General features: G+C 44.0%; 95 protein-coding genes and 1 tRNA gene (2 of these 96 only partly in view). 41 read left to right on the plus strand and 55 right to left on the minus strand.

The genetic code is table 11. The features are described 5' to 3' along the window. Positions 1-180: the 3' portion of a hypothetical protein gene (locus FN831_RS19030; RefSeq protein ID WP_246101625.1), read on the plus strand. Its footprint begins 69 nt before the window's first position; 180 of the gene's 249 nt are visible here — the last part of the coding sequence; the start codon falls outside the window, past its left edge; the stop codon is at positions 178-180. 75 nt (positions 181-255) lie between these two features. On the opposite strand, the gene FN831_RS19035 is transcribed toward FN831_RS19030, so the two are convergent. From FN831_RS19035 to FN831_RS19045, 3 genes are all read right to left on the minus strand, one after another. Further along, a tRNA-Arg gene (locus FN831_RS19035) sits at positions 256-329 on the minus strand. 98 nt (positions 330-427) lie between these two features. Beyond that, on the minus strand, positions 428-892 hold the full coding sequence (locus tag FN831_RS19040; protein WP_142529786.1) for a redoxin domain-containing protein: 465 nt from the start codon (positions 890-892) through the stop codon (positions 428-430). Between the two features lie 6 nt (positions 893-898). Next, positions 899-1,816 (minus strand): SDR family oxidoreductase, encoded by a 918-nt coding sequence (locus FN831_RS19045; protein WP_142529787.1) that lies wholly within the window; start codon positions 1,814-1,816, stop codon positions 899-901. A gap of 150 nt (positions 1,817-1,966) precedes the next feature. On the opposite strand from FN831_RS19045, the gene atpD reads away from it, so the two are divergent. The 13 genes from atpD to ilvA all read left to right on the plus strand — a co-directional run bounded on the left by atpD (position 1,967) and on the right by ilvA (position 18,347). Then, positions 1,967-3,472, plus strand: coding sequence for a F0F1 ATP synthase subunit beta (gene atpD, locus FN831_RS19050; protein ID WP_142529788.1), 1,506 nt, complete (start codon positions 1,967-1,969; stop codon positions 3,470-3,472). A gap of 21 nt (positions 3,473-3,493) precedes the next feature. Then, on the plus strand, positions 3,494-3,736 hold the full coding sequence (gene atpC, locus FN831_RS19055) for an ATP synthase F1 subunit epsilon (RefSeq protein ID WP_142529789.1): 243 nt from the start codon (positions 3,494-3,496) through the stop codon (positions 3,734-3,736). A gap of 541 nt (positions 3,737-4,277) precedes the next feature. After that, positions 4,278-5,168, plus strand: a complete 891-nt coding sequence (locus FN831_RS19060) for a branched-chain amino acid transaminase (protein ID WP_142529790.1) — start codon at positions 4,278-4,280, stop codon at positions 5,166-5,168. A 15-nt stretch (positions 5,169-5,183) separates the two neighbouring features. Continuing rightward, positions 5,184-6,884 carry a dihydroxy-acid dehydratase gene (ilvD, locus tag FN831_RS19065; RefSeq protein ID WP_142529791.1) on the plus strand — a complete coding sequence of 567 codons (1,701 nt, stop codon included), beginning with the start codon at positions 5,184-5,186 and terminating at the stop codon, positions 6,882-6,884. A gap of 32 nt (positions 6,885-6,916) precedes the next feature. After that, positions 6,917-8,656, plus strand: a complete 1,740-nt coding sequence (ilvB, locus tag FN831_RS19070) for a biosynthetic-type acetolactate synthase large subunit (RefSeq protein ID WP_142529792.1) — start codon at positions 6,917-6,919, stop codon at positions 8,654-8,656. 9 nt (positions 8,657-8,665) lie between these two features. Beyond that, entirely contained in the window at positions 8,666-9,286 is a 621-nt protein-coding gene (gene ilvN / locus FN831_RS19075; protein ID WP_142529793.1) for an acetolactate synthase small subunit, read from the plus strand. Positions 9,287-9,387: 101 nt separating this feature from the next. After that, entirely contained in the window at positions 9,388-10,869 is a 1,482-nt protein-coding gene (gene ilvC, locus FN831_RS19080; RefSeq protein WP_142529794.1) for a ketol-acid reductoisomerase, read from the plus strand. Positions 10,870-10,931: 62 nt separating this feature from the next. Continuing rightward, the gene (gene leuC / locus FN831_RS19085) at positions 10,932-12,338 is read left to right on the plus strand and encodes a 3-isopropylmalate dehydratase large subunit (RefSeq protein WP_142529795.1); all 1,407 of its coding nucleotides are present in this window, start codon (positions 10,932-10,934) and stop codon (positions 12,336-12,338) included. Positions 12,339-12,420: 82 nt separating this feature from the next. Then, positions 12,421-13,005: a 3-isopropylmalate dehydratase small subunit gene (gene leuD / locus FN831_RS19090; RefSeq protein WP_142529796.1), complete on the plus strand. Its 585-nt coding sequence runs from the start codon at positions 12,421-12,423 to the stop codon at positions 13,003-13,005. Beyond that, positions 13,005-14,465, plus strand: a complete 1,461-nt coding sequence (locus FN831_RS19095; protein ID WP_185960541.1) for an ATP-binding cassette domain-containing protein — start codon at positions 13,005-13,007, stop codon at positions 14,463-14,465. Before leuD ends, FN831_RS19095 begins: the two co-directional genes overlap by 1 nt. Positions 14,466-14,469: 4 nt before the next feature. Continuing rightward, entirely contained in the window at positions 14,470-15,561 is a 1,092-nt protein-coding gene (gene leuB / locus FN831_RS19100) for a 3-isopropylmalate dehydrogenase (RefSeq protein ID WP_142529798.1), read from the plus strand. A 19-nt stretch (positions 15,562-15,580) separates the two neighbouring features. Beyond that, on the plus strand, positions 15,581-17,092 hold the full coding sequence (locus tag FN831_RS19105) for a 2-isopropylmalate synthase (protein WP_142529799.1): 1,512 nt from the start codon (positions 15,581-15,583) through the stop codon (positions 17,090-17,092). Position 17,093: 1 nt separating this feature from the next. Further along, positions 17,094-18,347 (plus strand): threonine ammonia-lyase IlvA, encoded by a 1,254-nt coding sequence (ilvA, locus tag FN831_RS19110; protein WP_142529800.1) that lies wholly within the window; start codon positions 17,094-17,096, stop codon positions 18,345-18,347. Positions 18,348-18,445: 98 nt separating this feature from the next. Here the strand turns inward: ilvA and FN831_RS19115 are convergent, their stop codons facing one another. Next, positions 18,446-19,312, minus strand: coding sequence for a cupin-like domain-containing protein (locus FN831_RS19115; RefSeq protein ID WP_142529801.1), 867 nt, complete (start codon positions 19,310-19,312; stop codon positions 18,446-18,448). 226 nt (positions 19,313-19,538) lie between these two features. Here FN831_RS19115 and FN831_RS19120 point away from each other — a divergent pair, with 226 nt between their 5' ends. Then, positions 19,539-19,946 carry a hypothetical protein gene (locus tag FN831_RS19120; RefSeq protein WP_142529802.1) on the plus strand — a complete coding sequence of 136 codons (408 nt, stop codon included), beginning with the start codon at positions 19,539-19,541 and terminating at the stop codon, positions 19,944-19,946. A 6-nt stretch (positions 19,947-19,952) separates the two neighbouring features. On the opposite strand, the gene FN831_RS19125 is transcribed toward FN831_RS19120, so the two are convergent. The 14 genes from FN831_RS19125 to hemA all read right to left on the minus strand — a co-directional run bounded on the left by FN831_RS19125 (position 19,953) and on the right by hemA (position 33,598). Beyond that, the gene (locus FN831_RS19125; RefSeq protein ID WP_246101627.1) at positions 19,953-21,014 is read right to left on the minus strand and encodes an ABC transporter ATP-binding protein; all 1,062 of its coding nucleotides are present in this window, start codon (positions 21,012-21,014) and stop codon (positions 19,953-19,955) included. Between the two features lie 53 nt (positions 21,015-21,067). Then, complete coding sequence (locus FN831_RS19130; RefSeq protein ID WP_142529803.1) at positions 21,068-21,883, minus strand: outer membrane beta-barrel protein; 816 nt, start codon at positions 21,881-21,883, stop codon at positions 21,068-21,070. A gap of 90 nt (positions 21,884-21,973) precedes the next feature. Then, on the minus strand, positions 21,974-22,699 hold the full coding sequence (locus FN831_RS19135) for a hypothetical protein (RefSeq protein WP_142529804.1): 726 nt from the start codon (positions 22,697-22,699) through the stop codon (positions 21,974-21,976). Continuing rightward, the gene (locus FN831_RS19140; protein WP_142529805.1) at positions 22,680-23,249 is read right to left on the minus strand and encodes an RNA polymerase sigma factor; all 570 of its coding nucleotides are present in this window, start codon (positions 23,247-23,249) and stop codon (positions 22,680-22,682) included. Before FN831_RS19140 ends, FN831_RS19135 begins: the two co-directional genes overlap by 20 nt. An 87-nt stretch (positions 23,250-23,336) precedes the next feature. Beyond that, on the minus strand, positions 23,337-24,473 hold the full coding sequence (locus FN831_RS19145) for a hypothetical protein (RefSeq protein ID WP_142529806.1): 1,137 nt from the start codon (positions 24,471-24,473) through the stop codon (positions 23,337-23,339). A 4-nt stretch (positions 24,474-24,477) separates the two neighbouring features. After that, on the minus strand, positions 24,478-25,029 hold the full coding sequence (gene hemJ / locus FN831_RS19150) for a protoporphyrinogen oxidase HemJ (protein ID WP_142529807.1): 552 nt from the start codon (positions 25,027-25,029) through the stop codon (positions 24,478-24,480). Positions 25,030-25,072: 43 nt separating this feature from the next. Further along, positions 25,073-26,095, minus strand: a complete 1,023-nt coding sequence (gene hemE, locus FN831_RS19155; RefSeq protein WP_142529808.1) for a uroporphyrinogen decarboxylase — start codon at positions 26,093-26,095, stop codon at positions 25,073-25,075. A 14-nt stretch (positions 26,096-26,109) separates the two neighbouring features. After that, entirely contained in the window at positions 26,110-26,637 is a 528-nt protein-coding gene (locus FN831_RS19160) for a hypothetical protein (protein WP_142529809.1), read from the minus strand. Then, the gene (locus FN831_RS19165) at positions 26,637-27,344 is read right to left on the minus strand and encodes a response regulator transcription factor (protein ID WP_041887337.1); all 708 of its coding nucleotides are present in this window, start codon (positions 27,342-27,344) and stop codon (positions 26,637-26,639) included. Before FN831_RS19165 ends, FN831_RS19160 begins: the two co-directional genes overlap by 1 nt. Positions 27,345-27,349: 5 nt before the next feature. Continuing rightward, positions 27,350-28,216, minus strand: coding sequence for a sensor histidine kinase (locus FN831_RS19170; protein WP_142529810.1), 867 nt, complete (start codon positions 28,214-28,216; stop codon positions 27,350-27,352). 34 nt (positions 28,217-28,250) lie between these two features. Then, positions 28,251-29,624, minus strand: a complete 1,374-nt coding sequence (gene hemL / locus FN831_RS19175) for a glutamate-1-semialdehyde 2,1-aminomutase (protein ID WP_142529811.1) — start codon at positions 29,622-29,624, stop codon at positions 28,251-28,253. Between the two features lies 1 nt (position 29,625). Beyond that, entirely contained in the window at positions 29,626-30,594 is a 969-nt protein-coding gene (gene hemB / locus FN831_RS19180; protein ID WP_142529812.1) for a porphobilinogen synthase, read from the minus strand. A 20-nt stretch (positions 30,595-30,614) separates the two neighbouring features. Continuing rightward, complete coding sequence (gene hemC, locus FN831_RS19185) at positions 30,615-32,195, minus strand: hydroxymethylbilane synthase (RefSeq protein ID WP_185960542.1); 1,581 nt, start codon at positions 32,193-32,195, stop codon at positions 30,615-30,617. A 176-nt stretch (positions 32,196-32,371) separates the two neighbouring features. Continuing rightward, positions 32,372-33,598: a glutamyl-tRNA reductase gene (gene hemA / locus FN831_RS19190; RefSeq protein WP_142529814.1), complete on the minus strand. Its 1,227-nt coding sequence runs from the start codon at positions 33,596-33,598 to the stop codon at positions 32,372-32,374. A 170-nt stretch (positions 33,599-33,768) separates the two neighbouring features. On the opposite strand from hemA, the gene FN831_RS19195 reads away from it, so the two are divergent. Then, positions 33,769-34,593 carry an alpha/beta hydrolase family protein gene (locus FN831_RS19195; protein WP_142529815.1) on the plus strand — a complete coding sequence of 275 codons (825 nt, stop codon included), beginning with the start codon at positions 33,769-33,771 and terminating at the stop codon, positions 34,591-34,593. Between the two features lie 8 nt (positions 34,594-34,601). On the opposite strand, the gene ispG is transcribed toward FN831_RS19195, so the two are convergent. From ispG to FN831_RS19220, 5 genes are all read right to left on the minus strand, one after another. Beyond that, a complete protein-coding gene (ispG, locus tag FN831_RS19200) occupies positions 34,602-36,566 on the minus strand; it encodes a (E)-4-hydroxy-3-methylbut-2-enyl-diphosphate synthase (RefSeq protein ID WP_142529816.1) in 1,965 nt (654 codons plus the stop codon). Positions 36,567-36,584: 18 nt separating this feature from the next. Further along, on the minus strand, positions 36,585-37,205 hold the full coding sequence (locus tag FN831_RS19205) for an RDD family protein (RefSeq protein ID WP_246101631.1): 621 nt from the start codon (positions 37,203-37,205) through the stop codon (positions 36,585-36,587). A 7-nt stretch (positions 37,206-37,212) separates the two neighbouring features. Beyond that, positions 37,213-38,166 (minus strand): LiaF transmembrane domain-containing protein, encoded by a 954-nt coding sequence (locus FN831_RS19210; RefSeq protein WP_142529817.1) that lies wholly within the window; start codon positions 38,164-38,166, stop codon positions 37,213-37,215. A gap of 86 nt (positions 38,167-38,252) precedes the next feature. Beyond that, positions 38,253-38,969, minus strand: coding sequence for a PspC domain-containing protein (locus FN831_RS19215; RefSeq protein ID WP_142529818.1), 717 nt, complete (start codon positions 38,967-38,969; stop codon positions 38,253-38,255). A 16-nt stretch (positions 38,970-38,985) separates the two neighbouring features. Continuing rightward, positions 38,986-39,681, minus strand: a complete 696-nt coding sequence (locus tag FN831_RS19220) for an SDR family oxidoreductase (protein ID WP_142529819.1) — start codon at positions 39,679-39,681, stop codon at positions 38,986-38,988. Positions 39,682-39,786: 105 nt separating this feature from the next. On the opposite strand from FN831_RS19220, the gene FN831_RS19225 reads away from it, so the two are divergent. Genes FN831_RS19225 through FN831_RS19235 form a run of 3 tightly spaced genes read left to right on the plus strand, consistent with a single transcriptional unit; the run spans position 39,787 to position 42,184 of the window. Next, complete coding sequence (locus tag FN831_RS19225; RefSeq protein WP_142529820.1) at positions 39,787-40,521, plus strand: MlaE family ABC transporter permease; 735 nt, start codon at positions 39,787-39,789, stop codon at positions 40,519-40,521. Next, complete coding sequence (locus FN831_RS19230; protein ID WP_142529821.1) at positions 40,518-41,270, plus strand: ABC transporter ATP-binding protein; 753 nt, start codon at positions 40,518-40,520, stop codon at positions 41,268-41,270. The genes FN831_RS19225 and FN831_RS19230 overlap by 4 nt, the downstream gene beginning before the upstream one ends. A 23-nt stretch (positions 41,271-41,293) precedes the next feature. Next, the gene (locus FN831_RS19235) at positions 41,294-42,184 is read left to right on the plus strand and encodes a class I SAM-dependent methyltransferase (protein ID WP_142529822.1); all 891 of its coding nucleotides are present in this window, start codon (positions 41,294-41,296) and stop codon (positions 42,182-42,184) included. A 1-nt stretch (position 42,185) separates the two neighbouring features. Here the strand turns inward: FN831_RS19235 and FN831_RS19240 are convergent, their stop codons facing one another. Continuing rightward, entirely contained in the window at positions 42,186-43,301 is a 1,116-nt protein-coding gene (locus FN831_RS19240) for an HmuY family protein (protein ID WP_142529823.1), read from the minus strand. A 296-nt stretch (positions 43,302-43,597) separates the two neighbouring features. Here FN831_RS19240 and FN831_RS19245 point away from each other — a divergent pair, with 296 nt between their 5' ends. Further along, positions 43,598-44,647 carry a hypothetical protein gene (locus FN831_RS19245; RefSeq protein ID WP_142529824.1) on the plus strand — a complete coding sequence of 350 codons (1,050 nt, stop codon included), beginning with the start codon at positions 43,598-43,600 and terminating at the stop codon, positions 44,645-44,647. A gap of 88 nt (positions 44,648-44,735) precedes the next feature. Here the strand turns inward: FN831_RS19245 and FN831_RS19250 are convergent, their stop codons facing one another. After that, a complete protein-coding gene (locus tag FN831_RS19250; RefSeq protein WP_142529825.1) occupies positions 44,736-46,076 on the minus strand; it encodes a deoxyguanosinetriphosphate triphosphohydrolase in 1,341 nt (446 codons plus the stop codon). A gap of 140 nt (positions 46,077-46,216) precedes the next feature. Between FN831_RS19250 and FN831_RS19255 the strand changes: the two genes are divergently transcribed. Then, positions 46,217-46,804, plus strand: coding sequence for a HupE/UreJ family protein (locus FN831_RS19255; RefSeq protein ID WP_142529826.1), 588 nt, complete (start codon positions 46,217-46,219; stop codon positions 46,802-46,804). Here FN831_RS19255 and FN831_RS19260 read toward each other — a convergent pair. Together FN831_RS19260 and FN831_RS19265 are read right to left on the minus strand one after the other, a co-directional pair. Continuing rightward, positions 46,801-49,818, minus strand: a complete 3,018-nt coding sequence (locus FN831_RS19260; RefSeq protein WP_142529827.1) for a DNA gyrase/topoisomerase IV subunit A — start codon at positions 49,816-49,818, stop codon at positions 46,801-46,803. The genes FN831_RS19255 and FN831_RS19260 overlap by 4 nt on opposite strands. Before the next feature lie 98 nt (positions 49,819-49,916). After that, positions 49,917-50,414 (minus strand): cytidine deaminase, encoded by a 498-nt coding sequence (locus tag FN831_RS19265; protein ID WP_185960543.1) that lies wholly within the window; start codon positions 50,412-50,414, stop codon positions 49,917-49,919. 272 nt (positions 50,415-50,686) lie between these two features. Between FN831_RS19265 and FN831_RS19270 the strand changes: the two genes are divergently transcribed. From FN831_RS19270 to FN831_RS19280, 3 genes are read left to right on the plus strand one after another with little or no spacing between them, the layout of a single operon-like run. Continuing rightward, positions 50,687-55,681 (plus strand): translocation/assembly module TamB, encoded by a 4,995-nt coding sequence (locus FN831_RS19270; RefSeq protein WP_142529828.1) that lies wholly within the window; start codon positions 50,687-50,689, stop codon positions 55,679-55,681. Beyond that, the gene (gene tamL, locus FN831_RS19275) at positions 55,665-58,001 is read left to right on the plus strand and encodes a translocation and assembly module lipoprotein TamL (RefSeq protein ID WP_142529829.1); all 2,337 of its coding nucleotides are present in this window, start codon (positions 55,665-55,667) and stop codon (positions 57,999-58,001) included. Before FN831_RS19270 ends, tamL begins: the two co-directional genes overlap by 17 nt. Before the next feature lie 8 nt (positions 58,002-58,009). Continuing rightward, positions 58,010-59,023, plus strand: a complete 1,014-nt coding sequence (locus FN831_RS19280; protein WP_142529830.1) for a YihY/virulence factor BrkB family protein — start codon at positions 58,010-58,012, stop codon at positions 59,021-59,023. On the opposite strand, the gene FN831_RS19285 is transcribed toward FN831_RS19280, so the two are convergent. Further along, positions 59,020-60,933 carry a DNA topoisomerase IV subunit B gene (locus FN831_RS19285; protein WP_142529831.1) on the minus strand — a complete coding sequence of 638 codons (1,914 nt, stop codon included), beginning with the start codon at positions 60,931-60,933 and terminating at the stop codon, positions 59,020-59,022. The two genes, FN831_RS19280 and FN831_RS19285, sit on opposite strands and share 4 nt — an antisense overlap. Positions 60,934-61,032: 99 nt before the next feature. Beyond that, the gene (locus FN831_RS19290; protein WP_142529832.1) at positions 61,033-61,728 is read right to left on the minus strand and encodes a DUF2461 domain-containing protein; all 696 of its coding nucleotides are present in this window, start codon (positions 61,726-61,728) and stop codon (positions 61,033-61,035) included. An 83-nt stretch (positions 61,729-61,811) separates the two neighbouring features. Here FN831_RS19290 and FN831_RS19295 point away from each other — a divergent pair, with 83 nt between their 5' ends. After that, positions 61,812-62,825 (plus strand): Gfo/Idh/MocA family oxidoreductase, encoded by a 1,014-nt coding sequence (locus FN831_RS19295; protein WP_142529833.1) that lies wholly within the window; start codon positions 61,812-61,814, stop codon positions 62,823-62,825. 42 nt (positions 62,826-62,867) lie between these two features. Here FN831_RS19295 and FN831_RS19300 read toward each other — a convergent pair whose 3' ends face one another. Beyond that, positions 62,868-63,248, minus strand: coding sequence for a hypothetical protein (locus tag FN831_RS19300; protein WP_185960544.1), 381 nt, complete (start codon positions 63,246-63,248; stop codon positions 62,868-62,870). A 253-nt stretch (positions 63,249-63,501) separates the two neighbouring features. On the opposite strand from FN831_RS19300, the gene FN831_RS19305 reads away from it, so the two are divergent. The 3 genes from FN831_RS19305 to FN831_RS19315 are packed head-to-tail and all read left to right on the plus strand — an operon-like array spanning position 63,502 to position 66,699. Next, entirely contained in the window at positions 63,502-63,930 is a 429-nt protein-coding gene (locus FN831_RS19305; protein WP_142529835.1) for an SRPBCC family protein, read from the plus strand. 57 nt (positions 63,931-63,987) lie between these two features. Continuing rightward, on the plus strand, positions 63,988-65,325 hold the full coding sequence (locus FN831_RS19310) for an MFS transporter (protein WP_142529836.1): 1,338 nt from the start codon (positions 63,988-63,990) through the stop codon (positions 65,323-65,325). Positions 65,326-65,376: 51 nt separating this feature from the next. Next, a complete protein-coding gene (locus FN831_RS19315; RefSeq protein ID WP_142529838.1) occupies positions 65,377-66,699 on the plus strand; it encodes a DEAD/DEAH box helicase in 1,323 nt (440 codons plus the stop codon). Between the two features lie 163 nt (positions 66,700-66,862). Here FN831_RS19315 and FN831_RS19320 read toward each other — a convergent pair whose 3' ends face one another. From FN831_RS19320 to FN831_RS19335, 4 genes are all read right to left on the minus strand, one after another. After that, positions 66,863-69,640: an outer membrane beta-barrel protein gene (locus FN831_RS19320; RefSeq protein ID WP_142529839.1), complete on the minus strand. Its 2,778-nt coding sequence runs from the start codon at positions 69,638-69,640 to the stop codon at positions 66,863-66,865. Between the two features lie 285 nt (positions 69,641-69,925). Beyond that, positions 69,926-70,957: a class I SAM-dependent methyltransferase gene (locus tag FN831_RS19325; protein WP_142529840.1), complete on the minus strand. Its 1,032-nt coding sequence runs from the start codon at positions 70,955-70,957 to the stop codon at positions 69,926-69,928. A gap of 25 nt (positions 70,958-70,982) precedes the next feature. Continuing rightward, positions 70,983-71,711 (minus strand): acyl-CoA desaturase, encoded by a 729-nt coding sequence (locus tag FN831_RS19330; RefSeq protein WP_142529841.1) that lies wholly within the window; start codon positions 71,709-71,711, stop codon positions 70,983-70,985. Between the two features lie 174 nt (positions 71,712-71,885). Then, entirely contained in the window at positions 71,886-72,383 is a 498-nt protein-coding gene (locus FN831_RS19335) for a cupin domain-containing protein (protein ID WP_142529842.1), read from the minus strand. 270 nt (positions 72,384-72,653) lie between these two features. On the opposite strand from FN831_RS19335, the gene fabF reads away from it, so the two are divergent. After that, positions 72,654-73,898, plus strand: a complete 1,245-nt coding sequence (gene fabF, locus FN831_RS19340; protein WP_142529843.1) for a beta-ketoacyl-ACP synthase II — start codon at positions 72,654-72,656, stop codon at positions 73,896-73,898. A 353-nt stretch (positions 73,899-74,251) separates the two neighbouring features. Here fabF and FN831_RS19345 read toward each other — a convergent pair whose 3' ends face one another. The 5 genes from FN831_RS19345 to FN831_RS19365 form a co-directional block, all read right to left on the minus strand. After that, complete coding sequence (locus FN831_RS19345) at positions 74,252-75,343, minus strand: glycoside hydrolase family 43 protein (RefSeq protein ID WP_246101633.1); 1,092 nt, start codon at positions 75,341-75,343, stop codon at positions 74,252-74,254. 23 nt (positions 75,344-75,366) lie between these two features. After that, complete coding sequence (gene uxuA, locus FN831_RS19350; RefSeq protein ID WP_142529844.1) at positions 75,367-76,536, minus strand: mannonate dehydratase; 1,170 nt, start codon at positions 76,534-76,536, stop codon at positions 75,367-75,369. A gap of 30 nt (positions 76,537-76,566) precedes the next feature. Continuing rightward, on the minus strand, positions 76,567-77,313 hold the full coding sequence (locus tag FN831_RS19355) for an SDR family NAD(P)-dependent oxidoreductase (protein WP_142529845.1): 747 nt from the start codon (positions 77,311-77,313) through the stop codon (positions 76,567-76,569). Continuing rightward, a complete protein-coding gene (locus FN831_RS19360) occupies positions 77,303-78,343 on the minus strand; it encodes a LacI family DNA-binding transcriptional regulator (RefSeq protein WP_142529846.1) in 1,041 nt (346 codons plus the stop codon). The genes FN831_RS19355 and FN831_RS19360 overlap by 11 nt, the downstream gene beginning before the upstream one ends. A 97-nt stretch (positions 78,344-78,440) precedes the next feature. Then, positions 78,441-79,478: a LacI family DNA-binding transcriptional regulator gene (locus FN831_RS19365; protein ID WP_142529847.1), complete on the minus strand. Its 1,038-nt coding sequence runs from the start codon at positions 79,476-79,478 to the stop codon at positions 78,441-78,443. A gap of 118 nt (positions 79,479-79,596) precedes the next feature. Here FN831_RS19365 and FN831_RS19370 point away from each other — a divergent pair, with 118 nt between their 5' ends. From FN831_RS19370 to FN831_RS19385, 5 genes are all read left to right on the plus strand, one after another. Continuing rightward, positions 79,597-81,081: a xylulokinase gene (locus tag FN831_RS19370; RefSeq protein ID WP_142529848.1), complete on the plus strand. Its 1,485-nt coding sequence runs from the start codon at positions 79,597-79,599 to the stop codon at positions 81,079-81,081. A 5-nt stretch (positions 81,082-81,086) separates the two neighbouring features. After that, a complete protein-coding gene (xylA, locus tag FN831_RS19375; protein ID WP_142529849.1) occupies positions 81,087-82,418 on the plus strand; it encodes a xylose isomerase in 1,332 nt (443 codons plus the stop codon). Positions 82,419-82,429: 11 nt separating this feature from the next. Continuing rightward, positions 82,430-84,118 carry a sodium/sugar symporter gene (locus tag FN831_RS19380; protein ID WP_142529850.1) on the plus strand — a complete coding sequence of 563 codons (1,689 nt, stop codon included), beginning with the start codon at positions 82,430-82,432 and terminating at the stop codon, positions 84,116-84,118. Between the two features lie 151 nt (positions 84,119-84,269). Continuing rightward, positions 84,270-84,431, plus strand: a complete 162-nt coding sequence (locus FN831_RS27775; RefSeq protein WP_185960545.1) for a hypothetical protein — start codon at positions 84,270-84,272, stop codon at positions 84,429-84,431. Further along, a complete protein-coding gene (locus FN831_RS19385; protein WP_142529851.1) occupies positions 84,428-84,994 on the plus strand; it encodes a GNAT family N-acetyltransferase in 567 nt (188 codons plus the stop codon). Before FN831_RS27775 ends, FN831_RS19385 begins: the two co-directional genes overlap by 4 nt. Positions 84,995-85,062: 68 nt before the next feature. Here the strand turns inward: FN831_RS19385 and FN831_RS19390 are convergent, their stop codons facing one another. Genes FN831_RS19390 through FN831_RS19400 form a run of 3 tightly spaced genes read right to left on the minus strand, consistent with a single transcriptional unit; the run spans position 85,063 to position 91,985 of the window. Beyond that, positions 85,063-87,042, minus strand: a complete 1,980-nt coding sequence (locus FN831_RS19390) for a sialate O-acetylesterase (protein ID WP_142529852.1) — start codon at positions 87,040-87,042, stop codon at positions 85,063-85,065. A 9-nt stretch (positions 87,043-87,051) separates the two neighbouring features. Continuing rightward, the gene (locus FN831_RS19395) at positions 87,052-88,806 is read right to left on the minus strand and encodes a RagB/SusD family nutrient uptake outer membrane protein (RefSeq protein WP_142529853.1); all 1,755 of its coding nucleotides are present in this window, start codon (positions 88,804-88,806) and stop codon (positions 87,052-87,054) included. A 17-nt stretch (positions 88,807-88,823) separates the two neighbouring features. Next, a complete protein-coding gene (locus tag FN831_RS19400; protein WP_142529854.1) occupies positions 88,824-91,985 on the minus strand; it encodes a SusC/RagA family TonB-linked outer membrane protein in 3,162 nt (1,053 codons plus the stop codon). Positions 91,986-92,490: 505 nt separating this feature from the next. Between FN831_RS19400 and FN831_RS19405 the strand changes: the two genes are divergently transcribed. Beyond that, positions 92,491-93,603, plus strand: coding sequence for an endo-1,4-beta-xylanase (locus FN831_RS19405; protein WP_142529988.1), 1,113 nt, complete (start codon positions 92,491-92,493; stop codon positions 93,601-93,603). Between the two features lie 3 nt (positions 93,604-93,606). Beyond that, complete coding sequence (locus tag FN831_RS19410) at positions 93,607-96,465, plus strand: glycosyl hydrolase 115 family protein (protein WP_142529855.1); 2,859 nt, start codon at positions 93,607-93,609, stop codon at positions 96,463-96,465. A gap of 439 nt (positions 96,466-96,904) precedes the next feature. On the opposite strand, the gene FN831_RS19415 is transcribed toward FN831_RS19410, so the two are convergent. From FN831_RS19415 to FN831_RS19450, 8 genes are all read right to left on the minus strand, one after another. Further along, the gene (locus tag FN831_RS19415; RefSeq protein ID WP_142529856.1) at positions 96,905-97,651 is read right to left on the minus strand and encodes a succinate dehydrogenase/fumarate reductase iron-sulfur subunit; all 747 of its coding nucleotides are present in this window, start codon (positions 97,649-97,651) and stop codon (positions 96,905-96,907) included. A gap of 5 nt (positions 97,652-97,656) precedes the next feature. Beyond that, positions 97,657-99,573, minus strand: a complete 1,917-nt coding sequence (locus FN831_RS19420; RefSeq protein WP_142529857.1) for a fumarate reductase/succinate dehydrogenase flavoprotein subunit — start codon at positions 99,571-99,573, stop codon at positions 97,657-97,659. Continuing rightward, positions 99,564-100,244, minus strand: coding sequence for a succinate dehydrogenase cytochrome b subunit (locus FN831_RS19425; protein WP_142529858.1), 681 nt, complete (start codon positions 100,242-100,244; stop codon positions 99,564-99,566). Before FN831_RS19425 ends, FN831_RS19420 begins: the two co-directional genes overlap by 10 nt. A gap of 60 nt (positions 100,245-100,304) precedes the next feature. Next, positions 100,305-101,780 carry an anion permease gene (locus FN831_RS19430; protein ID WP_142529859.1) on the minus strand — a complete coding sequence of 492 codons (1,476 nt, stop codon included), beginning with the start codon at positions 101,778-101,780 and terminating at the stop codon, positions 100,305-100,307. Positions 101,781-101,794: 14 nt separating this feature from the next. After that, positions 101,795-102,916, minus strand: coding sequence for a porin (locus tag FN831_RS19435; RefSeq protein WP_142529860.1), 1,122 nt, complete (start codon positions 102,914-102,916; stop codon positions 101,795-101,797). Positions 102,917-103,068: 152 nt separating this feature from the next. Further along, the gene (locus FN831_RS19440) at positions 103,069-104,325 is read right to left on the minus strand and encodes an MFS transporter (protein WP_142529861.1); all 1,257 of its coding nucleotides are present in this window, start codon (positions 104,323-104,325) and stop codon (positions 103,069-103,071) included. 21 nt (positions 104,326-104,346) lie between these two features. Beyond that, a complete protein-coding gene (locus FN831_RS19445) occupies positions 104,347-104,571 on the minus strand; it encodes a hypothetical protein (RefSeq protein WP_142529862.1) in 225 nt (74 codons plus the stop codon). A gap of 282 nt (positions 104,572-104,853) precedes the next feature. Further along, positions 104,854-107,253, minus strand: a complete 2,400-nt coding sequence (locus tag FN831_RS19450; RefSeq protein WP_142529863.1) for a TonB-dependent receptor — start codon at positions 107,251-107,253, stop codon at positions 104,854-104,856. 309 nt (positions 107,254-107,562) lie between these two features. On the opposite strand from FN831_RS19450, the gene FN831_RS19455 reads away from it, so the two are divergent. Beyond that, entirely contained in the window at positions 107,563-108,468 is a 906-nt protein-coding gene (locus FN831_RS19455) for a DUF6588 family protein (protein WP_142529864.1), read from the plus strand. A 208-nt stretch (positions 108,469-108,676) separates the two neighbouring features. On the opposite strand, the gene FN831_RS19460 is transcribed toward FN831_RS19455, so the two are convergent. After that, positions 108,677-109,141: a TonB-dependent receptor gene (locus FN831_RS19460; protein WP_142529865.1), complete on the minus strand. Its 465-nt coding sequence runs from the start codon at positions 109,139-109,141 to the stop codon at positions 108,677-108,679. Between the two features lie 350 nt (positions 109,142-109,491). Here FN831_RS19460 and FN831_RS19465 point away from each other — a divergent pair, with 350 nt between their 5' ends. Then, positions 109,492-109,917 carry a hypothetical protein gene (locus FN831_RS19465; protein ID WP_142529866.1) on the plus strand — a complete coding sequence of 142 codons (426 nt, stop codon included), beginning with the start codon at positions 109,492-109,494 and terminating at the stop codon, positions 109,915-109,917. A gap of 349 nt (positions 109,918-110,266) precedes the next feature. Here the strand turns inward: FN831_RS19465 and FN831_RS19470 are convergent, their stop codons facing one another. Beyond that, on the minus strand, positions 110,267-110,842 hold the full coding sequence (locus tag FN831_RS19470) for a Crp/Fnr family transcriptional regulator (protein ID WP_142529867.1): 576 nt from the start codon (positions 110,840-110,842) through the stop codon (positions 110,267-110,269). Positions 110,843-110,981: 139 nt separating this feature from the next. Between FN831_RS19470 and FN831_RS19475 the strand changes: the two genes are divergently transcribed. The 3 genes from FN831_RS19475 (at position 110,982) to FN831_RS19485 (ending at position 113,470) form a co-directional block, all read left to right on the plus strand. Continuing rightward, on the plus strand, positions 110,982-111,323 hold the full coding sequence (locus tag FN831_RS19475; RefSeq protein WP_142529868.1) for an EthD domain-containing protein: 342 nt from the start codon (positions 110,982-110,984) through the stop codon (positions 111,321-111,323). Positions 111,324-111,886: 563 nt separating this feature from the next. Further along, complete coding sequence (locus tag FN831_RS19480; RefSeq protein ID WP_142529869.1) at positions 111,887-112,558, plus strand: type 1 glutamine amidotransferase domain-containing protein; 672 nt, start codon at positions 111,887-111,889, stop codon at positions 112,556-112,558. 168 nt (positions 112,559-112,726) lie between these two features. Next, positions 112,727-113,470, plus strand: coding sequence for an SDR family oxidoreductase (locus tag FN831_RS19485; protein ID WP_142529870.1), 744 nt, complete (start codon positions 112,727-112,729; stop codon positions 113,468-113,470). 57 nt (positions 113,471-113,527) lie between these two features. Here FN831_RS19485 and FN831_RS19490 read toward each other — a convergent pair whose 3' ends face one another. The 3 genes from FN831_RS19490 to FN831_RS19500 form a co-directional block, all read right to left on the minus strand. After that, positions 113,528-114,250: an SDR family oxidoreductase gene (locus FN831_RS19490; protein ID WP_142529871.1), complete on the minus strand. Its 723-nt coding sequence runs from the start codon at positions 114,248-114,250 to the stop codon at positions 113,528-113,530. An 82-nt stretch (positions 114,251-114,332) separates the two neighbouring features. Then, a complete protein-coding gene (locus FN831_RS19495) occupies positions 114,333-114,689 on the minus strand; it encodes a helix-turn-helix domain-containing protein (protein ID WP_142529872.1) in 357 nt (118 codons plus the stop codon). 346 nt (positions 114,690-115,035) lie between these two features. Beyond that, positions 115,036-115,343: the end of a DUF6266 family protein gene (locus FN831_RS19500; RefSeq protein ID WP_142529873.1), read on the minus strand. 355 nt of this gene lie beyond the right edge of the window; the window shows 308 of its 663 coding nt (coding positions 356-663); its start codon lies off the right edge, out of view; it ends in the stop codon at positions 115,036-115,038.

Genomic DNA, 115,343 nt, shown 5'->3' on the forward strand with positions numbered 1-115,343 from the left:
GATGTTGTTTTAATGGGACATGACGGCCCCTGTTATTCCACAATTGCAGAAGGAAAGATTAAGGTAAAGCCCTTAGAGGTTTACCTTGGGAAAGTCGGAAGTGGTTTATCCGTAGAAATGTCGGTTAAACACGGCGCGGTAACGTTCCTTGTGTCTTCAAGATTTCGCGTTTTGTTATAGGTATGATGAATGACATGGATGGACTAAAAAAAGAAAGGGAGAAAAATGATCTTGTATCACTTTTCTCCCTTAATGTGCACTTGTAGGGATTCGAACCCCAAACCTTCTCATCCGTAGTGAGATGCTCTATCCAATTGAGCTACAAATGCATTCCGTTCGTTACGGGATTGCAAAAGTAGTATTTGTATTCGGATTTCAAAACTTTTTTTGAAAATAATCTTACAATCCGATACAAATACCAACCCGATTATCCTTCAAGAACCTTCTTAATCCCATTAAAATCAGGAAGATCACCTGCCGATTCCAGCACCTCGGCATATGCAATTTTTCCTTCTTCATCGATCACAAAAGCAGCTCTTTTTGAAACACCTTTAAGATTAAAAGCGAATTCTTCATAAAAAGCACCGTATGCCGGAGAAGCTTCTTTGTTAAAATCCGACAATAACGGAAACTGATAAAACTGTTCTTCTTTAAATTTAGCCAGGGTAAACGGAGAATCAACTGAAATCCCCAGTACCGCAGCATTCATACCTTCATAAAAACCAAAACTATCCCTCATTGTACAAAGCTGAGTAGTACATACACCTGTAAAAGCCATTGGAAAAAATTGCAGTACTACTTTCTTTCCTTTGAAATCTGCCAGTGTAGTTTCTTTCAATTCTGAACTTACCAGTTTAAAGTCTGGTGCCTGGTCGCCTATTTGTAATCCCATTAAATATTAGTTGTTAAGTTCTCTTTGTACCAGCTGACTATCCAGCAAGGCCAGTCCCTCTGTAAAACGATGGGCTCTGTAACCCAGATCGCGCACCGCCTTATCCAGGATAAAACCAGTTTTTACCGGTCGCTTTGCTGCCTGGTTTAATGACGCCGAACTGATCTCCCTGATCAGTGTTTTATCAAGCTGCCAGAAATCAGCAACCTTAGCTACGAGTTCTGAAATGCTCATCATCTCATCACCCGAGATATTATAGATGCCCCTTGCTTCTTTCTCTGCAATCAGCAGACAGCCCTCGGCCAGGTCTTCTGCCAGTGTTGGCATCCGCCACTGGTCGTTCACTACATTAATGGGTTCTCCCTTTTCCAGCGCTTCCTTTGCCCAGAGCACAATATTGCTCCTGCTTTTCTCCCTCACGATACCATATACAATAATAGTGCGCACGATTGCCCATTTACATTTTGCATTTTGAACAACCTCTTCTGCTTTAAGCTTGGTTTCTCCGTAATAGCTCAGCGGGTTGGGAACACCTTCTTCATCATAGGGGCCTGCTGCACCGTCAAAAACAAAATCCGTGGACAAATGGATCAGCTGCGCACCAAACTCAGTACAGATATCTGCCAGGGTTTGCACAGCATTAACATTTAAATCAAATGCAAGTACTCTTTGCTCATGGCACTTATCCACATTTGTTAAAGCCGCAGTATGAATAACCGCATCGGGCCGGTATTTTTCTACCACTGCCCTTACATTTGCAGGATCAAGAATATCCATGCTTTCATATTGATAGCCAGTTTCCGGCTTAAAACGATTCAGTCCCTTTGAGGTAGCGATCAGATTAAACTGCCGTCCGGCAAGCACAGCGGAGGTTATTTTCTGCCCCAGAAGCCCATTGCTGCCGGTAACTAATATGGTTTTCATACCTGCTAAACTATCAATAAAAAAACTGTGGAAAAACTTTTTATTTATATATAAAAAATATATGGGAAAATCTTAGCTTTGCAAACCGAATTGCAGGCTTTAAACAGGCCTTTAACAATTTGATATTTATAATTTTACCAAAAACAATATATGCCTAACATTGGAAAAATAGCGCAGATTATAGGACCGGTAGTAGACGTGAGTTTTGCTGACGATGCTCATTTACCTCAAATCTTCTCTGCATTAGAGATTGAAAAAGAAAACGGACAGAAGATCGTTTTAGAAGTTCAACAACATCTTGGTGAAGACCGTGTACGTACCATTGCAATGGACTCGACTGATGGTCTTGTTCGTGGAATGTCTGTATTGAGCACAGGTTCTCCGATCAAAATGCCGGTTGGAGATCAAATCAAAGGTCGTTTATTCAATGTTATAGGTGAAGCAATTGATGGTATCAATGCAGTTGACAAAACTGTTGGAAAATCCATCCACAATGCACCTCCGCGTTTCGACGAACTTTCAACTGAATCAGAAGTACTTTACACAGGTATCAAAGTAATCGATTTATTAGAGCCTTATGTAAAAGGTGGTAAAATCGGTTTGTTTGGTGGTGCCGGTGTTGGTAAAACTGTATTGATCATGGAGCTTGTAAACAACATTGCGAAAGCATATGATGGTTTATCAGTTTTCGCTGGTGTTGGAGAACGTACACGCGAAGGAAATGACCTTTTACGTGAGTTTATCGAATCTGGTGTAATCAACTATGGCGAGGAATTCCTTCATTCGATGGAAAAAGGCGGATGGGACCTGAGCAAAGTTGACACTGAAAAATTAAAAGAATCTAAAGCAACACTGGTATTCGGACAAATGAACGAGCCTCCTGGGGCACGTGCACGTGTAGCTTTATCAGGATTAACAGTTGCTGAATATTTCCGTGACGGTGACGGTGAAGGCGCAGGAAAAGATATCCTTTTCTTCGTTGATAACATCTTCCGTTTCACGCAGGCAGGTTCAGAAGTATCGGCACTGTTAGGCCGTATGCCATCTGCAGTAGGTTACCAGCCAACGCTGGCTACAGAGATGGGATTAATGCAGGAACGTATCACCTCAACCAAACGTGGTTCAATCACATCTGTACAAGCTGTATATGTACCTGCGGATGATGAGACTGACCCGGCTCCGGCTACTACATTTGCCCACTTGGATGCTACAACATTATTGTCACGTAAGATTGCTGAGCTTGGTATCTACCCTGCTGTAGATCCGTTAAACTCTACATCACGTATCCTTTCTCCTGCTATTTTAGGTGATGAGCACTACAATACTGCACAACGCGTAAAAGAATTACTGCAACGTTACAAAGAACTGCAGGATATCATCGCCATCCTTGGTATGGACGAGTTATCTGAAGAAGATAAACTGGTTGTTCACCGCGCACGCCGTGTTCAGCGTTTCTTATCTCAGCCTTTCCACGTAGCTGAGCAGTTTACAGGCTTAAAAGGAGTATTGGTAGACATCAAAGAAACGATCAAAGCATTTAACATGATCATGGACGGTGAAGTTGATGAATATCCTGAAGCTGCATTTAACCTGGTAGGTAGCATTGAAGATGCAGTTGAAAAAGGTAAAAAACTATTAGCTGAAGCAAACGCTTAATTAAGCGTATACATTTAATATATGACATTAGAAATATTAACACCAGATAAAAAAATCTTTGAAGGCGAAGTAACAGCTGTTACAGTGCCGGGTACAATGGGATCTTTCCAGATCTTGAGAGACCATGCACCAATTATTTCAACTTTGGAAGATGGTCCGGTAATTATTAAAACTAAAGCTGATGAAGAGATCATCGTCATCAAAGGCGGAGTGGTTGAAGTTTTAAAAAACAAGATCATTGTTTTAGCGGAAGGTGTTGCCTAATATCTAAGTATAAATCTTTTATGAAAGAGGGCGTTCAAAAGACGCCCTCTTTTTTTATACTGGAAAACCACATAATTTCAGCATTTTTGCAGTATTCAATTCTGGCTGCAATTTTCAACTTCCATTGGCATTTTGAGCATTTCAGGCAGAATTATGTTGAATTACAATGCAAGCATAAGATCCATACCGAATACCGAAATCATATTTGGTATAGATGTCTCAATTTTTAGCACGGCAATAAAACGTTTAAGCGAAACATAATTCTTAATTTATATCAATAAACGATGTAATATTTTTTTTCATTTATTTTCAATCTGCTATTGACAGTTTGTAATCCATGAAGTAAATTGGATTTATATAAAAACAACGAAATGAACACTTCATTTACAACAGACCTTAACGTCATTATTAACCTGACTACTCTCCTGCTTCTTCAGGACAATAAGGCGCTGTGAATGAATTTTTAATAAAAATATCTGAAAGCGCCCCCCAAAAGAGGCGCTTTTTTAATGAACATAAATAACACATACCTGTAACCAAGATGCAATATTACGATTCAAATACAGTCCTTTACCTTAACGGGCAGTTTATCAAATCAGCTGAGACCACAACAGATTTGTACGGACAGTCCCTGCATTATGGTTATGCCGTATTTGAGGGCATCAGGGCGTATAATACGCATAATGGTACCAGGATTTTCAAGGCAAAGGAACACTTTGACCGCCTGCAGCGCTCTGCAGAACTGATGCATATCCCCTTCCCTTTTGACAAGGATAACCTGATCAGGCAGACCTATAAATTACTAAAGAAAAACAACCTGAAAGATGCTTATATCCGTCCGCTTGTTTACTGCGGACAAAATATGACGCTTGAAGCGGCAACGGAATCTTCTATCATGATCTGCGCCTGGGAATGGGGTGCTTACCTGGGCAACAAACTGGTAAAGGTAGGCATATCAAGTTATCAGCGGCCAAACCCAAAATCAACACATGTTGAAGCTAAAGCAAGCGGCCACTATATCAATTCTATCCTGGCCACTACAGAAGCTAAGAAAAACGGTTTTGATGAAGCACTGCTGCTGGATATGCACAACAATATCGCCGAAGCTCCTGGAGCAAACATCTTTATCGAGAAAAACGGCAAATTATACACTCCCCCGCTGGGCAGCATCCTGGCAGGAATCACCAGGGCCACAGTGATCAAATTGTGTAAAACGCTAGATATTGAATGTATCGAAAAGCAGTTAACAGTGGATGACGTAAAGGCTGCAGACAGCGCCTTTTTCTGCGGAACAGCAGCAGAAATCATCGGCATTGCCTCGGTAGACGAAACAGTCTTCCCTGCGGTATGGACCGAAACCCTCGGCGCAACCATACAAAGGACCTACAAAGCATTAGTACTAGAAAAACAAAATTACGAAGTAATCATATAACAAGTAAAACAAGAAATGTCACAAGAAACACCAGAACTAAACCGCTACAGTAAAGTTTTCACACAAGATCCTACTCAACCGGGAGCCCAGGCCATGTTATATGGTATCGGACTCACCACTGAGGATATGTCAAAAGCACAGGTAGGGATTGCCAGCATGGGTTATGATGGAAATACCTGCAATATGCACCTGAATGATCTGGCAAAGATCGTTAAAGATGGTGTGTGGAAAAATGATATGGTCGGTTTAACTTTCGGTACAATTGGTGTAAGTGATGGTATGTCTAATGGCACAGATGGCATGCGTTACTCACTGGTTTCAAGAGACGTGATCGCAGATTCAATTGAAACGATCTGCGGCGGCCAGTATTACGACGGACTGATCACAATCCCCGGATGTGATAAAAACATGCCAGGCTCTATTATGGCTATGGGACGCCTGAACAGGCCATCGATCATGGTGTACGGCGGCAGTATCCACTCCGGAAAATATAAAGGAAAATCATTGAATATCGTTTCAGCTTTTGAAGCACTGGGCGAGAAATTAGCAGGTAATTTATCTGAAGAAGATTATCAGGGAATTATCCGCCACACTTGCCCGGGAGCGGGAGCTTGTGGTGGTATGTATACAGCCAACACAATGGCCAGCGCAATCGAAGCCATGGGCATGAGCCTTCCATACAGCTCTTCTCACCCTGCTACCAGCGATGAGAAAAAACAGGAATGCCTGGAAGCCGGAAAGGCAATCAGAATATTGCTGGAAAGAAATATCCTTCCATCAGATATCATGACCGAAAAAGCATTTCACAATGCTATTGTAACGGTAATGGTATTAGGCGGATCAACCAATGCAGTACTGCACCTGATCGCAATGGCTAAATCAGTAGGATTAAATCTGACACTTGAAGACTTTCAGCGTATCAGCGATAACACTCCTGTTCTGGCCGACTTAAAACCAAGCGGACAATACTTAATGGAAGATGTACACGAGATTGGCGGTGTTCCGGCAGTATTGAAATATCTTTTAAAAGTTGGATTGGTGCATGGCGACTGTATGACTGTAACAGGTAAAACCCTGGCAGAAAACGTAGCTGATGCAGCAGATCTGGATTTTGATGCACAAAAGGTAATCTTCCCGGTAGAACAGGCTTTAAAACCTACAGGCCACCTGCAAATGTTGTATGGTAACCTGGCTACAAAAGGTGCCGTTGCGAAAATCAGTGGTAAAGAAGGCGAAAGATTTGAAGGCCCTGCACGTGTATTTGAAGGGGAACAAAAACTGATCGCCGGTATCCAGAGCGGAAAAGTACAACGTGGGGATGTAGTAGTGATTATCCAGGTAGGCCCTAAAGGAGCTCCGGGAATGCCCGAGATGCTGAAACCAACTTCTGCGATTATTGGTGCTGGTTTAGGTAAATCTGTAGCGCTGATCACCGACGGACGTTTCTCTGGCGGTACCCACGGATTTGTGGTAGGCCATATCACTCCTGAAGCATGGGACGGCGGAAACATCGGACTGGTAAAAGACAACGATATCATTACCATCGATGCGGTGAATAATACCATCAACCTGAATATCTCTGATGAAGAACTTGCTGCACGCAGGGCAGCCTGGGTGCAATTGCCCCCACCTGTTAAAAGCGGTGTACTCTATAAATATATCAAACAAGTAAGCAATGCCAGTGAAGGGTGTGTAACTGACGCCTACACAGATTAATTAACCAGAGCCCTAAATAAAAACGAATTACTATGGAAACAGTACAAGAGGAAGCAGCAACATTGGCCCAACCAAAGAAAACCACAACGGTTACGGGATCAGTTGCCTTGCTGGAAGGACTAATTGCCGAAGGAACGGAAACAATTTTCGGTTATCCCGGAGGTGCGATCATGCCCATCTATGACGCAATCTATGATTACAAGGATAAACTAAACCATATATTAGTCAGGCATGAACAATGTGCTGCACACGCAGCCCAGGGTTTTGCACGCACATCGGGCAAAGTCGGCGTAGTATTCGCTACCAGCGGCCCTGGTGCAACCAACCTGATCACTGGCCTTGCCGATGCACAAATTGACAGTACTCCCCTTGTTTGTATTACCGGACAGGTATTTGCTACGCTGCTGGGGACAGATGCTTTCCAGGAAACGGATGTGATCAATATCAGCGCACCTGTTACCAAATGGAACTACCAGGTGACTGATGCAAGCGAGATCCCTGCTGCGCTGGCGAAAGCTTTTTATATCGCACGCAGTGGCAGACCGGGACCTGTATTGATCGATATTACGAAAAACGCGCAAATGCAGTTGTTTGAGTATGAAGGTTACACTCCATGCAACCATATCCGCAGCTACCGGCCAAAACCAATCGTTAGAAACGAATATATCGAACAGGCAGCAGCATTGATCAACAGTGCTAAAAAGCCGTTTATCTTATTCGGGCAGGGTGTTTTACTGGGAAGTGCCGAGCAGGAGTTTAAAGCTTTTGTAGAAAAAAGCGGGATTCCGGCAGCATGGACGATCCTGGGTGCAGGTGCCATTCCAACAGACCATCCTTTAAATGTAGGTATGCTGGGCATGCACGGAAACTATGGCCCTAACGTACAGACCAACTCATGTGATGTAATGATCGCCATCGGAATGCGTTTTGACGACCGCGTAACCGGCCGTCTTGATAAATATGCCAAACAGGCGAAAGTGGTACACCTGGACATAGATCCTGCAGAAATCGATAAAAACGTAAAAGCTGATGTTCCTGTTTGGGGCGACTGTAAAGAGACTTTGCCACTGTTAACCGCTCTGATCACAGAGAGAACGCACGAAGCATGGCTGGCAGAATTCAAGGCCTTTGAAAAAATAGAACAGGAAGAACTGATACAGAAAGAACTGGACCCGCAGACAGGAGAACTGACCATGGGCGAAGTCATTAACCAGTTAAATTTCCTGACCAAAGGAGAAGCAGTAATTGTAAGTGACGTTGGTCAGCACCAGATGGTGGCCTGCAGATACGGTAAACTGAACACTACCCGTCTGAGTGTTACCAGTGGTGGTTTAGGCACAATGGGCTTCGGCTTACCTGCTGCCATCGGGGCTAAGTTTGGTGCGCCAAACCGTACAGTAATTGCTGTAATCGGCGACGGCGGCTTCCAGATGACCTTACAGGAACTGGGCACGATCATGCAGTTTGGAGTTGATGTGAAGATCCTGATCCTGAACAATCAATTTTTAGGAATGGTGCGCCAATGGCAACAATTGTTTAATGAAAAGCGTTATTCATTTGTTGATATTACCAGCCCGGATTTCGTGAAACTTGCTGATTCTTATTCGATTGCAGGAAAAAGAGTTACTGAACGTGAAGACCTGATCCCTGGTCTTGAAGAAATGCTCAGCAACCCCGGCTCATTCCTGCTTGAAGTAATGGTAGCCAAAGAACACAACGTGTTCCCAATGGTTCCGCAGGGAAGCAGCGTAAGCGAAATCAGACTTAAATAATTAACGACCATGAGCGATTCAAAAGATATAGAATTAGGAAATTCCAAGCAGGAATTTACCATTACAGTATACACTGAAAACCAGATCGGCATACTGAACCGTATTGCCATCATATTTTCGAGAAGAAAAATCAATATTGAAAGCCTGAATGTCTCTCCCTCAGAAATTGAGCACATCCACCGCTTTAACATCCTGATCACTGAAACAGAAGATGTAGTAAAAAAACTTGCCAGACAGATTGAAAAACAGGTAGAGGTGCTTAAAGTATATGCCAACACCAATGACGACATTATCTGGCAGGAGCTTGCCCTGTACAAAGTACCTACAGAGATTGTTGCCGAAAAAGTGTTTGTAGAACGCCTGCTGCGTGAAAACGGTGCCAGAGTAGTGGTGATCCGTAAGAACTACACCATCTTTGAAACCACAGGCCACCGATCTGAAACAGATAAACTGATCGAAGTACTGCAGCCATACGGACTGATCGAGTTTGTGCGCAGTGCAAGAGTAGCGATCATCAAGGACAGTGAAGGCTTTAACAGCAAACTGCGTGAGTTTGAAAGACTGGAACCTGGTCAGGAAGTGATAGAAAACGAGTTCCTCGACAAAGAGAAGAACGTATTTACCATGTAATCCTTCAGATCAGCCGCTACGTTATTGTACAATACCGGCCCGGCTGATCAACAAATAAATAATTTAAAAAGAACCTTAAAAATCAAAAAACAACAAAAACGATGTCAAATTATTTTAACACATTGCCTCTCAGAGAGAAACTAAACCAATTGGGTGTTTGTGACTTCATGGACAGTTCTGAATTTCTGGATGGTGTAGATGCATTAAAAGGAAAAAAATTGGTAATTGTAGGCTGCGGTGCACAAGGCCTTAACCAGGGTTTAAACCTGAGAGACAGTGGTTTGAATATTGCTTACGCTTTGCGTAAAGAAGCTATTGAAGGCAAAAGAGATTCATGGAAAAATGCTACTGAGAACAACTTCCCGGTAGGTACTTACGAGGAATTGATTCCTGAAGCTGATTTGGTAATCAACCTTACTCCTGATAAACAACATACAGCCGTTGTAAACGCTGTGATGCCTTTCATGAAACAAGGTTCTACCCTGTTGTATTCACACGGTTTTAACATCGTTGAAGAAGGATTGCAGGTACGTAAAGATATCACAGTGATCATGGTAGCTCCAAAAAGCCCGGGATCTGAAGTAAGAGCAGAATATGTGAGGGGCTTTGGCGTTCCTACCCTGATCGCAGTTCACCCTGAGAACGATCCTGAAGGAAAAGGCCTTGTACAGGCAAAAGCTTACTGCGTAGGTACAGGCGGTCATAAAGCTGGTGTATTGAAATCATCTTTCGTAGCCGAAGTAAAATCAGATCTGATGGGCGAGCAAACAATCCTTTGTGGTTTGCTGCAAACTGGTTCAATCCTGTCATTCGACAAAATGGTTGAAAAAGGTATCGATGCAGGTTATGCTTCGAAACTGGTTCAGTATGGTGTGGAGGTAATCACTGAAGCCTTAAAACATGGCGGTATCACTGCAATGATGGACAGGCTGAGCAATGTTGCCAAAATCAAAGCTTTTGAAGTTTCTGAAGAACTGAAAACGATCATGCGCCCATTGTTCCAGAAACACCAGGATGATATCATGAGTGGCGAGTTTAGCCGTATCATGATGGAAGACTGGGCAGCGGGTGATAAAAACCTATTGGCATGGCGCGCTGCAACCGGCGAAACTGCTTTTGAAAAAACTCCGGCTGGCGATGTTAAAATCGGCGAGCAGGAATACTTTGACAATGCATTATTAATGGTTGCCTTTATCAGGGCTGGTGTTGAGCTGGCTTTCGAAACAATGGTAGAAGCAGGTATCAAACCTGAGTCGGCTTATTATGAGTCGCTCCACGAAACTCCGCTGATCGCAAATACAATTGCCCGTAAAAAATTATTTGAAATGAACAGGGTGATCTCTGATACAGCAGAATATGGCTGTTATTTATTTGACCATGCTTGTAAACCTTTGCTGGCAGATTTCATGACTAAAGTAGAAACTGACCTGATCGGTAAAAACTTTAATGAAGGAAAAGATGGTGCTGTAGATAACAGTGCTTTAATCTCTGTAAATGAAGTGATCCGTTCTCATGAGGTTGAAACCATTGGAGCTGAGCTGAGAAAAGCCATGACTGCAATGAAATCGATTAAAACGGTATAAGAAACAAAATAAGAAAACCTCTCCGGTGCTTTAGCCGGAGAGGTTTAAAAAACAATAAGAAGATGTCAAAAACATTAGTAGAAAAAATATGGGATGCACACGTGGTAAAAAGCGAAGCAGGATTTCCTGATATTCTATATATTGATACACACTTAATCCACGAAGTTACCTCACCACAGGCTTTTGATGGTTTACGTAAGAGAGGCCTGCCTGTTTTACGTCCGAAACAAACGGTGGCTACGGCCGACCATAACGTGCCTACAATTAACCAGCTGCAGCCGATCAAGGAAGAACTTTCGCGCTACCAGGTGGATATGCTCACGAAAAATTGTGCAGAGTTCGGTATAGAACTGTACGGACTGGGGCACCCTTTCCAGGGAATCGTTCACGTCATCGGCCCTGAACTGGGAATTACCTTACCGGGAAAAACAATGGTTTGCGGCGACAGCCATACCTCTACGCATGGTGCCTTTGGTGCAATTGCATTTGGTATCGGTACGTCGCAGGTAGAACAGGTTTTTGCTACGCAATGCCTGTTGCAGCAAAAACCTAAAACCATGAAAATTGAGGTGAATGGTACTTTGGGTAAAGGTGTAACTGCTAAGGATATCATTTTGTATATCCTCTCTAAAATATCTGCTGCCGGTGGTACAGGTTATTTTATTGAGTACGCAGGTTCGGCAATCGAGGCATTGAGTATGGAAGCCCGTATGACGATCTGCAACATGAGCATCGAAATGGGTGCCAGAGGCGGACTGATTGCTCCGGACCAAACCACTTTTGATTATATCAAAGGCAGGGAATTTGCACCTGCAGGTGCAGAATGGGACAAAGCACTGGCCTACTGGAAAACATTGTACAGCGATGCTGATGCGAAATTTGACAGCGTACTAAGTTTTGACGCAGAAGACATTGGCCCTATGATTACCTACGGAACAAATCCAGGTATGGGTATGGGCATTAAAGAAAATATCCCTTCTACCAGTTCACAGCCTGATAAAGAGCAGTTATCTTATCAGAAAGCGCTGAACTATATGGGCTTTGACGACGATTCATCACTGATTGGCAAACCAGTAGATTATGTATTTATCGGCAGCTGTACCAACTCCCGCATCGAAGACCTGCGCGAAGTGGCAGAGTTTGTAAAACACAAGCAGAAAGCACCAAGTGTAACGGTATGGATTGTTCCGGGATCAAAACAGGTAGAACAGCAGGCCATCAATGAGGGGCTGGACAAGATATTTGAAGAAGCAGGATTTCAGCTTCGCGAACCAGGATGCAGCGCATGCCTGGGAATGAACGAGGATAAAATCCCGGCAGGAAAATATTGTGTTTCTACCTCTAACAGAAACTTTGAAGGCCGTCAGGGACCGGATGCAAGAACACTGCTGGTGAGTCCGCTTACAGCAGCAGCAGCAGCAATTACCGGAAAAATCACTGATGTAAGGGAAATGCTTGCAGAGGCATAAAATTTTGAGATGAATCCCGTATGATGACAAGAGGTTTTCATCATCATATACAAGCTTCATTACTATAAAATAGTAGACACTAATGAAAAAATTCGAAAGATTGTTATCGGCCATCGTGCCTTTGAATATAGAGAATATTGATACTGACCAGATTATTCCGGCCAGGTTCCTGAAAGCCACCACTCGTGAGGGCTTTGGCGAAAACCTGTTCCGCGACTGGAGGTATAACGGCGACAATACGCCTAAACCTGATTTTGTATTGAACGACCCGACTTACAATGGCCGGGTACTGGTAGCAGGCAAAAACTTTGGCTGCGGAAGTAGTCGCGAACACGCGGCATGGGCCATACAGGATGCAGGATTTGATGTAGTGATCAGCAGTTTTTTTGCCGACATCTTTAAAGGAAATGCACTGAACAATGGCCTGCTGCCGATCCAGGTGAGCGACGAGTTCCTGGCGGAGATCTTTACTGCCGTTAGCAAAGATCACAACACCCAGCTGGATGTAGACCTGGAAAGCCAGACCGTTACGATCCAGGCCACCGGAGAAGAAGCTGATTTTGAGATCAACGCCTATAAAAAGTCATGCCTGATCAATGGTTATGATGATATCGACTTCATCCTCGCACAAAAAGATTTAATAGAAGAATTCGAACAAACAAGATAATGTCAGAGCCCGTCGTACATATCACCAATCTTCATCTCAGGTATCACCATAAAACGGTGTTGCAGGATTTGAACTGGACCATCAACCGCGGGGAAAACTGGCTGTTACGTGGTTCCAGTGGAAGCGGAAAAACTTCTGTGGCAAAAGCAATTGCAGGCCTGGTTAAGTTTGAGGGCGATATCGATATCAATTTTGATCTGCACAGCAGCTTAGCGCCAGTAGCACATTATGTGGCCAACTGGTACCAGTTTAAAGACCTTGAAGGGCAATCCAATTTTTATTACCAGCAGCGCTATAACAAACAGGCAGAAGAAACAACAGCTACAGTGCGCGCGGAGCTTGAAAATTATGGTAAAAACTACCATCTTGATTTTGCTGAAGCGGAAAGACTGGTGACTGCCCTCGGCTTTTCTGACCTGATCGATTCTACGCTGATACAGTTATCCAGCGGCGAACATAAGAAGCTGCAGCTGGTGGAGGCACTATGGTTCCGTCCGCAGCTGCTGATGATGGACCAGCCTTATAACGGTCTGGATAAGCTTTCGCGACAGCATCTGAACAGCCTCCTTGAGGAAATATCCGCTGCAGGAACGCAGCTGGTCCTGATCAGTAATGATAAGGATTTGCCATCCTGTATAAACCGCTTTGCGGAAATTAAAGGCGGGCAGCTTCATGAAACTGATGCCGGGCACACTGCACATTTTCAGGAAGAAGAAAACAGGCCTGTACCTGAGTTTTTGAGCGAAGGACCAATCTCACTGGCTGACAGCATTGTAAAAATGAACAATGTAAACATCAGCTATGGTGACAAGCAGGTGTTGAAAAACATCAACTGGGAGGTTAAAGCCGGCGAAAAATGGTTGTTGCAGGGCCACAATGGTTCAGGTAAATCTACACTGCTAAGCTTAATCACCGGCGATCATCCGCAGGCCTATGCCAATGATTTTTCCCTGTTTGGCCACAGGCGCGGCAGCGGGGAAAGTATCTGGGACATCAAGAAACGGATGGGCTTAATTTCACCCGAACTGCAGTGGTATTTTGATCCCTCGGCTACGGTAAAACAAAGCATCATTTCAGGATTTTTTGACAGTTCTGGTTTGTTCCGCCAACCAAATTATACGCAGCAGATGCAGGCCAATGAACTGATCGGATATTTTGGGCTGAAAGAATACCAGGACACCCTGATGAACCAGCTACCACTGGGAAAACAACGACTGGCATTTTTAGCCAGGACGATCATCAAGAATCCTGAACTGCTGATCCTGGATGAGCCTTGTCAGGGCCTCGACCAGCATCAGGCACAGCATTTTAACGAACTGGTAGATGAATTGTGCAGCAATGGTACCACGCTGATTTATGTGGGCCACTTTGAGTCACAGCTGCCGGCTTGCATTGAGAAAAGAATTTTATTGGAAAACGGAGAAGTAAAATCCGTTGAAACTATATTAGAAAGCATTTAATAGCATGAAGAAACACATATTAGTAATTCCCGGAGACGGAATAGGACCAGAAGTTACCACATGGGGCAAAGCAGTACTGGAGCAGATTGCATCCAGTTTTAACCACGAATTTACTTTTGATGAAGCTTTAATGGGCCACGCGGCTATTGAAGCTACAGGTAATCCGCTGCCGGATGAAACCCTGGAGAAAGCTAAGAAAAGTGACGCTATCCTTTTTGGCGCTGTAGGCCACGCTCTGTATGACAACGATCCTTCTTTGAAAGTACGTCCGGAGCAAGGGCTGTTGAAAATACGCAAAGAACTGGGTTTATATGCCAATTTGCGCCCTATCCTGTTGTTCGACGAATTACTGAATGCTTCAAGTATTAAAGCGCATATCCTTAAAGGAACAGATATCCTGTTTTTCAGGGAACTTACAGGTGATGTGTACTTCGGTGAGAAAAAACGCTCAGAAGACAGGCATACAGCTTCAGACCTGATGATCTATAACAAATATGAAGTAGAAAGAATCGCGCACAAAGCTTACGAAGCAGCAATGCAGCGTGGCAGAAAACTATGCTCGGTAGATAAAGCCAATGTGCTTGAAAGCTCACGCCTGTGGAGAGAAACTGTTCAGGAAATCTCTAAGCAATATCCTGAAGTAGAAACTACGCACATGTTTGTGGATAATGCAGCCATGCAGCTGATCAAGGATCCTAAACAATTCGACGTGGTGCTTACAGCGAACTTGTTTGGCGATATCTTAACTGATGAAGCTTCGCAGATCGCCGGTTCTATGGGTATGCTGGCTTCGGCATCTGTTGGAGACGGTACAGGTTTCTTCGAGCCTATCCACGGTTCGGCACACGACATTACAGGTAAAAACCTGGCAAACCCACTGGCTTCTATCCTATCGGTAGCGCTGATGCTGGAAATCAGCTTCGGGCTGAAAGAAGAGGCAGAACTGATTATTTCTGCAGTTGATCAGGTACTGAAAGAAGGTTTCAGGACAAACGACATTGCAGATGAGACGATCAGCCCTTACAAAGTATTGGGTACTGAAGAAATGGGTAAACTCGTCCTGAAATTTATTACACAAAAAACTTACACTAACTAGAATTTAAACTTAGCATATTATGTTACACGATCCGAATAGAGTTTATGTATTTGATACCACCCTTCGTGATGGAGAACAGGTACCAGGCTGCCAGTTGTCTACACCAGAAAAAATAGAAATTGCTAAAGCACTGGAAGCACTGGGCGTGGATGTAATTGAAGCAGGGTTTCCTATTTCAAGTCCGGGTGATTTTCAAAGCGTAGTGGAACTCTCCAAAGCAGTAAGCGAACCTGTGATCTGTGCCTTAACACGAGCAAACAAAGGAGATATCGATGCGGCAGTTGCTGCGCTGAAATATGCGAAACGCCCAAGGATACATACCGGGATCGGCGCATCTGATATGCACATCAAATATAAATTCAACAGCACCCGTGAGGACATCCTTGTCAGGGCAGTTGATGCAGTAAAATATGCCAAACAGTTTGTAGAAGACATCGAGTTTTATGCAGAAGATGCAGGCCGCGCAGACGACATCTTTCTTGCACAGATGATCGAAGCTGTGATTGCAGCCGGTGCAACGGTAGTAAATATCCCGGATACAAACGGCTATTGCCTGCCGGAACAATATGGCGCTAAAATCCTTTATTTGAAGGAAAACGTAAAAAATATAGATCAGGCAATTATTTCTGTCCACTGTCACAACGATTTGGGATTGGCTACAGCAAATACTTTGGCTGGTGTGATCAATGGTGCCAGACAGGTAGAATGTACCATCAATGGTATTGGTGAGCGCGCAGGTAATACTGCACTGGAAGAAGTAGTGATGGTATTGAAAACACACCATGCCGCCCTTAATCTGAGCACCAATATTAATTCAAAACACTTTACTAAGATCAGCTCACAGGTGAGCCGCATGATGCGTATGCCTGTACAGCCTAATAAGGCGATTGTAGGTCAGAATGCTTTTGCGCACAGTTCTGGTATCCACCAGGATGGTTTCCTTAAACACAGGGAGAATTATGAGATCATCAACCCTGAAGATGTAGGATTGGATGAGGCTGGCATTATTCTTACTGCACGCAGTGGCCGCCACGCCCTGAAACATCACCTCGAAAGATTGAGTTATGTCATCGACAAGATCAATCTTGATCAGGTATATGAGAAGTTTTTGATCATGGCCGACCAGAAAAAAGAGATCTCAGACAATGATTTGCTAGCCCTGATGAGCGATGGCGAAGAGGATACTTATAAAAACGGATATAAACTGAACTCGCTTCAGGTGGTATGCGGTGACAGTGCAAGTCCGACGGCTACCGTTAAGCTTGAGTATGAAGGTGTGGAACATGAAGCAAAAGCAGAAGGCAATGGCCCTGTTAATGCAACAATCAAAGCCATCGAAAGTGTCATCGGCAAAGATATCGTACTGAAAGAACTCACCATACAGGCGATACATGGCGGCAGTGATGACGTAAGCAAAGTAAACATGAGGGTGTCTTACGAGGACAAATCATATCTGGGATTTGGGTTCAGTACTGATATTGTAAAGGCTTCGGCAGATGCTTATCTGGATGCACTGAATAAATTCTTATAGAATGGCAAACATAGAAAAAGAGGTGGAATTGGATTTTTATGCTGCTGCTGCACGTATTGCAGATACCGTAAAGCGTACTCAGCTGGAGTACAATGAAAGCCTTTCATTAAAATATAATGCAAAGGTTTATTTAAAGAGAGAGGATCTGCAGGTAGTACGCTCATATAAGCTCCGCGGAGCCTACAATATGATCAGTACGCTTGACGCCGGGCAGCGCCAGCAGGGCGTAGTTTGTGCCAGCGCAGGCAACCACGCACAGGGTGTTGCTTACTCCTGCAAAAAACTGAATATCCAGGGCGTGATCTTTATGCCCGAAATTACACCAAGACAGAAAATCAAACAAACAGAGATGTTTGGCGGGAACAACATTAAAATTGTGCTTGTAGGCGATACTTTTGATGATTGCATGAGGGAAGCGCTGATCTATACCACCACACATCAGATGGTATTTATCCCTCCTTTTGATAATGCAAAGATCATCGAAGGACAAGGTACTGTTGGCGTAGAAATATTTGAAGACCTGCCGGATGTAGACGTAGTGATTATGCCTATAGGCGGCGGCGGACTTGCCTCTGGCGTAGGCAGCTACCTGAAACATATCAATCCGGAGATTAAACTGATTGGCGTGGAGCCCGAAGGTGCTCCCTCTATGAATCAGGCATTAAAAAATGGGAGTCCGGTAACACTGGATTATATCGACCGCTTTGTGGATGGTGCAGCTGTTAAACGCGTAGGAAACCTGACTTTTGAATACTGCAGCGAATTGCTGGACCAGATGTTGCTCATCCCTGAAGGCAAGATCTGTACAACGATCCTGAAATTATACAACGAAGATGCTATTGTGGTAGAACCCGCAGGCGCACTTGCTGTTGCAGCACTTGATCAGCTAAGAGACACGATCGAGGGCAAAACGGTAGTGTGTATCGTGAGCGGCGGAAACAATGACATTGAAAGGATGCAGGAGATCAAAGAAAAGTCTTTGCTTTTTGAAGGTCTTAAACATTATTTCATCGTTCGCTTCCCGCAGCGTCCGGGAGCACTAAAAGCATTTGTCAACGATGTACTGGGGCCAAATGATGATATTACCAGGTTTGAGTTTATCAAAAAAACCAACCGTGAAAACGGCCCTGCACTGGTAGGGATCGAATTGCAGGAAGCTTCGGATTATGCTGCGCTGAAACAGCGGATGAATGATTTTAAATTTGATATGATCGAGTTGAATAACGATCAGACACTTTTTGAATATCTAGTCTGATCAATTAAAATATAAACATCATAAAAGACCAAAGGCCCGTATCATTTGTAAATGGTACGGGCCTTTGGTCTTTTATGATGTTTATTGGGAACCTCGTTTTATTTTGAAGAAGCCATACTATCTTTAATCTTACACATTGCTCCGGATCCCATTGCATATACATATGCAGCCAGGGCTTTAACTTTACTGCTTTCCTGGTTTTTGAAGTACCAGACATCCTCCATAAATCCGGGGAAGTTCTTCGCATTCAGCTGATCAAAAGCTACTGAAATTGTTGGGGTAAGCGAGTATGCAGAATGCCATACCCCAAATGGAATATATAATGTTTCTCCCGGGCCAACGGTAAAGCTGATCGGGGTTGCATGTTTAAATTTAGGGTGCTTGTTATAATCAGGTTCAAAGATGTTTACATCAGATCTCCACTGATTTTTCTCTGTAGCATATAAAAACTCTTCCTGTCCTCTCGGGAATACAGTAAATCTCTTTTCACCATACAACTGATTGATCCAGGCACTCAGATGATAATAATCTTTATGCACGTAAGGGAATTTACCCCCGGGGCCACCTACAAAAAGCTCCAGGATGCCGCCCCAGTTGCCGCGTTTAAAGGCTTTATCTTCCAGCCAGTTTGGTTTTGCATAGTTGAGCCCCATCGGCTGCAGGAGATCCAGCATCTCCGGGATTTCATGAGTGATATCAAAAGTAAGCGGATAAGGGGCCGGATTTTCTACACTGCTGTTTTCTACCAGGTCCATCACCTCTTTCATGGTATAAGGCTTGCCCGTGGCTTTATCGTTGACGTCACTGTGTTTATTTGGGTAATGCTCACGAAACCAGTCGGGCGTTAACAAACCATTGGCCTTCCAAACTTTTGATGCATTGGTAAATATTACAGGTATACCGGGATTATGGTGTTCTTCCATAAATTCCTCATAGCTGATGTCAGACTTTCTTTGTACTTCCATATTGAACGTTAATGGATTGAAGATATAAATATTTATCAAATATTTAATGTTTGAACAGAAATTCAAATATTACGACAACTATATTGGCGTCTCACAGCTATGTTTAACGCGTTTAATATATATTATAATAAGAAATCCACAGGATTGAAAATAACATTTTATACATTTATACTTAATCTATAATAAAAATGGCAACATAATTGAGGTTGCTGTATAAAATTACAATATGAAAAAATACTTACTATTCTTACTTATTTCCTGTGCAGGGTTATCCTCATGTAAAAAGGAAGTTCTTATTCCAGGATCCTCTAACAGAACTATTTTAGCTGATATTGCTGCAAATAGCTGGGTTTTAAGCAATGACGGGCTGTATTATTCAACTGTCATTAATGTTCCTGAAAACAACGCAAATTTCAATCAGGCCGGGCACATACTTGTATCAATGTCGTTCGAAAACCCTGATATATATGAGGGATTACCCCAGGTTTATGCGGGTGACTCGTATACATTTACATCTAAGCCTGGAAGTGTAACAATTTACATAAATGATGCATATAATAAAGTAAGACCAGTTCCACCAAATGGAATTACAACTGCTAAAATCACTTTGATAGATGCAGAATTAATTGATTAAGGAAATTCAACTAAATTCAAGAAAACGACCAATGTTCGCCTGAACGTGGTCGTTTTTTTTATGCTCGCCCCTGTTCAGCTGTATCGCCCGGATAATGACACCGTTTCTTTCCAGCAGCAGCTCCTCATAAAACCCTTTGTAATACACATCCTTCACTTCATAGCGCTTACTGTTCCAGCCGCTCTTCAGCTCCACCCATTCAGGATAAAAAACAACAGATTGTTTGGTAGTCGCAAGTCCGAGTTTTACTCCGTTCTCTGCTGTAAGCACCACCGCATTACCCAAAAGCTGTGCAGTATAAATATGTTCAGGGTGATTGTAAACATATGCAGGCTCCCCTTCCTGGATCAGCTGGCCATCTTTGATCAGCAGCAACTGATTGCCAAGGAACAATCCATCCGCGGGATCATGTGATACAATGATCACAGTAACGCCGGTTTCTGCCGCTATGCGCTTAATATCGGCGCGCAACTGGTTCTTTAACAAAGCATCCACCTGGCTGAAAGGCTCATCCAGCAACAGCAGGCTGGTATCAGTAACCAGCGCACGCGCAATTGCTACGCGCTGCTGCTCTCCCCCGCTCAGTTCTGTGATCTTTTTATTGCGCAGGTGTTCGATGTGCAGGTGCTGCATCATCTTCTCTGTTTTTTCCTGTTTAGATTTTACATCCGTATTGGAAAGCACAGAAGCTATATTGTCATAAACCTTTGCATAGATATTCAAAGAGAAATCCTGCGTGACAATTTTCATCTCTTTGTGGCCGGGGATCAGTTGTTCATGGGGCCCTAAAACCCTTTTTCCATTAAATAGCACCTCTCCCTCATCTACCTGCAGCAAACCAAATATTGATTTTAATAGCGTTGACTTTCCGCTGCCGCTCTCACCGATCACGGCCACAATATGTCCCCGCTTGATTTTAAAGCTGATATTTCTGATACCTGATAATTGTTCAGTTTTATACTGTTTGCTTAAGTTATTTACGCTGATAATATTTTCGTCCACATCGTAAAGATACATTTCAACCGCAAATATTTGGTGCAAAGCAGGTAAAATGAAAGGATTTGACATAAAAAAACCTCAAAGCCTGTCTGCTTTGAGGTTGGTTTCATTTGTGTGGCTGATTAGTTCAGACCAAAGGTAACACCAAAGGCTATATTTTTTAATCCGGCCTGCGGGGCACTGTCAAACATATCGTTGAAATAATATTTTGTAAATAATCCTATGCCTCCATATCCCAGACGTACAGTACCGCCCACACGAACCGGCTGAAAATCATAATCATCCCTGAACTTCTCCTTACCGCGCTCATCACTGATCTGTTTTACTTTTCCATTCAGTAAGAAACTTACTTCGGGGCCAAACACAAAATAGAATCTTTTACCATTGTGATTTTCTTTCGAGCGCAGCTCAAAGTTTAGCGGAAAGTGTACATAGCTACTCGAAAACCTGTTCTTGCTGAAGTCAACAGGCTCTTCGATATAGCTCAGGTCTGGTGTATTCTGCTGGATCGTGATGTTATTCTTCAACCTGATCAGCGTCCAATCGAAACCGCCGGCGATATACATCTTAAAGTTAGGATTGAAGCGATAGCCGAAGTACAAAACATCAAAGGAGAATGTACTGGTTTTTGAACCTTTATAATCCAGAAATTTATTTTGCGGAGAGAGTGAAAAACTTCCGTTGTCGATCAGTCTTGAAAAACCAATGTCGATCCTGGTAAAAGTGATCCCGCCCATGAAGCGTCCCTTGTGTGCCTTTACACTTTTCACGCTGTCTTCGTGATCACCAAAGGAGAGATCCATTTTATATTTCCAGTTTTTAACATTCTTGTTGTTAACTGTATTGGTCGTTATTGTCGTGTCCTGCGCACTGGCGACCTGAGCGGTCATTCCGATCATTCCGCTGATCAGTAACATGGTTGATAAGAGCTTCTTCATCTTTGGTTTATCTGTGTTGTTTATGCTTGTGGTATTGAAATAATGACAAGTAATTTTTATTCTTTTTTGTCTGGTTATTTAATCTTTTTCTCATTGCTTATGCCTTTTAGAATTGAATCTGATGATCCCAATGTTTAAGGCAATCAGCGAAGAATTATCATCATCCGTTTTAAACTGAATGATTTTTTCATCACTCTTGTCTACCTTGTCAACCACATAGTTGATCAGATCACCCATATTCCTGATCCCTTTGTTTTCCGCCCGGTTATCATTTTCATTGATCACCTCATCGCCAGGTCCAGGCTTAACGTCATTACTTGCCAGAACAATAGGCTCAGCTGAAACAGGTAAGGGCAGCTTTTCCTGGCTTACAGCAATCTCTTTTGTATCATGACGCGCATTCAGCGCTATTGGTTGCAATGCAGCCAAATCTTTTTTTGGCTCATCCACAGCCGGGCTATCCTCAATTTGTATACCCGGAGCAATGACTTTGGGGCTCGCAGCAAGCCTTGGCACCGGTTCTGCGGATGCTGCAGGTTTTGCTTGCCTGGCAACAGCTGCAGAGGGAGATACCTGTGCTACAGCTATCCCGTCTGACAGCTGCCGCTTGGCTCCTGCAGTTTTGAACAACAACGCTGCAGACAACCCGGCCACTGCAACAGCAGCAGCCATCCAGTAAACAGGAAAAACACGTCTGGGTTTTACTGCCAGCTGTGTTTCAATGTGATCCCATAAATGCGCTGAGGGTTTGATCTCCGCCTCTTCAAACTTGTCCCTAAACAACTGGTCAAATTCGTTATCCTGTATGTGTTGCATAGTTAATGCCCTCCATTTTAATAATCTCCTCTTTTAATATTGCCCGGGCCCTTGAAAGTTGTGATTTGCTTGCACCTTCAGAAATGCCGAGCGTTGCGGCAATCTCTTTGTGTGAATAACCCTCAATGATATACATGTTAAAAACGATGCGGTAGCCGTCGGCAAGTTTCTGGATCAGTGCCAACAGGTCCTGCATGCCAAGCCTGCTGAAATCAAATCCTTCAGAAGGCTGTTCATAGCCCTCCTCGATAGGCACGATATTCAATGTGCGCAGATTTCTGCGGTAACTTTCGATTGCACAGTTCACCATCACTTTTCTCATCCAGCCTTCAAATGAGCCATCGCCCCGATATTCTTTGATTTTCTGAAAGATCCTGATATAGCCCAGCTGCAGAACATCTTCTGCTTCCATCCTGTCGCGGGCGTATCTCATGCAAACAGCAAGCAGTTTGGATGCAGTTTGCCTGTACAGCAGTTCCTGCATCTTCCTGTCGCCGGCTTTGCAGCCTTCCAGTAAATCATTTATCGTGTTTGATGGCGTCAACTTCATGATTTTTTAGTTATATATCAGATGACTGAACTATACCAAAGGTTGCACGCAGATAAAATTATTTATTTTGGTGGTAATATTAAAAGTTTATTGCTTGATTTTAAACAGCTTAAAGTCCTGTTTATAAGTTAAGAAAAATGAGCCCTGAAACTGTAATTGTTCTGTGCGGGATGTTCCCAGATCAACATGGGGCTCTACACGTACATCCAGATAGAGGTTTGGCAGCAGTTCATGCTGGTAAGCATAACGGAGCAGCAGGATACTGCGGTTACTTTCTTTATGTCCGGCATCGTACAAAGTACTGGAAACGGACTCATACAAAGGCATTCCCTTGATGGTCTGAAAATTATTTCCTTTCCAGTATGAAGCCACCAGGCTGCCCCATCTGGTATTTGCTCCGGCGTTAAACCATAACCCATAACCGCCCTGAAAAGCCTGTATTTTGGTAGGAGAAAAATCTTTGTAACCTACAATGTAGTTATCAGTAAAGATCTCCTGCACATTGCCACCAATTTCCTTATGGAGTTTTAAACCTGTTGCACCATTGCCCATCGTCAGCAACGGTACAGATTTCAAGGTATCAATTTGTCCGCCTTTGTGGTACACCAGAAATTGAAAGGGAAGACTCAATTTCCAGCCATTGCTTTGCCACAATGAACGCTCAGCAGTAAGTCCCCCAACAATTTGTTCCTTTACCGGAGAAGGTGTATAGATCTGTTTTTGCCAGGCGATCCAGGCATCCAGTTTCCATTTTTCCTTTTCAATGATCAGCTGTGTGCCATATTGGATCGGGTCTGTGATCTGGCGCTCAAAATCCCATAGCTGCTCAATATACCCATGATGAATGCCGCCTTCAAGGCTACCAAAAATCAGCGACAGGTCTTTCTTGTGATATTTTAATGCAAATAAGGGTTTGGAATCATGCACGCCGTTGTCGCCAAAATCCTTACGGATATATGCGCCCGCAATGATCGCCAGATTGGGATGTGCATAATATACCAGCTGTGGCTGAAGCTGCGTACCATATAAAGTATAGCCATCATGAAACTGATTGGAATATTCGTAATCGCGTACATAATTAAAATTGTAGAAGTTGAAATGTACTTCGCCAACGGCATTGCTGTCCGGACGTATCCTGTTTTCTATGGCGCTGCTGTTGAATTGTGCCCGACCGAACTGGTAGCCTGCGAGTATAAAGATTAAAATAAGTAAAGCTCTTTTCATATCATTATTCAATTTCTTTTTTCTTCCTGTAGTTTTTGTAAAGCTTCACCGCAATCATGAGCACCACAGCAAATATCACCAGGCCGGCCAGGCCATACAGCCAGTCGATCGCGCTTTTGAGCACAACAGTAAATACAATGGCAACCAGTAAAATCGTAGCCAGCTCATTCCACAAACGCAATTGCGTGGAACTGAGCTTAAAGATGCCTTTCTCCATGCGCTTCATGATACGCTGGCATATAAAGTGATAAACCAGCAGAAAAACGACAAAAGTAAGTTTAACGTGTAACCATGGCGCATAAAGCAATCCCGGCCGCGTAGCGATCATAGACAGCCCGGCCAGTACAGTGAGTACCATGGCCGGAACAGTGATGATATACCAGAGCTTTCGCTCCATGATCACAAATTGCTTTTGCAGGATATCACGCTCGGTATCGGGGCGGCTGTTTGCCTCGGTATGATAGATAAACAAACGGACAATGTAAAACAGCCCCGCCAACCAGCATACCACAAAAATGATATGCAGCGCAAGAATGTACAGATAATATTGTTCCATATGTTAAAAGGAGAAGCCGGACAAAATTAGTTAATTCCGACCCTTAATAACGAAACTCTTTTATCACTTCAATGGCATATTTTACATTATCAAATGGAATGTCAGGCATGATACCATGACCAAGATTAAAGATAAATCCGTTTTCGCCACGCATTCTTTCAAATAACTGCAGAATGGTTTTTTTGATCACCGCTTTGTCTGCGTAAAGGATAAAGGGATCAAGATTGCCCTGAACAGCAATTCCTGAAGGAAGGATCTGTTTGATATTGAGCAGATCAGCATTCCAGTCCACCGAGATCACATCCGGCTGTGCCGTAGCCATCATTGGTGCAAATACAGAACTGCCTTTACAGAACGAAATGACAGGGATGTCTTTTCTGTTCAGATTGGCGATAATTTCTTTGATATAACGGTGTGAAAATTCTGCATAATCATTCCATGACAAGGCCATCGCCCAGCTGTCAAAGATCTGAATTGCATTCACGCCTGCAGCAATCTGAAGGTTGAGGTAGTCAGCAGTTACTTTTGCGATTTTAGCAAGCAGTGCGTGAGCAACCTCAGGATGATTGTGCATCATTAGCTTTGTTTTTTTGAAGTCTTTGGAAGATTCTCCTTCTACCAGGTAACTCATTACGGTAAAAGGTGCCCCTGCAAAACCGATCAGCGGGATACTTCCATTTAAGCGTTGCTGGATCACTTTGATCGCGTCAGCCACATATTCCAGCTGATCCAGGCAATCCACATTCAGGTTTTCCACATCCTGCATATTACGTACAGGATTAGCGAAACGCGGGCCAACGCCTTGTGTAAAGCTCAGGTCGCCTCCCATAGCCTCAGCAGTAACCAGGATATCACAAAACAGGATTGCTGCATCAATACCCAGCAAATCCACAGGTAACATCGTTACATCAGCAGCAATTTCTGGTGTTTTGCACATTTCAAGGAAAGAATATTTGTTTTTAATTTCCCAGTACTCAGGCATAAAACGACCGGCCTGACGCATCATCCACACGGGCGGACGTTCTGTTTGCTTTGACCATGCTGCATCTAAAAATAAAGTGTTCATCTGTTGTTGTTTTGTTAAGCTGTTTGTTGAAGGCTGTTCGCCTCTTTTATAATTTTACTGATAATTTCGTTTGTCCGTTCTGTCCCTGCCAGTTCCTTTGCCTTTTCTGCATAAGCCAATGCCCTTACACCATCCTTTTTACGGAGTGCCAGATTTGCCAGATGAATCAAAATAAAGGATTTGTCGTTTTTGGAGCCCAGCGGAAAACGGCTTGCTATTTGAAAATGGTACTCAGCGGACTGGTAATCTTCATTTTTGAGCGCAATATTGCCCATCATAAATTCATAGTAGCCACGTCTGTTTCTTGCCAGTCTGTCGGGATTAGGCACCTCTTTTAAAAGCTGGTTCGCCTTTTCATAGTTGCCGTTTTTAAAATATTTTGAAGCCATTAGTATGGAGCTGCTTTTGAAATGGCTCCATAAAACAAATGCAAACATTACCCCGGCAACGGCTGCCATCTGGTTTTCATCATAAAAAAGGCATACCCCTGCTGCGATGACAAAGACTGCCATCAGGGCATACCTGCCTGCTGCGTTAAACATTAGTTATGAATATCCGTGAATTTATAACCTACGCCTCTGATAGAATGAAAGTATACCGGATTTTTCTGATCAGGTTCAAAGTATTTACGGAAAGTAAGGATAAAGTTATCGATCGTACGTGTAGAAGGATAAACGTCATAATTCCATACCGTTTCCAGGATCTGCTCTCTTGAAACCGCTTCATTTTTTCTTTCGATCAGCAGTTTAAGCAGCATTGTTTCCTTTTTGGTAAGCGGAACAATGACACCATCATCCTGTTTCAGTTCAAATGAATTGAAATAGATTGTTTTTTCGCCGATTTTGTAAGAGTTTAATTCTTTCAGGTCGTCTGATTTCATGCTGCGCTTAACCAGGATACCTACCCTAAGGATCAGTTCTTCCAGGTTGAAAGGTTTCACCAAATAATCGTCTGCACCTTTTTTCAGTCCCATTACGCGGTCTTCGCTTGTATTCTTGGCAGTCAGAAATAAGATTGGCACCTCGGTATTTTCAAGGCGTATCGTTTCACATACCTGAAAGCCATCCATTTCAGGAAGCATTACATCCAGGATGATCAGGTTAAAACGTTCTTCTTTAAAGATTTTGAGGGCGGTTTTACCATCTTTAACGGCATGGACTTTATATCCTTCCAGTTCAAGATTTAATTTTATTGCATCTAATAAATGGTCTTCATCTTCGACCAGTAAGATTCTTAATTTCTGTTGCATAATGATCAACTAAATGTGATTTCAAAAATTGTACCCTGCGGTACATTGTCTTTAACACTGATGTCTGCATCGTGTCTCTGCAAAACCTCTTTCACAATAAACAGGCCTAATCCTGTTCCTTTCGCCTTCCTCGTATTTTCTTCACCTACACGGTAAAACTTATCAAATATGAGCATTTTTTCCGCATCCGGAATACCGGGCCCTGTGTCAGACACCCTTAAAAAAGGATGGCCGTTCTGCATCTCCAGCTCCACATTCACTTCAGCGCAGGGGCCGGAATATTTCACTGCATTCTCCACCAGGTTAGTTACTACCGAGGATAAGGTAAACGGATCGCCCGTGATCTTCACCTTTGGCTGGATCGTAGGGTTGATGATCTGTTCACATCCGCAGGAATGAACCTGCAGGCGGTCTGTGATCTTGCTCACCAGTTCTGAGAAGTCAAACTCTTCCTGAGGGAAAGAATAAGAGCGGTTCTCGATCTTGGTAGCCAGCAGCATATTTTCTACCAGGTCATCCAGGCGTTCAATGTCTTTTAATGAATTACTCAACAGGGAAGTCTGACGTGCCTTGTCCAGATCACGCTTCACAATCGTCTGTAATGATAATTTGATGGCAGCTAAGGGCGACTTCAGTTCATGTGTAACAGATAAAAGGAAGTTTTGTTGTTGTTCACGCAACTTATCCTCTTTTTTGATCGATTGGTGCAGGAAAAATGCGCCTACACAAAGCAAAAATAAAAAGACAGAGCCCTCTCCCATAACCATAGCCATTCTGGAGGGCTGGAGTTTAACAACGAGTGTTCCCCAGGAGATGAGCTGTACCAGTGAGTACAGCAACATGAAATAGAATATGATGATCGATTTCTTCAAAGCTTTGCTTAAACTGTTTAAATATAGTGTTAATTTACTTATTCCTAAAAACAATATCCAGGGCTTCCAGAATCGCCCTTTTGGCTTTCTCCAGTTCAATCTTGCTGTGTGCCGCAGATACAAAACCTACCTCATATCCTGACGGGCCCAGGTAAATACCCCTGTTGAGCAGTTCGCGGTGCATCACCTTAAATTTCTCCATGCTTGCCGGATCAATATCATCTGCACACTGGATCTTATCTTTATCTGTAAAAGCAAACCAGAAGATAGAGCCGATGTTAAACACCTTAAACTTGTAACTCCTTGCGGTAGCAAAACGCTGTATGCTGTCCACAAATTCTGCAGCTTTATTGTTCAGTTCCTTATAAAAACCAGAACGCAGCAACTCCGTCAACTGCGCAATACCGGCAGCCATGGCCACTGGATTACCGGATAATGTACCTGCCTGGTAAACTCCGCCATCGGGAGAAATATGCCCCATAATCTCAGCAGAAGCACCATACATACCTACGGGTAAACCGCCGCCCAGGATCTTTCCGTAAGTTACGATATCAGGTTTTGCACCGTAATATCCTGCTGCACCTTCAAATCCTAAACGGAAACCAGTGATCACCTCATCAAAGATCAGCAGGGTACCATTGTCTTTACAGATCTGCTGCAGGAAGTTGATGTATTCGGCATCCTGGATCAGCAATCCATTGTTGGCAGGAACACCTTCAATGATCACTGCAGCAATCTGATCCTTGAATTGTGCAAATGCCTGTGTTAAAGCTTCACGGTCGTTCAAAGGAACAACAACTGTTTCCTCGGCGAAAGATTTTGGTACGCCCAGCGAAGAGGTTTCGCCAAAAGTAACCAGGCCCGAACCGGCTTTCACCAGCAGGGAGTCACTGTGGCCATGGTAACAGCCTTCAAATTTCAGGATCTTATCGCGGCTGGTATATCCCCTTGCCAAACGGATAGCAGACATCACCGCCTCTGTACCTGAACTGGTAAAGCGGATTTTCTCTACATGTTTATTATTTTTGATAATGATTTCGGCAAGTTCATTTTCCAACGCTGTAGGGGCGCCGAAACTCATACCGTTCTGCATTACTTCAGTAACTTTTTCTCTTACTTTCTGCGGGTTATGTCCCAGGATCAGCGGGCCCCAGCTGCCACAGAAATCGATAAACTGGTTTCCATCGGCATCCCATACAAAACAGCCGTCACCTTTCTGAATAAACAGCGGTGTTCCATATACCGATTTAAAAGCCCTCACCGGCGAATTTACGCCGCCGGGGAAGTATGTTTTAGCCTTTTCATAAAGCTCTGCTGATTTTTCCCTTGAGATATCCGGCTTGCTTCCCGGGTTAGCCGGCAGGTCTTCTTCATTACCAGAAAACATTTTTTTTAATGACTCTAACATATTATATCCAGTTGTTTTCTACCATATCCCTGATATGATAGGTTGTGATAATACTTGCGCCTGCACGTGCAAAGGCATACATTGTTTCCATGACTACTTTTTGCTCATCAATCCAGCCTCTTTCTGCTGCGGCTTTTACCATCGCATATTCACCGGATACATTGTAACAGGCAATTGGCAGGTTGGCATGCTGTTTCAGGTTGTGCATAATATCAAGGTAAGCCAGGGCAGGTTTTACCATCAGCACATCCGCACCCTGGTTTTCATCCAGCAAGGCTTCTCTGAGTGCCTCATTTGGGTTTCTGAAATCCATCTGGTAAGCTTTTCTGTCGCCCTTGCTCGGTGCACAGTCTGCCGCCTCACGGAAAGGGCCATAATAAGCAGATGCAAATTTGGTGGCGTGCGACATGATCGCGGTATTTACATATTTATTCTGATCCAGTAATTCCCTGATCGCGCCAATGCGGCCATCCATCATATCTGAGGGTGCCAGCATATCTGCTCCGGCTTCTGCATGTGTAAGGCCCATTTTGGCAATCAGCTCAACAGTTTCATCGTTCTGCACGTAATCATCTTTCATGATACCACAGTGGCCGTGGGTGGTATAAGAACAAACACATACATCAGTAACAACGTATAAGTCTTCACCGAATTGCTTCTTCAATTCGCGAACGGCAGAAGGAACGATAGAATGGTCATGGTACGCACTTCGTGCATCTTCAGTTTTTTCATCTCCCACACCAAACAGCATGATTTTATTTACCCCCAGCTTCAGGCCTTTCTCTACATCAGTGATCAACGTATCCTGCGAAAAATGATTTACGCCGGGCATAGAATCAATCGCATGTGTTACTCCCGTTCCCGGGACAACAAAGTACGGATACATAAACATGTCTTTAGACAGCCTTGTCTCGGCCATCATTTCTCTTACCACTGGGTTCTTTCTTAATCTACGCGGACGGTGCAACATAATCAACCTCTCTTTTGTTATTATTTTATATCAATTCCGAAGACAGCTTCGGCAAGACCAATTTCATCAGGAGAATATGGAAGCGTGTACTGAACCCCCATTTCATCAAATTTCTTTCCTGTAGAATTCCCGATCGCAATTACTTTTTGGCCCGGTTCCAGCAGATTATCTACAAAGTAGGCCTCTACATTAGACGGACTGGTAAAGATCAGGATATCGGCATGCGTCTGATCGATATCTTCTTCAATTACAGTTTCATAAATGGGCAGGTCCACAACTTTAGTGTCTGCCGTTAACGATTTCTGGATCGTTAGCAGTGAGTCCTGTGCGCGCGGGAAAAGAACAGTTGCCCCCTTCACCATCGGCGCAAACTCTTCCGCTACTTCAGTAATGTCGCCCGTTTCGCCAACAAAATCAGCCAGGTGGCCAAACTTACGCAAGGCATCTTCAGATCCTCTGCCTACCACACCAAACTTCACGTGTTTTGGTAAGGCAGGTTTCAGGTGAAAGAAATACTCCACTCCGTTACGGCTGCTGAAGAATATCCAGTCGATATGCTTAAGGTAAAACGGATCCAGCACATTTACAATCGGAAATGTACGGATCAGTGATCTTCCTTCAATTTCAATATTATTTTTTTCCAGGGCTCTTCTGAAATAGCTGTGTTCACCGATTTCGCGGGAGATAAACACTTTGGAAGGAAGTTTCCTGCCTGCATCAAATTTGGCGACAATCTTTTCCGGGAGTCCCTCCAGGCTATCTACCCTTAAGAATACACGGTCAGGAAAATCATCTCCTGAATCTGCTTTGGAAGTCCAGATTTCATACTGGTCATCTTCCTTTCTGCAGTAGCATCCCAAAGGCATATGGCAACCGCCTTCAAATAGGTTCAGCACCTTACGTTCTACCGCAATCGAAGCCGCAACATCAGCATCATTGATCTTCTGCAACACGTCGAACAGTTCCTGATCATTTTCCCTGATCTGAATTGCCAGCACACCTTGTGCAGGTGCAGGAACAAGTTCAGTAGGGTCTATCACCTCCATATGAAATTCACTCAGGTCCAGTTCTAAGCGGGCTACTCCGGCTTTTGCGATCATGATCGCATCGTAGTTCTCATCTCTCAGTTTCTGGATACGCGTATTGATATTTCCACGAAGATCTTCAATATTCAGGTCTGTGCGCATGGCCAGCAACTGGGCTTTGCGCCTGTTGGATGAAGTACCTACCTGGGCACCCGTTTTTAAAGAAAGCTTTTGGGTAACGTCTACACAGTCTTTTAAAATCAGTAACAGTTCAGAAGGATCTTCGCGTTCAGATACTGCGGCAATGATTAAACCGGCAGGGTGAGTTGTAGGGAGGTCTTTGTGTGAGTGGACAGCAATATCGATTGTCCCGTTCAGCAGCCCTTCTTCCAGCTCCTTGGTAAAAAAGCCTTTTCCTTCGAGCTTATCCAGCCTCAGGTTAAGGATTTTATCGCCTTGTGTTTTAATGATCTTCAGTTCAGATTCAACGCCGATTTCAGCTAGTTTGTCTTTTGTGAAATTTGCCTGCCATAATGCCAGGTCGCTCCCCCTGGTGCCGATAATGAGTTTTTTCATCAAGGTATTTGTAGTTTTAACGGTGATGAAGCTTGTAAAAGCCTGCTAGTTGATATGTTTATGCGATTAGCCAATGTAAGTATCTTGTATTAATATTTGCGCAAAATTAACCTAAAAGATTAACAGTGCTAAATAATAAACAAATAATGTATTTACAGTGACTAAGCTGCCGGAATCTAGCTGTTGTTTACCAGGATTTCCTTGGCCATAACCATAGGAACACTGATATACTTCTTTTCCATGTAGTCCATTACACGTTCCAGCACAAGTCTGGAGTTTTCATCAAGTGTATTGATTTCTTCAGCAAAAACGATATCAAGTGCTTTGCTTTTGATTGCTTTTATCTTTTGTGGAACCTCGCTCATGGCGATCTCAATTTTGCGCTGGCGCAGATCAAGATCAAATTCCTTGATGTTCTGATCGATGATCTGTTCTGCACTGATCAGTTCGTCATAGCGTTCCTGGATGTTCTTACGGGCAATCTCTTTTAAAGATTCTACCTCGATATAATGAACAGGGAAGTTTTTGATCACAGATGGCGCCACATCGTTTGGTATGGCAAGGTCAACAATCACCTTTTTACCGGTATCGCCGTTGAGCAGTTTGCGATAGATCTCTTCAGTGATTATAGGCTCAGTAGCACTTGTACAGGTAATGATCACATCAAAACCCTGTGTAAAGTTCTCCAGTTCAGAAAGCGGGTAAGCCGTTCCGTTCAGATCTTTGGCAAGGCTCTCTGCATTTTCCACTGTTCTGTTGAAGATAGAAAAGTTAGAGTATTTATGTTTTTTAAGATATTGAGCAAGATTTTTATTGGTCTCTCCTGCCCCGATGATCAGCAGCCTTGAGTTGGCAGTAATGGTGAGGTCGCGCAGTTTACGGTAAGCCAGTGAAACTACAGAAACAGGGTTTTTAGAGATATTGGTATGGGTATACACTTCTTTGGCTGTTTTCACAACACGGTTCATGATCATCCGCATATAGTCTGCAGTAAATCCTGAAACGCGGCAGGCTTCATAAGCCCTGCGCACCTGGGCAAGGATTTCTTTTTCACCTACCACAAGGCTTTCCAGTGAGCATGAAGTACGCAGCAAATGGTTAAAAGCTTCTACCTGTTCATATACGGAAACGTTCTCAATGAATTTATCCATGTACTCTTCCGGCAGGCCCATATTGAGCACGGTAAGGAAGCGTAAAATGAATTCACGGTCAAGCTCGCGGCTGGTAGTGAAAACAAACTCTACACGATTACAGGTACCAATGTAAAAGACTTCTTTAACATCCAGTTCCTTTTGAATATTCTTTAGTCTGTCATCCAGTGTCTGCTCGCATATTACCAGTTTGCCTAAAGATTTCAGGTCAATCTGTTTATGTGTGAAAGCAAGTATCTTTAAATATTCCAAGGTGTGCTCGAGTTATTTTTTTAGTGCGAACAAAAGTAACAAGACGACCAGTATGGTCTGTCATTATGCTGTAATTAAGACTAATTTAGAAAGATTTTAAATTGAGCAAAATATACACTAAACAAGGAGCGTTTATGTTTGTTACAAGTATAATATTCACAGAAGCAGAGATGATAAAAAGAGAGCAATTTATTTTGTCGGGCGCTAATGACAAGACTATCAGCGGAGATGTTACATATGATGAAACGCATACCAGTCAACCCAGCATTATCTTCGTTCACGGGATTAAGGGCTTCAAAGACTGGGGCACACATAACCTTGTAGCAGAAGCATTTGCAAAGGAAGGATACAGATATGTGAAGTTCAATCTCAGTCATAGCGGGGTGACGCAGCAGGTGCCGGATGAGGTAACCGACCTCGAAGCATTTGCAGCTGCCACAATAAGTATGGACCTCGGGGACCTGGATACAGCAATCAATTATGTGGCACACACTTACCCGCTTGAACCGGTTTATCTGATCGGCCACAGCAGGGGCGGCGGACTGGCGATCCTCAAAGGAGCGGGCGACGAACGTATCAAAAAAATAGTTACCTGGTCTGCGATTGCAGATTTCAGCTCCTTATGGAAAAAAGAGCAGGAAGAAGAATGGCTGGAAAATGGGCGTATCTATGTAGAAAATGCAAGGACTAAAGAAAAGATGCCTTTGAACAGTACTTTACTGGAAGATTATAAGGCACATAAAGCCGAATTTGATATTCTTGAAGCAGCGGCGGCTATTCAAATTCCATGGTTAATTCTTCATGGTGACGACGATATCAATGTGCCCTTCAGCGTTGCGCAGCAACTAGCGCAGGTACAGGTGAAGGCCAGGCTGCAGAAGATCCAGGGCGCAAATCACGTATACGGATCTTCTCATCCCTATACGGCAACAAGCCTCCCTCCCCAGTTGCAGGAAGTGGTAGAAAAAACACTGGCATTTTTTAAGGGAGAATAAGGACGGGATTATTTTACTTCCGTCCAGTTTCCGTCTTCCTTGATCAGCTCAATAAGGGCGTCAAGCGCAAAAGCGGCACTTACATTCTTTTTCACGACCTCCTTACTGCGGTACAGCGTAATTTTATCCGGGCCTGCGCCAACATATCCATAATCGGCATCGGCCATCTCGCCCGGCCCGTTTACAATACAGCCCATGATCGCGATTTTAATTCCTTTGAGATGATCAGTCCTTGATCGGATCAGCTGAGTGGTTTCCTGCAGGTCAAACAGGGTTCTGCCGCAACTTGGGCAGGAAATATATTCTGCTTTTGATATCCTTGTGCGGGTAGCCTGAAGTATGATAAAACTTACTGCATTTACAGCAGAAAGGGCAACATCTGCCGGCGCATCTATCCATACGCCATCACCAAAACCATCGGTAAGCAAAGCACCAAGATCTGTAGCGGCGTACAAAGTTGTATCCTCAGTATTGATATCTGTATAGGTTCTTTTGATGATCACCGGGATCTGTATTTCAGCTTTTAGCAGGGCGATAAAAAAGGCCCGTTGTTGCGCCATGCCATGCTCAGCAGAGGTTTCAAGCACCAATACACAAGTATTATCCAATGACTGCAGCAAGGCAGCATCATATGTTCCTGCATTCAAACTAATCAGGTTCAGAACAGGATCTTTTACTGCAGTAACTGCATAATCTTCAAGTTTCAGCAGGGGGTGGCAGTTTGTCTTATCTTTCAGCCCCAGCCAGGTATCATAGTTATAGATCTGGCGCAGGTTTCCGGGAAACGAAAATGAAGGCAGCGCATCACCAAGATACACCAGGTCACAGGCCTGATCGGCCATATTATATTTATCCAGCACGGCACTATACTGGTAGCCGGCCTCCATTAAAATGTAAGGGTCTTTTAGATTCTTTGCAGATACGTCAAGCATCACCACCGGATGATGGTGCCCGCCAATATGTTGTACGGCCTGTGTGGTCCTGCGGTTATATACATAAGGACTGTAGGGAAGAGTTTTGATATCGATCCTCTCGTTTTGAATCCCTGCCGTATGCAGTGCGCGTTTGGTATAGCGGTCGGCCAGCGCCTTAGCTACCGGGGCTTCAAACTCGGGATCTTCAGTTAATGACACCCTGATGGTATCGCCCAGTCCGTCTTCCAGTAAGGTACCAATTCCTACAGCAGATTTAATCCTGCCATCGTCCCCATCCCCTGCTTCGGTTACTCCCAGGTGCAGCGGATAGTTCATTCCTTCGCTCACCATGGTCTCCACCAGTAGTCGGTAAGCCTGAACCATTACCTGCGTATTGCTGGCTTTCATGGAAATCACCAGGTTGTAATAGTTCATGTCTTCGCACATGCGCATAAACTCCATTGCAGATTCTACCATTCCGCGGGGGGTATCGCCATACTGGCTCATGATCCTGTCAGACAATGAGCCGTGGTTGGTACCGATGCGCATTGCCGTACCATATTCCTTACAGATTTTCACAAGGGGCGAAAACTTCTTGTATATACGTTCCAGCTCTGCCTGATAGGCCAGCTGGGTGTATTCTATATTTTCAAAGCGCTTTTTATCGGCATAATTGCCTGGGTTTACCCTTACTTTTTCTACGATACGGGCAGCAGCTTCAGCGGCATTGGGCGTAAAATGTATATCGGCAACCAGGGGGACGGTATATCCGCGGAAACGTAATTCTTTTTTGATCTGTGCAAGGTTCTCCGCTTCTTTCATGCTTGGAGCGGTGATCCGCACGTATTCGCATCCGGACTCAACCATCCTGATGGTTTGCTCCACCGTACCAAGGGTATCCATGGTATCGGTAGTGGTCATCGACTGGATCCTGATGGGGTTTAAGCCACCCATAGGGATATCCCCGATATGAACTTCACGTGTTAAGAACCTCGAATACTGGTTTAAATTGTCGCAATATCCTCCGGCTAAATCCTTTTGTACTGATACGTTTTCCATGCAGTGCAAAGATAAAGATTAAATCAATCGATCTTTAATAACTAAAGTATTTGCTGCAATATCATGCCAGCATTGTTGCTTTTTATTGAGAAAACTATAGAGATATCCAAAAAACAGGGGAAGCACAGAAAGAACTTTTGCTATATTTCTCGTTAAAGCCGTGCCGAAACTGATCTTTTTGCCCTCCATATCGGTCACTTTAATATTCAGCAAACGCTTGCCTATGGTACCCTGACCTGCAGTGCACTCCGCAAAACTGCCATACAGGAATTTCAACGCAGGGAGCACGGGAAGCATCAGCACACCGGCAGCAATTCTTTCCTCTTTGCCGTCAATAAATACAAAGCTTAAAAGCAGCAAAAAGATATACACCAGTAACAGTATAAAATAGTCGATCACTGAAGCCAGTAAACGCTGGTCAAAAGAGGCAAAATACTGTGGTGCCGTTTGTTCATAGCTAAAACCAAAAAGCGCACGGAGTTCAGGGAACTCGTGCGCTTCTTTATAATCGTCCATCCCGGGTTTTCTAACAAATGTCCCCGGCAGGATTTTCATCTTTTTGATGCTGTCGAGATCATAGGGGCCCTGGGGCTTTCCATCGACAACAACTGTATATTCAATAGATCTGTGGTCTTCCAATTGGGTTTTAATATCTGTTCACCTCAAAATTACTCAATCCGCCATCAAGATTGATAAAAATCTTTTTTGCTGAAGTTTTATAGTTGGCGGTCTCGTAATTGCCATTATCTATCTTGATAAAACCAGTAAAATCTTTGGCAGACAAGCCTGTTTTGGTTTTGATCCTGCAACCTGATCCTTCAGGGATATTGATCTTCACATCGGCCACACCGGTCTTCACAGTCACGTCTGTAACAGGCACTAAAGTCCCTACTTTCAGGTCGATCGATGCCGCGCCCCCATCAAAGCGGAAGCTCCTCATTTTGTAATCAGACATATCCAGGTTAACTTCTCCTGCGCCCATATTCATATTGATGTTCCACTCCGGTTTTTTGTTCAGCCTTAAGTCTACATCGTTGCCACCGTCACCAAGCGACCATTTGTTTTGCTTGTTTTTCATTTTAAAAGTAAGGGTAGTTACAGAATCTGAACTTTCCCTTTGCAGGATAAAATTACCCGACCTGCGTTCCACATCTGCCTGGATCAGGCTGTCAGACTCACCGCTCAGTTTAAACGATGTACCGCCACCAGAAATGTTCAGCACCGTCTTTTTTGCACTGTCAGCCAGTAACAGCGGCTGTGCAAATGATAGTTTATCCGCCGTGCCTTCCTTATCGTCATCGATATCAATATCCAGGTCTTTGGTAAAATTATCACCCATCCAGAATTTGTTTGCCGGCGGCTGCTGTCCTTTATAAAACACCACGCATAACATCACCACCAGTACGCCAAGGCAGATCATGTTCCCTACCTGCGATTTATTGCGGTTAAAAAGGATATTCACTCCCGAGATGATCAGGAATACCGGCCAGAAGCTCCAAACGTTTCTCCAGTAAAATTCAATTACATTAAAGTTCTCTAACAACAGGACCAGGCCTACAAACAGTAGTATTACGCCCCACATTACTCTATTCAGTTTCATAACTTTTGTTTTTTAGTTCAGACAGATTAAGCGCCCGCTGCTGTCAGCAATGCTTAGCCTTGCCAAGATTTATATTTTTACCCGTACTAGAACTGATCTTTTGGTTCGTCTTTAGGAAGGTCGCCGCTAAAATCAACAGGTTTCTTTTCCGAAAAGTCTGCGGGTTTAGCCTCCGTATATGTGGTGGTTTGTTCAGTGTAACCTGTTTTGGCCTCCGGCTTTTCCATCGCTTCTTCCTGTTCGCGCTTCCATTCTTCCCAGCTGTTTTTGCGTTTGGATTTAAGGATAAAACTTAACCCGATGGCTACAAATACCAGCGGCCATAATTTACCCAGCCTAAACCAGTATGGGATGATATCAAATTCATTCATCAGAAAATACAATCCGATTACCAGCAGGAATAATCCGCCGACCGTTCTGCCTGTTCCATTATTTTTTGGCAGTTTAAAATCAACGGGGGTTTGCCATGCCTGGCCAGCAGCTGAACTGGTTTTAGTTTCACCGGCACCTTCATTTGCAAAAGGATTTGGCTGGCCAAATGGCGGCGCATTAAATCCTGCCGAAGGCGGCTGCTGTTTAAAGTAATCATTGAACTTTGAAAACTTTGCTGCAGGATCATTATTTACCGGCACTACAATCCACATCACCAGATAAACCAGTACACCTGTTCCTACCAGAAAGATGGTAGACAACACAAATAATAACCTGATAATTGTTACATCCACCTCCATATAAGCTGCTAACCCTGATGAAACGCCCGCAATTACTTTGTCGTGTTCGTTTCTTAATAATCTATTTTCCATAACTCTCTCTCCTATATTAAGCGTTAAAATTTAACGGCTTTAAAATGATCTCTTCAACATTCACTCCGCTGCTTAAGTTCAGTATTGTGTACAAAGCATTTGCGATGTCTTCAGGCTGTACAAAACTCGCCGGCGCGATGTTTGTTCCTTCCCAGGACGAAGTAAGTGTTTCACCAGGCAAAATCGCGGTCACTTTAACGTTGTATTTGGATAACTCTTGCCGTAATACATTATTAAGACTGAGCAATGCTGATTTAGTTACACCATAACTGCCACCATTTTCCTTAAATTCTTTACTGGAAACCGAACAAATGCTGAAGATGTGCCCGTATCCTTGTTCAGACATCGTTTTACCAAAATGTTTGGCCAGATAATAAGGCGCATTCAGGTTTACAAACAGCTGTTGTTCAAAAGAATTGTCTTCTTCCTGCATTAAAAAACCAGGCAAAAACAATCCTGCGTTGTTCACCAGAACATCAATGGTATCAAATGCCGTTCCTACTTCGGCGGCAAAGCGGTAAATTTCATCTTTCAGGCTCAAATCTGTAGCGTAACAGAAAACTTTCACACCCGTATAGGCCAGTTCTGAGGCCAGGGCCGCAAGGTCCGTTTTACTTCTGGCACATATGGCCAGGTGATATCCGGCTTCGGCCAGTTTGATCGTTATTGCTCTTCCTATCCCCCTGGTTGCACCTGTTACAATTGCATTCATAACCCTAAATAGCAGAATATTTTTAAGAAATAAAGAAAGCCACAACAATTTTTATTGTTTCTTTGTAGTATTATAGTAATTATACCTTAGCTAATATCTCAGCGGATGAACTTCACCAATTTTGGCAAATACCTGTTACTGTTAAAAGCAGTATTCAGAAAACCCGAAAAATTTAATATATATATGAAAGCTATCTTCCAGCAAATGAACTTTGTTGGTGTGGGCTCTCTGGGTTTAATTGCCATTATATCAACTTTTATTGGTGCAGTAATGACTTTGCAGATCGCTTTTCAGCTGGTAAGTGATTTCATCCCCAAAACCATTATCGGTTCTGTAAACAGGGATTCCAGTATTCTGGAGCTTAGCCCCACCATCACGGCTATCGTGCTGGCAGGTAAAATTGGTTCTGCTATCTCTTCAGAAATCGGTACCATGAGGGTAAGTGAGCAGATTGATGCACTGGAGATCATGGGTATCAATTCTCCGGGATACCTGATCCTGCCCAAACTGATTGCAGGCATTACAATGGTGCCAGTGCTGGTGATCTGCTCCATGTTTTTGAGCATAGCCGGCGGTTTTTTAGGCGGAACTTTATCAGGGGCAGTATCTCCTGCAGAATATATCCAGGGGATTACAACGGATTTCAATCCATATACCATTGTAGTTGCCCTGGTTAAAGCATTTGTCTTTGGCTTTATCATCACTACTGTGCCGGCCTATGAAGGTTTTTACGTCAAAGGCGGGGCATTGGAAGTTGCGCAGGCGAGTACAAGAGCTGTCGTGATCAGCTGTATCAGTATCCTTGCCTGTGACTATATCGTAACCCAGTTATTACTATGATCGAGATTAAAGACGTTGAAAAATCTTTCGGCTCCAATACTGTTCTTAAAGGCATATCCGCGAAATTCGAAGCTGGTGTTACCAATCTGATTATTGGGGGTTCAGGCTCAGGAAAAACTACCCTGCTCAAATGTATGGTGGGACTGCAAACGCCAGAAAAAGGCAGTGTGCAGTATGATGGAAGAGAGTTTACAGAAATGAATTTTGAGCAGCGCATCGAAGTCCGCAAGGAGATCGGCATGCTTTTCCAGGGTTCTGCCCTCTTCGATTCTATGACTGTTGAAGAAAATATCATGTTTCCCCTCAATATGTTTACCGAGCAGTCGTTCGAAGAAAAAATGGAACGCGCAAACTTTTGTTTGCAGCGGGTAAACCTGGAAGGCAAAAACAAGCTTTTTCCGGCAGAACTTTCAGGCGGGATGAAAAAACGTGTGGGTATTGCAAGGGCAATTGCCATGAACCCAAAATACCTTTTTTGTGATGAGCCCAACTCTGGCCTCGATCCCAAAACCTCAATTGTAATTGATGAGCTGATCAAGGAAATTACCGAAGAATACCAGACTACTACGATTGTGGTTACCCACGATATGAACTCTGTAATGGGAATCGGGGATTATATCCTGTTCCTGCATGAGGGCAAAAAATTCTGGGAAGGCTCCAACAAAGAGATTGCCCATACAGATATTGAAGAACTGAATGATTTCGTTTTTGCAAGTCGCTTTATGAAGGCTGCAAAGAAAAATTTTTAATAATATAAGTACAATAACATTTTATGATAAGCCTATTAACGCCCACACACTGGAAAGATTATGAGTTGATTGACTGTGGTGATTTTGAAAAACTGGAACGCTTCGGCAACCTTGTTTTATCCAGACCAGAACCACAGGCAGTATGGAAAAAAACCTTATCGGATCAGGAATGGAAAAAAAGGACTCATATTAGGTTCAAGGGACGTTCTGCAACCTCGGGGGAATGGGTAAAGAGCAATCAGCAATTGCCAGACCGCTGGAATGTAGAATACCAGAATGATGAGGTGAAGATCAACCTTCGTTTAGGTTTAACGTCTTTTAAGCATGTGGGCGTGTTTCCTGAGCAGGCTGTCAACTGGGACTACATCTCCTCTTCGGTAAAAAAATTCAAGACCCCAAGCCCTAAAGTTCTCAATCTTTTCGCCTATACCGGTGCAGCTTCATTGATTGCAAAAGCAGCAGGTGCTGATACTACACATGTTGACTCAATCAAACAGGTAGTAAACTGGGCCAACGAAAATCAGGAGCTGTCACAGCTGAAAGATGTGAGATGGGTGGTAGAAGATGCATTGAAATTTGTACAGCGCGAATTAAAGCGCGGTAAAAAATATAACGGGATTATCCTGGACCCGCCAGCTTTTGGCCACGGCCCTAACGGCGAGAAATGGAAGCTGGAAGATCATATCCAGGAAATGATGCACGATGTGGTGCAGCTGCTGGATGAGAAGGAACACTTCCTGATCCTGAACACGTATTCACTGGGATTCTCTTCTGTGATTGTAGAAAACCTGATCAAAACTTCGTTTCCTGAAGTGCAGAACCTGGAAACAGGTGAATTGTACCTACAGGCTACATCAGGGATCAAATTACCCCTTGGTGTATTTGGCAAGTTTAACAAGTTCCTGGCTGATTAGGTCAGGAGCCTGTTTGATGAAAAGGGCCATTGTATATTCTCCTGTATCGAACTATAGGCGCTCCGCGTGAACCTCCTCCGGCAAAGGATACTGCATAAACGCTGTTATCCCTGTCTTTAATCAGGTAAAACACTTTGGTATTATATTCAATTGCACCAGAGTTAGCAGCATTACCTACCAGGGCTACCGTTCTCCAGTTCACTCCAATTACATCCCGTGCTCCTGAAAAGGTAATAGCTGCGAGTTTAGTGCTGTCAATATTAGCATAATTGATACCAGACGGATCATCGTTGAGCTGCGCCGCCTTTACCCCATTTACAAAATTGATCAGCATAAAATCAGTAGTAGGTACCGGTCTGGTAATTCCATCGTTACCCGTTATTTTATAAGTTGATTGACCGTAAGATATATCCCACAACGTTTTTGCAGGCTCATAGGTTACAGCACTGCTGCTAAATGAGTAATACCTGAAATTATAGGAGGCATCCTTATTGATGGAGAAGCTGCTGTATAAATTATTGTTATTCACAACGCCGTTAATGGTTATGGTCCCCCAGGTTACAGAATAGCCACTATTGGTGGCGGTAATCTTCATCTTGATCCAGTTTCTTCTGCCCAGATTGGTTGATCTCCCGCGGTTAAGAATAAGGATCTTACTTGAGCCCGGGACCGAAGGAATGGCAGTGCCTGCGAGATAAGCGGCAGAATCTGCGGGTGCTACAGGATCAACAGTTGTCAAATCTCCGGTATCGCTGTTTAAGGTTAGCCTTGGCACCAGTGCCACAGTATCTGCAATCGTGACCGCATTCAGGTCAGTCTTATCCGACACCGCTACGGCAGCGCCAACAGTATGATTAATGATCACACGGAAATCCGTTCCGCAGTAAAAACCTAAATCCCAGGACGACCGAACCACCGCAGTCTGTGTATTGGTGCTGAAATCCAGAAACGCGCTATTGTAGGCACTGTCGGCCCGCTCTCTGCTAAATATCCCACGAAGCGTGACCGTATCTCCTGCTGAAGGCTGCAGCCGGTAAAATTTAATCGTATCTTTCTTGCAACCCAGCCAGACAAAGAGCATGTAACAAAAAACAATGGCTATCGCATATCTGATCATAATTCGTATTCAATAATGGTATAACGCGTAAAGATAATGTTCCTGTACCTGAATTACATATTAAATTAATTCAACTTATCCTGTCTGCAGCGCCTTTTAAACAATAAATAACGAATGATTTTAAGAATAGTATACTTATAGATTGAATTGTCACTTGAATGTGTAGTTTTGCAAAACTGAAAAAATATAACCCTAATTCAAACTACAACTCATCTATGAAACCTGTATAAGATCAGATCTAAAAATTATTGATATCTTATGCAAAGTTCATAACAACTGAAAAACAAATTTAATCTATGAAAATACCTCAATTAGCAGGAACATTACTCATTGCATTTACGTCGATCGCCCTATTTGCAAATTGTTCTTCAGATTCCAAAAAAGGTGAAGCAAAAACAAAAACGACAGTGAGTGCAAGCGGTGATTCTACTGTAGTAACCGAAGCTGACACCACCCGCGAACCTATTGATACAGCGAAATACAATGCTGCCCTTAAAAAAATCGCTAATGGTGATACTACCGGAAGATGGCCGGTTAAGAATCAACCTTATCCCCTGGCAGGTGCAATCCTTCCTTTCAAAAGAATTGTAGTATATTATGGAAACCTCCACTCTAAAAAGATGGGTGCCCTGGGCGAATATCCTCCAAAAGAAATGTGGAGCCGCTTAAACGTTGAAGTGAAGAGATGGGAGAAAGCAGATCCTTCTACTCCTGTGCAGGCAGGTGTACATTACATCGCAGCCGTAGCCAGCGGTACTCCCGGGAAAGACGGAAAGTATATCAACAGAATGGGCGACAAGCAAATTGATTCTGTGATCAAAATTGCCAAAATGCACAATGGTATCGTATTCTTAGACCTTCAGGTAGCTCTGAGCAACATCAAAGATGAACTGCCAAGAATAGAAAAGTATCTGAAAATGCCACAGGTGAACTTAGGTATCGATCCTGAATTCTCGATGAAAAGCGGTGCGAGACCTGGTACAAAGATCGGAACATATGATGCTGCCGACATCAACTATTGTTCTCAGTACCTGGTTAACCTGATCAAAAAATATAACCTGCCTCCAAAAGTATTTACAGTTCACCGTTTCACTAAAAAGATGGTAACCAACTACCAGAACATCAAATTACATCCTGAAGTTCAGATCGTAATGCACATGGACGGATGGGGCGAGCCAGATCTCAAAATCGGCACTTACCGTTACTTTATCCAGAATGAGCCGGTACAGTTTACTGGTTTCAAGTTATTCTACAAGAACGATATCAAGAAAGCACCGCACAGAATGATGACTCCGGAAGAGTTGATGAAGCTGAAACCTGCTCCAATTTATATCCAGTACCAGTAATAAGGATTTTATTAAATAAAGAAGGGCTGTATTCGCATAGGATACGGCCCTTCTTTATTTGAAAGTTGTTGAGTCCTGAGCCTGAAGCTTAGCTCATTGAAGGAAATGAAATACCCTTGATCTTTCTGAACAGTTCTACTGCATATATATCAGTCATACCTGACACAAAATCCAGCACGCACTGAATCTTTGTATAAGCATCAGTTTCTTTGGTTAGAAATTGTTTAGGGATCAGTTCTACGAGCTTTTTGTGATACTTTGAATCATTCTGCAAATACGCAGGAATAAATTCTTCCAGCAATCCTCCCATTACCTGATATCCTGCAACTTCAATCTGTACCACAGACGAATAATTGTAGATCTTTTTGACAGAGATCCTTTCAATTTCCTTCATTGTAGTCAGAAATGGCTCATCAATTGCGTCCATCAGGCTCTGGTTAAAATCGCCGCTGAGAATAGCTTCCTGCTGCTGGTAAAACACATTGGAACACTGCCCGATCAGGGTGCTGATAGACTTAGCACGCATGAGGGTAATCTTGGCATCATCGTCTTCCATATCCGCCAGGCGCGCCGGTAGTTTTGCATCGTTGCACAATGGCAGGAGCAGTGCCTCCACCTCGTTATAGGAAAGTATTTTCAGACGGTGAGCGTCTTCAAGGTCAATGATGTTATAGCAGATATCATCAGCAGCTTCAACCAGGTAAACAAGCGGATGGCGTTTATATACCATAGGTTCATCCTGTACCCTGATCAGGTCCATTTCCCTCGCTATTTTTTCAAAGCCGCTTTGTTCGGATTGAAAAAAGCCGTATTTCTTGGTGTAGATATTTTTTTTGTTATTCGCCAGAGATGCGCAGGGGTACTTGGCAATAGAAGCTAAAGTGGCATAGGTTAGTGCAAAACCTCCCGTGCCCTTTCCTGCAAAAGGATGGGTAAGAATGCGCAAAGCATTGGCATTACCTTCAAAGTTGATCAGATCCTGCCATTGTGCTTCATTCACCTGGTCTTTGTATATCTTGCCATCGCCCGTGGTAAAGTAATGTGAAATTGCAGATTCTCCGGAGTGGCCAAAAGCGGGGTTTCCAAGATCATGTGCCAGACAGGCAGAAGCGATAATGTTACCTACTTCTACCAGCAGCGGACAGCTTTCGTCAATTTCAGGATCCGACGCCTTCATTTTGTTGTAAAAGATCGTTCCCAGGGAACGGCCTACGCTCGCTACTTCCAGGCTATGGGTTAATCTGTTGTGTACAAAAACGCTGCCCGGCAGTGGGAATACCTGTGTTTTATTCTGTAATCTCCTGAATGGTGAAGAAAAGATAATCCGGTCGTAATCCCGCTGAAATTCTGAACGCGCTTCTTTCTGATTGCCCGCAAATCTTTCTTCGTTTCCCCAGCGCTTGGCCGAGAGTAAATTTTCCCAGTTCATATATATGTAATGTAATCGTTTTGTTCATTGACTACGCCTGCTGAGGCTTTGGTCAGTTTTCAAAGATGGTGAAATTACTCATCAATTGCTTTTTTTATAGCAACGCGCTTTTAATTAATAAAAATTAAATAATTTGGGGGATGCAAGATTTCCCACTATATTTTGAATTAGGCTGGCAACACATTTTAGACTGGAAGGGTTATGACCATATCCTGTTTGTAATGGTGCTATGCGGCACTTATTTGCTGTCTGACTGGAGAAAGGTCTTAATTCTTGTCACTGCATTTACTGTGGGGCACAGCGTCACTCTGGCGCTGAGTGTATTTAAGCTGATTCATGTGAATACGGGATTGATTGAGTTCCTCATCCCGGTAACGATACTGGTTACTGCTATGTCAAACATACTTGCCGGCAAGTCAAAACCCAAAGGGATGTGGTTGAAGTATGTTCTCGCTCTGTTCTTCGGGCTTATTCATGGCCTGGGTTTCTCCAATTATCTGAACAGCCTGTTAGGCAAAAGCACCAGTATAGTGGCAGAGCTTTTTGCTTTTAATATCGGGCTTGAAGCCGGGCAGATCATCATTGTGATCAGCATCCTGCTCATTTCTTTTGTCCTGATCAATATTGTCAAGATCAAAAGATGGGACTGGAACTTTTTCCTTTCTTCAGCTATCTTCGGGATCTCTTTTATAATGGCAGCAGAGCGATGGCCTAACTTTTTTAGTTAGAACAAGCCCAGCTGCCCTGTATCATCAATATCTATGTCATCGGGGTTAGTGATCTCCAGCGTGATATCCCTTTTAGGTTTAGCTTCTTTTGTCACTTTACTCTTTGAATCATCAGTCTTTTTCTGTTTTGCTGCAGGCTTTGCTTCCGGGGCCACAACTACCGGCTGAGGAGCAACCTCTTTAACCGGCTCTTCTTCCGCTACAAATTCAATACCGCCAAGTGCTTCTGTTGCTACAGATTGATCTTCGGTTTTCTCTGCTTCATCGTCCGCTCCGTCCTCAGCATCCCCGGTTTCATCATCATCAGCACTTTCGCTCATAAATGAATTTTCGGATGTCCCCGTATTTGCAGCAGTATCATCAGCCGCCCCCTCCTGAATATCCCCGGTTTCATCATCATCAGCATTTCCGCTTACAAGAGAATCTTCGGATGCTTCATTATTTTCAGCTGCATCTTCTGAACTTTCTGCTGTAGCAGTATCTTCAGTCAGGCTTTCTTCAAGTCCGGGCTCAATCTCTTCATTGTTGCTGATCCTGATTTCCTTTACATCATGCTGCGTTAACCGGTTTCCGTTCGCCCTGATTCCTTTCACATCTATAAATTCTGAAAGCACAATCTCAATCGTTTCAGGGATCTGGGTTTTACCTTTTAGCACATCAACTGTAAGCAGGGCCGCAGGATTACTGGTCAGGTATAAGAACTTAGAGCCTGTTTCTTCAGAGATCAGCGTTTGCTTCCTGCCTACAGCAATAGGCTCAATGACAAAACGCTTGATGAAATAGTTTTTGGCTTTACCTTCAAACTGCACAACAGCAAAAGGTTTTTCGGGATCAAACTTCTGGATCAGCAGCAGGTCGGCATCAAAGTGATTGCTCAGTTCAAAAGAGCTCAGCTCGTACCAGCCTTCCTTATGTACCTGCAGGATCTTGTCATCACCATCAAACTCGCCCAGATATTTGCCCCTGCCATCCACATTCAGTCTTCGCAGCAAGTCGTCATACCATATTTTCAGGCCAGACAAAGTAGAAACTCCCTTGCTTTTAAATAAGATCCGTTTCACCGGATATTTGGAAACTATATTTCCCTGTGATGCCCTGCCTTTAATCGCAATATCAGCAAAGTCTACATCAAACTGTAGTTTCTTCAACTTGGTATGCGGCTTAAGCATCACGGTAATTATTTCTGCCTCCCCATTTGGGTTAGGTGTAAAGTACAGGATCTTAGAGCCCTTGCTTCCTTTTGTTAAATCATATTCCTTATCACGGGTAACACCCATGACAGCGAAACGCTTGATGTAGGAAACGCCGCTTGCCCCGTCTTTGTAGATCAGGTTATATATCGTACGCTCATCTCCTTTTTTAAACACATGTGCATAAATGATACCCTTCCCTACAAAAGTTTTATCAGCAACTTTAGTGATGATACATTTTCCGTCTTCCCTGAAAACAATGATCTCGTCCAGGTCAGAGCAGTCGGCCACAAACTCATCCTTTTTCAGTCCTGTACCGATAAAACCATCCTCACGGTTCAGGTAAAGCTTCACATTTGCGAGTGCAACTTTAGAAGCCTCCACCCTGTCAAACAGCCTGATTTCCGTTTTACGTTCCCTGCCTTTACCATATCTGTCTTTCAAACGCTGGTACCAGGCAATCGCATAATCTGTCAGGTGCTTTAAATGGTTTTTAACCACTTTGATTTCATCCGCCAAAGCTTTCATCTGATCGTCCGCTTTCTTCACATCAAAACGGGTAATGCTGCTCATCGGTTTATCAATCAGCTTCTTGAAATCCTCAGGCAGGATATCCCTGTATAACTGTTCCCTGAAAGGGGCGAATAAACCATTTAACACATTGACCACCATCTCAAAGTTATTTGAGTTTTCGTAGTCGGCATTTTTGTACATCCCCTCCTGGATAAAGATTTTCAGCAAAGAGCTAAAGAATATTTTCTCCTGAAGTTCATGCAGTTTGATTTCCAGTTCCTGTTTCAGCAGGTCTTTGGTGTTCTGCGTATTCTGCATCAGAATATCGTTCACACTCAAAAACTGCGGTTTATCATCCTTGATGATACAAGTATTTGGAGAGATGGATACTTCGCAGGAAGTAAAAGCGTAGAGTGCGTCAATAGTAACATCCGGTGAAATACCCGGTGCAAGCTGGATCACGATCTCTACATTCGCTGCAGTATTATCTTCAATTTTTTTGATTTTGATTTTGCCCTTGTCATTGGCAGAGAGAATACTGTCAATGACAGAACCTGTTGTTGTACTGTATGGTATCTCAGTAATTACCAGGGTCTTTTTATCCTTTTCAGTAATCTTTGCCCTTACACGCACCTTGCCCCCGCGCATCCCTTCGTTATACGCAGAGAAGTCGGCCATACCACCAGTAAAGAAATCCGGCAGGATATTGGGGCGATTGCCCTGGAGGATCTCGATAGAAGCATCCAGCAGTTCGTTAAAATTATGCGGCATCACCTTGGTTGCCAAACCTACGGCAATACCCTCGGCGCCCTGTGCCAGCAGCAGAGGGAACTTTACAGGCAGCGTAAGCGGCTCATTGTTACGTCCGTCATAACTGAGTTGCCAGATCGTCGTATCCGAGTTAAAAACCACCTCATTCGCAAACTTTGACAGACGGGCTTCGATATAACGCGGTGCAGCAGCACTGTCGCCCGTAACCGGATCTCCCCAGTTGCCCTGGCAATCAATCAGCAGGTCTTTCTGTCCAATCTGTACCATTGCATCCCCAATTGAAGCATCCCCATGCGGGTGATACTTCATGGTATTTCCAATCACATTCGCAGCCTTGTTGAAACGCCCGTCGTCCATCTCTTTCAGCGAGTGCATAATTCTCCGCTGCACAGGTTTAAGTCCGTCGTTGATATGGGGCACTGCCCGGTCTAAAATTACATAAGATGCATAATCGAGGAACCAGTTTTCGTAAAGTCCGTTGATAGGGATTACGGTGTGTTTTGTCTCTTCGTTTATGTTATTATCTAATTCGTCGCTCATTAAGAAAGGATTTGTATGGTGTAAATATAAGTCATCCCATTATATTTTCAGAACACAATTTCCCAACAGTTGTCAATTGCGCTGTCTGTGATCAAAAATCAGGAACTTGCCTCCAAACGCTCTTCTACAAATACAAATGGAAGCAGGTTTTTGACACCATTAACTTTCAGTATTTTGCCGTCGATACAGTAGAACAACACTTCAATTTCCTTGTCCTGTTTGCGTTCAAATTCTGCCATCACCTGCAAACATGAGCCGCAACAGGTAACCGGCTGTTCGATCTTAAAATTATCGGTATGTGCAGTAACCACCATACGCTCGATTACTGCATTTGGATGGGCGGCTCCCACAGTAAACAGGGCTACACGTTCGGCGCATAATCCGGACGGATAAGCAACGTTTTCCTGGTTGCTGCCAGTCACAACAGTTCCATCCGCCAGCTGTACAGCAGTGGATACTTTAAAATTTGAGTAAGGTGAATATGAAGTAGCAAGTGCGGCTTCTGCCTTTTTACAGAGCGACTGGTCCGCTTCATTTAAGTCTGCGAACTGGTCGTAGGCTTCGTATGAAACAGAAAAATTTAGTTTATTTATCATTGGGTAGATTTGGTAGCCGCCCTAAAAAGTAAAGCGGGGGAACAAAGTTACGTTGTTAATCGGGATTATTCAACAAAACCGTAATTATGTCCCAAATGCTATAAACCCATATAGCTATGAATGTAATACTCTCAAAATTTTGCATTATCTATCAAAATATAAAATTCGTTAAACAAAATGACGGATCACTTGTAATATAAAGGAGTAAAACGGCCGGTGGCATGGTTTTAGCGATTGTCTCAAAAGTGTAATCTTTACCAAACATATATCAATTGAATAAATACGTACGCAAAAGTCTTAAGGTCATTTTATGGGTAGTTGCCAGCATTATCATGCTTGTGATCCTTATTGCTGTGGCCCTGAATATTCCGGCAGTTCAGAACTTCGTGAAGGACAAAGCTATTAGCTATCTTAAAAACAAAACACATACTGAAGTTAGCCTGGAGAGCGTAAAGATTGCACTCCCTAAAGATGTAGTACTGAACAAATTTTATATGGAGGATAAAAAAGGAGATACATTATTGTACGCTCAGAAATTATCCGTCGATATCAGTCTTCTCAAATTACTCAGTAATAAAGTAGAGATCAACAACATAGAGCTGGAGAAAATCAGGGCAAATGTGACAAGGATCAACCCGGATACCACATATAACTTCTCTTTCCTGATAGATGCTTTCATGTCTGAACAGAAGAAACCGGATGCCGAAGTGGATAAAGATACTACTTCCACCATGAAGTTTTCAATCAACAAAATCAGTCTGAAAGATATTGGGATCGTTTACAGGGATGACGTAGCTGGTAATGACGTCAGCGTGCGCCTTGGAGAATTCGAAACTAATATCAAAGATTTCGACATGGAACATCAGCACTATGTGATCAAAAATCTGTCCTTAAAAAACACCACTTTAAAATATCTGCAGCAGAAACCGCTTACAGCACTCACCAATCAGATACAAAAAAGTTTAGATACTGCACAGGCTCCGGCAGGAAAGCTACCACTTGTAGAAGTACAGGATGTGGCATTTAACAATGTAAAGATCAATTATGATGATATGCTGTCGGATACCCGCGCAGATTTAAACATCAACGAACTGACATTAACGAAACTGTTCGCTGATCTGACCAAACTTGATATTAAACTCGATGATGCTACCCTAAACAAATCCGACATTCTCTTTGCGTTTAAACCTGCTACCCCGGTAAAAGGCGCCGCAACAGATACAGCAGCGGCAAAACCATCAGCGATGGCCGTATTGGTGAGCAAACTGAACCTGGCTGATAACAATATACAGTTTGATAACCTGGCCGTAAAACCCCTTGCCAAAGGCATGGATTTTAACCACTTGAAGATTAAAGGGCTCGGACTTGGTGCAGAAAACCTTTCTTACAGTGCTGCCGGTATCAAAGTAAACGTCAAAAACGGGGCTCTGAAAGAGAAAAGTGGATTTGAACTGAGCAAACTGCAGGGCGATGTGATCTATAACGACAAAATGGTAAAGCTTAGTAACCTTGTCTTCAAAACACCTAACACGAATATTGAAAACAATACAGAACTAAATTATACCTCGCTGGAGGACCTTACCAAACACCCGGAAAGGGTAAAACTATCTTTACAGGTTAAGAATACTACCCTCGGACTAAAAGATGCGACCTACTTCAGTGATGCCGTTCCTGCCAGCTACCGGAATGAGAAGATCAAAGTTACCGCCAATGTAAAAGGCTATATGAACAACCTTTCTATTCCGCAGTTACAGATCAGCGGTTTAAAAAGTACGCGGATCGATGTAAGCGGTACGGTAAAAGGCCTGCCTGATGCAAACAAGGCTTATCTGGATCTGAATATCAAAAGGTTCTCCATGACTAAGGGAGATCTGCTGGTGCTCATCCCCAGGAAGTCCCTCCCTGCCAACATTACACTGCCTAATTTCATCACCGCAAATGGTAAGTTCAAAGGCTCAATGACCAACTTTAATACCGGGTTTAATATCAATACGGATATGGGCTCGGCAAAACTGCTGGCAACAATGAAGGGGCCAAAAGGAAAGGAAAGTTATACAGCAAATATCGCCCTTAATAACTTTAACGTAGGCCGACTGATTAAAATGCAGCCTCAGCTGGGCAGGATCACTGTGAAAGCAAACGTAACCGGTACCGGCCTCGACGCAAAAACGGCCGCTGCAAAAATAAACGGACAGCTGATCAGCGCATATTACAACAAATACACCTACAGAAACCTGTTATTAAGCGGTACCTACGCTGCACAAAAACTGAATATCAAAAGCAGCATGGCCGACAGCAATGCCAACTTCAGCCTCACCGCTTTTGTAAATATGGCCGGTAAATATCCGGCTGTAAAAGCTGACCTGAACCTCAAACAGGTAGACCTGCAAAAACTTAATTTCAGTGCTACAGAATTCAGAATGGCTGGTGTAGTGAAAGCGGATATCAAAACTGCCGATGCCGATTACCTTAACGGGGATGTCAGCATCCGGGGGCTTCAGCTGGTGAAAGAAGGACAAAAGATCAATGTGGATACAATCGATATACATTCAGAAGCCACAGCAACAAATAACCTGTTAACGTTAAAATCAGAATTGCTTAGTGCCCGGGTGGATGGTAAATACCAGCTCACTAACTTAGCTGCGGCAATGACCAACCAGATCAATAAATATTACAAGTTTGGTGTAGTCACCAGGGTTCCTGATCAGCGCTTCAGGTTTAGTGTAAAGATCTACAACCCAAAATTCATTAAAGACTTTGTACCTGCACTAACCACCTTCTCCCCTTCTTACATGAACGGGATCATCGATACGCAGAAAGACAGCTTAAAAATCAATGCCTGGTTCCCGCAGGTGGTTTATGGCGATTATAAAGTAGACAGCACAAGACTAACCGTAGATAACTCAGACAACCGCCTTTTCTACAAACTTTTAGTGGGACATATCCAAAGCCCTTCTATTGCCTTATACGGAACAGAACTCAGCGGGATAGTTTCAAATAACCTGTTAAATATCGATTTGATCCTGCGCGACAGAAAACTGAATGACAGATATGTACTGGGCGGTTCATTCAAATCCCTGGGCGAAGATTTCCAGTTCAAGTTTGATCCTAAAAGGATCCTGCTGGATTATGAAAGATGGTCAGTTTCACAGGACAACTATATACAGTTTGGCAAGTCGGGTATCCTGGCTAACCAGTTTAACCTGAGCCAGGGATCACAACTCTTAAGTATCAACAGTGTAAATGCTACGCCTAACTCACCATTAAAGGTAGAGTTTAAGGACTTCAAAATAGAAACGCTGACCAAATTCGCAGAGCAGGACAGCGCGCTTGTTGGCGGACTGATCAATGGTACTGTAGATGTGAACGACCTGATGGGCAGCCCTAAGTTTACGGCAAACATGACGATAGACAGGCTCCGTTACCAAAAGGACCAGCTGGGAACGTTACGTGTTGCAGTAAATAACAATACACCAAACGCCTACGAAACAAACATCGCCTTATCAGGTGTGCATGAGCTGAGACTGAACGGATTCTATTATACCAATGATCCTGCGAATGCACTCGATTTAACACTGAACGTAGATAAGATAGACCTGAAATCCCTTGAAAGTGTTTCTATGGGACAGATCAAAAACGGCTCAGGAACAATCACCGGTGCGCTGACCGTAAAAGGTGCTATTGCTGCACCAAAAGTATTGGGAGATGTGAAATTTAACCAGGCAGCTTTTACGGCTACCTATGTGAATTCATATTTCAGGATGCCGAACGAGACCATCAGCTTTACACCGCAGGGAGTAAATTTCAACAACTTTACCGTAATCGATTCACTGAACAAAAAAGCAACCATCAGCGGCGGGATCCTCACCACAGACTATACCAACTTTAAGTTCAATATGGATATCAAAACACAGAGCTTCCGTGTGATGAATTCTACGGCCCTTGATAATGATATGATCTATGGAACGGTATTCTTAACCAGTAATATTAAGGTGAGAGGAGATTTGAACCAGCCGGATGTGAATATGAATATCAAAGTAGAGAAGGGCACAAAATTCTTCTTTGCTTTGCCGGCAGATGATCCGTCGGTAATCGACCAGGAAGGTATCGTACAATTTATTGACGCCGATGCACCTCCGTTCAACGGACAGAAAGCATTGCATGCGGATAGTATCAGCAAAGCCCCTGTAAAAGGGATCAACCTCACAGCTAAACTGGAAGTAGATCCTGAAGCTGAGCTTAACGTGGTTGTAGACCCGGCCAATGGCGATGCGCTGAAAGTTAAAGGTGATGCAGACCTGACGGCTACGATGGACCCAAGCGGGAAGATCAGCCTGACCGGACGTTATGAAATCAAAGACGGATCTTATAATTTATCTGTTGGGCCATTAGGCAAAAAAGAATTTAAACTGGTTTCTGGAAGTACGATCGTATGGACAGGAGATCCGATGTCTGCAAATGTGAATCTTACCGCATTGTATGAAGTAAACGCTGCACCAATAGACTTACTGGGTGATCCTACCCAAATTGAGGCCAAAACCAAACTGCCTTTCCAGGTTTACCTGATGATGAAAGGAGAATTGCTGAAGCCTATCATATCGTTCAAACTTGACCTGCCGGAAAATGAACGCGGAGCATTAAGCGGACAGGTATATACCAAACTGCAGAATGTAAACAGAAACGAAAGCGAGCTGAACAAACAAGTGTTTGCCCTGCTGGCATTGGGCAGGTTTATTGCCAACAATCCTTTTGAAAGCCTTGCCGGCGGCGGTGGCGGTGTATCTACTCTTGCCAGATCAAGTGTGAGTAAATTACTGACCGAGCAGCTGAACAACCTTGCTTCAGACCTGATCAAAGGTGTGGATATTAATTTCGGTGTCAATTCGTCCGAAGATTATTCTACAGGATCACTGCAACAAAAAACTGACCTCGAAATCGGGGTATCAAAAAAACTGCTGAGCGATAGGTTAACCGTAACCGTGGGCAGCAGCTTCGGACTGGAAGGGCCGCAGGCTCCCGGACAAAGCTCTACAAATATTGCAGGGAATGTCAATGTGGAATACACGCTATCAAAAGATGGCAAGTATCGCTTAAGGGCTTACAGACGTAACCAGAATGAAGGCGTGATCGAAGGCCAGATCATCGAAACCGGATTAGGATTTGCCCTGGTAGTGGATTATAATAAGTTTAGGGAGATCTTCCATAAAAGATCAAGAAGAATCAGAGAAAACCAAGAACAGAAGCCTACAAATGAAAAAACTAATTAAACCCAGCTTACTTATATTCGGATGTTTAGTATGGGCTGCCTGCAGCAACACTAAATATCTGAAACCCGGTCAAAAATTGTACACGGGCGCTGAGGTTGTGATCAATCCTGATTCATCAGCAAAAATTGAAAATCAAAAAGATGTTAAAAGTGATCTTGAAGCTAAAGCAAGACCAAAACCCAACAAATCAATTTTTGGCTTGAGGCCAAAACTATATATCTACAACCTTGCCGGCGAACCTAAAAAGCCCAAAGGTTTTAAACACTGGCTGAGAACTAAAGTGGGCGAACCACCGGTATTGCTCACAGAGGTGAAACTTAAAACGAATGATGCGGTGATGACCAGTTTCCTGATCAGTCAGGGATATCTGCAAAATGTGGTCACCGGTGATACTGTTACCAAAGAGAAAACCGGTAAAGCCGTGTATACAGTAAATACCGGTATAAGATATAAGATCAAAAGTATTACTTTCCCCAAAGACACCGGCAACCTCACCAGGTTGATCAATGAGAACAAAGGAAATTCAGTGCTCAAAGTTGGCAATTACTATGACCTTGATGCGTTTAAAAATGAACGTATCCGGATAGATAATGATCTCAAAGAACACGGATACTTTTATTTCAGCCCTGATTATCTGATCCTGCAGGTGGACAGTACCATCGGTAAAAACCTTGTTGATATCACCGTTAAGGTGAAAGACATTGCCCCCGATGCAGGATTGAAACCTTATACGATCAAGAACATCAATATCTATCCGAGTTACTCCCTGCGAAGAGACAGCGTACTCAGAAAGCTTACTCCAATGGAATATCATGATTTCAGGATCTACGATAACCGCAATACATTTAAGCCGAGGGTTTTTGACCGACTGGTCTTCTTTAAAAAAGATGAGCTGTATAACAGGACAGACCATAACCAGTCGCTCAACAGGATGGTAAATATCAACGCTTTTCAGGATGTAAGAGCAGAATTTTTACCACTGGACAGCTTTAAAAATGACCAGCTTGACCTGAACATTTACCTGACGCCTTTGAAAAAGAATTCCCTGACCTTTGGCGTAACAGGAACCAGCAAATCCAATAACTTTGTGGGATCAGAAGTTAAAGTTACCCAGACTACCAGAAACTTATTCAGAGGTGCAGAACAATTGGATGTAAGTGTAAGCGGCGGGTTCGAAACGCAGGTGAGCGGGCAACAGACACAAAACCTGAACTCCTACTCCTTCACTGCTGAAGGAAAACTAACCTTCCCGCAGTTTATCGTGCCTTTTTACAAACCCAGAAGTACAAACGCCTTTATACCCAAAACCATTACCTCACTTTCTTATCAGCAGCTGAGCCGCGGATCACTGTACAAACTCAACTCATTTAAAGCAGAGTTTGGATACAACTGGAAAGAAAACAAATACAAGGAACATACTTTTAATCCAATATCTATCAATTACGTACAGCCAAACCTTCCCGCTGATTCAAACAGACGGAAGCGCCTGTTCGACTCTATTCCCGGTCTGCGCTATACTCTGGAAAAACAGTTTATTATTGGAAGTAACTACAGTTTCACCTACACCAATCAGATGGAGGAGAATAGAAGGAATAACATCTATTTCAACGGGAGCATAGAAACCGGCGGAAATGTTTGGGGTGCCTTTGTTCCAAAAGATAATGCAGGACAAAGATCCATCTTTAATGTCCCGCTAACGCAGTTTGTAAGGCTGGAGACAGATTTAAGGGATTTCTATAAGATTACCCGTAATGTGACCTGGGCTAACCGCCTCAATCTGGGCTATGGTTATGCCTATGGCAACAGCAGTTCACTTCCCTTCGTCCGCCAGTTTTTTGCCGGAGGAAGTAATGATATCCGTGCATTTCCAGCCAGAGCATTGGGCCCTGGAACGTACAAAGTTGATCCCAACCAGTCCTTTGCCGATCAGGGTGGTGATATCAAAGCCATGCTGAATACCGAACTCAGGTTCAAGCTGGTGAGCATTCTTTATGGTGCTGCCTTTGTTGATGCCGGAAATATCTGGCTGCGCAAGGAGGATTTGGGCACACCAGCAACCGGGACTGATGCGGCGATACCTGGAAGGCCGGGCTCCGGCTTTAAGTTAAGCAGGGCGCTGAGCGAGATGGCCGTTGGAACCGGCGCAGGCTTACGTGTTGACGCTACCATCTTTGTGATCCGTTTGGATGTAGCATTTCCGATCAGGAAACCTTACTTACCGGAAGGCGAGAGATGGGTACTGGATAAGGTGGCATTTGGAAGCAGTACCTGGAGAAGCGACAACTTAGTTTATAACATCGGGATCGGGTATCCATTTTAAACAACAGTATGAAAGTAGTACATAAATTAAGACATTTCTTTATCGCACTGTATCACCTTTTTGTGGCAGCAGGAAAAGGATTTGTGGAAGACCGGATCACCAAACTAAGTGCAGCTCTCGCATATTATACCATCTTTGCACTTACACCACTCATCATTATTATCATTGCCGCAGCAAGTATATTTTTTAGTCACAAACTCAATCCCGGTACTGAATTATTTAGTCAGATCAGTGGGATGGTTGGACGGGATGCGGCAAAACAGCTGCAGGGATTTGTTGAAAACGCTAATCTTACGGGTAGAAGTACTATCGGGCTGATTATAGGTATTGTAACACTTATTATTGGTTCAACTGCGATATTTATCGAGATACAAGACAGCATAAATATCATATGGAAGGTAAAAGCCATACCTAAAACAGGATGGAAAAAAATGCTTATTAATCGTTTGCTTTCTTTTTCCCTGATTATTTCGATGGGCTTTCTACTCCTGGTGTCACTGGTAATCAACAGTGTTGTTGTAGCCATGGGTTCCAAACTTGGTTATGTACTGAATAATTCGAAATTTGGAGAAGCTATCCCTCTGGCCAGCGACACCACTACCCTGATCATTTACATACTTAACAATGCAATCACTATTGCAGCGGTTACAGCAGTTTTTACTACTATATTTAAAGTACTGCCCGACGTAGACCTGAAGTGGAAATCGGCGATAATAGGGGCACTGTTTACTGCCTTGCTATTTAGTCTTGGCAAATATCTTATCGGTATCTATATTGAAAAAGGAAATCCGGGCTCCGCTTTTGGTGCTGCCAGCTCTATTATTGTGATTCTGTTGTGGATCTACTATACGTCGATTATCCTATATTTCGGCGCCGAATTCACACAGGCCTATGCAGAAAAATATGATGGGGGGATCAGGCCAAGCAAATATGCAGTGCATACGCAGATCACCATTGTGGAAGAAAAAGTGGATGTTTTACCTCCGCAGCATCCTGAAGAAACAAAAGCAGAACCAGCCTAAGCTGATTCTGCAATTTCTACAATATCTTCAGAAACCGCAGCGGTAGCTGCTTCAGCATCTGCAGACACTAACTCTTCGATCGTGTCTTTTTCGATTCTCAGGTTACGGATAATATGCTGCTGCCTGTCGGGCGTATTTTTGCCCATATAATATTCCAGCAGGTTTTTGATCGTCTGGTCTTTCAGGATCACAGGGTCAAGCCGGATATCTTTTCCAATAAACAATCCAAACTCATCAGGTGAGATCTCTCCCAACCCTTTAAACCTTGTGATCTCAGGCTTACTGCCCAGTTTAGTAATGGCATTTCTGCGTTCTTCATCACTGTAGCAATAGATCGTTTCCTTTTTATTACGCACCCTGAACAATGGCGTTTGCAGGATATAAACGTGCCCTGCCCTCACCAGATCCGGGAAAAACTGCAAAAAGAAGGTCATCATCAGCAGCCTGATGTGCATACCATCCACATCGGCATCGGTAGCGATCACAATATTGTTATAATGCAGCCCGTCAAGTCCGTCTTCAATATTCAGCGCATGCTGCAAAAGATTAAACTCCTCATTCTCGTACACCACCTTTTTGGTCAGCTCATAACAGTTCAGCGGTTTACCTTTCAGGCTAAAAACAGCCTGGCAATCCACATCCCTTGATTTGGTAATTGAACCCGATGCAGAGTCTCCTTCGGTGATGAAAAGCGTAGTCTCATAACGCTTATCGTGGGTAGTATTAAAGTGGACCTTGCAGTCCCTTAATTTCTTATTGTGCAGAGATGCTTTTTTTGCACGGTCGTTCGCCAGCTTTTTGATACCGGCAATATCTTTACGCTCACGCTCAGACTGCAGGATCCGTTTTAACAACGCATCAGCAACATCTGTATGTTTGTGCAGGTAATCATCCAGTTCCTTCTTTACAAAGTCATTGATAAACGTACGTACAGAGGGCCCTTCGGGACCCATGTTCTGAGAACCCAGCTTGGTTTTGGTCTGCGATTCAAATACAGGTTCCTGCACACGTACAGAGATCGCTGCAATGATCGAAGCCCTGATGTCAGAAGCTTCGTATTCTTTTTTGTAGAACTCACGGATGGTTTTTACCACGGCTTCCCTAAAGGCAGCCTGGTGTGTACCGCCCTGTGTAGTATGCTGTCCGTTCACAAAGGAATGGTAGTCCTCACCATATTGCTGCCCGTGGGTCATGGCGATCTCGATATCATTCCCTTTCAGGTGGATAATCGGATAGCGGATGTTTTCTACGTCGGCAACTTTATGCAAAAGGTCGTACAACCCGCGTTCAGAGAAATATTTCTGGTTATTGAAATTAACCGTTAGCCCTGTGTTCAGGAACACATAGTTCCAGATCATGCTTTCTACAAAATCAGGGATATAGTGGTAATTTCTAAAGATACTCTCATCGGGATAAAAAGTAATGGCTGTACCATTACGCTGGGTAGTATCGATAATAGGATGATCAACAACGATCTCTCCTTTTGAAAATTCTACTTTTTTTGTTTTGCCGTCACGATAAGACTGTACCATAAAGTTGGTAGAAAGCGCGTTTACCGCCTTAGTACCCACTCCATTCAGCCCTACAGATTTCTGAAAGGCGTTACTGTCGTATTTACCGCCTGTATTGATCTTGGAAACACAGTCGATCACCTTTCCCAAAGGAATCCCCCGGCCATAATCACGTACATTTACTTTCGAATCAGAAACGGTAATATCGATTGTCCTGCCGGAACCCATTACAAACTCATCGATAGAGTTATCCATGATCTCCTTGAGCAACACGTAGATACCGTCATCCTGTGCAGAGCCATCACCTAACTTTCCGATATACATACCAGGACGCAACCTGATGTGTTCCTTCCAGTCGAGCGACCGTATACTGTCATCGTTATAAATAGGTTCTGCCATAAATATCTAGAATATCTTCAAATTTAGTGAAATATGCGTGTTTAAGGATATACAGTTTTCAACAAATGCACAATTTAGCTACAAACAGTAGCAAAATTGCTAAAAACCCCCTGCTCCATTTACGTCTGTACTCAAAATTTCACTCATGTAATCCAAAAACGGGCGCATGTTCTGGTACACCCTAGCTGCCTCTTTTACAAAAGAAGGGCTTAGTACTTCTGCATCAGTAAACCTTTTAACCAGCAGAAACTGTTTGTAGCGCAGTAAGTCTATCGCCACGTGATTACGGTCAAAACCTTTCGGTGTGGTTTTTACCTGTTCACCTTTCAGGTTTCCAAAGGTATTAATGAAAGGCTTGCTGCCAAGTATTTCTCTCAATGCGGCCGGATCTGCCGCAATTTCTTCACGGATACGCTTCAGATCCTGCGCATTCGGGTTCTGGAAGCCTCCGGCCATAAAGGTGTTTCCCGGTTCGATCCTAAAGTAATATCCTCCCCTGCGCTGCTTGCCCAGGCGGGAAAAATGCCCGTTGAAATAATGTTTGTAGGGAATTTTCTCTTTAGAGAACCTGGTATCCCGGTAAATGCGGCTGAGGCTTTTTTTTCCCGAGGCAGTTTCAATAACGTCCTGCGTGTTCAATTCAGCCAGCAGGGCGCCGGCAAAGCTTTCGATATATTCCTGCTGCTCAAGAAATTCATCTTTATGTTCATTAAACCATTCGCGGTTATTATTCGCTTTCAATGTTTTTAAAAACTCCAGGCTTGATGCCGGGATTTGTATTGCTGATTTTGACATATGCTAATAATAACAATGAAATAGAATTTCTGCTTCATCTAAACCTATTTATTTTCATAATTTAAGGCTTTTATTTCCAACTCATGTCAAAACCAATCATAACCGGCCTGATGTCTTACGGCATGTCCGGAAAGATCTTCCACGCACCCTTTTTAGCAAGTAACCCCGGCTTTTTCTTTAAAGCGGTAGCAGAGCGTCATGAAAAAACCGCAGCGCTGAAATATCCCGGGCTTAAAAGTTATGACAGTATCGAAGAGCTGCTTGCTGATGATGAAATTGAACTGATTGTAGTAAATACCCCCAACTATACGCATTACGACTTTGCAGTACGGGCGTTGCATGCGGGGAAACATGTTTTGATTGAAAAGCCGGCAACAGTGACCTGCGCAGAAGCAAAGTCTTTGTTTGCCCTGGGGCGGGGTTTAAATTTAAAAGTGATGATTTATCAGAACCGCAGGTATAACAGCGATTTTCTTTCTGTTAGAGATGTGATTGAAGGTGGTAAACTCGGAAAGCTCCTCGAAATACACTTTAGGATAGACCGTTATCGTATGGCTATTGGTGGTAAACAGTTTAAAGAAAGCAAAGATGTACCGGGAAATGGGTTGATGTATGATCTGGGGTCCCATCTGATCGATGGGGCAATCAGTATTTTAGGTAAACCACTGAGTTATACCAAAACAACTGCGGCGCACAGGCCGGGTTCAGAGGTAGATGATTACTTTCATTTTCATCTGAAATATCCTGCTCAGCTCAATGTATATCTCACATCCGGCCTCCTCATCGCTGAACCGGAAGCCGGATTTGTGGTACATGGCACATCAGGCAGTTTTTTAAAGATGCGTACAGACATTCAGGAGTCGCAGCTGATGAAGGACATGCTTCCGGACGAAAATGATTTTGGCATAGAAGCAGAGGGCAGCGAAGGAAAGCTGGTCACCATCAATGGAGATGAAAAATCTGTTGAAGCATTGATAGCACCCAAAGGCGCGTATAACGAATTGTTCAATGTAGTACATCATACAATCCGCAGCAACACCCCCTTTCCAATTACCGAAGAACAAATCATCTGGCAGCTGGAGATGCTGGAAACTTAAATACTTACAAATGAATTTATACAGCATCCTGAATGCGATACACTAATTGTATTTAATATCAAGATCCCCTTCAGCATGGCTGGCCCTGAATACTATCTGATATTTTTCATTATTGCTGTTATCTAATCTGACAGAATCAAGAACAGCTCCATTTATATTTCGCTGTATTACAGTTTTCGAATTACGCTTTATTTCCATGGAAATCTTACCTTTTTTCAGGTTTACGGTATATTTAAGGATAAACCCGCCCTTTCCATCTCTTTTTACCTGAAAGTCCTGTTTGCCGTTAAATTCTTCAAATGAGGCATAACTATGTCCTTTTGTATCTCCGCCCTGCCAGTGTTTTGTATAATTTGGAAACTGATAAAATGTTAAAAGTAAATACACGTAACTTCGAATAATGATAGTCAATAATAAATTCATGATCTTATTGTATGATTAGCAGGCCCATCCTGCTTGTTCCGTAGAGAGCTAATGATATGCCAGATCAAAATTTCCGCACAAATAACTATAAAACAACATTTTACGAATAACTAACTATAATGCCCCTGTTCAAAAACGAACGGTATGTCCAGTTGTGAACGGCCTGATATGTTAGATATAAAGATTGAATTCTATCCTTGGAAAATTCATTGTAAGTTGATTATATTCGATTGTTCAACCAAATAATCAAGATATGCAACAAGTAATAAAAAACGGGATAACTGTGGAGAGCACCATCAATGCTCCTGTAGAAAAAGTATGGGAATATTGGAACAGACCGGAGCATATCACCAAATGGTGTGCTGCCTCGCCAGACTGGCATGCTCCATATGCCGACAATGATCTGCGCGAGGACGGCAGGTTCAAAACTACGATGGCGGCAAAAGATGAAAGCTTTAGTTTCGACTTCTCAGGCATTTATACCATTGTTAAAGAAAATGAGCTGATCGCATACACACTGGATGACGGCAGAAAAGTAAGTATTGCTTTCAGCAGCACTGAGGAAGGAACCAAAGTGACGGAAACATTCGAACCTGAAGACACTAATCCCCTGGAAATGCAGCAGGGCGGATGGCAGGCTATTCTCAACAACTTTAAGAAATATACAGAATCGGCCGTTTGATCCATTTTTTATTCATTTCCTTTGCTACTTTTGTATGTAAAAAAACATCCCTCCTGAATGCCGATTAAAGAGCTGCCGTTACGAAAGGAAATTGCCTATGCAGCGGGTATGATGGGATGGAGCACAATGACAAATATCATTATTGTCATGCTGCCTTACTTCTACCTGCCACCTAATAATTCGGGGCTTACACCGCTTGTTCCGCAATTACTGGTCTTCGGTGCTTTCAATATTCTTTCACTGATTGCTGCTTCAGGAAGGTTATTCGATGCTTTTTATGATCCCTTTATCGCTTCGGTAAGTGATGGGAGCGAAAATCCAAAAGGCAGAAGGATCCCGATTATGAGCTATGCCATTCTTCCGGCAGTGCTCTTTTGCGCACTCGTTTTTCATCCGCTTTACATTGCCGAAACTACTTCAAATGCATGGTGGCTTACGCTGATGCTCATCTGCTTTTTTATGTCGGTGACCACCTATATCATACCGTATAATGCCTTGCTGGCAGAAATGGCCCATACCCCGCAGAAAAAAGTGAAGCTCTCTACCTTTCAGCAGGTAGGTTTTGTGATGGGGATGATCATGTCTGCCTTAACCAACAACTTTGCAGATCTGATCCAGGACACATTTGATATCCCACAGCGGATGGAAGCCCTGCAATATACAATTTACGGACTGAGCATCTTCTCAGGCATTGCGATGGCCATTCCGGTGCTCTTTATCAAAGAGAAGAACTACAGCGAAGGCAAACCAACGCATGTGGCCCTGCTTCCTGCCATAAAAAGCACCTTCAGGAATAAGAACTTTAAATATTATCTGATATCTGACTTCTCTTATTATACTGCATTAAGTATCATTTCAAGCGGATTGTTATATTTTGTTACTGTATTGTTGGGCCTGCCGGAATCTAACGGGGGCATGTTCATGGGCATCATGGTAGTGCTGTCGCTCCTGTTTTATCCCTTTATCAATTACGGTGCTAAAAGATTTGGCCGCAAAGCACTGGTGATCGCTGCCTTCGCAGTGCTGAGCCTGATCTTTGTGACCATTTATTCTCTGGGCAGGCTGCCCTTTCATCCCAGGGTACAGATGTTTATTCTGGTTACTTTTGCCTCTTTCCCGCTGGCGGCACTGGGTATTCTGCCCAATGCGATCCTGGCAGATATTGCACAAAAAGATACCGAAGAAACGGGTGAAAATCATGAAGGAATGTTCTTCGCGGTAAAATATCTGTTCGTAAAACTGGGTCAAACGCTGGGCATTGCAGTATTTGCCATGCTCACAGTTTATGGAAAAGATCCCGGAAATGACTTCGGGCTTCGTTTAAACGGGGTTGTAGGCTTTGCCCTTTGCATTCTGGCCCTCCTGTTTTTCAGCCGGTTTAAAGAAGAGCAATAGTTACAGAACTTATCCGTATCTTTGTATCAAATTAATTAAAATACATACACATTGTTATTCGAAGAATTAAACCTGATTGAGCCTATTTTAAAAGCGCTGCAAACAGAGGGTTATACTAACCCAACCCCTATACAAGAACAATCTATTCCTACTATATTAACCAGCAGAGACTTATTGGGCTGCGCGCAAACGGGAACCGGTAAAACGGCCGCTTTTGCCATTCCAATGCTGCAACTGCTGAATAAAGAGCACGCGAATGCCAAAGGTCCTAAACCGATCAGGGCACTGGTATTAACACCAACACGTGAACTTGCCATCCAGATTGAAGAGAGTTTCAAGGCATATGGAAAGAACCTGCCCCTGCGTCACCTGGTGATTTTTGGTGGTGTTGGCCAGAAAGCACAGACGGATGCTTTGCACCGCGGTGTAGATATCCTGATTGCAACTCCGGGAAGATTGCTCGACCTGATGAACCAGGGATTTATTAACCTGAAAGATGTAGAGATCTTTGTACTGGACGAGGCCGACAGAATGCTTGACATGGGCTTTATCCATGACGTAAAGAAAACGATCGCGAAACTGCCTTCTAAAAGACAGACGCTGTTTTTCTCTGCAACGATGCCGCCTGAAATCCAGAAGCTTGCCAATACAATCTTAACTGATCCATTGAAAGTTGAAGTTACCCCGGTATCATCAACGGCAGAGAAAATTGAGCAGTCTATCTATTATGTAGATAAGAACGATAAGAAAAACCTGCTGATCCATATCCTGAAAGATAAAACGATCGCAACAGCACTGGTTTTTACCCGTACCAAACATGGTGCAGACCGTATTGTGAAAGACCTGATCAAAGTTGGTGTAAAAGCCGAAGCGATTCACGGTAACAAATCACAAAACGCACGCCAGCGTGCTTTAACAAACTTTAAAGATAAAACCACACGTATCCTGGTTGCTACTGATATCGCCGCAAGGGGTATTGATGTGGATGAACTAACGCATGTAATCAACTATGAACTGCCAAACGTTCCTGAAACTTACGTACACAGGATTGGCCGTACAGGCCGTGCGGGTAACAGCGGGATCTCTTTCTCTTTCTGTGACGGAGAGGAAAAAGAATACCTGGATGATATCGAAAAACTGATTGCGATCAAAATCCCTGTTCAGGAAGATCATCCTTACGCAATGAGCTGGCAGAGCCTGATGTCTGGTGCTGCAGCAGCAAAGGCAAAAGGTAAAAGCAAGCCTGCAAGAGGCGGGCGCCCGGAAAGAACGGAACATAAACCAAACCTGAGCGGTGCAAGAAAACCGGCAGGCAATGGTGGTGGTGGGAACCGCAGATATAATAACTCAAGGCCAAAAGCGAAAACAGATTAGTGATAGATCTGTAGTAAGATCATCTTGCTTCGCTGAAAAAAGAAACTCTGATTTTGATGCCTTCTGCCGCTGAAACGCGCCAGAAGGCATCAAAATCAGAGTTTCTTTTTTTTTAGCTATCCCATCAGCAGGATCTGTATAGGGTCACCCTTTGTTATCGGTATTAACTCCTGCCTCTCCGCATGCTGCCTCCCATGCTGCCGCCGGGGAAGTTCTGCAGTCTCCAGTTTAGGCTAAGCAGGAAATAGCGCGTTACCTGGTTGCTCCTGCTCTCGGTAATGGAGTTATCAGAAATTGTCCTGTTTACGTTATTTCCCTGGTTAAGCAGGTCGTGCCCCTCCAGTTTAATACTGCCTTTTCTTTTAAAAAAGGTTTTCTCTACATATCCGCCAATCAGCAAAGGATTCCTCCCGGGAATGGCAAAGCCCTGATTGATCGTTTTAGAGCTGGTTATACCTGCATTGAGGCTCTGAAGGATAAATACTTTGGCATCTGTATTAAACAGCCAGGTCTGGATGATATTGGAATTGGAAGAGGCCAGTGAATACACATTGCTCCTGTAGTTGTATGAGGCGCTGGTGTTTACCATCAGCCACTTTTGGTTCATCCGGAGCGACAGTCCCTGGTTTAGGCTTAACCCTTTCCCAAAGTTCCTGATATTATCTGCGTATGAAACCCTGTGATTATAGGTGAGCCCGCCCTTCACTTCAACATTATACTTCTTTCCCGAGATTGGCAGCGACCAGTAATAATTACTGCCAAAGTTATAATTTCCACTTGTGTTCAGGTAACGGGTTTCCTGCTTCAGGCTGTTTAAGGTGTCGCGGATCAGCACCGTATTGCTTACTACCTGGTCCTGCACCACGGTCCCGCGGAGCATCAGCTGCAATGTACTCCCATTGGCGGGGCTGACTGAACGGTAGCTTAAATTCAGGGTATGGTTAAAGGAAGCTTTCAGGTCTGGATTTCCGATGATTACATTCTGAAGGTTACGTGTATCAGGAACGGGCTGCAGCTGATTAAAATCGGGTGCATTGCTGTTCCCGCTATACACCATGCTATAGGTAGTTTTTGGGGAAGGAATAAAATCTACCCTTGCTACCGGCGATATATTAAAGCCGGTCCTGCTGATCTTGTCTGCCCTGCCTTCATATGCCCCGGTAAGTACATTGGGCTGGCCTGTAATACCCGCACTGTAATTCAGTTTTTTTGTGGTGTACCTGTAATTTAAACCGATGGTATGGGTGCTGAAAGAAGAGGTATACTTGTTGCTCAGCGAATCTACCCTTCTGAATTGGTCCATATCATCCTTTACATTGGTCAGCAGCGCATTACTGGTATGAGTATACGAATACACATAGCTAAAATCTATACCTCTTTTTACCAGTGAATCCAATGGATTTCCCAGCGGTTCGGTGATCGTTACCGTGGCATTTACATTGCGCATACGGTTACGTGTGTCCAGCAGCTGGTTTCTTAAAGAATCTTTCACCAGCATACCGCTTTCGGGATCATAATAGCCAATCCTGTTGTTCTGGTCCTGGATAGAATTACTGATATTGTTGCCCGCTGTAAACCCTGCTGAAACCGTGCGCCCCGGCTTTTTAAAGTGGCGTGCCATGTTAAAATCAGCATTCAGGTTAGGGCTGTGCAGGTCAGAATGGTTTGCATTCAGCAGATCCTGACGGATCACCCCGGTCTGTTTTGAAGAAGTTAGCGCATCGCTGACAGAATTGTTAACAGAACCGCGGATATTTCCCTGTATATAGTTTTGCCCGTCTACCGATTGTACGCCCATATCAAAATTATGGTTGGCTCCCTTGTTTTCGCTTTGGGAAATGGATTCATTGTAAATCGTGCCCAGGGAGTTCACGGTCTGGATATAACTTTGCTGGTTCAGCTCCGTCCTGTTGTGCTGGTAATTGTAATTCCCGTTGATCGTCAGGTTCTTTCCCAGTTTGTCCCTGAAAGTAAATCCTGTATTCTGGCTGTTGTTGATGCCGGCGCCATTATTGGTATTGCTTGCCTTGGCATGTACGCCGATTTGTTTATCGTCACGCCAGATATTGGCATTGATGCCCGCGTCATAACGGTCATTGGTTCCCCCGCTTACAGCAGCATTTCCAAAGGTGCCCCTGTTCCTTTTATCTTTAAGTACCAGGTTCAGCATTTTCTGCGGTTCCCCGCTTTTAACGCCCGTAAAGTTTGCCTTATCACCGTAGTCATCAATTACCTGGAGCTTGTCAACAATCCCCGCAGGCAGCTGTGAGATAAACTCTTTCACATTGCTGGTAAAAAAATCTTTCCCGTTCACACGCAGTTTTGTCATTTCCTTGCCAGCGCTCGTTACGTTGCCATCTTTATCTATTTCAATACCGGGAAGCTGTTTGAGCAGTTCATCTACATTATCACCTTCACGGACAGTATATGCCGAAGCATTAAATTCTACGGTATCCTTCATCAAGCGCATGGGGATAATCCTGGCCTTGATCACCACTTCTGCCAGCTGGTTGGAAGCATCCTTTAAGATCAGCGCAGGTATCACCTGCTCATTTCCGCTTATAGCAAGGCTGAGGTCAGTGCTGGCTGGCAGATAACCTACACCGCGAACCAAAACTGATACTAAAGGATACGAGGTTGCCGGGACAGTCAATGACGATGAACTAGCCTCTGATGTTGCCGTAGCGTTGGTTGCAGCTGTGGCCCTTGAAGATAAGGAGGACACCGTTCTTTTGATATTAAAACTAAAATTCCCAGCAGAATCTGTAGTGGTATTCAAAGTATCCTTACCTGTGATTAATCGTACATTTGCACCCGGGATACCCATTTTCACAGTATCCTGAATCACTCCGCGCAGCTTAATATAAGTTTGAGCCTGCACAGCTTCAACAAAAAATAAGCTGAACAACAGAAAAAACAGGCAACTGGTTTTTATCTTCAAAATTGTTTTTAAATAATTAGAAACAGGCTTAACTTATGTTATTACACATTGCATCACACAAAATTTCTCCTAAGATAATCATGATTATGATGATTCAGACTTTAAAAACTTAAAATCTGCCTGCCACTGACTGGAATTGTTACCAGATCATTTATTAACAAAGAAAGGCTCCCTTGCAGGAGCCTTCTCATTATTTATTGGTGTGTGTTTCAGTTTGGATGGAACTGATTTTATATACGTCTTTTTTTGCACCGCGGTTTCTATCTGTGGGACAACTGAAAGGTTCTAACTGTTCTTTTTAAATAAATAGTGACAAACCATCCATTCATTACCACTTCTGTAACCAAACATTTCCGCACACGCTATAAAAGACAGTCGCCAGTAGACCCACCATTTCAAGGCTTGATCTTCACCGTATATTTTTTCAAACATCGTCATAATCTCTTTTTCATGGCTATCCATATTACTCAGCCATGCTTCGGCAGTCCTGGAATAATTCATCCCGTTTACTACCCAGTGTCTATCGATGGCAAGGTCGTCATTGAAATAGCTTAGCAGATGGTTGGACGGCACCATTCCGGCACCAAAAAAGTAATTGTTCATCCAGTCCGTCCCGTCTTTTACCTCAAGTTTATAGGCAAGTGTATGATGGCTGAACATATGAACAAAGAGCTTTCCGTTATCTTTCAGAAAGCCATTCACCTTTTTCAGCAGCATTTTATAGTTCCGCATATATTCAAACATTCCTATAGACACTACGCGGTCAAATTGCTGCAGGATTTGAAAAGTATTCATATCTGCAGTAATGACGGTAAGGTTGCTGATATTTCTGTCTTTGGCAGTCTGGTCGATAAATGCTTTTTGTATAGCGGAATCAGAAACTACAGTGATCCTGCTTTCAGGGTATTTGGCCGAAATAAATAATGACATTGAGCCCCATCCGCATCCCAGTTCCAGTATGTCCTGCCCGTTCTGAAGGTCTGCACGCTGGCAGGTCAGCTCGAGCATATCTTCTTCAGCAGTATCAAGATCAGTTACCCCCGGCCGCCAGTAGCCGGCAGAACTTTTCAGGCGTTTGCCAAAGCAGTACTGGTAAAATTCAGGAGGCAATTTATAATGCCGCCGCCTGGCATCTTCGTTAGCAAGGGCTATCGGAGAGTTTTTGAGCTCTTCAAGAAAATCGTTTAAGCGATGCTGCTGAACTTCGGCATCTTCAACTGTTTCTTCATTCAAACGGTGTTTCAGCAGGATACGCATACCTATCCGGAGAATAAAATCGGGCAGTTTATTCTGTTCAATGAACCTATTGTACCACATTAAATTCGCAATCAGGGAGTTTTTATTATACTTTTCTGATCCTGATAATATGCAGCCAATGCATCACCTTCATCAGGGGATAGGTAGGATCAAATTCGAACCATTTGGAAGCAAAATTAGGACTGTTGGGTTTTTTGTGGTGGTTATTCTGGAACAGCTCGCCCATCATCAGAAAATCCAATGGCAGTGAGTTTTTACTGTGGTCGTTATTGTCGTGGTTTGAATACCCGTATTTATGTCCGCACCAATTTACAATTGCACCGTGCAAAGGCCCCATCAGAAAGTGGACCGGCAGCAACAGGAACATCCACCATGCAGTAGCAAAGGTAACGTAGAACCAAACATAAAAGCTGATAAAGATCAGGCGTGTTACCCATGAATCACCAATACGGTCGATAATCGGCCATGAAGGATATTTATCACGAAACTGCTCTTCAGGCTCTTCGTTGTATTTGGCATAATTGAGGTATATATTTTTTGTCTGGATCATCATTCCCCAAACATCTTTCACGAAATGCGGAGAATGCGGGTCTTTCTCTGTATCAGAAAAAGCGTGGTGCATCCGGTGCAGGATGGCGTATGCCCGGGGGTTCAGAAAAGAAGAGCCCTGCGAAAGAAACGTAATGGTATAGAACACCTTTTCCCAAAAGCCATTCATTTTAAACATTTTATGCGATGCATAACGGTGTAAAAAGAAGGTTTGCGAAAAAAGGGACAGAAACCAGTGTAAAACAAAAAATAAAAGAATAATCATAGGTTGAATGTACTAACGAAAAAGAACACCTGTTTGGATGTTCAGTTGAGGATTTAGGAACAGGATTTGCGGGAAATGCTGAATTGGAATAAAAAACTTAGAGGGGCAGAACAAACACTCAGGTATGCAGCCGGAGATGCACACCTGAGTGCTGATATTGTATAAGGTATATTATTATCTTCCGAAATCGTCTGATACACGAACGATGTCCGATTCATCAGATGGGTTTGAAGGATCTGTATGCTGCCAGATTTCTGAAACAATGCCCCAGTCGTCCAAACCTACCAGACGGTGTCTTTCACCTTGTTTCAACTTGATCGTAGTGCCTGGTGTTAATTGCTGAACTTCGCCCTGCTCATCAGTTTCGCTGGTGATCACGCCTGTTGTACCGCTTACTACGCGCCATATTTCTGCACGACGGTGGTGATATTGCCATGAAAGACGGGTGTTTGGTGCTACAATTAGGATTTTAGGACTTAACTTGCCTCCTATACGGAGATCTTCAACATTTAATCCATCGAAATAAACATTAGCAAACTGCTGCGCCTGTTCTTCATCAATTACAAAAAAACCTCCCCATGGACGGGTCTCATCACGGTTAACTACATTAAAACCTTCAATCTTTAGTCGCTGGGCAACACTGTCGAATATTTCTTTTTTCTGATCTGACATTATATTTAATATTTTGATCTTCAAATATAATCATATCAGCTTAAATACCTTCACCTTAAAGAAATCTATGAAAAAATATCACTGAGGTTACATTAAGAGGGTAAACAATTAATCTAATTGCCCCTTAATATTTGTATTTTCGCATCCGAAACGGTTGAGAAAAGGCAAAAATTACCTGAATTATACCGTTTGGTATTAAATATAATCTTACTTTTGTAACTGTATATCAGGCTTGAAAGCAGGATTAAATCAAAAATTATATAAAAGCATATGTTAAAAAGAGTGGTTATCACTGGCATCGGGGCTTTAACCCCGTTAGGAAATGACGTAAATACTTTCTGGAGCAATACCGTAGCTGGTAAAAGCGGAGCGGCAAAAATCACCCGGTTTGATGCTTCACTTTTCCGTACTCAATTCGCCTGTGAGCTCAAAGATTTTGATGTTACCAAATATCTGGACAGGTCTGATATCAAAAGGACAGACCGCTTTACCCAATACGCACTGGTGGCTTCTGATGAGGCGATCAAAGATTCAGGATTTGAATTTGATAAAATGGATCCTTTTGATGTTGGTGTAATCTGGGGTTCTGGTCAGGGCGGTATGGATACATTTGAACAACAGTCGGCAGAATATGCACTTGGCAATGGCACACCGCGTTTCAGCCCTTTCTTTGTTCCTAAACTGATCGCCAATATGGCTTCGGGTATGATTTCTATCCGTAACGGCTATATGGGAATCAATTATACAGCAGTTTCTGCCTGCGCTACCTCCAATACCGCAATCATGGATGCCTTTAACTATATCCGTCTGGGTAAAGCCAAGGTGATCATTACCGGTGGTTCAGAAGCACCGATATCTGCATCTTCTGTAGGTGGGTTCTGTGCAATGAAAGCCATGTCTGCACAAAATGATTCACCGCTTACGGCATCAAAACCCTTTGATATAAACCGTGATGGTTTTGTGATGGGCGAAGGAGCAGGTGCCCTGGTACTTGAAGAATATGAGCATGCCGTAAAACGCGGTGCACATATCTATGCTGAGGTTGGCGGTGCAGCGATGACCGCTGATGCTTACCATATGACAGCAACACATCCTGAAGGACTGGGCGCTTCCAAAGCGATGACACTTGCGCTTGAAGAAGCCGGAGTAACCATTCATGATGTCCATTACCTGAATACGCATGCGACTTCTACTCCTGTAGGAGATTTGTCTGAGACAAATGCAGTGATCAACCTGCTGGGAACAGGCAAAAATAACCTGCTGATCAGTGCAACCAAATCAATGACCGGCCACTTACTGGGTGCTGCCGGCGCAATCGAGGCAATTATCTGCTTACTTTCTATGAGAGACAGCGTGATTGCACCCACAATCAACACAACTGAAATTGACCCTGCAATACCGGGCAATCTTAATATTGTAATTAAAGAAGCGATCCCTGCGAAATTAAAAGTAACAATGAGTAATACTTTTGGATTTGGCGGACATAACGGGACCGTAGTTTTTAAGGGCGTATAAGTTTGCCGCTTGCTTGCCCTAAGATAATTTTAAAAAACCTAACCCTGATATTTCGATGCCTTCTGCTGCTTAACGCAGCAGAAGGCATCAAAATATCAGGGTTAGGTTTTTTAGTTTATTCTGAAAGATGACGGACAAGCAAAATGGCAAATTATAGCTGGGGATGTCCGGGGGATGTAGGATAAGCGAAATGCCGGTCCTCGCATGGGTACTATTGCAGACACAGTCCGTATCTCAGCATAATTCTTATTTTAAGCACAGACTTTATTTTAGACACAGTCCGTATCTCAGCATAGTTCTTATTTTAAGCACAGACTTTATTTTAGACAAAAGCCTTATTTTAAACACTGTCCCTATTTTTTATAGGGGTTGATCGTCCTGATCGTTCCGTCAGCCTCATGTTCCAATGTGGTTACCTTTACATTTCTCAAATGGGTTTTACCGCCTGATAATTCGGTATCATGGTAAAAAATCAGCCATTTTCCTCTATACTCTACAATTGAATGATGGGTTGTCCATCCTACTACCGGAAGCATGATCACACCCTGGTAAGTAAACGGGCCATAAGGTGTATCCCCTATCGCGTATACCAGCTTATGCGTATCACCGGTAGAGTATGAAAAATAATATTTTCCATTATACTTATGCATCCATGACCCTTCAAAAAAGCGGCGGTCATGATCTCCGCCCAATAGAGGTTTGCCTTCTTTATCCAGGATCAGCACATCCTTAACCTCACCGTCAAATTGTTTCATATCAGGTGTCAGTTTAGCTATTTTTGCCGTCAGTGCAGGTTCTTTATCTTTTTCAAGATCTGTTTTTGAGCCATTGGCCGCGTATTGTCCTTTGCTCCATCGTTGCAGCTGACCGCCCCAGATACCGCCAAAGTACATATAGGTGCTGCCGTCAGTATCTGTAAACACAGCAGGGTCAATACTAAAACTGCCCTTTATCGGTTCCTTTTCAGCAGTAAAAGGCCCGGCGGGTGTAGTTGCCGTAGCTACGCCAATCCTGAAAACATCTTTTTTATCCTTCAGCGGAAAATAAAGAAAGTACCTGCCATCCTTATAAGCGGCATCAGGTGCCCAGAGCTGCCTGCCGCCCCAGGGGATATCTTTCACAGTTAATGCCACACCATGATCAGTTACCGGTCCGCCTACACTATCCAGAGAGAAAATATGATAATCATCCATGGCAAAATGATCGCCGTTATCATTTTCAGCAATGCCGGCATCAATATCATGGGAGGGGTAAATGTAGAGCTTGCCATCAAAAACATGTACAGAGGGATCTGCCGTGTACATTTTTGTAATTAATGGCTTTGATATTGCCCCTTTAAAAGCGGTATCGTCAGCCGTTTTCTTTTTTTCCTTACATGCAGTCAGCACCAGTAAAGGGAGGCTAAGCAGCAGGATCAGTTCCTTGTTCATCAGTTTTTGCATCATATTTGGTTTGTATTGGATTTTTTTTAGTTCAGCGACCTTCCTATTCCCATTTCCAGTCCCCTTAATTCTGCAAGCCCCTTTAGGCGGCCAATTGCAGAATAACCGGGGTAGGTCTTTTTATGCAGGTCGTCCAGCATCTGGTGACCGTGATCAGGACGCAGCGGCAGTGAAATTCCCGTTTGCTGCATCAGCAGCACCAATTCTTTCATCACGGCAAACATGTCTACATCACCGTCCAGATGGGCAGCCTCATAAAAATTACCATCCTCATCCTGTCTGGTATTTCTCAGGTGCACAAAGTGGATCAGTTTACCATAACGCGAGATGATCCCGGTAAGGTCATTATCGCGCCGAACGCTTAGCGAACCGGTGCAATAGCAAATCCCGTTGGCAGGAGAAGGACAGGCATTCACAATAAAATCAAGATCAGCCTCAGTGCTCACAATCCTCGGCAAACCCAGGATCGCATAGGGAGGGTCATCCGGATGGATCGCCATTTTAATGCCTGCAGATGCTGCCGCGGGGATGATCTCCCTTAAGAAAAAGCTGAGGTTATCCCTTAAAACTGCAGCATCAATAGCAGCATAGGCTGTTAGTGCATTCAGGATGATTGCAGGAGTAAAGGGCTCACCAGAGCCGGGCAGACCAAGCAGGACGCTGTTAAACAGGTAATTTTTTTCTGCACTGTCCATGGAGGCAAACTTTGCTTTTGCCACTGCGGTTTCTGCAGCGGAATACTCCGCCAGTGCCCCCGGCCGTTCCAGCAAAAAAAGATCAAAAGCCATAAATGCCGCCTTTTCAAAACGCAGGGCCCTGCTGCCATCAGGCAGGGTAAATGAAGGATCAGTCCTCATCCAGTCCAGCACCGGCATAAAATTATAAGTGACAACCTTCAGCCCTGCCTCCGCAAGGTTCTGGAGGCTTACCTTATAATTCTCAATCAGTTCGCGGTAATTTCCATTACGCATTTTTATCGCTTCATGGACAGGCAGGCTCTCTACTACGTTCCATTCCATCCCTGCAGCTTCAATCATCTTTTTCCGCAGTAAAATTTCATCGCTGCTCCAGATATCCCCCACAGGGATATGGTGCAGGGCCGTAACAACCGCCGTACAGCCCGCCTGGCGGATATCCTGCAGGCTTACCGGATCGGCAGGCCCAAACCAGCGCATACTTTGTTCAAATTGTATCATCAGCTATGCAATCGATTTTCAGTTAAATCATCAAAATCCGACAGAATTACCGCCGTCAACGGGCATAATCACTCCGGTTATATATTTGGCATTTGCCGAGCTCAGGTAAAAAACGGCATCAGCTATATCTTCGGGCAGTCCCAGGTAACCCATTGGCGTGCGGGAAAGCACTTTATTCTTTCTTTCGGGATCATTGTCGAGCGCTTTGGATGACATATCAGTTTTAATAAAACCCGGTGCCACACAATTGATCCTGATCCCCAGCGGAGAAAGCTCCACTGCCATTGCTTTGGTCATCCCTTCAATGGCAGATTTTGCCGCAGTATAGGCGATTACCTTTGGAATACCATATTGGGCGGCCATAGAACTGATATTTACGATTGAGCCGCTGCCCGCAGCCGCCATCAGCCTGGCCACTTCCCTGCTCATGGCAAAAACAGAAAGAACGTTGGTTTGGATCACATGAAAAAACTCATCGTCTGTCACTTCCAGAAATGGCTTCTTATGATTGATGCCGGCATTGTTCACCAGGATATCCAGCTGACCAAATTCAGCTACAATTTCCTGCACGCAGGCAGGAATAGCAGCTACCTGCTGAAGGTCAAGAACTTTATAACTGCATAAGCTGCCCAGTTCCGCAGCAGTTTCCCGAAGGTTTTTTTCATTCCTGCCGATCATCACGGTAGTGATCCCTTCTGAAACTAATCTCCGCGTGATCGCAAGGCCCAAACCCGCAGCACCACCAGTAACTATGGCAACTCTTTTTTTATTGGTCATCTGTTTTATTTTTTAGTGTTGAAGCCCTCACCACCAGCTGCGACTTTAAGATTACGGTATTTGCCAGTGCGGCATCAGCTTCTCCTTTAATCTGGGTGACGAGATGGCGGGCGGCAATTTTGCCCATTTCTTCGCCCGGATAGTTTACGGTAGTGAGCATAGGCTCCGAGATCCGGGAGATCACATCATTGTTAAACCCGGCGATGGCGATGTCTCCGGGTATTGTTAGCCCTGCATCTTTAAATACTTTCATGCAGATCACCGCAGAAAGATCGTTTGCCACAAATAGCGCATCCGGCCGGGTTTTCATCTTTATAATTTCACGGGCAGCCCTGATTGAAGATTCTTCGGTAAGATCGGTCTCAAAAACCAGGGATTCATCGTAAGGGATGCCATGCTCTGCAAGTGCAGACTGGTAACCTGCTTTTCTGTCCTGGTACACATTCCGCATCAGGCTTCCTGTCAGGTGGGCAATTTTTGTGCAGCCCTGCGCTATCAGGTGCGAAGTTACCTCATACCCCGCCTTTGTATTATTGATCACCACGGTATTAAAATCATCGTTTTCAATCACTCTGTCTACAAAAAGCAGGGGAATGCGGTGGCGGATATACTCAGCAAAATGATCCAGGCTGCTGGTATTGGCCGCCAGGTTCACAATCAGGCCGTCTACCCGGTTGTGCAGCATCGTTTTCGCGTATTTTATTTCATTTTCTTCCAGTTCGAGCGACTGGCTGATGAGCATATTGTAATTGGCGCTATTGAGTTCTTTTTCTATCCCTGCCAGTATTGCAGAGATAAACAAGCTGTTCAGCCGCGGCACAATTACGCCTATGGTATTGGTTTTCTGGTTACGCAGGTTTCTTGCGAAAGTATTGAAACGGTAACCCATTTCATTTGCTGTATCAAATATCTTTTTCCTGGTCTTGGGGTTCACAGCAGGATTGTCCTGCAATCCCCTGCTAATGGTTGATGGTGCCAGTTTAAGACGCTCAGCGATATCATAAATGGTAATAATCTTCTCCGTGTTCATATATAGACAACCTTAATCAGGGTCTAAAGTAGTAAAATTTTAATAAAATGCAATCCGTTGCATTATTAAAACATCAAGAAAATCACCGCTTTACAAATTATGAGTTTAACAGCCTTGTTGTGGATTTACGGACGATCAGCCTGGGCTTTATACTCACAATTTTTGGTTCTACGCCAAAGTCGAACGCTTCCATTTCCTGGAAATAGAGATTGGCAATTGTTTTGCCCATACTGATGCTGTACTGATCTATCGTAGTGATCGATGGGCTTGTAATTTCTGTAAAAGGCTCATTTGAATAGCCACAGATCCCCAGTGATTCTGGCACCGCAATTCCCTTATCAGTGGCCACTTCCAGTACGCCCAGCGCAGAAAAATCTGATGTGGATGCAAAAATAGCGTCCGGCGGCTCAGGTAAGTTCAGCAGTTCAGCGGTAGCCTTTGCGCCCAGCTCTTTTGTCCATGCGTTTTCGCACATGAGCTCTTCCAGGATGGGAAAGCCGGATTTCCGCAAGGCAGTAAGATAACCCTCTTTGCGCTGACGGAAGATGTCGATGTCCTGCGGCCCTTCAAGTAAGGCTATTCTTTGATAACCCTGCGCCACCAGGTGCATAACAGCCTCGAAAGATGCGCGCTCATTATCGTTAATCACCTTAAATGTATCCAGCTCATTCACTACCCTGTCAAACTGGATCAAACGGATATGCCTGTCCAGCACCTGCTGCAGATGCTGATGAGAGCCCGTTTCTGCAGCAATCGAAATAATGATACAGCTTACATGCTGGTTGATCAGTGCATTTACACAATCCACCTCACGGGCATGAAGTTCGTTCGACTGGCAAATGATCAGGTTATACCCCTTTTTATAAGTCACTTCCTCCAGTCCTGCGATAATATTGGAAAAGAAATTCTGGTTGATCCTTGGCACCACCACCCCTATCGTAGGATTATTGCCCTTTCTCAAATTCGAGGCCATCGCATTTTGCTGGTAATTCATTTCCGCGGCAGTCTTCAGTACTAAGGCCCGCGTTGCAGCGTTAACTTTTGAACTGTTGCTGAGGGCGCGCGAAACTGAAGAAGCGGCTATATTCAGCTTCTGGGCAATATCGTAGATGGTAGTTCTTTTCTGGCGTTTCATTATCAATGCAAAAATGTAAAAAATAATCGGGCAATCGATTGCATAATAAAAATATTAACCTAAATTCGTTTTCCGTAACCGGGTATAAACTTAACAATTGCAATAACAAAACACATATATGTTATTACTAGGAATAGATATTGGAACGTCATCCATAAAAGTGGCCGTCGTAGATTCAGAAACGCAGCAGGTAATCACTTCCGCACAATTTCCCGAAGAAGAAAGCCTGATCACGGCCATACATCCGGGCTGGGCAGAACAGTCGCCCGCAATGTGGTGGGAGCATGTACAACAGGCTTTTACCATCTGTAAGGCTTCAGGAAAATTTAACCCGCATGACATTACCTCTATCGGCATTGCCTACCAGATGCATGGCTTGGTATTGGTAGACAAAGACCAGCAGCTGCTGCGTGACAGCATCATCTGGTGCGACAGCCGCGCGGTAGATCTTGGAAACGGGGCTTTCGATGCGCTGGGACATGAGTTTTCTTTATCGCACCTCCTCAATTCACCGGGCAATTTTACCGCCTCCAAGCTGGCCTGGGTAAAACAAAACGAACCTGAGTTATACGCAAAGATTGATAAGGTCATGCTTCCGGGAGATTTTATCGCAATGAAGTTGACCTCGCAGGTCACTACCAGCATTTCTGCGTTATCTGAAGGTATTTTCTGGGATTTTCAAACCAACAGTTTATCAGCAGAGCTGATGAGCTATTACGGCTTCAGCGAGTCGCTGATCCCGGAGATCAAACCTGTATTTTCTGAACATGGCCGGGTATCATCGGCCATTGCCGGCGAACTGGGCTTAAAGGAAGGGACACCAGTAACTTACAAAGCCGGCGACCAGCCCAACAATGCCCTGTCATTAAATGTACTGGAACCGGGCGAAGTTGCTGCTACCGCAGGAACATCCGGTGTGATCTATGGTGTAAGCGACCAGCTGACATTTGATGATCAGTCGCGCGTAAACACCTTTGCACATGTAAACTATGCCGAGGAGCAAAAACGCCTCGGGGTATTACTGTGCATCAACGGGACAGGGAGCCTTAACCGCTGGACAAAAAACCTGTTCGGGTCATCCATGAGCTATGCGGCGATGAATGCCGAAGCAAAAAAGGTAAAGATCGGCGCCGATGGATTAAGGGTATTGCCCTTCGGAAACGGCGCAGAGCGCATGCTTGAGAACAGGCTTGTAGGCGTTCACTTTCAAAATATAGACCTAAACCTGCATTCGCAGGCCCATCTTTTCCGCGGCGTACAGGAAGGTATTGCTTTTGCATTCCGCTACGGATTTGATATTATGCGCTCAAACGGCATGAGCCCCAGCGTGATCCGCGCGGGGAAAGCCAACCTCTTTTTAAGTGAGCTTTTCCTCCAGGCATTTGTGAACAGCACAGGTGTTCCGGTAGAACTGTATGAAAATGACGGCAGTGTAGGGGCGGCCCTCGGTTCGGGAATCGGCGCTAAAACCTTTTCGGCACCAGCCGAAGCTTTCAGCAATATCAGATGCCTTCAGGTAGTAGAACCAACGGTAACAGAAACGTATGAGCCTGTATACCAGGAATGGCTCGGTCTTTTAAACAAGCAAATCAATATAAACTAATTAATATGGCAAATGTAATTACGGGAGAAAAAGAATTCTTCAAAGGAATCGGACAGGTAAAGTTCGAAGGCGCAGATTCAGATAACCCACTGGCTTTCCGCTGGTATGATGAAAACAGGATTGTTGCAGGTAAAACCCTGAAAGACCATCTGCGTTTTGCCGGTGCCTACTGGCATTCATTTGTAGCTACCGGCGGCGATCCCTTCGGAGAGCCTACCATCATCCATCCATGGAACGAAAAAGCTGATGCTGTAGAAAGAGCAAAGGATAAAATGGATGCAGCATTTGAATTTTTAACCAAAATGAACATCCCTTTTTACTGCTTCCACGATGTGGATGTGGTAGATTATACCAACGACGTAAAAGATAACGAAAGACGCCTGCAGGCCCTGGTTGAATATGCCAAACAAAAACAGGAAGCCAGTGGCGTAAAACTGTTATGGGGAACGGCAAACCTGTTCTCTCACCGCAGGTATATGAACGGTGCCTCCACGAACCCTAATTTCCATGTACTTGCCCACGGTGCTGCACAGGTAAAGTTTGCACTTGATGCCACAATCGCCCTTGGCGGAGAAAATTATGTATTCTGGGGCGGCCGAGAAGGATACATGAGCCTGCTCAATACCAATATGAAACGTGAGCAGGAACATCTGGCCAAGTTCTTACACGCTTCTAAGGATTATGCACGCAAACAAGGGTTTAAAGGCACATTCTTAATCGAGCCTAAACCATGCGAGCCATCCAAACATCAGTACGATTATGATGCTGCAACAGTGATCAGCTTCCTGCGCCAGTACGACCTGATGGACGATTTTAAACTGAATCTTGAAGTTAACCACGCTACGCTTGCCGGCCATACCTTCCAGCATGAAGTGCAGGTAGCAGCAGATGCAGGGCTGCTGGGTTCTATGGATGCCAACAGAGGTGATTACCAGAACGGATGGGATACCGACCAGTTTCCGAATAACATCAATGAACTGGCAGAAACAATGCTGATCTTTCTGGAAGCAGGTGGCTTACAGGGCGGAGGGATCAACTTTGATGCAAAAATCAGAAGAAATTCTACCGATGCGGCAGATTTGTTCTACGCACATATTGGCGGGATGGACACTTTTGCAAGGGCCCTGATCATTGCGGACAACATCCTTCAGAAATCTGACTATAAAAAGATAAGAACAGAAAGATATGCCTCGTTTGACAGCGGCGCAGGCAAGGACTTTGAAAGTGGTAAACTCAGCCTCGAAGACCTTACTGCATATGCTATTGAAAAAGGTGAGCCTGAAACGCTGAGCGGAAGACAGGAGTTGCTGGAAAATATCGTTAACAGGTATATTTAATCTCTCAGAAGATGCATTCATTAGGTACGTACGACTATGTCGTTTTCCTCGTCTACTTCCTGGTCGTAGCGCTCTACGGCTGGACGGTTTACCGCAAAAAGCAGGCACAGGCAGAAAACTCCAAGGATTTCTTCCTGGCTAAGGACTCCTTGACCTGGTGGGCCATTGGCGCCTCGCTGATTGCCTCCAACATCTCTGCCGAGCAGTTTATTGGTATGAGCGGCTCAGGCTTTACCATGGGTCTGGCTATTGCTACCTATGAGTGGATGGCTGCGGCTACGCTGATTATCGTGGCAACGTTTTTTATCCCGGTATATATCAAGAACAAGATTTACACCATGCCACAGTTTCTGGGACAGCGGTATAACAGTACGGTGGCTATGATCATGGCCATCTTCTGGCTGCTGCTGTATGTGGTGGTAAACCTGACTTCCATTTTGTACCTGGGCGCACTGGCTATTAACAGTATCTCCGGAATCAATACTACGGCCTGTATGTACATCCTGTCCATATTTGCCGTAATCATCACCCTTGGGGGGATGAAGGTAATTGGCTATACGGATGTAATCCAGGTTTTCTTCCTGATCCTTGGCGGACTGGCTACTACATATCTGGCCTTACAACTGGTATCCGCACACTTTGGCACCACAGGTGTCCTCAACGGACTAGGACTGATCAAGGAAAAGGCTGTTGACCATTTCCAGATGATCTTTCACAAAGAAAACCCGCATTATATGGATTTGCCCGGATTATCGGTGCTGATCGGCGGGATGTGGATCGTTAACCTCAACTACTGGGGATGTAACCAGTACATCACGCAAAGGGCACTGGGCGCAGATTTAAAAACTGCCAGGGGCGGTCTGTTATTTGCCGCTGCACTGAAATTGCTGATGCCAGTAATCGTTGTTTTACCCGGGATTGCCGCCTATGTACTGTACAAGGAAGGTGCAGGATCATTCCAGATGGACATGATGAAGGACGGCTCGCTGAACGCTGATTCGGCCTATCCTGTACTGCTCAACTTACTGCCCGCTGGTCTGAAAGGTCTGTCCTTTGCAGCATTAACAGCAGCAATCGTAGCCTCACTGGCTGGTAAAGCGAACAGTATCGCTACCATCTTTACATTGGATGTTTACAAAAAGGTAATCAATAAAGATGCGGATGAGAACAAACAGGTGATCATTGGCAGGGTTACGGTAATCGTGGCAATGATCCTTGCAATTATCATTGCCCCTCAACTGGGCATTGATAAAAAAGGAGGTTTCCAGTTTATCCAGGAGTACACGGGATTTGTATCGCCGGGTATCTTCGCTATGTTTATCCTTGGTTTCTTCTGGAAAAGGACAACTTCCAATGCAGCATTGTTTGCCACCATCGGAGGTTTCCTGATGTCTGTAGGCTTTAAGGTATTGCCATCCTTTGCAAACCTGCAATGGTTAAACCCAATGGGTTTCTCTAAGTTGGTGGAGCAGAAAGACGGCAGCATGCTGTACGAGATTCCTTTCTTGGACAGGATGGGTTTTGTATTTGTGATCTGTATTGTTGCCATGTATATCATTAGCCTATTTGAGAACAGGAATGGCGTTAACCCTAAAGGTCTGGAGATCGATAGGGGCATGTTTAAAACCACACCAGGTTTTATGGTTGGCGCCTTGCTGATCATGGGTGTGATCGTTGCGCTATATACGATATTCTGGTAAGTACAGAAGTCTAAAATCTTTAATCCCCTTGTTCACGCAAGGGGATTTTTTTTATCAGAACACTATTCCAGGTTAATTATGATATTAATTTAAATAAAATCTTCTTTTAAATCAATAAATACTTAATATTGCATAAACAAATCTCAATATTATGGCATACCCATTAACACCAACTCCGTCTCTCAATAATGCTGAATGGGAAAAATTCACTAAAGAACTTGAGGCAAATGAAAATAAAAAAGTACCTAAAAAAGAAATAGAACGCATGGATGACTTAGTAAGGAAAGTTTTGGCGAACAGCAAACTTAAATGAAATTAGAGCTATTAGACTTTACTTTGAATGCCATTTCGGAAAATTCGAAGGTTGCTTCATTTGATTGCGATCAGGCAGATATAACGGATTTTCTGAGAGAGGATGCGCTGAATTATCAAAATCAGCTCTTGGCGAGCACCTATATATTTACAGATTTAAAGGAAAATATATGGGCATATTTTTCGGTATCAAACGATTGCGTTAAAAGTACAGGAGAAGAGAATGGTTTTGATAATTTTGTATGGAACAGGTTGCATCGTACTATCAAAATTCCAAATTCTAAGCGAATGCGCAACTATCCTTCAATAAAAGTTGGAAGACTGGGGGTGCACAAAGGACTACACGGTACTGGTTTAGCCTACCAGCTAATGGATTTCATCAAAAGGTGGGTTCCTGTTGATCATAAACCCGCATGCAGATTACTGACATTAGATGCTGTGAACCAATTTAAGCAGATTAAATACTACAACCGTAATGAATTTGAATTTCTATTAGAGACCGATGAAAATAGTAAGACAAGAGTCATGTATTATGATTTGCTTAAATTAAAACATCGATCGTAAGTTTTATTTATTCATTATTGGGAATAAGCGCAAAGTTGAACTACCCCAGAACCAACATCTTGCACATATTAATCTTCAGTTGAAAACGGCGATGCCGGAAGCCCTTCTTTATTATAAAGATTAGCCCCCTCCGGATTATCTGCCCAGGCGTATCTAACATACAAAGGCTGTTTGATATCCTCGCTCCAGACTTTAACCTGATCCCCTTGTATCCTGGCATGTGCCCATACAAATTTTCGATCAGCACCGGCGACGGCAAACTGCATCAGCTCCCCTCCTCCTTTAGCAAAAAGGCCACTGCCTGTATTACTGAAAGAGATCGTGATCAGGTTTTCCTCCACAACGGCCGATTGATACAAAGGGCCGGAAGAGACAATCTTTTGATCAGCATAGGCAATCTTCTGCGCGAGCAGCGCCAGTCGCTCTCCCACATCTTTTTTATTTAGTGGATGTATATCGTTCCATTCCCCCGCATCAATATTCACACTCATACCAGTATGAGGTACAGATAACGTCTTCAATTGTGCCTGCCGCAATTCTGCCCATTGGCTTTCTGAGGGCAAGTATTGTACTTCCATAAAATTGGGGAGCTGTGCATACAGAAAAGGCAGATCAGGCTGATGCCATTGTTTACGCCAGTCTGCAATAAGTGCAGGCAATAGATAGCGATATGCAGCGGGATTAAATGTATTGGCTTCGCCCTGATACCAAAGCACTCCTTTTACAGCAAAATTAGTTACAGGCACCACCATGGTATTATACAAGCCTGAAGGTTCATTCTGCATAACCAGGCGCGTACTTGGCGGCGGATTTTTTGAAGGGTCAAATACCTGCCCTACTTTATACTGCCAGTCGCCCCTAAGGTCTACCACGGTCTCCCCTGCAATCAACTGGTAATTCTTATCAGGCACAAAACCCCCTTTTCCTGTATTGTTTACCACTCTTACCACGATAATATTCCGGCCCGGCTTTAATACTCCAACCGGAACTATGTACCTTCTGGGAGGATACTGGTAAGATGTAGAACCTACAAAAATCCCGTTGATATAGACGACATCTACATCCACAATACGGCCCAAAAATAATCTGGCACCCGATCCCGATACACCGGCCGGCAGATTTATCTCTTTACGAAACCAGAGCACCCCGTTTAATCCGCGAACCCCCTGATCTGCCCAATATCCAGGCAGCCAGAAGTGATGCCAGCCCTGCTCAGGTACATATTCGGGATTGTACCATCTTATTGGGCCATTCATACCCGCATCCGGATTTTCTTCAGGTCCATTCTTTGGCCCTTTTCCAGTTGCGACACTAGCTTTCTCAAAGGAGGCAGACATTACCCTCCTTATATAAGCGCTGTCCTGAAAGTTCTTCAGTCTTTCTGTATACTCAGGAAATTGTTTTAATTTTTCTGCACTGGTCCAGGCTTCAACAGGCGTTCCGCCAACACTGGAATTAATAATTCCGATGGGCACATGGAATTGCAGATAGATTTTTCTGGCAAAAAAATAAGAGGCTGCTCCGAAGCCCAGCACATTTGCAGGTGTTGCAGCCATCCACTTTCCAGGCGGAAGATCATCATGCAAACGGGTGACATCAGCTGCAGTGGGGACAAAAAAGTTACGGATCTGCGGGTATTCCGCTGTCCTGATATCCTCCGGATAACGCTCTTTTACCCGCTCCATGTTAATCACCATATTGGATTGTCCCGCACAAAACCAGACATCCCCAATTAAAATATCATGCAGCATCAAATGATTGCTGGCGCGGATATCCATCGTATAGGGGCCACCGGCTTTCATAGCAGGCAGCGTAAGCATCCATTTGCCATCAGCACCAGTTATAGTTTTATAACTTTTGCCCCTAAACTGAATACTGATCTTTTCGCCGGCGGATGCCCAGCCCCATATTTTGAGACGGGCATCGCGCTGCAGTACCATTCCATCAGCGATGAGCTGAGGGAGCCGGACCTGGGCCAGGCTGAGCTGCCCGGCGAGCAATAGTCCGCCAAAAAGCACAATTACGAAAGAGCTTTTCTTATATTTCATTACCTGAGTCTAATATCCGGGATTTTGCGGCAGAGCCGGTCCTGTAGTGACCAGATTGATCAGCGACAGTGGTATCGGGCGCAACGCATATGCATCAGCCGGACTGGTTTTGGAATAACCCGGATAAGCTTCTGAATTGTACAGCTGTAACCTGCGGCTGAGCGACTGTGTACGGGTAAGATCCCACCAGCGGGTACATTCTTCATATGTTTCCCGGGAGCGTTCATCCAGAATAAAATCAAGCGTTACCTGCGCAGGCAGCACCTGTATCGCCGCTATTGCTGCTGTATTCTGCGCAGCTGTATTTGTCGTTTTAAACGCTGCCCTTGTCCTGATCACGTTCAGCATGTCTGCAGATTTCTGCAGGTCTCCGGCTTTGAACAAGGCTTCGGCTGCCAGCAGGTAAACATCAGCAAACCTCGCCAGTACAAATGGACGGGTAGAAGGATCGTTTACCGCTGCCCTGTTCGGATCATCATATTTTTTCATAGAAGGGAAAACCACCGGGGTATAGGGATTCGCTGAAGTCCCCGCGGCTACCGATGGCGGCAACAGGATCACCCCTTTAAAGGATGCCCTTTTTGCAGCGCCGGGATCAAAAGGCGGTGTCCAGATCGCAGTGTCCACACCTACAGTTAAGGCTCCTCTGGGCGTACTTACACCGGCAGTATTCGCAATCCAGGTAGTCTGAAAAGTTTTATCAAACCTGCTGTCGTTTACCCTTTCTGCAAATACGCGCAGCATGTAGTCTGTGTTTGGCCTGATCCTGATAAAGGGCCTTCCGTTAGGGATGTCACGCGTCATCACCGCCGATCCTGTAGCGGTTGGGTAGTTTGCAGTAATTGACGGGTAGTTAGGACGGAACAGATAATTTGTCACGTTATAATTCCCCCCGGAGCCTCCCGGCGCGTAATTTCCATATTTTGTATCACTGCTTTCATCAATCACAAACAGCGTTTCCTTACCATAGTCATTTGCCGGCCTGAAGGCATCTGCAAAATCCTGCCACAGGTCAACCCCGTATGTTGCCCGGTTATCAATCAAACCCTGAAAGGTTGTTGCCGCCGTAGCAAAATCGCCGGTCTGTGCAGCTTTAGACCATCCCCTGGTCAGGTATGTTTTCCCCAGGAAGTACAATGCTGTAGCCTGGGTAGCTGCCTTTCCTCCAAAGGGTTGCCCGGGCTTTACCTGCAGTTCTTTGGACGATTCGGAAAAATCCCTGATCATCTGCGCATACAGATCAGCAAGAGGGGCACGGGAATCTGAAGTTGTAGGGTTTACAATCAAACTCACATGAAGCGGCATTTCTCCAAAATTCACCACCATGTAATAGTACAGCATCCCGCGAAGGAACTTAGCCTGTGCAATATACTGCGTACGCTGTACAGGATCAGTAAATACCTCCGCATTGGCGATTACCCCGTTAAGCGTATTGATATCCGTATAGGCATTTTGCACAATATACCTGAAATCGTCCAGGCCAATATTTGCATAAGTAAACAGCCCGATATTGCTGGTACTTCCTCCTGCAAGGGTCTCGTCCGTACCGGCCACCAGCTGATTGGTAAAGCCCTCGGTACCCCAGAGCCCCCGCAATGATCCGTATACCCCGGTGATGCTGCCAATCAATCCAACAGGTGTACCAAAAGACTGCTGTGTTAACTGTGTCTTCTGGTTTTCATCCAAAAAACTTTTTTTACAGCCGCCTGCACTGAGTGTGGCTGTTGCTGCTATGATTATAGAAATCTTAGTGTATAATTTCATCTGAGTACTTTTAAAAATTAAAACCTTGCACTTACGCCTAACTGGTAGGTACGTGTTGGCGGATTATTTAAGTTGGCAGTGATCGCGCGACTGGTAGTTGTCCCAGCAGTTCCCCCACCTGCTGTTGGTGTGGTACCGGCAACAGTTGAAGAGACTGCGCCCCCTGTCGCATTTCCTTCGGGATCAATCCCATAACCACTTTTAACCAGTGGCGAATAAATAATAAAGGGATTAAAACAGGTGGCATAAACCCTTAGCGAGCTTAGTCCCGATCCTTTCAGCATTTCTGATTTGAAAGTATATCCAAGGTTGATGCTTCGCATTTTCACAAAAGAGCCATCACGCACAGCCAGCGTAGAGGCATAGATCTGCTTATCGTTAGCAGCATCTGGGGCCGGAAATGCGTTTGTAGGATTAGTGGGCGTCCAGTAATCCACTTTCCACTGGTTTACGCGACTGTTCCCGAAAAAGGGATAACCCTGTGCACTGCCGTCGGCAGACAGGTACGGGGCCAGGATCTTCTGGCCGATACGCGCATCAGCAACAAAGGAAAGATCAATGCCCTTGTAGCTAAACCTGTTGGTAATACCGCCCGTAAAATCAGGCTGGAAATTACCGATGATCTGCAGGTCGCTGGCGTTGATCTTACCATCGCTGTTCAGGTCTTCCACTTTGATCTGACCCGGTTTTTGCCCGTACACGGCCGCCTGGGCAGCTTCGCTGGTTTGCCAGATACCAATCTTTTTCACATCATAGATCACATTGAAAGGCTGGCCAACAAACCAGTTGTTTCCCAGGTCCTGCTGTATGCCGTCGTGCAGCGCAACGATCTCGCTCCTGTTAAAGGAGATATTGAAATCCGTAGACCAGTTAAAGCCGTCCTGGCTTTTGATATTGGCAGAGCTCAAAGCAATTTCAAGCCCTCTGCCTTTTGTTTTACCTTCATTTGCGGTATAGGATGTTGCACCATTGGTATATGGGAGGTTTACCACCTGCAGGATATGGTCTGTCTTCTGGTCGTACACGTCCACAGTACCTGTAATACGGTTATTGAACAATGCAAAGTCTAAACCAATGTCCAGCTGCTTCGTAAACTCCCAGGTCAGGTTCTGGTTAGCCAGGTTGCTCAATAAATATCCGTTGGCGGCAGAACCGGCACTGCCGATAGGGCCAAAGTTGTAGAAATTACTGGAGAGGTTCCCTGCGGATGAATAGGCATTTACCGACTGGTTAGATGTTTTGCCGTATCCTCCCCTCAGTTTTAAAGCAGAAACCACATTTTTTATCCCGCTGAAAAAGCTTTCACGGTCGATATTCCATGCTGCACCAAATGCAGGATAAACATAGTATTTTTTAGTAGGGAATACAGAAGAGCCATCGTCCCTGATGGTTGCAGTAATAGAATATTTACCGTCAAATACATAGTTAAGCCGGGCCATGTAAGAGATCAGCCTGGTTTCAGAATATCCTCCCGGACCGGCACTTACCGTGGCGGCCTGCTGTAAATTGTAGTTTTGGATATAATCTGCCGGTATGCCCACCCCGTTAAAGCTGTTGTTCTGGAAATGGTCACGCTCAATACTGTATAAACCGGTAAAAGTTACATGGTGCTTTTCCTTAAACGTTTTATCATAGGTCAGCAGGTTTTCAAAGGTATAGGTGTAATTTTCACTGGAGTTTACAGCCTCGCTGGCCTGGGTATAGGATGTGGCCTGATTATAAAAAGTATTTGGCCCGCTGTAGGCACCACCATTACCAGAGTAATAGCTCAATCCCGCATTGGCGCGGTATTTCAGGCCGTCCATAATCTTTACCTCGGCATACAGCGTGTTTACAGAACTTAACCGTCTGTTCTGGTTGGTATTCGTTTCCTTGTCCTTAATGGTTAAGGGGTTTACTGTGGCAGCATCTACAGAGCCCGCAAGCGGGAACAGGTTGATGGACCCGTCAGCGTTATACGGTGATACCAAAGGGCTCAGGCGGATTACCCCGCCTACCGGGAACCGGTCGGCACCATTTGTAACCGCCAGGTTAGGCGCCAGTGACCCCCCTATTTTTACCCGCTCGCTCACCTGATGGTCAAGCGTAGCCCTTAAGCTGTAGCGTGTAAAGTCCTGTCCGTAAACTATGCCCTGCTCCTTACGGTAACCGGCGCTTAGTGAAAACTGGGTGGATTCGTTGCCGCCGGATATACTCAGGTTCTGGTTGTTCACATAACCTGTTCTAAAGATGATATCCTGCCAGTTGGTATTGGTACCATTGGCCAGGCCGGCAGTTTCTGCAGCTGTAAGGTTGTAGGCACTTGTACCTGGGTTAACACTGTTTAATGCTTTTGCGTTTTCCTTAAAGGCGGCATATTCCTGCCCGTTCATAAAGTTATACTCTGAAGTCCTGTCGCTGATCCCATAATAGGCATTATAACTGATCAACGCCTTTCCTGATTTTCCACGTTTGGTGGTAATAATAATTACACCGCTGGCACCTCTGGAACCGTAAATGGCCGTAGCAGACGCATCCTTTAATACATCAAGCGTATTCACATCGTCAGGGTTGATATCATTGATACTGCCCCCGATAAATGGAATTCCGTCAAGTACAATCAACGGCCCGTTCTGCGCATTGGCAGCAGTACCGGTAGCGCCCAGAGAGCGTTCGCCACGCACACGGATCTGCCCCGCAGCCCCCGGTTGTGTACCACTTGCCTGGATATCTACCCCGGCCAGGCGTCCCTGCAGCTGGTTAACCACGTTGGTTGCCGGTATTTCTGCCAGAGCGGCCCCGCTGATCGAGGCTACGGCACCGGTAACGTCCTGCTTGCGCTGTGTACCATAGCCCACTACCACAACCTCATTGAGGTTGCCCGATTCCGGCAGCAGGAAAACACTCACTGCCTGTGCGGCCCTGGCCTGTACTTCTTTTGGGGTATAGCCGATATACGAAATAACAAGCGTTGCTTCTGGCCCCGGAACATTTAAGGAGAAATTGCCATTGCTGTCTGAAGAAGTACTTGCCTTCCCGGATTTGATTCTTACGATGGCACCCGGAAGCGGCGCCCCCTTCTCATCGCTGACTTTACCCCTCAGGGTAGAATTCTGGGCAAATACATTTGCCGGGAGCAAAGCAGATAGCAACAGGATACCTATTGCATGATACAACTTTTTGAGTTTGATTTTTTCCATAACAAAAGTTTAATATTTGGTGTATTTTTTTTAAGCGGGCAAAAACTATTCAGGTGTTCTCATTTCTTATAAAATTTGATAACAAATAATTATTTACAGATACATCTCCGTTTGTAGCATGATTTAGAAAAATATCATTGGGTCTCATTGAAGCACAGGATGATATATTTGGTTACGGCGATAAATGTAGAAAGAATTTTGAATATTGCAATCGATTGTAATTTATTTTCATAAATTTATTTTTTAATTGACAGAGCCCTTTGAAAAGGCGGGCAGATGAAAAGACAAAAAGATATTTGCTGTGATGTCCGTTAATAAGGGATAAATATTATCCTACAGGCAATTATGAGCAGCCAATACTAAAATTAATAACCCGGTAAATCCGGCAGATAACCAAATTATAAACACTGTAACTGATCAATCAACTTCGTACGAACAGCTTCGTTTAGTTGAAATCGATTGCATTATCTTAGCAAAGATGAAGATAAACCGAGCATTACAATCAATGATTTTACAGCTGACTGCAGCAGTAGTGGCAACCGTATGCACCAGTTTCCTGCTGCAGGGCAATTACTCCGTCCTGCCGACTAAACCGGCGCAGCACCACCGGCAGGAGAGCAAGGGCTTAAAGGATTATTATCAGTCCTTCTTTTACATGGGCGTTGCGGTATCCCCAAAATCCCTGTCGGGCGATGAGGGGGCGCTGATCAAAAATCAGTTTAACAGTATCACCCCGGAGAATGCAATGAAAATGTCAGTGATCCATCCCGCAGAGGACAGGTATTCCTGGAAGGATGCAGATTCAATCGTCAGCATTGCTGCAGCAAACAAAATCAGGATCCGCGGACATAACCTGTGCTGGCATGAGCAGGTTCCTGCCTGGATGTTCAAAGGCAAAGACGGGAAGCAGGTAACAAAAGAAGTGCTGCTGCAGCGGCTTAAATCGCATATATTCACCGTAGTGCAACGGTATAAAGGAAAAATCTACGCCTGGGACGTAGTCAATGAAGCTATTGATGACGATCCCGCCAGGTTCCTCCGCAATTCGCCCTGGTACCAGATCTGCGGGGAAGATTTTATATCCAAAGCTTTTGAATATGCGCATGAGGCAGATCCCAATGCCCTGCTTTTCTACAACGACTACAATACCGAAAGACCAGAGAAGCGCGACAGGATCTTCAGATTATTAAAAAAGCTGAAGGATGCAGGTGTTCCTGTACATGGCGTAGGGCTTCAGGGACACTGGTCGCTTTTTGAACCGGCTGCGGCAGAGCTCAGCGCAGCGATTGAAAAATATGCCTCTCTGGGATTAAAAGTGCAGATCACTGAAATGGATATTTCTGTATACCCATGGGAAAAGGAAAAGAGGGCCCTGCGACCGGGCGAGTCGGCAGCTTTTAGTCCGCAGATGGAGAAAAAGCAGGCGGAAAAATATGCAGAAATATTCAAAATACTACGTGCACACCGCAATGTGATCACTGGCGTTACTTTTTGGAACGTGTCTGACCGGCATAGCTGGCTTGACGAATATCCGGTGCAGGGGCGCAAAAATTACCCGCTTTTATTTAACCGGCAGCTGCAGCCAAAAATGGCTTATGATAAGGTTGTAAATTTTTAAACTATGAAAACATCATTTCTAATTTGTACTGTATTCCTGCTGCTCGGCAACAGTTCGCAGCTCCTGGCTGCAGATGACCATTCCTATGTTTCATCAAAAGGTGGAAAAGGTTATTTTCAGCTTGCCGGCGAAGGCAGGCAAACCTCTTTGCAGGTAAGCAAACAGGATTTTCCGGGCGTAATCCTTGCGGCGAAAAACCTGCAGGCAGACCTGAAAATGGTCAGCGGCGAAGCGGGCCTCCTGCTCACTGCAGGTATGGCAAAAACAAGAACAGTAGTGATCATCGGCACCCTGGGCAAAAGCCCGGAGATTGACCAGCTGGTAAAAGACAAAAAACTTTCTGTCAGCACTATCACAGGCAAATGGGAAAGCTTTATCATTCAAACCGTAGATCATCCTTCAGCCGGAATAGACCAGGCACTGGTCATTGCCGGAAGTGATAAACGGGGAACAATCTTTGGCATTTATGACCTCTCCTCAAAAATAGGTATATCTCCATGGTACTGGTGGGCCGATGTCCCGGTGGTCAAACAAAAAGAACTATATATCCTTCCCGGGGAACATACCTTAGGAAGCCCTGCGGTTAAATACCGGGGAATATTCCTGAATGATGAAGCCCCTGCACTTTCCGGCTGGACAAAAGAGAAATTCGGTGGCTTTAACCATCAGTTTTACGCCCACGTTTTTGAGCTGATCCTCAGGCTCAAAGGAAATTACCTGTGGCCAGCCATGTGGGGAAACGCCTTTTATGATGATGATCCGATGAATGCACCGCTGGCCGATGAATATGGCGTGGTGATTGGCAGCTCTCATCACGAGCCGCTGATGCGGGCGCATGACGAATGGCGAAGATATGGCAACAAGGGCGCATGGAATTACAGCAGCAATGCCGCATCCTTAAAATCCTTTTGGGAAACGGGGATCCGCAGAATGGGCCAGAACGAAAGTATCGTCACCGTAGGCATGAGGGGTGACGGTGATGAGCCTATGTCTGAAGGCAGCAACATCGCCCTGCTGGAAAAGATCGTGAAAGACCAGCGGCAGATCATTGCAGAGGTCACCAAAAAAGATATTACCGCTACACCGCAGCTCTGGGCGCTGTACAAAGAGGTACAGGAATACTACGACAAGGGAATGCGGGTACCGGATGATATTACCCTGCTCTTATGCGATGATAACTGGGGAAATATCAGAAAACTGCCCAAACTGACAGATAAGCCCAGAACAGGGGGATATGGGATTTACTATCATTTCGACTATGTGGGCGATCCAAGAAATTACAAATGGCTCAATACCAACCCGCTCCCAAGGATACAGGAACAAATGAACCTGGCCTATGAGTATGGTGCAAAACAGATCTGGATTGTCAACGTAGGCGATCTGAAGCCAATGGAGTTTCCTATTGAATTTTTTCTTGACTACGCCTGGGCACCAGAAAAATGGCCTGCGGACAAACTGGAGGATTACACGGTACGCTGGGCAGAAAAGCAATTTGGTAAAACCCATGCCAGACAGATTGCATCCATCCTTTCCAGGTATTTAAAATATAGCTCATCGAGGAAGCCAGAATTGCTGGATGAACATACCTACAGCCTCATCAACTATAAAGAATTTGAACATGTGATCACTGCATACAACCAACTTGAAGCAGATGCTGCGGCAATATCCAAATTGATACCGGCCAATGCCAGAGATGCCTATTACCAGCTGGTCTTACACCCGGTACTGGCCTATGCCAATCTGAACAGGCTGTATTATGCTGTGGCGCAAAACAAACTGTATGCCAGCCAGGGAAGATCTGCCACCAACCTGCTTGCTGCCAAAGCAAAGCGCTTATACGCAAATGACCAGGCCATCACAGATTACTACAATACCAAACTGTCAGGCGGCAAATGGAACCACATGATGGACCAAACCCATATCGGTTACACGTACTGGCAACAGCCCGAAAGCAATAAAATGCCCCAAACCACAGAGATCGTTCTTCCGGAAACAGCAGCAATGGGCGTAGCTGTAGCAGGATCTGAAGACTGGTTCCCTCAAAGAGCGCAAGCTCTCCTGCTTCCTGTTTTATACCGGCAGGATACGGCATCCAGCTATATAGAAATTTTTAACAGGGGCAAAAAAGCATTCCGGTATACGGCTGTGTCTGCAAAAAGCTGGTTAACAGTGAGCAAGCCCAAAGGATTAATCACTGCACAGGAAAGATTACTGGTGAGAGCAGATTTCTCTAAAGCCCCCAAAGGTACATCTGCCGTCCCTATTGTCATTACAGCAGAAAACGGAGAAAACGTGACCGTTATGGCCAGGGTATCCAACACCTCAGCAAAAGGCATAAAAGGATTTCTGGAAGAAAACGGGTATATCTCTATTGCTGCGGAACATTTTACCAGAGCGGTTGCTGATCAGGATGTAAGCTGGAAAATACTGCCTGATCATGGCAGAACTGGGAGCGCAGTAACCGCCTGGCCAGTAACGGCGGCTATGCGTAAAATCGATAAGGATAGCCCCAGGTTAGAATATACAATCAATATCAACAAGGCAGACACCATAAATATCAGCACTTACCTGTCGCCGACACTTGATTTTACCAATACCAAAGGATTGTTTTATGCGATTTCGATTGATGATGAAAAACCTCAGCTGATCAATATCAATGAAGTGAAAGATAGAAGCTGGGCTACTGATGTAGCAGAGAACATTAAAATCCTAAAATCCGCACACCCGGTTAAAGGTGCCGGGACACATACCTTAAAATTCTGGATGGTCAGTCCGGGAGTAGTATTGCAAAAGATTGTCATAGAAACAAAGAAAATCCCGTACAGCTACCTTGGGCCACCGGAAAGTCCCATGCTGAAATAGAAGACATCTTATGCTAGCCTTTGCCTATCAAATCAACCTCCAGTTTCAACCTGATGGTAACGCAATGCCTCGTGTTCAGAAGCTTGTACCCCGCTGTATTCTAACACGTGCTAACCACAGTTTAGAACAAGCCCCTTTTGGGTAAACTCAGTTGCAATAGCTATAGTTAAGAACAAAGCCCCTCAGTCCGTAAACTGAGGGGCCTTTGCACTCATTTGTGTGTGACAAATTATTTAACCTATTTATTCAGAATCCTCATTATACATTCTATACATAGGCTGTATCCCCGTCCTCCTTAAACACCACATTAACAGAGGACAATAACAAAACACACCAAAGGAATAAAGCATATCCATAAGTCGTATGCAACGATTCTGAATCCTAACCTGATCATAAAACGCAGGTATTCATCAAAACGCTACAACCTGATAAATTATATTTAATCTTTTAACAAGGCCGCTTTGGTATGCTCCCAGTTCATCCTGGCAATATTCAATACTGATATTCCCTGCGGGCATTTCACTTCACAGGCTTCGGTGTTGCTGCAATGACCAAAGCCCTCGGCATCCATTCTGGCTACCATCGTTAACACTCTTTTGGCAGCTTCCTTTTTACCCTGCGGCATTTTTGCAAGATGAGAGATCTTCGCAGAAGTAAACAGTGCAGCGCTTGAATTTTTACAGGTGGCCACACATGCGCCACAGCCAATACATGCCGCGGAGTCAAAAGCAGACTCTGCGTCCTCATGTGTGATCAGCAAAGTATTTGCTTCTGCAGGCTGTCCGGTATTTGCAGAGATGAAGCCGCCCGAGCGGATAATCCGGTCAAATGCAGAACGGTCAATTTTCAGGTCCCGCTTAACCGGGAAAGCCCGGGCCCTGAATGGCTCTACATAAATTGTAGCCCCGTCCTCAAACTCCCGCATATGGAGCTGGCAGGCTGTTAATCCCGCCACCGGGCCATGTGCCTGCCCATTGATCATCATCCCACAGGCTCCGCAGATCCCCTCGCGGCAGTCGTGGTCAAACTCTACAGGAAATTCTCCTTTCAGGATCAGCTGTTCATTCAGCGTATCCATCATTTCAAGGAAAGACATATGCTGGTCTACTTCGTCCAGATCATAATCTACCAGTTGCCCTTCGGCCAAAACGTCTTTCTGACGCCATATTTTGAGATGTATCTTCATGGTTCCTAAGTATAACTTCTAACAGATAAATTGATAAATTCGAATACCAAAGGTTCAGGATGTAAAACCGGGGGTTGATCGGCGCCAGTCCATTCCCAGGCTGATACGTAGCAAAACTCCTCGTCGTTCCTCAGCGCTTCGCCCTCTGCCGTCTGGTACTCTTCCCTGAAATGTGCCCCACAGGATTCTTCGCGGCTGAGCGCATCATGGCACATCAGTTCTGCGATTTCCAGATAATCAGCCACCCGGCCTGCTTTTTCCAGCTCAGCATTAATCTCGCCGGCAGTACCAGGCACAATCAGTTGTGTGTAAAAATCCTTGCGCAGCTGCTGAATGCCTGTGATGGCCGCATTTAATCCTCCGGCCGAACGTGACAGCCCGCATTTATCGTAAAGCATCTTGCCCAGTTCTTTATGGAAATGATCCGCAGTTTTTGTCCCCCGGATGGCCAGCAGCCTGTTCAGCTGTTCATTCACCTGTTTTTCTGCAATCTCAAACTGAGGATGGTTTACCGTAGCTTTTTCGCCTTTTAGTTCCCCGGCCAGATAATTTGCAATGGTATAGGGAAGAATAAAATAACCATCCACACAAGCCTGCAGCAATGAATTTGCACCAAGTCTGTTGGCCCCATGATCTGCGAAATTAGCTTCGCCAACCGCAAAAAGGCCCGGGATGGTCGTCATCAGCTCATAGTCTACCCACAGCCCACCCATAGAAAAGTGGGCTGCCGGCGAGATCTTCATCGGCGCGGCATAGGCATCATCAGCAGTAATCTTTTTATACATCGAAAAAAGGTTCCCGTATTTCTCTTTTACCTTTTCCATGCCCTGCTCTTTGATGGCCCTGGAGAAATCCAGGTACACGGCATTCTGCTTCGCGCCAACACCAAATCCAGCGTCAATCCGTTCTTTGGCAGCCCGTGATGAGATATCCCGGGGTGCAAGGTTCCCGAAAGAGGGATAACGCCGTTCCAGGTAGTAGTCACGCTCTTCCTCTGGAATATCATTTGCAGCGCGCTTTTCATCTGCAAGCTTTGGCACCCAGATACGCCCGTCGTTCCGCAGTGATTCAGACATCAGGGTTAATTTAGACTGATAGTCCCCTGCCTGTGGTAAACACGTTGGATGTATCTGCGTCCAGCTCGGGCAGGCCATCAATGCGCCTTTTTTATGTGCCCTCCAGATTGCAGAGCCGTTACAGCCCATGGCCAAAGTAGACAGGTAATAGATCTTGCCAAATCCGCCGGTGGCGATCACTACGGCCTCAGCTGCATAACGTTCAATGTTACCGGTATCCAGGTTCCGCGCAATAATACCTTTTGCCTTGCCATCTATCAACACCAGGTCCAGCATTTCATGCCTGGCATACAGGGCAACCTTTCCAAGTTCAACCTGCCTCATGAGCGACTGGTAAGCGCCCAGCAGTAACTGCTGACCGGTTTGTCCGCGTGCATAAAAAGTACGGCTTACTTGCACACCGCCAAATGAGCGGTTGCTCAGATAGCCGCCATACTCCCTTGCAAAAGGCACGCCCTGTGCAACCGCCTGGTCTATCAGGCTCAGTGAGCATTCTGCCAAACGGTAAACATTGGCTTCACGGGCCCTGAAATCGCCCCCTTTAAGGGTATCGTAGAACATTCTGAACACAGAATCTCCGTCGTTCTGATAATTCTTTGCCGCGTTTACCCCGCCCTGGGCAGCAACTGAATGTGCCCTTCTGGCAGAATCCTGAAAGCAAAAAGACTGCACCGGATAACCCTGTTCAGCCAGTGATGCCGCCGCAGAGGCGCCGGAAAGGCCGGTACCTATCACAATTACCGGCAGTTTCTTACGGTTTGCAGGATTAACCAGTTTAGCATGGGCCTTATAAAAACTCCATTTATCTTCCAGTGGCCCTTCCGGGATTTTAGCATCTAATTCCATAATCCAAAATGAGTGAGGTGAACATAAACGGGAATAATCGAAAATCCTATTGTAATGGCGTAACTGTATATCAGCCCAAAAATTTGTACATAACCGGCATATCGCGGATGGTATAAGCCGAGTGTCCTCACCGCGCTTTTAAAACCATGCAGCAGATGATACCCCAGGGCAAGCATTGCAAAAACATACAACAGTACGTACCACCATGATTTAAAGGCGTAGATGACCACCACATACAGGTTTTTGTAACCCTCTTTGTCTTTGGGCACTGTACCAAACTTATAGAGGTACCAGAAATCCTTGAAATGTATAATCAGGAAAATCAGCAGGATGCTTCCCAGGATGCCCATATTTCTTGAATACCATTTGCTCACCTGTTTACGGTCATCATATGCATATTTTGAAACAGCTTTTTTGTTCCGGATGGTAATCACTAACGCATCCACCGCATGTGCAACCAGCGAAAAGTACAGCACATACGAGATCATCATGATAAAGATATTGCCCGACAGCAAGTCTGAATAATAGTTAAAACTTCCTTCTGCGCGTTCGGGAGGCAACAACAGCTGCAGGTTTCCCAGCAGATGGATCACCAGGAAAAAACAGAGGAAGAGTCCCGTGAGGGCCATCAGGTTTTTCCGTGAAAGTGTACTGCTTAAAATGGTTTTCATATTGATTGAATAAGTGAATTTATTTGACGCCCAGTGCGGGTGGCTCCAGGTTATGTAGTATTAATATACCCCTGTAACCTTCCACCACAGACCACCCAGACCCATCCAGATCACCAGCAGGGCGATGCCGATCACCAGACCTATACTCCACCAGTGCTTCACGTCAACGTAACCGCTTCCAAAAAACACAGGTGCGGGACCATGTGCATAATGCGTGATCGTTCCATATAATGACCCTGTAAATCCAAGCATCAGCGCCAGCAGCAAGGGTGGAACACCCATGGCTACACCTACAGCCAGCAAAGCTGCATACATAGCAGCCACATGGGCTGTTGCACTGGCAAATAAGTAGTGGCTCAGAAAATAAACAACCACAATAATTGGAAAAGCGATCGACCATGATAATCCCAGCAACTGGGTCTGGATCAGGTGACCGAACCAGGGAATAAAGCCCAGTTCATTTAGTGAACCGGCCATCATTACCAGCGTTGCAAACCATACAATGGTGTCCCATGCCCCTTTTTCCGCTTTCACATCTTCCCATGTCAGCACTTGAGTGAGCAAAAGGATAGACAGGCCAATAAAGGCTGTAGTAGTTGCATCAATCTTAAACATATCTCCCGTTACCCACAGTACCAACAGGATCACAAAGGCAAGCAGCATCAGCCATTCGTTCTTCGTGATTGCTCCCATTTCCTTTAATTTTTCTGTGGCCATAGCCGGAGCTTCTGGTGTTTTCTTTAGCTCAGGAGGATAAATTTTATATAACAGAAAAGGGATAATGATCATAGAGGCCAGTCCGGGCACAATAGCCGCCCAGAACCAGGACATCCAGCTGAAATGAATCCCCATGTCTGCTGCAAACTTCTGGCACATCGGGTTACTCGCCGTTCCGGTAAGGAATATCGCCGATGTGATCAGGTTCATGTAATAACTGTTCAGCGTAAGATATGATCCTACCTTGTGGTGAGTTTCGGGCTTATCGGGCATTGAGCCAAGGCTCATCGACATCGATTTCATGATCGGGTAAATGATCCCTCCGCCTCTGGCGGTATTGCTCGGTATCGCAGGTGCGAGAATTAAATCTGCGGCGCCTAAACTGTAGGCCAGTCCCAACGGACTTTTACCAAACAGTTTGATGAAGATATAGGCAATCCTGCTGCCCAGACCTGTCTTGATAAAGCCACGGGCGATAAAGAAACTGATCCCGATCAGCCAGATCACCTTATCGCCAAAACTGCGCAGTGCGAGGGTAATAGACTTAGCGGGGTTCCCGGGTGCCAGCACACCGGTGACAGCTACCAGTGCAATAGCAATCATACACAATGTGCCCATACTTGCGGCCTTCAGGATAATACCGATAATGGTAGCCAGAAAGATAGCCAGCAGATGCCATGCATCGGGCTTCACACCCTCAGGTGGAGGAATAAACCAGATGATCAGGCCTATAGCCACTGTAATCAATAATGGCACCAGCTGAATTTCTTTAGCGGGGGATGGCAGGGCCTTAACCGCTGCTGTTGGATTGGCTTTCATGAGAATTCGTTTAATTATAATCTTGACTGTACCTGCAGCACGAAGAGCTGGTTATCGTACTGGGTAGTACCTACTATATTTTTCTTGTAATGATCAATGTTTACCCCAAACTGGATGCGGGCATTGTATGATTTAAGAAACTCTGCACCGATCATTGGCGTATAGGTTTGCCTTGGGTTGCTGGCATGCCTGAAATTGTTGTCGAAATATTCATACCTGCAGGAAAACTCCAGGGAACTTAGCCTGTGATAATTGATGGAGTACCTCAGGTTGGGCAGAAAATACATCCCCCACATTTGGTACAGCGACACGCCACCCACACGTTTGGCAGAATCAAGTCCGTAATACAGTGCGTGGTTATCCCCCTGTTTAAATTCAGTCTCAATTTCCATTTTCCACTTTTTACACACCGGCAATACCATGGAGAGATCAACACCTGTAGCATACACATTGCTTCCCTGAACAGTTGCCAGACCACCATTTAAACCCAGGTTCATCTTCAGGCTCTTTATCAGTCCCAGTTCAACACGCGAAGAAAAGTGCTTTCCGTTATCGTTATCCATCGTCTGGTTCCTGCCATTCCCGTTTACTACAGAGAGTTCATATTTTACAGGTACTGCACCGGGCACTGCCCCATAAATACTTGCACCGATTTGGAAACTCTGCCAGCCATTGCTGCCAAATGCAGTATACTGGTTAGAATAATCCAGGGACTTGATCACGTCTACCGGATACATATCTTCCAGGCCAAAAGCAGGCCGGAACTGACCCATCTTTGCGTTAAGGTAAGGATTGAGCCTGTAGGTGATGTAGGCATTCTCAAGAACCTTATTTGCAGGATCACTTTTAAAATCAGCAAGATTAAGCAACAGGACTACATCTGTACGGTCGGATATTTTAGAGGTAAACTGCAGTCTGGCGCGCTTAATATCAAAATCATTGTATATGGCTTTGCCATTGGCATGCTGCAAGCCGTTTATATCAATGTCTTTATGGCTGCTAAATGCATATCTGGCCTGAAACAGGCCTTTCATTGTAATCTTCGCTTTGGTGGAGTCGGCTTTAGGAGTTTCCTGGCCTGCGACTTGTAAAATACTGAGAATGGCCGGTAGCAACAAGATTAAAAATCTTTTCATAGATGAGTATTTCAATATAAAACAGACTAATCCAGCCTGTTTTGATTACTCAAAGATGATTGATATTACTGCGCGAATTGATGTTTCAAATCATCAGCAAAAATGATCGTCGTCACATATTCGCAAATGTTGTGCATTATTCTGAAAATGTATTACAGCTTTTCGAGTTCTGCCGGCAAGGGCTGCGCAGCATGGGCCAGTTTCTCTGCATCGATCCTTAAAAAGCGGAAAAGCAGAATACCGATCACGACAGTAATGATCCCCTGGGCCATCACGGTATCAGGGGTACCGATCCATTTGGAAAGTATTCCAACCAGCAATCCGCCGATGGGCTGCATTCCAAAAAAACCCATGGCATAAAAACTGATTACCCTGCCCCGCATTGCGGGATCTACGGTAGTTTGAATGAGCGTATTACTGATCGTAATCTGAGACATCATACCAAAACCACAAATGGCCGCAAAGACCAGCGCCAGCGGATACCAGGTAGTATGTGAGAATAAGACCAGTCCAACGCCAAATACGATGGTGTTGGTGGCGAGTATCCTTTTCAGATTCCGGCCCGGCTTCAGCGAGGCCAGATATATTGCACCGCAAAACGCACCAAGCCCGATGATACTGTCTATCACTCCAAATGTTGAGGCAGTCCCCTTAAAGATATCCTTCGCATATACCGGAATAAGAGTTGCATAAGGTAAAACCAGCAGGCTCACCAGTGAAAGGGTGATCAGTACAAATTTAATAGAGGGCGTGTTTTTGATATATTCATACCCCTCCTTCAACTCACCAAATACATTTTTGGTGATAGGTTTTTCAATATACCTGGGCAGTTTCATCATCAGCAAGGAGCCGATCACAGCGATAAAACTCAGTGCATTTAATCCAAAACAAACATCCTGTCCAAATTTTTCAAGGGCAAGCCCTGCCAGTCCGGGGCCGATAAGGCGGGACAGATTGACCATAGATGAATTTAAGGCAAGTGCGTTGGGCAGATCTGCCTTATTCTCAACCATTTCATAAACCAGCGATTGTCTTGCAGGTACATCAAAAGCATTGATGAATCCCAAAACAGCGCTCAGGCCAATAATTTCCCAGGCGTTATAATGTTTAAAAAAGATCAGGGCTGTAAGCAGCACTGCCTGCGCCATAGAGGCAAACTGTGTTGCAAGCAAAAGTTTAAAACGGTCGTAACGGTCGGAGGCGATCCCCCCGAGGAAAGAAAAAACAAATGACGGAAACATACTCGCAAAGAGGGTAAGCCCCAGCATAAACTTGGAGTGTGTTTCCGAATAGATGACCCAGCTTACTGCGGTCTTTTGCATCCAGGTGCCAATCAGTGAAATCGACTGGCCACTGAAATACAATCTGTAATTACGACTTTTAAAAGCGTTAAACGTACTGATATTCATTTTAAGGTACCGGGCAGTATATTAGTTTCTGTCCGGTTTTCCTGGTGCAATGCCTTTATCAACGTTTAAGGTAAATGACGATTCAGAAGCTTTATCTGCTTGTGACAAGTTATCAATGTCAGAAGCAGCAATATCTTCTTCAGATGGTGGAACCGCATCTATTCCATCAGACTGTACGTCCTGCTGACTAAATTGTTCGTCTGCTTCTTCTTCATTAAATGAGGCATTATCTTCCGGAGTGATCATAATTGTATGGTTTGTTGTAAATATATAGTAAACGTTGTGAGCTGCACGTTGTTTCAAATATTATGATAGAAATCTGAAGATATAATAACTTATCAGATATGAGGACTCTTCCAAAAGCATCGTTGCAGAAGCTTTTTCCCTGAACACATCGTAATGAATCAGCTTTACCTGTATCATGCCAGCCAAAGTTGCCAGTAAAATTAATGTAAACCGTTTCATGATCTTTTAGATTTGTGGGTTAAAAAAAATCCCCGGTGTTTGCCGGGGATCAGGTATTAAAAATTAGAATTTTAGTGCTACACTTCCCAGGAAGCTAGCAGGTGCCTGTGGGGTTAACCTTACCGACCATGTTTTTTCACTGGTCAGGTTATTCACTTTTATACCGATACGGTATCTTGGCTGATCGTAAAATACTGTTGCATCAAACATGGTGTAAGCAGGAATGATGATCTGGCTGGTAGTTGTATTTGTATAGTATTGCCAGCTAGCAATATTACCACCAAATCCAGCTCCCAATCCTTGCAGTTCACCCTGAGGAATACGGTAGCTTACCCAGAAGTTATATGAACGAGGCGGGCCAGACAGGCCCGGGCGTCTGCCGGTAGTCTCCACAGCAGCCTTTGTAAGTTTGTTGTCGTTGTACGCATAGCCGGCAACAATATTTAAACCAGCGATAGGATTGGCAGTCAGGTCTACCTCAACACCTCTGCTCAACTGCGTACCGTCCTGAATTTGAAAGCCATTGGCACTTGTAAGGTCTGCACGTAAAACATCCGCCACCTTAATATCATAGTAACTTACTGTACCTGACACTTTGTGATCAAACAGATCTGCTTTTACACCAAATTCCAGCTGGTTGGCATGTTCAGGTTTGAGGGCACTCCCATCAGAAGTCTGGCCGCTTTTGTTAAAAAATCCATTCATATAGTTACCAAATACTGATAAATGGTCTTTTGAAACTTCATAAACCGCACCAAGTTTTTGTGATAAGTTGTTTTGGTTGTACGGACCGGTCTGTGTTCCAGAGCCATTTAAGCCACCGGCAGTAAGGCCAGTAACAATATTGTATACCCCACCAAATTTGTAGCGGTTAGCACGCAGGCTGAGCATAATATTTAACCGGTCTGTAAGATTAATCACATCCGAGAAATATAGTGCATAGGTGTTGTCTCTGTTCGTTTCTTTACGAAGTGTCCCCCCTTTACTTGCCAGTGAATCCACTTTGTACTTGCTGATACGTCCTGCGTACGGATTGCTGAATTTAAGATCAGGAGAGGCTGCAGTACCGGCAGTAGTATTAACAGTTACCCTGTCAAAATCATTATAGTTGTTATAAAAATCAAATCCTACGACCAGGCGGTTGCGGAGACCGGCAACTTTAAAATCACCGATAAAGTTCTGCTGAATATTTGTGGCAATGAACTGTGTATATCCAGTGATTACGCTTGGACGCAGGGTAGAATCTGTACGGCCGTTCAAGGCAGTGATATATCCACTGATCGAAGAGCGGGCACGGGATACAATAGTTTGTGAAGTCCAGCTTTCGGAGATCTTATAGTTTGCCTGAGCAAAAATATTCAGCAGTTGTGTAGTGTAAGGGAGGTCATTGCTTAAGAACGTTTTGTTATACGGGAAGCCCATATCAGCAATAGATTTCCTTCCGGGTGTGGCAGCAGGATTAAAACGCACTACAGAGGTTGCTTTTGCCTGACTAAATTCTATATCAAACAATAATGAAAGGCGGTCGTTTACCTGATAAGAGAAACTTGGGGCCAGGGTAAGGCTATTGGCAAATCCCTGATCCTGGAAATTTTTCTCAAAGCTCGTAGCACCATTTAACCGGAATAATGCAGTTTTACTTTCATTGATAGGAGAATTCACGTCAAATGTCAGGCGGTTCAAATTCCAGCTTCCGCCGGTATATCCAACTTCACCACCAACACCATTATAAGGTTTTTTTGTTACACGGTTGTACAAACCGCCGTAACTGCTGGAAATACTGGTACCGAACAATGTTGCTGAAGGGCCTTTGATGACTTCCAAACGTTCAAGATTTACCGGGTCAATCATAGCGAATGCAGCTCCAGCCACACCATTTCTTGCATTCGGTTCTGTATCAAACCCCCTTGAACGGAACGTAACTCTACCTTGGTTGGCAACCATTGGTATGCCTGCTCCAGCAACATTTTTTGCGATGCTGGCAAGGTCTGTAGCCATTTGCTCCTGTATCAGTTCTTTCGGGATTGATGCATATACCTGTGGGTTTTCCAGGTTCTTTATCGGAAGCTTAGCAACATATATACTTTCTTTTTTAGCGAACTTATTGGTTTTGTTGCCACCAATAATTACTTCCTGAAGCGCTTGCACATTTTCTTTTGGGAGCTGATAGTTGGCGGTGGTAGTCTGTCCGGCTGTTACAGTAACCTTTAAATCTTTTTGTGCCGCACCCAATACCTGGATCCTAATGGTGTAAGAGCCTTCAGGGATATTGGCAAATGAATATTGACCTCCATCATTTGTAAGTGTAGTTTGCTTTGTTTCAACCACTGAAACTGAGGCTGAGCCAAATGGCTGTCCATCAACCAATGTGATTTTTCCGGTTATTTTTCCGTTCGACTGAGCAAACGAATTCAAGGGGCCTGCTAAAATGTAGGCGATAAGAACTAATAGTAAAGATTTCATCAATAATTGGATATGTGTTAGTGTGAGTAATACACCAGCAAATATATAATTATTGTTTATAATGAATCTAATTAAAAACTTAGAGGTTCAGATATTTTATTGAATGAGCAGAATTAGTTACACCTTGCCTATGCCGGTGTAAGAAAAACGCCATAAGGTCAGTCCAAAATTCCCGGTATAGATAAAAACAAAGTTTCAGAGACACTGTTGTCACAACATATATTTTTAGAAACGTGAAAAAAACCCTATCCGCTCTCTGTATCATCCTCTTTGCATCCTTCAATTCATACGCCCAGATCGGCTCTGGGTATGAATAGTGGCTGGACAAATACAGCAAAGACATTAGGTTTCTTGCACTTCGATATCCGGGTAACAGGAACTGCGGTGGTTGTGCCTTCATACGCACGAGCATTCGACGTTACAAAAATTGGCCTTTCAGATCATCTGCAACCTGCCAACCCAGCTGAGGTGATGTCGCCAACATTTAGCGGAAATACAGATCATAACGGCCCGCTCATGAACCTGTTTGATGACTATGGAAACAAAATCACCTCTTTTGACCTACCCCCGGGCGTATTAAAAGGTTATGTTCCCTCCCCTCAGCTTCAGGTTACCCTGGGCCTGGTTTTGAATACAGATGTGACCGTTCGCTGGGCACCTAAGATCGTCCTAAACAATGATTTCGGATCAATTTCCCTAACTGGATTTGGAATTAAGCATAATATCATGGACGATTTTGCCGGTGGTAAAGACGATCATAAACCCTTCGACCTTGCATTTGCAGTAAGTTATAACAGGGTCAGATATCAGAAGAAACTAAATCTGCAACCATTGGAAGGTTCAGTTCCCAAGGATCCTGAGCAGGTGAAAGACTTTAGCCACCAGGCAGTATACGGTAATTTCGATAATTACTTAGTACAAATGATCCTTTCAAAACAGCTATCATTCTTTACACCATACATTGCACTCGGATACAATACCTCAAAAACCGAGTTTGGTATAGAAGGTAATTTCCCGATTCCGACAGGTATTTCCGGAGATCGACTTAGTTATACCACTTATACTGATCCTGTCAAGATCGACTTTACACATGTGAAAGGCTGGCGGGCGGATATGGGCTTTCAGCTAAAGTTTCCGGTCCTTACTATTTTTGCGTCATACGGCATCGCTGATCGTTACGGGATGGTGAATGCAGGTGTAGGTATTGGCATCTAAATCCTAAGCAGAATGCTAACAGGATATATATTTCTTTTATTTGAAATTGTTCTCGTTGAATTTGTGCAGGCCTTATCTGGCTTAAAACGCATCAATTCAACAAACATGAGGAAACTTCTCTTAGCTATTTCTACCGTCATTTCCTTTTCTGCTTATGCTCAGGAAAACACGTTACTTACTCAAACATTATGGCAGGGAACACCCGATGTCAACACTGTAAAAACCGCTGTGATAAAGTTAAATTCATGGCCCTACCCCTGCCTTTCAGGTAAAAGTCTGGTAACATAATCCATTGCGAGATTGCCGGGAAGTAATCTTCATTAAACAGATTTTCTACACCCATGCTCAGGCGCGTGTTCTTATTAACTTTATATCCTGCAGCAAAATTAAACAGATTGTATGGATGTTCAGGACCTTCATAACTATTGTATAAACCAGTAGTAGCATTTTTAGCAAACTGATCATGGCTGATGATCCCTTTATAATTCAGCGTCAGATCAACTACGCGTATAGGGTTGTAAGTGATACTGCCCGTTACTTTCGGAGCCGAAATACGGCGGCCGTTCGAATAGGCATCTTCCGGGTCTTTATACTCTATGCCATTTGCTACCAGTTCTTTGGCTACCTGTTTACCAATACCCTGATTGGCACCTGTTATTAACGCTATTTTCATTTTTGTTTATCCATGACTTAACATTTGTAATTACATCACAAAAGTCTGCCAATACTGCAAAAGGAAAATAAGCAAACCGCGGATTCTTGTAAGCAAAATGAGAAAAGGTCAGCCTATGCAACAAATATTTCCTAAAAGATCAGACCAGATTTTGCCACCCCTGTTCATGTTACTACAAAACGCTTGAATTTCCACTTTCTAATTGTATGTCTTTAACAGCTCCAGCAATGATGGCATGTTGCTGTAAATTCAAAATTAGTTGTTAAAAAAGAAATGAATTTATTATATTTATTACTACATAATTAACAACAGATCATTAGACGGTAATACCTAAAAACCCTAATAACGTTATGAACGATCGAGATCACATTAACGAAGAAATGGAAGTTATCATGTCTGCTCAGGATGCAGAAAAGTATACAGGTGTATTCTGGCGGAAACCAACACATGAAGAACTGGAGGATTTGGCAGAATTCTATGCGGTGGATGAAGTTGAGGCAGCAATTAGAGTACTGGGGGCAGATTTAGATACGGTCGAGAAAATGCTGGAGATTGATCGTAAGAAAAAAGAGATCCTGAAGGAATTGACACCATTAGCAATGGTTCAGGACCTGGTAAACTTTGATGCACAAATTTTTTATACATTTTTATTTCTGATCTCGGCGGGCAAGAAAACCGGGCAACTTTCGTTTGAGGATGGTATGAGCAGGGCTCTTAAGTACAAAGGCGTTTTTTCCACGCTCGATTTTCCTGACCAGATTTTATTTGAATTGTGAATAATCATAAAGCGGGGAATTAACAAAAAATCATGTAATATCCAATACTGAGCTACTCTACCGGGTACGATGGAGATTTTGATTGGTGTTTTCATGAAGATGCTTCTTATTGATTATTTTCTGCTGTTGCTTTCAGACCCTCCAGCCATATCTGATGATAGTTAAACATGAGCTTAGGGAATAAAACTTTTCCCAGCCTGCACATCCAGCCATGTTGTGTCTCTTCAGTAATGGCTTTGCAGCCATCCAGGGTTGGAATAATCAGACTAATCGAAATTATTCAATGGAGATAATATAGAAGATCTACTTTCATCTGGCAGGACAAAAAAAACAAGTCGTAGTCGTAATATCAGCGCCTTAATAAACGCTTCCTCAAACGGCTTAGGGATTCTGGTTTTACACCAAGGTAGGAGGCAATGTGAAATTGGGATACCTGATTAAATAACTGCGGAGATCTATTGAGCAAATACTGATAACGTTCTTCGGGAGAAAGAAATAGCAGCATTTCAATGCGTTCATTGGCGGTCTGGTAAACATTTTCTGCGACCAGGCGACCAAGATGCTCCCAAGCTGGGCATTTGGCATATAGCGTGTTTACATCAGCGTGCTTTAAAGCAAAAAATTCTGAATCCTGTAAAGCCTGCCAAAAATATTTTGAAGGAGTTTGGGTCAGAAAACTGCTGAAATCAACAAAAAAATGGTTTTCATCGACAAACCTGCAATTGATTTCATTGCCATCCTGATCAAGGTAAAACATTCTTAGTAAACCTTTTTTCAGGAAATACAAATGCCTGCAAATCTCTCCCTGTTCCAAGATATTCTCCCTTTTCTTTAACCGAATATTAACAAGATATGGCGCTATAAGATTAAAGTCAGTATCGGAGATTGGCGAAATAGCATTGATAAATGCTTTGAAATTTTCCATAATTGAAGAGAAGTAAATATAAAAATAAATAAACACCGCACATGAATAAACATATGCGCATTGTCTTTATTTCTTAACCGAAGTCAACGAATTGGAAACCCCAAGGTCATGACCTTTGAATCAACAAAAAAATAAAGCTATGATCAAATTAAGCATCCTGCTTGCCAGGAAAAAAGAGCTAAGCCATGAGGAATTTGTGACCTATCACAAAACGAACCATGCCCAACTATTCGCTTCCATCCCGGTAGTCAAAAAATATGTTAAGAAATACGTGCAATGCCATTCGTTACTTGAAAATCCTCCTGGCTTACCTGCACCCGCCTACGATGGAATCACTGAGATCTGGCTGGATGATATGGAAGCGCTCGGTAAGGTATTCACCGATGAACAATATATGGCTATCATCCGCCCTGATGAGGGAAAGTTTATTGACCTTCAGGGCTGCAGTTTCCTGATCTCTACAGAAAATCAGGTGATTTGATTTTTTATCTCTAAAACCAATATTCTAAATGCTTAGCGCCTGAAAGTGTCAAAACTTTCAGGCGCTTTTTTACATCCACATATTGGCGTTGAAATTTCCTTAACACAGCTCAGCAGCTGTGAATAATTTAGGCTAACGTGAATGGTCAGAAATCCAAAAAAATCACCTCTTTTAATTTGTCTTAAAAGACTGCCCGTTTTAGGAACTGGACAATTTTTATTCAATTATCGGAGATGAAAGGCATCTACCTTTTATCTATTTACAATCAGTGTTATCTTGTTTCCGATTCCCCATGCCGTTTTACTATTTAGCCATCTGCCGGCCGGGTAGTATTGGCTCGCAGCGTCAATCTTTTAATCTTTTACAAATGATATCTGCGGGCGGTCTCCGGGAAGTGATGTACATCACAATTATGCACAACCATTTTAAATGTGATTTACATCACGATTCTTTCATTTCCAATACCTGCACCTTTGACATGTCAACTAACAAATACTATTAACAAGAGACAGAGCAATGGCCCTTTTGAAATAATAGAATTAACAAATTAAAATTAAAATATCATGTCAAAAAAAATCTTATTTATCGTTTCCAATACCAAGGTGATTGGACCAAAAAACAGAAAAACAGGCGTATTTCTTGATGAAGTAGCCCACCCTTATGTTGAGTTTGATGATGCAGGTTATCAAATAGATTTTGCAAGTATTACCGGAGAAGTTCCGGCCCTGGATAATATGGAAGCACAAGATGAGGCCTCCAATGCAAGGTTCCTTCAGGAAGGCGGATGGGCCAAAATGCAAAACAACCGTAAACTTGAGGATGTAGATGCGGGTACTTACGATGCTATTTTTGTTCCGGGAGGTTTGGCGCCAATGGTAGATATGCCAGAAAATGCCTTGTTGAAAAAAGTAATTGCAGAAACCTATGAAAGGAACGCTGTTGTTGGTGCAGTATGTCATGGACCAGTATCACTGCTTAATGTAAAACTTAGCGACGGTACGTTCCTACTTAAAGATAAAAACATCACCTCTTTCACTAATGAAGAAGAGATTCACTATGCAAAAGATGATGTTCCATTTTTATTGGAAAGCGCACTTACTGACCAGGGTGCTATATTTCACGCAGCAGCGGCCTGGTCTGATAACAGCATTGCGGATGGAAACCTGATAACCGGACAGAATCCTGCATCAGCACGTGGTACTGCCCAAAAAGTAATTGCCATTTTAGAAGCCTAACAATTGTCATTATAACGCAGGGTCTGCACCAGTCCCCATAGGTTTGAAACCTGAAAGCTTTATCCAGCGATTAGGTTTCAATCTTACGTTAAAACATTAACTACCTACACACCGATAAACCGAAAGCATAATAGCTTTATCAAAATTATCACTCCAGAAATAAGCAAAATGAAAAACAATATTGAAAATAAAGTAATAGTAATCACAGGGGCAAGTAGTGGCCTGGGAGAGGCAACAGCAAAACATCTTGCTGAAAAAGGAGCAATATTGGTTCTTGGTGCCAGACGTACCGATAAATTGGAACAAATCGTTAAGGATATCACATCCAAGGGTGGTACTGCTACCTTCTTAAAAACAGATGTAATCAATAAAGCACAAGTACAGGCCCTGGTAGATATGGCAGTAAATACTTATGGAAAAATTGATGTACTAATCAATAATGCGGGAATCATGCCTATCGCGCCAATGTCTGAGGTTAGAACAGATGAGTGGGATAATATGATTGATATCAATATCAAGGGTGTCCTTTATGGAATAGCCGCCGCATTACCTATATTTCAAAAACAGGAATCCGGTCACTTTATCAATCTGGGTTCTGTAGCCGGCATCAAAGTTTTTAGTCCGGGTGGTACAGTTTACAGCGGAACCAAATATGCAGTTCGCGCAATAAGTGATGGCCTGAGACACGAAATCGGTCGCAACATCCGTACAACTATTATTGAACCCGGGGCAGTAGATTCGGAATTGAAACTTAGTACAAATCATCAGGAAAGTTCAGCAGGTGTGAACGAGTTCTATAAAATGGCTATTCCCGCTGCCAGCATTGCAAGAGCTATTGCTTTCGCTATTGAACAGCCGGCGGATGTTGATATCAATGAAATTGTGATCAGGCCGACTGCTCAGGATTTTTAAGACCAGGAAATTGCCTGTATAATTTAAAATACAATATACCCGCTCTATGAGACTGCACTATGGATTCATTTTGACAAAAGTTTCCGCAATTATTTCGGGTGAAGCATTTCGCATTAATTCACTGAAACCAAATGTCAGTTCCTGCTTTCCCTCTTCAAGCTGTTGGAATATGGCATTAATAAAATCACTGACCGGTGGATGAATGTCATGAAGACCTTTGCCACCGAGGTCGGTGTTCAGGGCAGGAGGAATAACTTCGATCACCTCGATCCCTTTTGGCGCAAGCAGATGGCGTAAAGAAACCGTGTAAGAATGAAAAAATGCTTTTGTGGCGCAATATACCGGCACTTTTGCCAGCTGAACAAATGCCAGTCCGGAGCTCACATTCATGATCGTACCCAATGCCGGCAAACTGCTCAGTAAAGTAGTGAGGTGAAGCGGGGCCAGAATGTTTGTTCTAATTTCTTCAGTGGCGTGAGTGTAAAAATCCGGGTCGCTGGGATTCATCCAGTTCTGCACACCTGCATTATTTACCAGCACGTTTAAATCATTGTGGTTAGTTAATAACCATTCATAAAGTGCTATTCGTTCAGATTCTTGTGAGAGATCACAGACTTTTGTTATTACCTGCGGATGTTTCTCTGCAACATCCTGTAATACCTCTGCACGTCTGCCGCAGATGATAACCTTATTATTGTTTGCTAAAAAACGCTCAGTTAAACCCAGGCCAATGCCGGTGGCACCTCCGGTAATCAGAATCTTATTGTTTGAAAGTTCCATATTTCCTTTTGTTAGTTTGACAAAAGTATCGGGATACGGTGAAGGAAAATTACCGTGGTTTCAGAATCTGAAAATTAAAAACTTAAGCCTGTTTTAGGCCTAACCTGTACTGTTTTGGGCTAACGCCTACGTACTTCTTGAAAAAACGTGTAAACCCGGAGGGATTGTAGGTAAGCCTGTACGCGATCTGTGAGATGGTCATGGGTGTGGTTTCGAGCAAACGTTTAGCCACAATAGCGAGTTTACCTTCACAGTGATGACACGGCGCCTTGCCTGTTACCTCTTTCACTGTATTGCTCAAATGAATAGGATGGATGCATAAGATCGCTGCAAAATCATAGATTTCATAAAATACTTCTTTACGTCCTGAAGCTATATCCGCGATATGCTTATCCAGTTCATTCAAAAATGCAGCAGTAATTTCTTTAGGCCTTTCCACCCTGCAAAGTTCAAAATTCCAACCGGGTAAACAAATGAAGCGGCTAATTTTATACTGATAATTCGAATAAAAAACAAACGCTTAATCTATCTTATGATTTCAAGTGTTGAGGTACAGCCCTTAACTATCTGCAAAAGGCTAAATCTACGTTAGGAAAGAGCAATTATAATTGTCACCTGAGAAAATATATAAATGTTATGAGGTATAATGATTATAAAGTTACAGCAGCTGCACCGTAATAAACCCGGGCTCACAGAAGATGTGGAGGCATATCGGGATTGAATAACAGATTGAACTGCTTCCCTTAGAGAAACAGTTCAATCTGAAGGAAAAATCTAAAATGTAATTACGGCCTTACCGTAACCATGCCAAGGTACTCGGTTTCTGAAACCAGTTTCCCATTATCAGACACCATGAATACATACCAGTACATATCATGGCCGGCATGCCAGTCAAGAAAGTCAACAGTATAGCTAAGTGCGCTCCTGCTAACGCCTGTATAATAGGTGCTGAACCTTCCGGTATTTCCGTCATAACATGCCAGGATAACCTTGTCATCCATACGTGTGCACTTCTCTGGTTCAGGCGTAAGTTCCCACCTTAGGGTTACCTTGTATCCACTTTCAGCAGATATAACCGGGTTCCATACCTGCT

It is taken from the genome of Pedobacter westerhofensis (assembly GCF_900182595.1).
GTDB classification, from domain to species: domain Bacteria; phylum Bacteroidota; class Bacteroidia; order Sphingobacteriales; family Sphingobacteriaceae; genus Pedobacter; species Pedobacter westerhofensis.

Bases quoted from the DNA above. Each gene is read 5' to 3' on its own strand.
- FN831_RS19040 (WP_142529786.1), bottom strand. From the start codon at position 892: ATGGGATTACAAATAGGCGACCAGGCACCAGACTTTAAACTGGTAAGT.
- FN831_RS19045 (WP_142529787.1), bottom strand. From the start codon at position 1,816: ATGAAAACCATATTAGTTACCGGCAGCAATGGGCTTCTGGGGCAGAAA.
- atpD (WP_142529788.1), top strand. From the start codon at position 1,967: ATGCCTAACATTGGAAAAATAGCGCAGATTATAGGACCGGTAGTAGAC.
- atpC (WP_142529789.1), top strand. From the start codon at position 3,494: ATGACATTAGAAATATTAACACCAGATAAAAAAATCTTTGAAGGCGAA.
- FN831_RS19060 (WP_142529790.1), top strand. From the start codon at position 4,278: ATGCAATATTACGATTCAAATACAGTCCTTTACCTTAACGGGCAGTTT.
- ilvD (WP_142529791.1), top strand. From the start codon at position 5,184: ATGTCACAAGAAACACCAGAACTAAACCGCTACAGTAAAGTTTTCACA.
- ilvB (WP_142529792.1), top strand. From the start codon at position 6,917: ATGGAAACAGTACAAGAGGAAGCAGCAACATTGGCCCAACCAAAGAAA.
- ilvN (WP_142529793.1), top strand. From the start codon at position 8,666: ATGAGCGATTCAAAAGATATAGAATTAGGAAATTCCAAGCAGGAATTT.
- ilvC (WP_142529794.1), top strand. From the start codon at position 9,388: ATGTCAAATTATTTTAACACATTGCCTCTCAGAGAGAAACTAAACCAA.
- leuC (WP_142529795.1), top strand. From the start codon at position 10,932: ATGTCAAAAACATTAGTAGAAAAAATATGGGATGCACACGTGGTAAAA.
- leuD (WP_142529796.1), top strand. From the start codon at position 12,421: ATGAAAAAATTCGAAAGATTGTTATCGGCCATCGTGCCTTTGAATATA.
- FN831_RS19095 (WP_185960541.1), top strand. From the start codon at position 13,005: ATGTCAGAGCCCGTCGTACATATCACCAATCTTCATCTCAGGTATCAC.
- leuB (WP_142529798.1), top strand. From the start codon at position 14,470: ATGAAGAAACACATATTAGTAATTCCCGGAGACGGAATAGGACCAGAA.
- FN831_RS19105 (WP_142529799.1), top strand. From the start codon at position 15,581: ATGTTACACGATCCGAATAGAGTTTATGTATTTGATACCACCCTTCGT.
- ilvA (WP_142529800.1), top strand. From the start codon at position 17,094: ATGGCAAACATAGAAAAAGAGGTGGAATTGGATTTTTATGCTGCTGCT.
- FN831_RS19115 (WP_142529801.1), bottom strand. From the start codon at position 19,312: ATGGAAGTACAAAGAAAGTCTGACATCAGCTATGAGGAATTTATGGAA.
- FN831_RS19120 (WP_142529802.1), top strand. From the start codon at position 19,539: ATGAAAAAATACTTACTATTCTTACTTATTTCCTGTGCAGGGTTATCC.
- FN831_RS19125 (WP_246101627.1), bottom strand. From the start codon at position 21,014: ATGTCAAATCCTTTCATTTTACCTGCTTTGCACCAAATATTTGCGGTT.
- FN831_RS19130 (WP_142529803.1), bottom strand. From the start codon at position 21,883: ATGAAGAAGCTCTTATCAACCATGTTACTGATCAGCGGAATGATCGGA.
- FN831_RS19135 (WP_142529804.1), bottom strand. From the start codon at position 22,699: ATGCAACACATACAGGATAACGAATTTGACCAGTTGTTTAGGGACAAG.
- FN831_RS19140 (WP_142529805.1), bottom strand. From the start codon at position 23,249: ATGAAGTTGACGCCATCAAACACGATAAATGATTTACTGGAAGGCTGC.
- FN831_RS19145 (WP_142529806.1), bottom strand. From the start codon at position 24,473: ATGAAAAGAGCTTTACTTATTTTAATCTTTATACTCGCAGGCTACCAG.
- hemJ (WP_142529807.1), bottom strand. From the start codon at position 25,029: ATGGAACAATATTATCTGTACATTCTTGCGCTGCATATCATTTTTGTG.
- hemE (WP_142529808.1), bottom strand. From the start codon at position 26,095: ATGAACACTTTATTTTTAGATGCAGCATGGTCAAAGCAAACAGAACGT.
- FN831_RS19160 (WP_142529809.1), bottom strand. From the start codon at position 26,637: ATGTTTAACGCAGCAGGCAGGTATGCCCTGATGGCAGTCTTTGTCATC.
- FN831_RS19165 (WP_041887337.1), bottom strand. From the start codon at position 27,344: ATGCAACAGAAATTAAGAATCTTACTGGTCGAAGATGAAGACCATTTA.
- hemL (WP_142529811.1), bottom strand. From the start codon at position 29,624: ATGTTAGAGTCATTAAAAAAAATGTTTTCTGGTAATGAAGAAGACCTG.
- hemB (WP_142529812.1), bottom strand. From the start codon at position 30,594: ATGTTGCACCGTCCGCGTAGATTAAGAAAGAACCCAGTGGTAAGAGAA.
- hemC (WP_185960542.1), bottom strand. From the start codon at position 32,195: ATGAAAAAACTCATTATCGGCACCAGGGGGAGCGACCTGGCATTATGG.
- FN831_RS19195 (WP_142529815.1), top strand. From the start codon at position 33,769: ATGATAAAAAGAGAGCAATTTATTTTGTCGGGCGCTAATGACAAGACT.
- ispG (WP_142529816.1), bottom strand. From the start codon at position 36,566: ATGGAAAACGTATCAGTACAAAAGGATTTAGCCGGAGGATATTGCGAC.
- FN831_RS19210 (WP_142529817.1), bottom strand. From the start codon at position 38,166: ATGAAACTGAATAGAGTAATGTGGGGCGTAATACTACTGTTTGTAGGC.
- FN831_RS19215 (WP_142529818.1), bottom strand. From the start codon at position 38,969: ATGGAAAATAGATTATTAAGAAACGAACACGACAAAGTAATTGCGGGC.
- FN831_RS19220 (WP_142529819.1), bottom strand. From the start codon at position 39,681: ATGAATGCAATTGTAACAGGTGCAACCAGGGGGATAGGAAGAGCAATA.
- FN831_RS19225 (WP_142529820.1), top strand. From the start codon at position 39,787: ATGAACTTCACCAATTTTGGCAAATACCTGTTACTGTTAAAAGCAGTA.
- FN831_RS19230 (WP_142529821.1), top strand. From the start codon at position 40,518: ATGATCGAGATTAAAGACGTTGAAAAATCTTTCGGCTCCAATACTGTT.
- FN831_RS19235 (WP_142529822.1), top strand. From the start codon at position 41,294: ATGATAAGCCTATTAACGCCCACACACTGGAAAGATTATGAGTTGATT.
- FN831_RS19240 (WP_142529823.1), bottom strand. From the start codon at position 43,301: ATGATCAGATATGCGATAGCCATTGTTTTTTGTTACATGCTCTTTGTC.
- FN831_RS19245 (WP_142529824.1), top strand. From the start codon at position 43,598: ATGAAAATACCTCAATTAGCAGGAACATTACTCATTGCATTTACGTCG.
- FN831_RS19250 (WP_142529825.1), bottom strand. From the start codon at position 46,076: ATGAACTGGGAAAATTTACTCTCGGCCAAGCGCTGGGGAAACGAAGAA.
- FN831_RS19255 (WP_142529826.1), top strand. From the start codon at position 46,217: ATGCAAGATTTCCCACTATATTTTGAATTAGGCTGGCAACACATTTTA.
- FN831_RS19260 (WP_142529827.1), bottom strand. From the start codon at position 49,818: ATGAGCGACGAATTAGATAATAACATAAACGAAGAGACAAAACACACC.
- FN831_RS19265 (WP_185960543.1), bottom strand. From the start codon at position 50,414: ATGATAAATAAACTAAATTTTTCTGTTTCATACGAAGCCTACGACCAG.
- tamL (WP_142529829.1), top strand. From the start codon at position 55,665: ATGAAAAAACTAATTAAACCCAGCTTACTTATATTCGGATGTTTAGTA.
- FN831_RS19280 (WP_142529830.1), top strand. From the start codon at position 58,010: ATGAAAGTAGTACATAAATTAAGACATTTCTTTATCGCACTGTATCAC.
- FN831_RS19285 (WP_142529831.1), bottom strand. From the start codon at position 60,933: ATGGCAGAACCTATTTATAACGATGACAGTATACGGTCGCTCGACTGG.
- FN831_RS19290 (WP_142529832.1), bottom strand. From the start codon at position 61,728: ATGTCAAAATCAGCAATACAAATCCCGGCATCAAGCCTGGAGTTTTTA.
- FN831_RS19295 (WP_142529833.1), top strand. From the start codon at position 61,812: ATGTCAAAACCAATCATAACCGGCCTGATGTCTTACGGCATGTCCGGA.
- FN831_RS19300 (WP_185960544.1), bottom strand. From the start codon at position 63,248: ATGAATTTATTATTGACTATCATTATTCGAAGTTACGTGTATTTACTT.
- FN831_RS19305 (WP_142529835.1), top strand. From the start codon at position 63,502: ATGCAACAAGTAATAAAAAACGGGATAACTGTGGAGAGCACCATCAAT.
- FN831_RS19310 (WP_142529836.1), top strand. From the start codon at position 63,988: ATGCCGATTAAAGAGCTGCCGTTACGAAAGGAAATTGCCTATGCAGCG.
- FN831_RS19325 (WP_142529840.1), bottom strand. From the start codon at position 70,957: ATGTGGTACAATAGGTTCATTGAACAGAATAAACTGCCCGATTTTATT.
- FN831_RS19330 (WP_142529841.1), bottom strand. From the start codon at position 71,711: ATGATTATTCTTTTATTTTTTGTTTTACACTGGTTTCTGTCCCTTTTT.
- FN831_RS19335 (WP_142529842.1), bottom strand. From the start codon at position 72,383: ATGTCAGATCAGAAAAAAGAAATATTCGACAGTGTTGCCCAGCGACTA.
- fabF (WP_142529843.1), top strand. From the start codon at position 72,654: ATGTTAAAAAGAGTGGTTATCACTGGCATCGGGGCTTTAACCCCGTTA.
- FN831_RS19345 (WP_246101633.1), bottom strand. From the start codon at position 75,343: ATGATGCAAAAACTGATGAACAAGGAACTGATCCTGCTGCTTAGCCTC.
- uxuA (WP_142529844.1), bottom strand. From the start codon at position 76,536: ATGATACAATTTGAACAAAGTATGCGCTGGTTTGGGCCTGCCGATCCG.
- FN831_RS19355 (WP_142529845.1), bottom strand. From the start codon at position 77,313: ATGACCAATAAAAAAAGAGTTGCCATAGTTACTGGTGGTGCTGCGGGT.
- FN831_RS19360 (WP_142529846.1), bottom strand. From the start codon at position 78,343: ATGAACACGGAGAAGATTATTACCATTTATGATATCGCTGAGCGTCTT.
- FN831_RS19365 (WP_142529847.1), bottom strand. From the start codon at position 79,478: ATGAAACGCCAGAAAAGAACTACCATCTACGATATTGCCCAGAAGCTG.
- FN831_RS19370 (WP_142529848.1), top strand. From the start codon at position 79,597: ATGTTATTACTAGGAATAGATATTGGAACGTCATCCATAAAAGTGGCC.
- xylA (WP_142529849.1), top strand. From the start codon at position 81,087: ATGGCAAATGTAATTACGGGAGAAAAAGAATTCTTCAAAGGAATCGGA.
- FN831_RS19380 (WP_142529850.1), top strand. From the start codon at position 82,430: ATGCATTCATTAGGTACGTACGACTATGTCGTTTTCCTCGTCTACTTC.
- FN831_RS27775 (WP_185960545.1), top strand. From the start codon at position 84,270: ATGGCATACCCATTAACACCAACTCCGTCTCTCAATAATGCTGAATGG.
- FN831_RS19385 (WP_142529851.1), top strand. From the start codon at position 84,428: ATGAAATTAGAGCTATTAGACTTTACTTTGAATGCCATTTCGGAAAAT.
- FN831_RS19390 (WP_142529852.1), bottom strand. From the start codon at position 87,042: ATGAAATATAAGAAAAGCTCTTTCGTAATTGTGCTTTTTGGCGGACTA.
- FN831_RS19395 (WP_142529853.1), bottom strand. From the start codon at position 88,806: ATGAAATTATACACTAAGATTTCTATAATCATAGCAGCAACAGCCACA.
- FN831_RS19400 (WP_142529854.1), bottom strand. From the start codon at position 91,985: ATGGAAAAAATCAAACTCAAAAAGTTGTATCATGCAATAGGTATCCTG.
- FN831_RS19405 (WP_142529988.1), top strand. From the start codon at position 92,491: ATGATTTTACAGCTGACTGCAGCAGTAGTGGCAACCGTATGCACCAGT.
- FN831_RS19410 (WP_142529855.1), top strand. From the start codon at position 93,607: ATGAAAACATCATTTCTAATTTGTACTGTATTCCTGCTGCTCGGCAAC.
- FN831_RS19415 (WP_142529856.1), bottom strand. From the start codon at position 97,651: ATGAAGATACATCTCAAAATATGGCGTCAGAAAGACGTTTTGGCCGAA.
- FN831_RS19420 (WP_142529857.1), bottom strand. From the start codon at position 99,573: ATGGAATTAGATGCTAAAATCCCGGAAGGGCCACTGGAAGATAAATGG.
- FN831_RS19425 (WP_142529858.1), bottom strand. From the start codon at position 100,244: ATGAAAACCATTTTAAGCAGTACACTTTCACGGAAAAACCTGATGGCC.
- FN831_RS19430 (WP_142529859.1), bottom strand. From the start codon at position 101,780: ATGAAAGCCAATCCAACAGCAGCGGTTAAGGCCCTGCCATCCCCCGCT.
- FN831_RS19435 (WP_142529860.1), bottom strand. From the start codon at position 102,916: ATGAAAAGATTTTTAATCTTGTTGCTACCGGCCATTCTCAGTATTTTA.
- FN831_RS19440 (WP_142529861.1), bottom strand. From the start codon at position 104,325: ATGAATATCAGTACGTTTAACGCTTTTAAAAGTCGTAATTACAGATTG.
- FN831_RS19445 (WP_142529862.1), bottom strand. From the start codon at position 104,571: ATGATCACTCCGGAAGATAATGCCTCATTTAATGAAGAAGAAGCAGAC.
- FN831_RS19450 (WP_142529863.1), bottom strand. From the start codon at position 107,253: ATGAAATCTTTACTATTAGTTCTTATCGCCTACATTTTAGCAGGCCCC.
- FN831_RS19455 (WP_142529864.1), top strand. From the start codon at position 107,563: ATGAATAGTGGCTGGACAAATACAGCAAAGACATTAGGTTTCTTGCAC.
- FN831_RS19460 (WP_142529865.1), bottom strand. From the start codon at position 109,141: ATGAAAATAGCGTTAATAACAGGTGCCAATCAGGGTATTGGTAAACAG.
- FN831_RS19465 (WP_142529866.1), top strand. From the start codon at position 109,492: ATGAACGATCGAGATCACATTAACGAAGAAATGGAAGTTATCATGTCT.
- FN831_RS19470 (WP_142529867.1), bottom strand. From the start codon at position 110,842: ATGGAAAATTTCAAAGCATTTATCAATGCTATTTCGCCAATCTCCGAT.
- FN831_RS19475 (WP_142529868.1), top strand. From the start codon at position 110,982: ATGATCAAATTAAGCATCCTGCTTGCCAGGAAAAAAGAGCTAAGCCAT.
- FN831_RS19480 (WP_142529869.1), top strand. From the start codon at position 111,887: ATGTCAAAAAAAATCTTATTTATCGTTTCCAATACCAAGGTGATTGGA.
- FN831_RS19485 (WP_142529870.1), top strand. From the start codon at position 112,727: ATGAAAAACAATATTGAAAATAAAGTAATAGTAATCACAGGGGCAAGT.
- FN831_RS19490 (WP_142529871.1), bottom strand. From the start codon at position 114,250: ATGGAACTTTCAAACAATAAGATTCTGATTACCGGAGGTGCCACCGGC.